The organism is Variovorax boronicumulans (assembly GCF_019352895.1).
GTDB classification, from domain to species: Bacteria; Pseudomonadota; Gammaproteobacteria; order Burkholderiales; family Burkholderiaceae_C; genus Variovorax; species Variovorax boronicumulans_A.
Window position 1 is genome coordinate 1,504,339 of sequence record NZ_JAAAFX010000004.1, and the last position, 109,637, is coordinate 1,613,975.

110 protein-coding genes and 2 tRNA genes (2 of these 112 only partly in view) are annotated in these 109,637 nt (G+C 68.6%); 60 read left to right on the forward strand and 52 right to left on the reverse strand.

The genetic code is table 11. The features are described 5' to 3' along the window. From K0H49_RS08415 to K0H49_RS08430, 4 genes are all read left to right on the forward strand, one after another. Positions 1-1,295 carry the 3' portion of a TolC family protein gene (locus tag K0H49_RS08415; protein WP_219211107.1) on the forward strand. The gene continues 145 nt to the left of window position 1, outside the view, so 1,295 of the gene's 1,440 nt are visible here — the last part of the coding sequence; its start codon lies off the left edge, out of view; the stop codon is at positions 1,293-1,295. Continuing rightward, the gene (locus K0H49_RS08420) at positions 1,295-2,281 is read left to right on the forward strand and encodes an HlyD family secretion protein (RefSeq protein WP_374122320.1); all 987 of its coding nucleotides are present in this window, start codon (positions 1,295-1,297) and stop codon (positions 2,279-2,281) included. The genes K0H49_RS08415 and K0H49_RS08420 overlap by 1 nt, the downstream gene beginning before the upstream one ends. Before the next feature lie 169 nt (positions 2,282-2,450). Continuing rightward, positions 2,451-3,635, forward strand: coding sequence for an ABC transporter permease (locus K0H49_RS08425; RefSeq protein WP_219211111.1), 1,185 nt, complete (start codon positions 2,451-2,453; stop codon positions 3,633-3,635). After that, on the forward strand, positions 3,635-4,762 hold the full coding sequence (locus K0H49_RS08430; RefSeq protein ID WP_219211113.1) for an ABC transporter permease: 1,128 nt from the start codon (positions 3,635-3,637) through the stop codon (positions 4,760-4,762). Before K0H49_RS08425 ends, K0H49_RS08430 begins: the two co-directional genes overlap by 1 nt. A gap of 16 nt (positions 4,763-4,778) precedes the next feature. Here the strand turns inward: K0H49_RS08430 and K0H49_RS08435 are convergent, their stop codons facing one another. The 3 genes from K0H49_RS08435 to K0H49_RS08445 form a co-directional block, all read right to left on the reverse strand. After that, positions 4,779-5,165, reverse strand: a complete 387-nt coding sequence (locus K0H49_RS08435) for a DUF4189 domain-containing protein (RefSeq protein WP_219211115.1) — start codon at positions 5,163-5,165, stop codon at positions 4,779-4,781. A 90-nt stretch (positions 5,166-5,255) separates the two neighbouring features. After that, positions 5,256-6,731, reverse strand: coding sequence for an NAD-dependent succinate-semialdehyde dehydrogenase (locus K0H49_RS08440; protein ID WP_219211117.1), 1,476 nt, complete (start codon positions 6,729-6,731; stop codon positions 5,256-5,258). Next, positions 6,728-7,996, reverse strand: a complete 1,269-nt coding sequence (locus tag K0H49_RS08445) for a 4-aminobutyrate--2-oxoglutarate transaminase (RefSeq protein ID WP_219211119.1) — start codon at positions 7,994-7,996, stop codon at positions 6,728-6,730. Before K0H49_RS08445 ends, K0H49_RS08440 begins: the two co-directional genes overlap by 4 nt. A gap of 118 nt (positions 7,997-8,114) precedes the next feature. Between K0H49_RS08445 and pdxR the strand changes: the two genes are divergently transcribed. After that, positions 8,115-9,608 (forward strand): MocR-like pyridoxine biosynthesis transcription factor PdxR, encoded by a 1,494-nt coding sequence (pdxR, locus tag K0H49_RS08450; RefSeq protein ID WP_219211120.1) that lies wholly within the window; start codon positions 8,115-8,117, stop codon positions 9,606-9,608. Here pdxR and K0H49_RS08455 read toward each other — a convergent pair. Genes K0H49_RS08455 through K0H49_RS08490 form a run of 8 tightly spaced genes read right to left on the reverse strand, consistent with a single transcriptional unit; the run spans position 9,592 to position 17,739 of the window. Continuing rightward, positions 9,592-9,861: a PAAR domain-containing protein gene (locus K0H49_RS08455; RefSeq protein ID WP_219211122.1), complete on the reverse strand. Its 270-nt coding sequence runs from the start codon at positions 9,859-9,861 to the stop codon at positions 9,592-9,594. The genes pdxR and K0H49_RS08455 overlap by 17 nt on opposite strands. A gap of 25 nt (positions 9,862-9,886) precedes the next feature. Further along, complete coding sequence (locus K0H49_RS08460; RefSeq protein ID WP_219211124.1) at positions 9,887-11,710, reverse strand: T6SS phospholipase effector Tle1-like catalytic domain-containing protein; 1,824 nt, start codon at positions 11,708-11,710, stop codon at positions 9,887-9,889. A 30-nt stretch (positions 11,711-11,740) separates the two neighbouring features. Then, the gene (locus tag K0H49_RS08465) at positions 11,741-12,376 is read right to left on the reverse strand and encodes a DUF3304 domain-containing protein (RefSeq protein ID WP_219211128.1); all 636 of its coding nucleotides are present in this window, start codon (positions 12,374-12,376) and stop codon (positions 11,741-11,743) included. A 30-nt stretch (positions 12,377-12,406) separates the two neighbouring features. Continuing rightward, positions 12,407-13,042, reverse strand: a complete 636-nt coding sequence (locus tag K0H49_RS08470) for a DUF3304 domain-containing protein (RefSeq protein WP_219211129.1) — start codon at positions 13,040-13,042, stop codon at positions 12,407-12,409. Positions 13,043-13,072: 30 nt separating this feature from the next. Further along, on the reverse strand, positions 13,073-13,666 hold the full coding sequence (locus K0H49_RS08475; protein WP_219211130.1) for a DUF3304 domain-containing protein: 594 nt from the start codon (positions 13,664-13,666) through the stop codon (positions 13,073-13,075). Between the two features lie 30 nt (positions 13,667-13,696). Next, complete coding sequence (locus K0H49_RS08480) at positions 13,697-14,347, reverse strand: DUF3304 domain-containing protein (RefSeq protein WP_219211132.1); 651 nt, start codon at positions 14,345-14,347, stop codon at positions 13,697-13,699. A 26-nt stretch (positions 14,348-14,373) separates the two neighbouring features. Further along, complete coding sequence (locus tag K0H49_RS08485) at positions 14,374-15,153, reverse strand: DUF4123 domain-containing protein (protein ID WP_219211134.1); 780 nt, start codon at positions 15,151-15,153, stop codon at positions 14,374-14,376. A gap of 15 nt (positions 15,154-15,168) precedes the next feature. After that, positions 15,169-17,739: a type VI secretion system Vgr family protein gene (locus tag K0H49_RS08490; protein WP_257624634.1), complete on the reverse strand. Its 2,571-nt coding sequence runs from the start codon at positions 17,737-17,739 to the stop codon at positions 15,169-15,171. Positions 17,740-17,903: 164 nt separating this feature from the next. On the opposite strand from K0H49_RS08490, the gene K0H49_RS08495 reads away from it, so the two are divergent. Next, on the forward strand, positions 17,904-19,223 hold the full coding sequence (locus tag K0H49_RS08495; RefSeq protein WP_219211135.1) for an ArgE/DapE family deacylase: 1,320 nt from the start codon (positions 17,904-17,906) through the stop codon (positions 19,221-19,223). 117 nt (positions 19,224-19,340) lie between these two features. Here K0H49_RS08495 and K0H49_RS08500 read toward each other — a convergent pair whose 3' ends face one another. Continuing rightward, positions 19,341-20,150, reverse strand: coding sequence for an AraC family transcriptional regulator (locus K0H49_RS08500; protein WP_219211136.1), 810 nt, complete (start codon positions 20,148-20,150; stop codon positions 19,341-19,343). Between the two features lie 216 nt (positions 20,151-20,366). On the opposite strand from K0H49_RS08500, the gene K0H49_RS08505 reads away from it, so the two are divergent. From K0H49_RS08505 to K0H49_RS08545, 9 genes are all read left to right on the forward strand, one after another. Beyond that, on the forward strand, positions 20,367-21,968 hold the full coding sequence (locus tag K0H49_RS08505) for an ABC transporter substrate-binding protein (protein WP_219211137.1): 1,602 nt from the start codon (positions 20,367-20,369) through the stop codon (positions 21,966-21,968). A 76-nt stretch (positions 21,969-22,044) separates the two neighbouring features. After that, complete coding sequence (locus K0H49_RS08510) at positions 22,045-23,031, forward strand: ABC transporter permease (protein ID WP_374122321.1); 987 nt, start codon at positions 22,045-22,047, stop codon at positions 23,029-23,031. 7 nt (positions 23,032-23,038) lie between these two features. Beyond that, positions 23,039-23,869, forward strand: coding sequence for an ABC transporter permease (locus K0H49_RS08515; protein WP_219211138.1), 831 nt, complete (start codon positions 23,039-23,041; stop codon positions 23,867-23,869). Beyond that, a complete protein-coding gene (locus K0H49_RS08520) occupies positions 23,866-25,509 on the forward strand; it encodes an ABC transporter ATP-binding protein (RefSeq protein WP_219211139.1) in 1,644 nt (547 codons plus the stop codon). The genes K0H49_RS08515 and K0H49_RS08520 overlap by 4 nt, the downstream gene beginning before the upstream one ends. Further along, positions 25,506-26,723, forward strand: a complete 1,218-nt coding sequence (locus tag K0H49_RS08525; protein ID WP_219211140.1) for a serine hydrolase domain-containing protein — start codon at positions 25,506-25,508, stop codon at positions 26,721-26,723. Before K0H49_RS08520 ends, K0H49_RS08525 begins: the two co-directional genes overlap by 4 nt. Further along, positions 26,720-27,646, forward strand: a complete 927-nt coding sequence (locus K0H49_RS08530; protein WP_219211141.1) for a 2-hydroxyacid dehydrogenase — start codon at positions 26,720-26,722, stop codon at positions 27,644-27,646. Before K0H49_RS08525 ends, K0H49_RS08530 begins: the two co-directional genes overlap by 4 nt. Positions 27,647-27,774: 128 nt before the next feature. Continuing rightward, positions 27,775-28,761 (forward strand): alpha/beta hydrolase, encoded by a 987-nt coding sequence (locus K0H49_RS08535; protein WP_219211143.1) that lies wholly within the window; start codon positions 27,775-27,777, stop codon positions 28,759-28,761. Positions 28,762-28,771: 10 nt separating this feature from the next. Further along, a complete protein-coding gene (locus K0H49_RS08540; protein ID WP_219211144.1) occupies positions 28,772-29,404 on the forward strand; it encodes an FMN-binding negative transcriptional regulator in 633 nt (210 codons plus the stop codon). Positions 29,405-29,441: 37 nt separating this feature from the next. Beyond that, on the forward strand, positions 29,442-30,179 hold the full coding sequence (locus K0H49_RS08545) for a class II aldolase/adducin family protein (RefSeq protein ID WP_219211146.1): 738 nt from the start codon (positions 29,442-29,444) through the stop codon (positions 30,177-30,179). 102 nt (positions 30,180-30,281) lie between these two features. On the opposite strand, the gene K0H49_RS08550 is transcribed toward K0H49_RS08545, so the two are convergent. The 4 genes from K0H49_RS08550 to K0H49_RS08565 form a co-directional block, all read right to left on the reverse strand. Further along, positions 30,282-30,357, reverse strand: a tRNA-Gly gene (locus K0H49_RS08550). 69 nt (positions 30,358-30,426) lie between these two features. Next, positions 30,427-30,684, reverse strand: coding sequence for a hypothetical protein (locus K0H49_RS08555; RefSeq protein ID WP_219211147.1), 258 nt, complete (start codon positions 30,682-30,684; stop codon positions 30,427-30,429). A 2-nt stretch (positions 30,685-30,686) separates the two neighbouring features. Then, entirely contained in the window at positions 30,687-31,451 is a 765-nt protein-coding gene (locus K0H49_RS08560; protein ID WP_219211148.1) for an SDR family NAD(P)-dependent oxidoreductase, read from the reverse strand. Continuing rightward, complete coding sequence (locus K0H49_RS08565; RefSeq protein ID WP_219211149.1) at positions 31,448-32,230, reverse strand: Crp/Fnr family transcriptional regulator; 783 nt, start codon at positions 32,228-32,230, stop codon at positions 31,448-31,450. The genes K0H49_RS08560 and K0H49_RS08565 overlap by 4 nt, the downstream gene beginning before the upstream one ends. Positions 32,231-32,315: 85 nt before the next feature. On the opposite strand from K0H49_RS08565, the gene K0H49_RS08570 reads away from it, so the two are divergent. The 7 genes from K0H49_RS08570 (at position 32,316) to K0H49_RS08600 (ending at position 40,724) form a co-directional block, all read left to right on the forward strand. Next, positions 32,316-34,280 carry an AMP-dependent synthetase/ligase gene (locus tag K0H49_RS08570; protein WP_219211150.1) on the forward strand — a complete coding sequence of 655 codons (1,965 nt, stop codon included), beginning with the start codon at positions 32,316-32,318 and terminating at the stop codon, positions 34,278-34,280. Positions 34,281-34,341: 61 nt separating this feature from the next. Then, positions 34,342-35,139 carry an ABC transporter ATP-binding protein gene (locus K0H49_RS08575; protein ID WP_219211151.1) on the forward strand — a complete coding sequence of 266 codons (798 nt, stop codon included), beginning with the start codon at positions 34,342-34,344 and terminating at the stop codon, positions 35,137-35,139. A 14-nt stretch (positions 35,140-35,153) separates the two neighbouring features. Next, positions 35,154-36,083, forward strand: a complete 930-nt coding sequence (locus tag K0H49_RS08580) for a branched-chain amino acid ABC transporter permease (protein WP_219211152.1) — start codon at positions 35,154-35,156, stop codon at positions 36,081-36,083. A 10-nt stretch (positions 36,084-36,093) separates the two neighbouring features. Continuing rightward, complete coding sequence (locus K0H49_RS08585; protein ID WP_183027970.1) at positions 36,094-37,158, forward strand: branched-chain amino acid ABC transporter permease; 1,065 nt, start codon at positions 36,094-36,096, stop codon at positions 37,156-37,158. 65 nt (positions 37,159-37,223) lie between these two features. Continuing rightward, on the forward strand, positions 37,224-38,540 hold the full coding sequence (locus tag K0H49_RS08590; protein ID WP_219211154.1) for an ABC transporter substrate-binding protein: 1,317 nt from the start codon (positions 37,224-37,226) through the stop codon (positions 38,538-38,540). A 108-nt stretch (positions 38,541-38,648) separates the two neighbouring features. After that, positions 38,649-39,461 carry an ABC transporter ATP-binding protein gene (locus K0H49_RS08595; protein ID WP_219211155.1) on the forward strand — a complete coding sequence of 271 codons (813 nt, stop codon included), beginning with the start codon at positions 38,649-38,651 and terminating at the stop codon, positions 39,459-39,461. Positions 39,462-39,482: 21 nt separating this feature from the next. After that, the gene (locus K0H49_RS08600) at positions 39,483-40,724 is read left to right on the forward strand and encodes a phenylacetate--CoA ligase family protein (RefSeq protein ID WP_219211157.1); all 1,242 of its coding nucleotides are present in this window, start codon (positions 39,483-39,485) and stop codon (positions 40,722-40,724) included. A gap of 21 nt (positions 40,725-40,745) precedes the next feature. On the opposite strand, the gene K0H49_RS08605 is transcribed toward K0H49_RS08600, so the two are convergent. Further along, complete coding sequence (locus K0H49_RS08605) at positions 40,746-41,732, reverse strand: SDR family oxidoreductase (RefSeq protein ID WP_219211159.1); 987 nt, start codon at positions 41,730-41,732, stop codon at positions 40,746-40,748. Positions 41,733-41,969: 237 nt separating this feature from the next. Between K0H49_RS08605 and K0H49_RS08610 the strand changes: the two genes are divergently transcribed. Continuing rightward, entirely contained in the window at positions 41,970-42,950 is a 981-nt protein-coding gene (locus tag K0H49_RS08610) for a tripartite tricarboxylate transporter substrate-binding protein (protein WP_183027965.1), read from the forward strand. A 79-nt stretch (positions 42,951-43,029) separates the two neighbouring features. On the opposite strand, the gene K0H49_RS08615 is transcribed toward K0H49_RS08610, so the two are convergent. Further along, a complete protein-coding gene (locus K0H49_RS08615; RefSeq protein WP_374122322.1) occupies positions 43,030-45,018 on the reverse strand; it encodes a carboxypeptidase-like regulatory domain-containing protein in 1,989 nt (662 codons plus the stop codon). A gap of 320 nt (positions 45,019-45,338) precedes the next feature. Here K0H49_RS08615 and K0H49_RS08620 point away from each other — a divergent pair, with 320 nt between their 5' ends. Continuing rightward, positions 45,339-46,322, forward strand: coding sequence for a helix-turn-helix transcriptional regulator (locus K0H49_RS08620; RefSeq protein ID WP_219211163.1), 984 nt, complete (start codon positions 45,339-45,341; stop codon positions 46,320-46,322). Positions 46,323-46,343: 21 nt separating this feature from the next. Here the strand turns inward: K0H49_RS08620 and K0H49_RS08625 are convergent, their stop codons facing one another. After that, a complete protein-coding gene (locus K0H49_RS08625) occupies positions 46,344-48,458 on the reverse strand; it encodes a PQQ-dependent dehydrogenase, methanol/ethanol family (protein WP_219211165.1) in 2,115 nt (704 codons plus the stop codon). 138 nt (positions 48,459-48,596) lie between these two features. Between K0H49_RS08625 and K0H49_RS08630 the strand changes: the two genes are divergently transcribed. The 3 genes from K0H49_RS08630 (at position 48,597) to K0H49_RS08640 (ending at position 51,925) form a co-directional block, all read left to right on the forward strand. Beyond that, on the forward strand, positions 48,597-49,844 hold the full coding sequence (locus K0H49_RS08630; RefSeq protein ID WP_219211166.1) for a helix-turn-helix domain-containing protein: 1,248 nt from the start codon (positions 48,597-48,599) through the stop codon (positions 49,842-49,844). 81 nt (positions 49,845-49,925) lie between these two features. Continuing rightward, positions 49,926-50,948 (forward strand): thiamine pyrophosphate-dependent dehydrogenase E1 component subunit alpha, encoded by a 1,023-nt coding sequence (locus K0H49_RS08635; protein WP_257624635.1) that lies wholly within the window; start codon positions 49,926-49,928, stop codon positions 50,946-50,948. Next, entirely contained in the window at positions 50,939-51,925 is a 987-nt protein-coding gene (locus K0H49_RS08640; protein ID WP_257624636.1) for an alpha-ketoacid dehydrogenase subunit beta, read from the forward strand. The genes K0H49_RS08635 and K0H49_RS08640 overlap by 10 nt, the downstream gene beginning before the upstream one ends. A gap of 30 nt (positions 51,926-51,955) precedes the next feature. On the opposite strand, the gene K0H49_RS08645 is transcribed toward K0H49_RS08640, so the two are convergent. Next, a complete protein-coding gene (locus K0H49_RS08645) occupies positions 51,956-52,636 on the reverse strand; it encodes a peroxiredoxin-like family protein (RefSeq protein ID WP_219211167.1) in 681 nt (226 codons plus the stop codon). A gap of 107 nt (positions 52,637-52,743) precedes the next feature. Here K0H49_RS08645 and K0H49_RS08650 point away from each other — a divergent pair, with 107 nt between their 5' ends. Then, the gene (locus K0H49_RS08650) at positions 52,744-53,661 is read left to right on the forward strand and encodes a LysR family transcriptional regulator (protein ID WP_257624637.1); all 918 of its coding nucleotides are present in this window, start codon (positions 52,744-52,746) and stop codon (positions 53,659-53,661) included. Positions 53,662-53,677: 16 nt separating this feature from the next. Here K0H49_RS08650 and K0H49_RS08655 read toward each other — a convergent pair whose 3' ends face one another. Then, on the reverse strand, positions 53,678-54,445 hold the full coding sequence (locus K0H49_RS08655; RefSeq protein ID WP_219211168.1) for an SDR family oxidoreductase: 768 nt from the start codon (positions 54,443-54,445) through the stop codon (positions 53,678-53,680). A 134-nt stretch (positions 54,446-54,579) separates the two neighbouring features. Here K0H49_RS08655 and K0H49_RS08660 point away from each other — a divergent pair, with 134 nt between their 5' ends. Both K0H49_RS08660 and K0H49_RS08665 read left to right on the forward strand, forming a co-directional pair. Further along, positions 54,580-55,509: a LysR family transcriptional regulator gene (locus K0H49_RS08660; protein WP_219211169.1), complete on the forward strand. Its 930-nt coding sequence runs from the start codon at positions 54,580-54,582 to the stop codon at positions 55,507-55,509. Between the two features lie 61 nt (positions 55,510-55,570). Continuing rightward, positions 55,571-56,587, forward strand: a complete 1,017-nt coding sequence (locus tag K0H49_RS08665; RefSeq protein WP_219211170.1) for a Bug family tripartite tricarboxylate transporter substrate binding protein — start codon at positions 55,571-55,573, stop codon at positions 56,585-56,587. A gap of 107 nt (positions 56,588-56,694) precedes the next feature. Here the strand turns inward: K0H49_RS08665 and K0H49_RS08670 are convergent, their stop codons facing one another. Both K0H49_RS08670 and K0H49_RS08675 read right to left on the reverse strand, forming a co-directional pair. Next, a complete protein-coding gene (locus tag K0H49_RS08670) occupies positions 56,695-57,021 on the reverse strand; it encodes a DUF1840 domain-containing protein (protein WP_219211171.1) in 327 nt (108 codons plus the stop codon). Positions 57,022-57,026: 5 nt separating this feature from the next. Continuing rightward, positions 57,027-58,292, reverse strand: coding sequence for a class I SAM-dependent methyltransferase (locus tag K0H49_RS08675; protein WP_219211172.1), 1,266 nt, complete (start codon positions 58,290-58,292; stop codon positions 57,027-57,029). 100 nt (positions 58,293-58,392) lie between these two features. On the opposite strand from K0H49_RS08675, the gene K0H49_RS08680 reads away from it, so the two are divergent. The 6 genes from K0H49_RS08680 to K0H49_RS08705 are packed head-to-tail and all read left to right on the forward strand — an operon-like array spanning position 58,393 to position 65,283. Beyond that, complete coding sequence (locus tag K0H49_RS08680) at positions 58,393-60,744, forward strand: bifunctional salicylyl-CoA 5-hydroxylase/oxidoreductase (protein WP_219211173.1); 2,352 nt, start codon at positions 58,393-58,395, stop codon at positions 60,742-60,744. After that, positions 60,745-61,230, forward strand: a complete 486-nt coding sequence (locus K0H49_RS08685; RefSeq protein ID WP_219211174.1) for a MarR family winged helix-turn-helix transcriptional regulator — start codon at positions 60,745-60,747, stop codon at positions 61,228-61,230. It begins immediately after the preceding gene. Next, a complete protein-coding gene (locus tag K0H49_RS08690) occupies positions 61,227-62,081 on the forward strand; it encodes an enoyl-CoA hydratase family protein (protein WP_219211176.1) in 855 nt (284 codons plus the stop codon). The genes K0H49_RS08685 and K0H49_RS08690 overlap by 4 nt, the downstream gene beginning before the upstream one ends. Before the next feature lie 3 nt (positions 62,082-62,084). Next, entirely contained in the window at positions 62,085-63,272 is a 1,188-nt protein-coding gene (locus tag K0H49_RS08695; RefSeq protein ID WP_219211178.1) for an acyl-CoA dehydrogenase family protein, read from the forward strand. Positions 63,273-63,277: 5 nt separating this feature from the next. Continuing rightward, entirely contained in the window at positions 63,278-64,888 is a 1,611-nt protein-coding gene (locus K0H49_RS08700; RefSeq protein WP_219211181.1) for an AMP-binding protein, read from the forward strand. Further along, positions 64,885-65,283: a RidA family protein gene (locus K0H49_RS08705; RefSeq protein ID WP_183028365.1), complete on the forward strand. Its 399-nt coding sequence runs from the start codon at positions 64,885-64,887 to the stop codon at positions 65,281-65,283. The genes K0H49_RS08700 and K0H49_RS08705 overlap by 4 nt, the downstream gene beginning before the upstream one ends. Before the next feature lie 4 nt (positions 65,284-65,287). On the opposite strand, the gene K0H49_RS08710 is transcribed toward K0H49_RS08705, so the two are convergent. Further along, entirely contained in the window at positions 65,288-66,268 is a 981-nt protein-coding gene (locus K0H49_RS08710) for a GlxA family transcriptional regulator (protein WP_219211182.1), read from the reverse strand. A gap of 108 nt (positions 66,269-66,376) precedes the next feature. Between K0H49_RS08710 and K0H49_RS08715 the strand changes: the two genes are divergently transcribed. The 3 genes from K0H49_RS08715 (at position 66,377) to K0H49_RS08725 (ending at position 68,476) form a co-directional block, all read left to right on the forward strand. Beyond that, on the forward strand, positions 66,377-67,024 hold the full coding sequence (locus K0H49_RS08715) for an HD domain-containing protein (RefSeq protein WP_219211184.1): 648 nt from the start codon (positions 66,377-66,379) through the stop codon (positions 67,022-67,024). A gap of 115 nt (positions 67,025-67,139) precedes the next feature. Further along, positions 67,140-67,841: a sensor histidine kinase gene (locus K0H49_RS08720; RefSeq protein ID WP_219211186.1), complete on the forward strand. Its 702-nt coding sequence runs from the start codon at positions 67,140-67,142 to the stop codon at positions 67,839-67,841. After that, on the forward strand, positions 67,838-68,476 hold the full coding sequence (locus K0H49_RS08725) for a response regulator (protein WP_219211188.1): 639 nt from the start codon (positions 67,838-67,840) through the stop codon (positions 68,474-68,476). The genes K0H49_RS08720 and K0H49_RS08725 overlap by 4 nt, the downstream gene beginning before the upstream one ends. A 127-nt stretch (positions 68,477-68,603) precedes the next feature. Here K0H49_RS08725 and fliR read toward each other — a convergent pair whose 3' ends face one another. The 13 genes from fliR to fliF all read right to left on the reverse strand — a co-directional run bounded on the left by fliR (position 68,604) and on the right by fliF (position 79,336). Further along, entirely contained in the window at positions 68,604-69,374 is a 771-nt protein-coding gene (gene fliR, locus K0H49_RS08730) for a flagellar biosynthetic protein FliR (protein ID WP_219211190.1), read from the reverse strand. Between the two features lie 22 nt (positions 69,375-69,396). Continuing rightward, entirely contained in the window at positions 69,397-69,666 is a 270-nt protein-coding gene (gene fliQ, locus K0H49_RS08735) for a flagellar biosynthesis protein FliQ (protein WP_219211192.1), read from the reverse strand. Positions 69,667-69,679: 13 nt separating this feature from the next. Beyond that, on the reverse strand, positions 69,680-70,432 hold the full coding sequence (gene fliP, locus K0H49_RS08740) for a flagellar type III secretion system pore protein FliP (RefSeq protein ID WP_219211194.1): 753 nt from the start codon (positions 70,430-70,432) through the stop codon (positions 69,680-69,682). Next, complete coding sequence (locus K0H49_RS08745; protein WP_219211196.1) at positions 70,422-70,709, reverse strand: FliO/MopB family protein; 288 nt, start codon at positions 70,707-70,709, stop codon at positions 70,422-70,424. The genes fliP and K0H49_RS08745 overlap by 11 nt, the downstream gene beginning before the upstream one ends. Before the next feature lie 14 nt (positions 70,710-70,723). Next, entirely contained in the window at positions 70,724-71,095 is a 372-nt protein-coding gene (gene fliN / locus K0H49_RS08750) for a flagellar motor switch protein FliN (RefSeq protein ID WP_219211199.1), read from the reverse strand. Continuing rightward, on the reverse strand, positions 71,085-72,068 hold the full coding sequence (fliM, locus tag K0H49_RS08755; RefSeq protein ID WP_219211201.1) for a flagellar motor switch protein FliM: 984 nt from the start codon (positions 72,066-72,068) through the stop codon (positions 71,085-71,087). The genes fliN and fliM overlap by 11 nt, the downstream gene beginning before the upstream one ends. Next, positions 72,065-72,631, reverse strand: coding sequence for a flagellar basal body-associated FliL family protein (locus K0H49_RS08760; protein WP_374122323.1), 567 nt, complete (start codon positions 72,629-72,631; stop codon positions 72,065-72,067). Before K0H49_RS08760 ends, fliM begins: the two co-directional genes overlap by 4 nt. A gap of 143 nt (positions 72,632-72,774) precedes the next feature. After that, entirely contained in the window at positions 72,775-74,007 is a 1,233-nt protein-coding gene (locus K0H49_RS08765) for a flagellar hook-length control protein FliK (protein WP_219211203.1), read from the reverse strand. Further along, entirely contained in the window at positions 74,007-74,468 is a 462-nt protein-coding gene (locus K0H49_RS08770; RefSeq protein WP_219211205.1) for a flagellar export protein FliJ, read from the reverse strand. The genes K0H49_RS08765 and K0H49_RS08770 overlap by 1 nt, the downstream gene beginning before the upstream one ends. A gap of 34 nt (positions 74,469-74,502) precedes the next feature. Further along, positions 74,503-75,894, reverse strand: coding sequence for a flagellar protein export ATPase FliI (fliI, locus tag K0H49_RS08775; protein ID WP_219211206.1), 1,392 nt, complete (start codon positions 75,892-75,894; stop codon positions 74,503-74,505). Further along, positions 75,884-76,570 (reverse strand): FliH/SctL family protein, encoded by a 687-nt coding sequence (locus K0H49_RS08780; RefSeq protein WP_219211207.1) that lies wholly within the window; start codon positions 76,568-76,570, stop codon positions 75,884-75,886. Before K0H49_RS08780 ends, fliI begins: the two co-directional genes overlap by 11 nt. 12 nt (positions 76,571-76,582) lie before the next feature. Beyond that, on the reverse strand, positions 76,583-77,578 hold the full coding sequence (fliG, locus tag K0H49_RS08785) for a flagellar motor switch protein FliG (protein WP_219211208.1): 996 nt from the start codon (positions 77,576-77,578) through the stop codon (positions 76,583-76,585). Positions 77,579-77,587: 9 nt separating this feature from the next. Continuing rightward, the gene (gene fliF / locus K0H49_RS08790; RefSeq protein WP_219211209.1) at positions 77,588-79,336 is read right to left on the reverse strand and encodes a flagellar basal-body MS-ring/collar protein FliF; all 1,749 of its coding nucleotides are present in this window, start codon (positions 79,334-79,336) and stop codon (positions 77,588-77,590) included. A gap of 147 nt (positions 79,337-79,483) precedes the next feature. On the opposite strand from fliF, the gene fliE reads away from it, so the two are divergent. Next, positions 79,484-79,789, forward strand: coding sequence for a flagellar hook-basal body complex protein FliE (gene fliE / locus K0H49_RS08795; protein WP_219211213.1), 306 nt, complete (start codon positions 79,484-79,486; stop codon positions 79,787-79,789). 271 nt (positions 79,790-80,060) lie between these two features. Here the strand turns inward: fliE and K0H49_RS08800 are convergent, their stop codons facing one another. From K0H49_RS08800 to K0H49_RS08815, 4 genes are all read right to left on the reverse strand, one after another. Then, positions 80,061-80,360, reverse strand: a complete 300-nt coding sequence (locus K0H49_RS08800) for a flagellar protein FliT (RefSeq protein ID WP_219211215.1) — start codon at positions 80,358-80,360, stop codon at positions 80,061-80,063. Positions 80,361-80,392: 32 nt separating this feature from the next. After that, the gene (gene fliS / locus K0H49_RS08805; protein ID WP_219211217.1) at positions 80,393-80,806 is read right to left on the reverse strand and encodes a flagellar export chaperone FliS; all 414 of its coding nucleotides are present in this window, start codon (positions 80,804-80,806) and stop codon (positions 80,393-80,395) included. A gap of 83 nt (positions 80,807-80,889) precedes the next feature. Further along, positions 80,890-82,320 (reverse strand): flagellar filament capping protein FliD, encoded by a 1,431-nt coding sequence (gene fliD / locus K0H49_RS08810; RefSeq protein WP_219211219.1) that lies wholly within the window; start codon positions 82,318-82,320, stop codon positions 80,890-80,892. Between the two features lie 119 nt (positions 82,321-82,439). Beyond that, positions 82,440-83,603 carry a flagellin gene (locus K0H49_RS08815; RefSeq protein WP_219211220.1) on the reverse strand — a complete coding sequence of 388 codons (1,164 nt, stop codon included), beginning with the start codon at positions 83,601-83,603 and terminating at the stop codon, positions 82,440-82,442. 558 nt (positions 83,604-84,161) lie between these two features. Between K0H49_RS08815 and flhD the strand changes: the two genes are divergently transcribed. The 8 genes from flhD (at position 84,162) to K0H49_RS08855 (ending at position 92,644) form a co-directional block, all read left to right on the forward strand. Next, positions 84,162-84,494: a flagellar transcriptional regulator FlhD gene (gene flhD, locus K0H49_RS08820; protein ID WP_219211222.1), complete on the forward strand. Its 333-nt coding sequence runs from the start codon at positions 84,162-84,164 to the stop codon at positions 84,492-84,494. Between the two features lie 28 nt (positions 84,495-84,522). Further along, positions 84,523-85,062: a flagellar transcriptional regulator FlhC gene (flhC, locus tag K0H49_RS08825; RefSeq protein WP_219211224.1), complete on the forward strand. Its 540-nt coding sequence runs from the start codon at positions 84,523-84,525 to the stop codon at positions 85,060-85,062. A gap of 105 nt (positions 85,063-85,167) precedes the next feature. Next, positions 85,168-86,025: a flagellar motor stator protein MotA gene (gene motA, locus K0H49_RS08830; protein ID WP_219211225.1), complete on the forward strand. Its 858-nt coding sequence runs from the start codon at positions 85,168-85,170 to the stop codon at positions 86,023-86,025. 74 nt (positions 86,026-86,099) lie between these two features. Next, positions 86,100-87,053 (forward strand): flagellar motor protein MotB, encoded by a 954-nt coding sequence (motB, locus tag K0H49_RS08835; RefSeq protein ID WP_219211226.1) that lies wholly within the window; start codon positions 86,100-86,102, stop codon positions 87,051-87,053. Between the two features lie 112 nt (positions 87,054-87,165). Then, positions 87,166-88,311 (forward strand): EscU/YscU/HrcU family type III secretion system export apparatus switch protein, encoded by a 1,146-nt coding sequence (locus tag K0H49_RS08840; protein WP_219211227.1) that lies wholly within the window; start codon positions 87,166-87,168, stop codon positions 88,309-88,311. Continuing rightward, positions 88,308-90,389: a flagellar biosynthesis protein FlhA gene (gene flhA, locus K0H49_RS08845; protein WP_219211228.1), complete on the forward strand. Its 2,082-nt coding sequence runs from the start codon at positions 88,308-88,310 to the stop codon at positions 90,387-90,389. The genes K0H49_RS08840 and flhA overlap by 4 nt, the downstream gene beginning before the upstream one ends. 95 nt (positions 90,390-90,484) lie before the next feature. Beyond that, entirely contained in the window at positions 90,485-91,864 is a 1,380-nt protein-coding gene (gene flhF / locus K0H49_RS08850) for a flagellar biosynthesis protein FlhF (protein WP_219213152.1), read from the forward strand. Between the two features lie 54 nt (positions 91,865-91,918). Next, positions 91,919-92,644: an RNA polymerase sigma factor FliA gene (locus K0H49_RS08855; RefSeq protein ID WP_219211229.1), complete on the forward strand. Its 726-nt coding sequence runs from the start codon at positions 91,919-91,921 to the stop codon at positions 92,642-92,644. 104 nt (positions 92,645-92,748) lie between these two features. Here the strand turns inward: K0H49_RS08855 and K0H49_RS08860 are convergent, their stop codons facing one another. The 3 genes from K0H49_RS08860 to flgA all read right to left on the reverse strand — a co-directional run bounded on the left by K0H49_RS08860 (position 92,749) and on the right by flgA (position 94,286). After that, positions 92,749-93,105, reverse strand: a complete 357-nt coding sequence (locus tag K0H49_RS08860) for a hypothetical protein (protein ID WP_219211230.1) — start codon at positions 93,103-93,105, stop codon at positions 92,749-92,751. A gap of 2 nt (positions 93,106-93,107) precedes the next feature. Further along, positions 93,108-93,410, reverse strand: coding sequence for a flagellar biosynthesis anti-sigma factor FlgM (gene flgM / locus K0H49_RS08865; RefSeq protein ID WP_219211231.1), 303 nt, complete (start codon positions 93,408-93,410; stop codon positions 93,108-93,110). Between the two features lie 114 nt (positions 93,411-93,524). Continuing rightward, on the reverse strand, positions 93,525-94,286 hold the full coding sequence (gene flgA, locus K0H49_RS08870; protein ID WP_219211232.1) for a flagellar basal body P-ring formation chaperone FlgA: 762 nt from the start codon (positions 94,284-94,286) through the stop codon (positions 93,525-93,527). A 208-nt stretch (positions 94,287-94,494) separates the two neighbouring features. Between flgA and flgB the strand changes: the two genes are divergently transcribed. Genes flgB through K0H49_RS08930 form a run of 12 tightly spaced genes read left to right on the forward strand, consistent with a single transcriptional unit; the run spans position 94,495 to position 105,916 of the window. After that, positions 94,495-94,932: a flagellar basal body rod protein FlgB gene (gene flgB, locus K0H49_RS08875; RefSeq protein WP_219211234.1), complete on the forward strand. Its 438-nt coding sequence runs from the start codon at positions 94,495-94,497 to the stop codon at positions 94,930-94,932. A gap of 2 nt (positions 94,933-94,934) precedes the next feature. After that, positions 94,935-95,339 carry a flagellar basal body rod protein FlgC gene (gene flgC / locus K0H49_RS08880; RefSeq protein WP_219211236.1) on the forward strand — a complete coding sequence of 135 codons (405 nt, stop codon included), beginning with the start codon at positions 94,935-94,937 and terminating at the stop codon, positions 95,337-95,339. 7 nt (positions 95,340-95,346) lie between these two features. Then, positions 95,347-96,024: a flagellar hook assembly protein FlgD gene (locus K0H49_RS08885; protein WP_219211237.1), complete on the forward strand. Its 678-nt coding sequence runs from the start codon at positions 95,347-95,349 to the stop codon at positions 96,022-96,024. 31 nt (positions 96,025-96,055) lie between these two features. Next, the gene (gene flgE / locus K0H49_RS08890; RefSeq protein WP_219211239.1) at positions 96,056-97,273 is read left to right on the forward strand and encodes a flagellar hook protein FlgE; all 1,218 of its coding nucleotides are present in this window, start codon (positions 96,056-96,058) and stop codon (positions 97,271-97,273) included. Between the two features lie 31 nt (positions 97,274-97,304). Further along, positions 97,305-98,042 (forward strand): flagellar basal-body rod protein FlgF, encoded by a 738-nt coding sequence (flgF, locus tag K0H49_RS08895; protein ID WP_219211241.1) that lies wholly within the window; start codon positions 97,305-97,307, stop codon positions 98,040-98,042. 28 nt (positions 98,043-98,070) lie between these two features. Next, complete coding sequence (gene flgG, locus K0H49_RS08900) at positions 98,071-98,853, forward strand: flagellar basal-body rod protein FlgG (protein ID WP_219211242.1); 783 nt, start codon at positions 98,071-98,073, stop codon at positions 98,851-98,853. Beyond that, positions 98,853-99,545, forward strand: a complete 693-nt coding sequence (locus K0H49_RS08905; RefSeq protein WP_219211246.1) for a flagellar basal body L-ring protein FlgH — start codon at positions 98,853-98,855, stop codon at positions 99,543-99,545. The genes flgG and K0H49_RS08905 overlap by 1 nt, the downstream gene beginning before the upstream one ends. Positions 99,546-99,547: 2 nt before the next feature. Beyond that, positions 99,548-100,666, forward strand: coding sequence for a flagellar basal body P-ring protein FlgI (locus K0H49_RS08910; RefSeq protein ID WP_219211248.1), 1,119 nt, complete (start codon positions 99,548-99,550; stop codon positions 100,664-100,666). Positions 100,667-100,675: 9 nt separating this feature from the next. Then, positions 100,676-101,530, forward strand: coding sequence for a flagellar assembly peptidoglycan hydrolase FlgJ (flgJ, locus tag K0H49_RS08915; RefSeq protein WP_374122352.1), 855 nt, complete (start codon positions 100,676-100,678; stop codon positions 101,528-101,530). 15 nt (positions 101,531-101,545) lie between these two features. Beyond that, positions 101,546-103,432 (forward strand): flagellar hook-associated protein FlgK, encoded by a 1,887-nt coding sequence (flgK, locus tag K0H49_RS08920; RefSeq protein WP_219211250.1) that lies wholly within the window; start codon positions 101,546-101,548, stop codon positions 103,430-103,432. A 35-nt stretch (positions 103,433-103,467) separates the two neighbouring features. Continuing rightward, positions 103,468-104,664 carry a flagellar hook-associated protein FlgL gene (gene flgL, locus K0H49_RS08925; protein ID WP_219211252.1) on the forward strand — a complete coding sequence of 399 codons (1,197 nt, stop codon included), beginning with the start codon at positions 103,468-103,470 and terminating at the stop codon, positions 104,662-104,664. A 22-nt stretch (positions 104,665-104,686) separates the two neighbouring features. Continuing rightward, complete coding sequence (locus K0H49_RS08930; protein WP_219211254.1) at positions 104,687-105,916, forward strand: HDOD domain-containing protein; 1,230 nt, start codon at positions 104,687-104,689, stop codon at positions 105,914-105,916. A gap of 169 nt (positions 105,917-106,085) precedes the next feature. On the opposite strand, the gene K0H49_RS08935 is transcribed toward K0H49_RS08930, so the two are convergent. From K0H49_RS08935 to secY, 8 genes are all read right to left on the reverse strand, one after another. After that, positions 106,086-106,162, reverse strand: a tRNA-Met gene (locus tag K0H49_RS08935). An 18-nt stretch (positions 106,163-106,180) separates the two neighbouring features. Then, positions 106,181-106,576 carry a 50S ribosomal protein L17 gene (rplQ, locus tag K0H49_RS08940; protein WP_219211257.1) on the reverse strand — a complete coding sequence of 132 codons (396 nt, stop codon included), beginning with the start codon at positions 106,574-106,576 and terminating at the stop codon, positions 106,181-106,183. A gap of 110 nt (positions 106,577-106,686) precedes the next feature. Next, positions 106,687-107,676: a DNA-directed RNA polymerase subunit alpha gene (locus K0H49_RS08945; RefSeq protein WP_219211259.1), complete on the reverse strand. Its 990-nt coding sequence runs from the start codon at positions 107,674-107,676 to the stop codon at positions 106,687-106,689. A 125-nt stretch (positions 107,677-107,801) separates the two neighbouring features. Further along, on the reverse strand, positions 107,802-108,425 hold the full coding sequence (rpsD, locus tag K0H49_RS08950; protein ID WP_219211260.1) for a 30S ribosomal protein S4: 624 nt from the start codon (positions 108,423-108,425) through the stop codon (positions 107,802-107,804). A gap of 131 nt (positions 108,426-108,556) precedes the next feature. Further along, positions 108,557-108,961: a 30S ribosomal protein S11 gene (gene rpsK / locus K0H49_RS08955; protein ID WP_009124825.1), complete on the reverse strand. Its 405-nt coding sequence runs from the start codon at positions 108,959-108,961 to the stop codon at positions 108,557-108,559. Positions 108,962-108,974: 13 nt separating this feature from the next. Beyond that, complete coding sequence (gene rpsM, locus K0H49_RS08960) at positions 108,975-109,340, reverse strand: 30S ribosomal protein S13 (RefSeq protein WP_093243005.1); 366 nt, start codon at positions 109,338-109,340, stop codon at positions 108,975-108,977. A 25-nt stretch (positions 109,341-109,365) separates the two neighbouring features. Then, positions 109,366-109,479, reverse strand: coding sequence for a 50S ribosomal protein L36 (gene rpmJ / locus K0H49_RS08965; RefSeq protein ID WP_140840881.1), 114 nt, complete (start codon positions 109,477-109,479; stop codon positions 109,366-109,368). A 65-nt stretch (positions 109,480-109,544) separates the two neighbouring features. Then, positions 109,545-109,637 carry the end of a preprotein translocase subunit SecY gene (secY, locus tag K0H49_RS08970; protein ID WP_140840883.1) on the reverse strand. Its footprint extends 1,218 nt past the window's final position, so the window shows 93 of its 1,311 coding nt (coding positions 1,219-1,311); its start codon lies beyond the right edge, outside the window; it ends in the stop codon at positions 109,545-109,547.

Genomic DNA, 109,637 nt, shown 5'->3' on the forward strand with positions numbered 1-109,637 from the left:
TGCTCGACCGCTCCGACAAGCTGGCCGCCGCGCGCGCCGCGGTCGACGCCAAGGAGCTGCAGCGCCAGGGCCTCCAGGGCCTGGGCGGGCCGACGGTCAGCATCTCGGGCCTGGCCTATGCCTACAACGCCAACCTGAACCTCGACCTGGACCCGCTCAACCAGAAGCTCGGGCAGGCCGGCGCGATGCTTCCGCCTTCGCTCCAGGGCTTCGTCTCGCGCCTGCCCATCCCGCAGCTGCCGAACAGCTACACGCTGAACCGGCACGACACCGGCGCCAACGCCTCGGTCTCGGCCGTCTGGCCGCTCTACCTCGGCGGCGCGACCGATGCGGTGCGCGGCTTCGTCTCGGCGCAGACGCGCGAGGCGCAGGCCGATGCCGAACAGGCCGGCCACGAGGTCGACACGCTGCTGGTGCAGCGCTACTTCAGCGCCCAGCTCGCGCAGCGCGCGGCCCTGCTGCGCGCGCAGGCCGAGCGCACCATCGCACAGCACGACGCGGCGGCGCAGAAGATGCTCGCCGCCGGCGTGATCTCGCGCGTCGAGCGGCTGCAGGCCGGCGCGGCCTATGAAGAGGCGCGGCGCAACGCACGCAAGGCCGAGGACGACGCGGCCCTGGCCGCCGTGGCGCTGGCCCGCACCGTGCGCGCCGAGGGCAGCGTGGCGCCGCAGACGCCGCTGTTCATCCTCAGCACGCCGGTCGAGCCGCTGGGCTACTTCATCGATTCGGCGCTCGTGCGCCACCCGGGCCTGGGCAAGGTCGCGGCCAAGAAGTCGCAGGCCGAGCAGCTGCACGAAGGCGAAGAGGCGCTGCGCCGCCCGCAGGTCATCGCCTTCGGCACGCGCGAGCTCAAGAGCGGCAACGCCGACTGGGTGGCCGGCGTCGGCGTGCGCTGGTCGCTGTACGACTCGGTCGACCGCAACGCGCTGTCGGCGGCGTCGCTCAAGCAGATCGAACAGGCCGAACGCACCGACGCGCAGGCGCGCAGCGACATCGCGCTGCTGGTCGAGCGCAACTGGCGCGCGCTGGAGAACGCACGCCGCCAGTACCTGGAGATGAAGGTCTCGGTCGAACTCGCGCAGGAGGTGCTCAGGCTGCGCACCTCGGGGCTGCGCGAGGGCACCAGCACCACGCTCGACCTGATCGACGCCGAGACCAACCAGGCCAAGGTGCTGACCGAGCGCGCGCAGGCCGCCAACGACTATGTGCAGGCACTCGCGCAACTGCTCGAGAGCGCCGGCCTGTCCGACAGCTTTTCCGACTACATCGCGCGTGCCGACGTGAAGGTGAATTGATGATGAGTGCCAAGACCCGAAAACTGATCGCGATCCTCGCCGCGCTGCTCGTGCTCGCGCTGCTGGTCTGGGGCTTCTGGCGCGCGTCGCAGCCCGCGCCCGAGGTGTTCCAGGGCCAGATGGAAGCGCGCGAGACCGACGTGGCCGGCAAGGTAACGGCCCGCGTGGCCGAGGTGGCGGTCAAGGAAGGCGATCGCATCCAGGCCGGCGCAGTGCTGGTGCGCATGGACAGCCCCGAGGTGCGCGCCAAGCTCGCCCAGGCCACCGCCGCCGAACAGGCCGCGCAGGCCGTGGCCGACAAGGCGCAGAACGGCGCCCGCCCGCAGGAGGTCGAGATGGCGCGCATGCAATGGCAGCGCGCCGAGACCGCGGCGCAACTCGCGCAGACCTCGTTCCGCCGCGTCGACGGCCTGGCGCGCGAAGGCCTGGTGGCCGACCAGAAGCGCGACGAGGCCGAGGCCAACTGGAAGGCCTCGCGCGACGCCGCCATCGCCGCCCGCGCGCAGTACGACATGGCGCGCAGCGGCGCCCGCCCCGAGGACAAGGCCGCGGCCAGCGCGCAGGCGCGCCAGGTGGCCGGGGTGCTGGCCGAAGCCGAGGCCGCCAAGGCCGAGACCGAGCTGCGCAGCCCGGTCGGCGGCGAGGTGGCCAAGGTGCTGGCCAAGGTCGGCGAGCTGTCGCCGCAGGGCGTGGCGGTGGTGACCGTGGTCGACCTGAGCGACCAGTGGCTGGTGCTCAACGTGCGCGAAGACCGGCTCGCGCGTTTTGCGATGGGCCAGGAGTTCGACGCCCGCCTGCCCGCGTTGCCCGAAGGCCAGCGCACGGCCCGCTTCAAGGTCTACTACAGCGCCGTGCTGCCCGACTTCGCGACCTGGCGCGCCACGCGCGGCGGCGCGGGCTTCGACGTGCGCACCTTCGAGGTTCGCGCACGGCCCTTGCAGCCCATCGAAGGCGCGCGCCCCGGCATGAGCGTGCTCGTGGAATGAGGCTCGCCCCCAGGCTGCGCGGCACTTCGTGTCCGCTTCGCCCACCCCCGACCGGGGGCAACACCAGCGGCCCGGCAAAGCCGGTTCCGCGGTGTTCCTGGCCTTGCGCCGTGACGGTTTCGTGCGTGGCAGGCCTGGGCCACGCGATGCGGAACGGAGGCAACGCGCGATGAGCCTCAGAGGCTTCTCCACCGCCAGTGCACGGCGCGAGTTCGCGCTGCTGCGCACGCGCCCCTGGGACCTGGCCATGGTCTCGTGGGTGCCGCTGCTCGCGGTGTTCCTGATCTGGTGGATCTTCTCGGCCGGCCTGCCGCAGCGCCTGCCGATCGGCGTGCTCGACCAGGACCACTCCGCGCTGTCGCGCCAGCTGGTGCGCTTTCTCGACGCCACGCCGGGCCTGCGCGTGGTGCAGCAATACAGCGACGAAGGCGAGATGGCGCGCGCGCTCACCAGCGGCGCGGTCGATGCGGCCGTGCAGCTGCCGCGCGACCTGAGCCGCGACGTCAAGCAGGGCCGGGTCGGCCAGGTCGTGCTGCTGCACAACGCGCAGCTGGGCACGCATTCGAGCCTGATCCAGCGCGACGTGCGCACGGCCGTGGGCACGGTGTCGGCCGGGGTCGAGCTCGCGGTGCGCAACAAGCGCGGCGAATCGATGACCGCGGCGCGCGTGAGCATGGAGCCGATCAAGGCCAGCACGGTGGCGCTGTTCAACACCTCGACCGACTACGAGCAATTCCTGGGCGCCGCGCTCATTCCGGCCGTGCTGCACATCCTGGCCATGACCGCGGGCGCCTGGGCCGTGGGCCGCGAGCTGCGCGACCGCAGCCTCGGCGCCTGGCTGGGCGCCGCGCCGCGCTGGCACGAGGCGCTGGCCGCGCTGGCGGGCAAGCTGGCGTTGCCGCTGGCGGGCCTGTCCACGGTGGCCATCACCGCGATGCTGTGGATCACGGCCGGGCGCGGCTGGCATCCGGTCGGCTCGCTGGGCTGGACGCTCATCGCACTGGTGGTGTTCCTCGCGCTGTCGATCGCGCTCGGCGCCTTCGTGGCGGGGCTCACGCGCTCGCTGCGCACCTCGCTGTCGGCCACGGGCTTCATCACCGCGCCGGCCTTCGCCTTCGGCGGCGTGGGCTTCCCGCTGGTCGCGATGCCCTTCTTCGCACAGCTGTGGGCCACGCTGCTGCCCTACACGCACTACATCCGCGTGCAGATGGAGCAATTGCAGATGGGCGCGCCACTGGCCTATTCGGTGGCGACGCCGCTGTGGATGGTGCTGGGCACAGCCGTGCTGCTGGCCGCCACGGCGGGCACGCTGGTGCGCGCGGCCGGCGCGCCGGACAGCTGGGGCGGACGCTGATGACCGGCGACCGCCTCCACCTCGGCGCCGCCTGGCGCGACACCGCGCTGGCCGTGCTGCGCGACAAGGGCGTGCTGCTGATCATGCTGCTCGCGCCCATCCTCTACGGCTTCTTCTACCCCTGGCCCTACGGCACGCAGGCCGTCACGCGCGTGCCGGTGGCGGTGGTCGACCAGGACCACAGCGCGCTGTCGCGCCAGATCGCGCGCTTCGCGATGGCCAACCCGCGCCTCGACGTGCGCCTGGTCACGGCCGACGTGCACGAGGCGCAGCAGGCGCTGTGGCGCGGCGAGATCGAGGGCTATGCACTGCTGCCGGCCGACCTCAAGCGCAACGTGCTGCGCGGCACCTCGGCCGTGGTCAGCATCGAGGGCAACGGCGCCTATGCGCTGCTCAACAAGGCGGTGCTCTACGGCTTCTCGGAGGCCGTGGGCACGGTGTCGGCGGGCGTCGAGATCCGCAAGCTGCAGGCCGGCGGGCAGAGTGCCGCGCAGGCGGCGCGCAGCCGCAGCCCGCTCAACACGCAGCTGGTCGCGCTGTTCAACCCGACCGAGGGCTACGGCAGCTATGTGGTGCCGGCGGTGGCGCTGCTGATCCTGCAGCAGACGCTGCTGATGGGCGCGGCCATGCTGGCGGGCACCTGGGCCGAAGCCGGGCGGCTGCGCGCGTCGATGGGCGCCTGGCTGGGACGGCTGGGCGCGCTCTCGGTGTTCGGTGTCCTGAGCGGGCTCTTCTACTTCGGCTGGGTGTTCTTCCTGCAGGACTATCCGCGCGGCGGCAATCCCTGGGGCGCCTTGGTGCTGCTGGTCTTCTACGTGCCCGCGATCTGCACGCTCGGCCTGCTGCTGGGCTGCTGGTTCCGCGACCGCGAGCGGGCCCTGCAGGTGCTGCTGTTCACCGCCCTGCCGATGGCTTTTCTCTCGGGTTTCTCATGGCCCGTGGAGGCGCTGCCGGCGCAGCTGCAGGCGCTGCGTTGGCTCTTTCCGAGCACCGCGGGCATCCAGGCCTCGCTGCGGCTCAACCAGATGGGCGCGCCGCTGCACGACGTGCTGCCCTACCTCGGGGCGCTGCTGGCGCTGACTCTGGCCGGGCTGTTGACGCTGTGGCGCGCGGCCACGCCGCGCTGATCGCGCGCGACAGCGCTCAGGGCAGCGAGCAGACGCTCACCGCGAGCTTGCAGGGCTCGGTCGGCAGATGGGCATCGCAGGCGGTCACGGCGGCCTGGCCCGCAGCCTTGGCATCGGGCCCGAGGCCCCCGGCCCATTCGCCGAAGTTGCCGGTCGCCAGCGCGCCGCAGCTGCGATCGAAATACACGCGCACCTCGCAGGCGCCCGGCACGCGCTTGGCGCCGGTCGCGCGCTCGCACTGCGCGCGCGCCAGCCGCTCGGCCGTGGCGCGCGAGGGCTGGTTGAAGGCATAGCCATGGGCGCCGGGCTTGGCCGCGATCGCGCCCCAGCTGGGCTTGGACATGGCGGCGGCGGGCGGGGCCGCCTGGGCCGCCGACAGGCCCGCGCAGAGCAGCGCAGTCATGGCGAGTCGTCGGACAAGAGAGAAAGGGGAAGCTGCAAGCATGTTCCTGAGGTTAACGAAGGCAACCCCCTCCCTCTCGCGCGCGCCGGCTCAATCTTGCAAGCAGAGGTATTTGAGTTCCAGGTAGTCCTCGATGCCGTGGCGCGAGCCTTCGCGGCCCAGGCCCGACTGCTTGACGCCGCCGAAGGGCGCGACCTCGTTGGAGATCAGGCCGGTGTTGACGCCGACCATGCCGGTCTCCAACTGCTCGCCCACACGCCAGATGCGGCGGCGGTCCTCGGTGAACAGGTAGGCCGCCAGGCCGAACTCGGTGTCGTTGGCCATCGCGACGGCTTCGTCCTCGGTCTCGAAGCGGAAGATCGGCGCCAGCGGGCCGAAGGTTTCTTCGCGCGCCACGCGCATGGCCTGCGTCACGCCGCTCAGCACCGTGGGCTCGAAGAAGGTGCCGCCCAGCGCATGCGGCTTGCCGCCGGTGCGCAGTTGCGCGCCCTGCGCGAGCGCGTCTTCGATGTGCTGCTGCACCTTGGCGACGGCGCGCGTGTCGATCAGCGGGCCCTGCGTGACGCCGGCCTCGAGGCCGTTGCCCACCGGCAGCGCGGCCACCGCCTGCACCAGCCGCTCGACCAGCGCATCGTGGATGCCGGCCTGCACGTAGATGCGGTTGGCGCACACGCAGGTCTGGCCGGCGTTGCGGAACTTGGAGGCCAGGATGCCCTGCACGGCGGTGTCGAGGTCGGCATCGTCGAACACGATCAGGGGCGCGTTGCCGCCGAGCTCGAGCGAGAGCTTCTTGATGGTCGGCGCGCACTGCTGCATCAGCGTGCGGCCCACGCCGGTCGAGCCGGTGAAGCTGAGCTTGCGCACCACCTCGCTCTCGCACAACGCGCCACCGATGGCCGGCGCGTCGCCGGTCAGGATCTGCAGCACGCCCGGTGGCAGGCCGGCCTCGAGCGCCAGCACGCCGAGCGCGAAGGCGCTGAGCGGCGTGAGCTCGGCCGGCTTCACGACGATGGTGCAGCCCGCGGCCAGCGCCGGGCCGACCTTGCGCGTGATCATCGCGGCCGGGAAGTTCCAGGGCGTGATCGCGGCACAGACGCCGATGGGCTGCTTGAGCACCACCATGCGCTGGCCGCCGCGCTGCGGCTGCAGCACCTCGCCGTCGACGCGCTTGGCCTCTTCGGCGAACCACTCGATGAAGGAGGCCGCATAGGCGATCTCGCCCCTGGCCTCGGCCAGCGGCTTGCCCTGCTCGAGCGTCATCAGGCGACCGAGATCGTCCTGGTGCGCGACCATCAGGTCGGCCCAGCGGCGCAGCACCTGGGCGCGCTCGCGGGCGCTGCGCGCGCGCCAGGCGGGCAGCGCCGCGGCGGCGCCGGCGATGGCGCGTTCGGTTTCGGCGCGACCCATGTGGGGCACGCGAGCCAGCACCGCGCCGGTGGCGGGGTCGGTCACCTCGACCGTGCGGCCGTCGTCGGCCGCGACCCAGCAGCCGTCGATCAGGCAGGCCTGCTGCAGCAGGTCGGGACGGGCGAGGCCCAGGGTGTCGGTGGGGACGCGCGCGTTCATGCCTGCAGTGCCTCGTCGATGACGTCCAGCGCGCGGTCGAACAGCGCCTCGGGGATGGTCAGCGGGTACAGGAAGCGGATCACGTTGCCGTACATGCCGCAGCTCAGCAGCAGCAGGCCTTGCGCCAAGGCCCTGGCCTGCACGCGCTTCACGGCTTCGGCGTCGTGGGCGCCGGTGGCCGGGTCGCGCAGTTCGATCGCGACCATCGATCCCTGGGCCCGCACGTCGGCGATGGCCGGATTCGATTCCTTGGCGCCCAGCAGGCGGGCCACCAGCCTGGCGCCCAGTGCGGCGGCGCGTTCGCACAGCTGCTCGTCGGCGATCACGTCGAGCACCGCATGGGCCGAGGCCACGGCCAGCGGGTTGCCCGCGTAGGTGCCGCCCAGGCCGCCCGGCGCGGGCGCGTCCATGATCGCGGCGCGGCCCGAAACGGCCGACAGCGGCATGCCGCCGGCCAGGCTCTTGGCCAGCGTGATCAGGTCGGGCTCGACGCCGTGGTGCTGCATCGAGAACAACCTGCCGGTGCGCGCGAAGCCGCTCTGCACCTCGTCGGCGATGAACACGATGCCGTGCGCATCGCACAACGCGCGCAGGCCCTGCAGCAGTTCGGTCGGCGCGACGTTGAAGCCGCCCTCGCCCTGCACCGGCTCGATCACGATCGCGGCCACCCGCTGCGGCTCGATGTCGGTCTTGAACAGCCGGGCCAGCGCCGCCAGCGAATCCGCCGCGCTCACGCCTTCGATAGCGCTCGGGAAAGGCACGTGGAACACGTCGGCCGGGAAAGGCCCGAAGCCGATCTTGTAGGGCGCGACCTTGCCGGTCATGGCCAGCGCCATCAGCGTGCGGCCATGGAAGCCGCCGCCGAAGGTGACCACGCCCGCGCGGCCGGTGTGGGCGCGCGCGATCTTCACCGCGTTCTCCACCGCCTCGGCACCGGTGGTGAAGAAGGCCGTCTTCACCGGGCCGCTGATGGGCACCAGCGCGTTCAGCCGCTCGGCCAGCGTCACCACGCTCTCGTAGGGAACGATCTGGTAGGCGGTGTGGGTGAACTGCTTGAGCTGCGCGGCGATGGCGGCCTCGATGCGCGGATGGCGGTGGCCGGTGTTGAGCACCGCGATGCCGGCGGCGAAGTCGATGTACTCGCGCCCTTCCACGTCCCACAGGCTCGCGTTCTCGGCGCGCTGGGCGAAGAAGTCGCACATCACGCCCACGCCGCGGGGCGTGGCGGCGAGGCGCCGGGCATGGAGTTCGGTGTTGCGGGTCATGTCAAAGGTCCTGAAGGAAGTCGATGGGTGGTGCATGATTGAAAGCCGGATTGGCCCCATCGAAAAGATCCACTTCCGTTATCTTGTTGGAGCCAATCGAAAAGACCAAACCCAGACCATGAAGTCCATCTGCGCCGACCTGGTGTTGCAACGCCTGGCACCCGAGGCCGGCGCGGCGCTCAACCGCCAGCTCTACGACTGCCTGCGCGAGGCCATCCTCGACGGCAGCCTGCCGCCGTCGAGCCCGCTGCCCGCGTCACGCGACCTGGCGCGCGAGATCGGCATGTCGCGCAACACCGTGCTGCATGCCTATGCGCAGCTGCAGGCCGAGGGCTATGTGCATTCGCGTGTGGGCAGCGGCACCTTCGTCGCCGACACCGCACCCGACAATTTCCTGAGTGCGGGCCGCCCCGTCACCGCCGCCGCCGCCGCGAGTGCGCCGGTGCGGCTGTCGAAGCGCGCGCAGACCTTGCTGGCCAACGCCTCGGCCGCTCCGGTGCAGTGGGGCGCCTTCATGCCCGGCGTGCCCGACGTCACGCAATTCCCGCATCGGCAATACAGCCGCATCCTCCACCGGCTGTGGCGCGCGCCCGCGCCCGAACTGCTGACCTATTCGCACGGCGGCGGCCACCCCGCCCTGCGCGCCGCGATCGCCGAACACCTGCGCGTGGCGCGCTCGGTGCGCTGCGATGCCGACCAGGTCCTCGTGACCGAGGGCGTGCACCAGGCCATCGACATGACGCTGCGCATGCTGGTCGATCCACGCGAGACGGTGTGGGTGGAGGAGCCCGGCTACTGGGGCTTCCACAAGGTGCTGCAGATGGACGCCGCGCGCGTGCGGCCGCTGCATGTGGAAAGCGACGACGAAGGCCCCGGCGCGGGCTGGCCCAAGGGCGGCAAGCCACCGCGGCTGATCTTCGTCACGCCCTCGCACCAGTACCCGCTGGGGTCTGTGATGAGCCTGGCGCGGCGGCGCGAGCTGCTGGATTTCGCGCGCACGTCCGGCAGCTGGATCGTCGAGGACGACTACGACAGCGAGTTCCGCTTCGCCGGCCGCCCCATCCCCGCGATGCAGGGCCTGGAGCCCGACAGCCCGGTGATCTACGTCGGCACCTTCAGCAAGACGCTGTTCCCGGGCCTGCGCGTGGGCTACATGGTGCTGCCGCGCGCGCTGGCGACGCCCTTTCGCACGGCCCATGCCGACCTGTACCGCGAGGGCCATGCCATCACGCAGGCCGCCCTGGCCGAACTGATCGACCAGGGCCACTATGCCGCGCACATCCGGCGCATGCGCGTGCTCTATGCGCGCCGGCGCGCCTTGCTGGCCGGGCTGATCGGCGAGCACCTGGGGCCGGACTTTCTGCACCCGCAAGCCAGCAACGCGGGTCTGCACCTGGTGCTGCGCCTGCCGGACGGCAGCGACGACGTGGCGATCGCCCGGGCGGCGCAGGCGCGCGGCGTGCTCACGCGGCCGCTGTCGTCGTACTACCAGCGCGGCGGTGCGCAACGCGGGCTGCTGTTGGGGTTTGCGTGCGTGCAGGAAGAGCACATCGCGCCGGCGTTTCGTGTGCTGCTCGAGAGCCTGGGCGCCTCGGTCAGCCGGGCAGCGTAGAGAGCAGCCGCGCGCCGCATTCGGTCAGGTCGTCCTCGAAGGCGATCGTCTGGCCGAGATGCCGGCGCGGCGACGGCGAGGCCGACGGAAGGATCCGAAAATCACCACCGCATCGCGGGCACGTGACGAGGCATCCCTCCGCGGCAACAGGCAGGCCGCGCACCAGGATGCTGGTCAGCGCAGTCTTGACCTCGCCGCCATGGTCGGTGGGGTCGCCCAGACGAATCGCCCGGCGGTTGTTGGCGTCTTTCATGCGATGGCCTTGGGTGCGGTCCGCGTCATGCCATGCGGCGCTGGCCGCTGCCGCCTTCCTGCTGCTGTGCGTTCAGCTGGTCGTTGCCACCGCAGTAAAGCCCACGCCAGCGCACATAGCGCTGCGGCTCGGCCGCGATGTGGGCGATGTTGCCGAAGTTCAATCGCGCCCAACTGATCTGCACGCCTTCGAACTTGCCGATGAAGCCCGCGTAGGAGTCGTGCACCCAGTCGTCGAAGAAGCGCTCCAGGTCGCCGCCGACCTTCAGCGAGCGCATCTGCTCGAAGATCTCCTGCGCATGCGGGCTGAAGCCGTTGCGCACATCCTTGTCGCCGGTCAGGTTCAGGTCGAGCACCGGTGCGCGGGTGCTCAACAGCCGCACCTGCTTGTCGAAGATGCGCTCGCCCTTGCGGTAGTTGACCAGGCTCGGATCGCTCAGCCTGCCGGCCCGCTCCACGCTCGGGAGCTGCTCGAAGCGTTGCTGCATGTTCACCCGCCAGCGCCATGCAAGATAACGCAGACCATGGGCGCGCAGCGCGTCACGCACCGTCAGGCCCGCGGTCACGCCGCTGAGTTCGACAAGGTAATCGGTGACGGCCTTGCGCACCAGGGGCACGCCGACACCGTTGGTGGCCATGGCGAAGCGCTCCGCGAGCCCGAGTTGATCCGCCTCGGCAGAATCGAGTGCAATCCAGGGCGCCGACTCATGCCCCACGCAGGTCCGGCGCGCTGCCGTGTACATGTTGTTGAGCGGCAGCTGCGACAGGCGCAGCCCGTCGTCTCGCACAAGCTGCAGCATCCCGCCTTGGCTCGGCGGGACACGCGGATCGACCCATTCCGAGCGCACGCCCTTGCCCTGCTCGCCGGCCGCATAGCCACCGCCCACGTCGCTGTGTGCACCGGGATAGAACAGTTCGTCGCAGTTCGTCGGGATCACGCCCCCCGGGCCGACACCGACGCTGTCGCAGGGAAAGTTGGCGCGCAGCTCGTGCAGCGCCACGTAGTGCACGCAGTTCTTCACCGCCGCGTGGATCGGCAGGTCGCGCGCCAGGGCCCAGTCGCTGTGGCCGCTGGCGCCGAAGGCGTTGGTGAGGCCGACCGAAGACACCGTGTCGAACAGCCCCAGCATGCGCACGTAGCTGGGCACGCCGAACAACTGCCCCTGGCCGAGCAACAGCTCGTGCAGCCAGGTGACGAAGACACGCGCCTGGGCCGCGCCGCGGCTGAAACCGAAGACGTCGAGGTAGATCGCCTTGATCTTCGGGCGGGCACTGGCCTGGACCTGCTGCGCGAGCCGGGCCGCTTCGGTGCGGATGAAACGGGCGCGCAGGTCGGAATGCCCGATCAGGCCGCTGCCGAGGCCCAGGTCGGCGAGGATCGCCTGGGGCGCCGTGGGGGTGCTGCCGTCGATGGGGACGGTGGTGCGGGAGCACAGGGCCGCCAATTGCTTCAAACCAAAGCGAGCCTTGTCGCCATTCACGAAGCGATGCACCGCATTGAGGACCTGAAGGAGTCCGTACACGATGCGCTCTTCGCCGCCCGCGCCTGCGGGGGAGCCGAGCATCGGCGCTTCAAGCTCCTCGATCTCGGTGAATGGCGTGCCCACACCAGAGACGTAAAACTTGAAGCCCCCGTCCATCGGGGCATTCCTATAGGCCACCGACAACCGCGCGACATTCGTGTTGAGGCTCGGGTTCTCGATTTCCTTCTGAACGTTCGAATTGTTGTCGGTTCCATCGAAGAACAAGCCGATGTTCAACGTGAACTCGCACTCGCTCGGGTTCGTGGACGGCAACGGGCGCGGGCAACCGACGGTGGCGCTTTCGAGCGCGGTCTTGAATTGGCTCATGGTGAACTCCCTTGTAGTGTTTTTACTTTTCTATCTGACGCCCGCGGCCGGCGTCATTGGCTTCTCATCCGGCAGCGGTGCGTAGGCTGGGCCGGGCTCTCGGGGATAAGGCGGACCAGGGTATGCGGAGCCCTCCGGATAACCCGGCGCCATCCACAGTTCGACCTTGTGTCCAGGCAGGAAGTGAACGAAGAGGCCCGAGCTGTCCCCTGGCGCCACTGCGAAGTGGATCGGTACCGTTGCCTCGTGCGCTTCCAGCTTGCACCTGTCGTCTGGATTCACTTTGCGATCGTTCAGATACACGATGTGGCCGATATCGCATGTCTGCCACTTCACCGTCACCAGCACCGGCTTGGCAGGGTTTCGTGGCAGCAATACACAGCAGACGCTGCCGCCACCACCACCCCAGCCAGTGCTGTTGCCTCCTCCATATCCATTGATCGAGAACTGCGGAATGCCGATCATCTTTCCGTAGTGCCCCACCGCCGACACAGGCGCACCGATCAGGTCCGCGCGCGGCGAGAAGTCGCTCTCGACACTTGCACAGGCCGTGGCCAGGACCGCCGCAGCGAACAACGCCAGCATCCGTAGCGCAACGCGTCCAGACAGTGCACGACTCAACGTCGCAGCCTCGAGGCGTTCGAGCGCCGTCTTGAATTGGCTCATGGTGAACTCCCTTGTAGTGTTTTTACTTTCCTACCTGACGCCTGCGGCCGGCGGCATTGGCTTCTCATCCGGCAATGGTGCGTAGGCTGGACCGGGCTCTCGGGGATAAGGCGGACCGGGGTATGCGGAGCCCTCCGGATAGCCCGGCGCCATCCACAGTTCGACCCTGTGACCAGGCAGAAAATGAACAAAGAGGCCCGAGCTCTTGCCTGGCGCCACCGCGAAGTGGATCGGCACCCTTGCCTCGTGCTCTTCCGCTTTGCACTGGTCGTTCGGGTTCACGATTCGACCGTTCTCGAACTTGATATGCCCGATATCACACGTTCTCCACTTCACCGTCACCATCACCGGCTTGACAGGGTTTCGTGGCAGCAAAACGCAGCAGACGCTACCGCCCCCGCCTCCCCAGCCAGTGCTGTTGCCTCCCCCATATCCATTGATCGAGAACTGAGGAATGCCGATCATCTTTCCGTAGTGCCCCACCGCCGACACAGGCACACCGATCAGGTCCGCACGCGGCGAGAAGTCGCTCTCGACACTTGCACAGGCCGTGGCCAGGACCGCCGCAGCGAACAACGCCAGCATTCGTAGCGCAACGCGTCCTAACAGTGCACGACTCAGCGTCGCAGCTTCGAGGCTTTCGAGCGCCGTCTTGAATTGGCTCATGGTGAACTCCCTTGTAGTGTTTTTACTTTTCTATCTGACGCCCGCGGCCGGTGGCATTGGCTTCTCATCCGGCAACGGTGCGTAGGCTGGACCGGGGTCTTGGGGATAAGGCGGACCGGGGTATGCGGAGCCCTCCGGATAGCCCGGCGCCATCCACAGCTCGACCCTGTGACCAGGCAGGAAGTGAACGAAGAGGCCCGAACTCTTGCCTGGCGCCACTGCGAAGTGGATCGGCACTGTTGCCTCGTGCCATCGGTCCTCGTCCACGTTGCTGCGATAGGTCTCCCACCTCACCGTCACCATCACCGGCTTGGCAGGGTTTCGTGGCAGCAACACGCAGCAGACGCTACCGCCCCCGCCGCCCCAGCCAGTGCTGTTGCCTCCCCCATACCCATTGATCGAAAACTGCGGAATGCCGATCATCTTTCCGTAGTGCCCCACCGCCGACACAGGCACACCGATCAGGTCCGCGCGCGGCGAGAAGTCACTCTCGACGCTCGTACAGGCCGCGGCCAAACCGGCCACTACGAGCAACGTCAACGTCCTCAGCGCAGCAGGCATGAACAGCGCGAAGTTCGATATCGCGGCATTGAGACGTTCGAGCGCTTTCTTGTGTGGATGCATTCGTGAACTCCCTGTAGTGCTTTTGCTTCTCTACCTGACGCCTGCGGCCGGCGGCATTGGCTTCTCATCCGGCAATGGTGCGTAGGCCGGCCCGGGGTCTTGGGGGTAAGGAGGACCTGGGTATGCGGAGCCCCATGGATAGCCCGGCGCCATCCACAGTTCGACCTTGTGACCGGGCAGAAAGTGAACGAAGAGGCCCGAGCTGTCCCCTGGCGCCACGGCGAAGTGGATCGGCACCGTTGCCTCGTGCGCTTCCGCTTTGCACTCGTCGTTCGGATTCACGATTCGACCGTTCGCAAACTTGATATGCCCGATATCACACGTTCTCCACCTCACCGTCACCATCACCGGCTTGGCAGGGTTTCGTGGCAGCAACACACAGCAACTCGACTTGCCACCGCCTCCCCAGCCGGTGCTGTTGCCTCCCCCATACCCATTGATCGAGAACTGCGGAATGCCGATCATCTTTCCGTAGTGCCCCACCGCCGACACAGGCACACCGATCAGGTCCGCGCGCGGCGAGAAATCGCTCTCGACGCTCGTACATGCTGCGGTCACCACCGACATGACAAGCAGCGCCAGCGCTCTCCGCGCGAAACGCCAGAGCAGTGAGGCAATCCGCGCCCCCGCATGGTCACGCGCGATCGCCGTGCTGAGCGGCATCACGGATGAGCGCCCCATGGGAGGGTCTCCATGCACCGCGCCCTTCACCGGAACTTCCCCGCGGCAACCCACAGGGCGTCGGTGCGTTGCGAATTCTTCAGCACTGCCGCACCGGCCTTGAACACGCTGCGCGCAAACGCGATCAGCAGCCCGCGGTCGGCGCTTCCCCGCCGCTGCCAGTACGCAAGGCATGCCCGCGCCGTGTCGTGATTCGCCTGCACATGCTGGAGTGCCGTGGCCTCTGGCTGCAGTCCCAGCAAGGACAACAGAAGGTCGGCTTCGCCTGCCTGCATCAGGGCTTCGATCTGCGCGTCGTCAAGCCGGAAGATCGGAGGCTCGGCCACCGGCGAAAGGCGGCCGTCGTGTAAACGCAGCGTCCGCATCTGGCCGGACCGATCGTGGATCTTCCATTGCGCCATGGGCGCGGTCATGGCATCCCACTGCGCTTCGGTCAATACATCCGGCAGGTACGACAGCACACGGCAGTCGGCCACGCGCAGACCATAGGGATGACCGAGCGCATCGTAGAAGCAGGCGAAAGACCGCAAGTGTTCGGCCAGTGCGTCGAGTTCGAGCGCAGACTGGCAGATCGACACATGCAGCATGTGTGGGTATGCACGGTAGACACGCTGGATGTCCTCGAACATCGCAGGCGCCAGTGAACGAAGCTTCGACCCATCGAGAAGCAGGGGTCCGACGAGCCGAAGCGCTTCTTCCCGAGGCATCAAGGAGGCGACGCCGTCGGCTTTCGGGTCTGCGAAGTAGGTCGATGTCCCAAGGGCGCCGGCCACCATCGCGCCATCGAGAAGAACAAATTCCTTCATGTCCGAATGCCTTCCTCAAAAACGCGTGAGCGCGCTGCCAGCCTTGGCCGCTTTGAGCAGGCACGGCACGCAAACGCTGCGGGGAAGCTGCGGCAAAGGCGGCAGCAGGGCTTTCGGCCCGAAGGTCTGGTGGTCTGCCGCCCAGACGTGGTGCGCGGCGGGCGTGTAGAAGCGAAAGCCTTGCGCGTCGATCTTGAAGGCACTGCCGGCGGCTTCGAGCGAGATGCCTTCCTTGGCCTTGAGGTGTATCCAGTCGGTGGTGCTGATGAGTTCGACGGCCTTCTTGGCGATCAGTTCGATCATGTCGTCCTGCGCCTGGACCTGCACCGCGCCCTGTGCTGCGAAAAGACGGATGCCGGCTTTGTTGGCGAACAGCCGGATCGCCTCCATGGCGCTGGCCAGCAAGCTCTTGCCGCTGCCGATGCTGGTGTGGCCGGCGCTCGTTGTGGCCACGTGCGCACCCGCAGCCAGGTGCAGGGTGCCAGCGACGGTCGCGCCAAGGCCCTCGGCACTGGCCAGCACGAGATGCGGTGCTGCCATTTCGGGGAAGCGGCCCTGGTTGACATCGACACGACCGGCGCCCTGGAGTGCATCGTTCTGCGCCTTGAGCTGCCGGCTCACTTCGGCCTGGTCCTGGTCTGCATCCTGCGTCTGGTGGTGCCGTGCCAGGTCCGCCAATGCTTCATGGCGGTCGCGCGCATCGACCAGGCGTTGCAAGGTCTCGTCCATGTGCTTGACATGCGCTCGCGCACGTTCGCGCCCCTCGGTGGTGATGAGCAGGCCCTGCCGCGCGCGCACAGCGCCATGCGCATCGGTGCGCAACTCGAAGCCTTCCCCGCGCAGATCCGTTCGACCGGCGTTGTCTTCGATGCGCGCGATGTGCCCCAGGCTCAGCTGGCTGTGCTGGTGATCGCTCTTGAGCTGGACCTGGATCCTCGACGCGGTGTCGTCCAGCACGAGATGGTTGGAGCGCCCCGCCGCGGCGTTGCCGCCGTCCGGCACGAGTTCGCGGCTGCGAAAACCCGACAGTGCCGACTGGCCCGGCAGCTGCCATGGCGGCAGGTTCATCTGGTTGTGCAGTTGACCCAGGCAGAACGGCAGGTCCGGGTCGCCCCCGATGAAGTCGACGATGACCTCCTGGCCGATCCGGGGGATCTGGATGCTCCCGAGCTGGTTGCCGGCCCCGGAATAGTTCACGCGCAGCCAGCAGGTGGCGTGCTGGTTCTTTCCACCGATACGGTCCCAGGGAAACTGGACCTTGATACGGCCCAGCGCGTCGGTCCAGATGTTCTGCCCTTCGGGCCCGACGACCAAGGCGACCTGCGGTCCGTGGGTGTGCGGCTTGGGCTGGGTCAGCGCCGGGCGCAAGGGCTCGCTCATCGGATGCACCGTGAAGTCGCAGCTCACCTGCCAGCGTTGCGTGCGGCCGATGGCCGCGTCGATCCGCTGGCTGGATGCCGCGACATCCTCGATCACGAGCACGCTGTCGAGCACCAGGTACTCGGTATTGGCCTTTTGCTGAGGATGCTTTCGCAGGCGAAAGGTGCTGCCAGGCTGCATGCCCCGCAGGTTGCCACTCGCCCGGGCGCGGGCGCCATGGGTGCGCAAGGCCTGCATGCGCAGCAGCGCGAAGTTCCGGCCTTCGTCCAGCGGGTCGTTGGGCTCGCCGGTGCCGGCGCTCGGCTGCACGAAGTGGGCGCCCTCCGGGCTGGCATGCCATTGGTAGACCTCGCCCTCGGCCTGGCCCGTGGGCCGCGGATCGCTATGGCTGACGCTGAGGTCGGCCCGCGGGCGGGTGTAGTCGTAGTCGCGCGTCGTGTAGCGGCCGCTGGTGAGCCGGTGGTGCGGCACGAAGCTGCTGATGTACTCGGCATCGGTCTTCCAGCCGGGAGGGTGATAGTCGACCTCCCGATAGGCAGCGCTCGGCTGCGCCCCCAAGGCGCCCTTGTTGTCGATGAGCACCAGGCGGTGCTTGTCGTCGTCGTGCTCGAAGAAGAAATTGATCCCGTTTTCCTGGGTCAGCCGTACGAAGAAGTCGAAGTCGGACTCGTTGAACTGGGTTTGGAAATCGCGCGACGGATAGGTCGCGATGAAGCGCTTCTCCACCGAGAACGGGTAGTCGCCCAACAGCTCGTCGAGGAGCTCGGCCACGGTCTTGTTCTGGTAGATCTTGCAGTCGATCGACAGCGTCGCGAGGTACAGCCAGGGTCGCAACGTCAGCTTGTACTGGATGTCGCGGCCCTCCTCGCCCCACAGCTCGGCAGCCGTGATGAGCGCATTCACCTGCCGCACACCGGCACCCAGGCCGTCGACGGCGCGACCGACCCGGCCCGGCACGAACTGGCCCGAACCATCGAGTTCGATGCGGCAACTGATCTCGTGACCGATGAAGCTGTCGAGGTCCCAGTCGATCGCCTCGCTCGCCCCCAGGTTCAAGTCTTCGGGCGTCTTGAGCCACAACTCGTACGCGAAGAGACGATCGAGGCCCTCGCAACCCGAAAGGCGAACCGGCTCCAATGCCGGCCGGCCCGAAAACTGAGGTATGGCCACGCTCTTCACTTCGAGCGTGCGTGACAGTGCCTTCATGTCGAACTCCCTTCGTTGATCGCATCCTCGCCACTGTCTCGTGGTTCAAGGGCGCGTGGCCATTATGAAAGGGGATTCGGGCGATGTCACTTTTAGGCGCGGACGCGACAGACAGCGGCCCATTCCCAACGGTGCGAGGCATGGGCCGCTGGAAGAATGGACGCATGCAAGAAGCCCACGAAATGCTCACCGACGAAGCCGCCATCGTCGCCGCCGCTCACGCCCTGCGTGCCGAATCCGTCGCCATGCTGAGCGAACTGGTCACCCACCCGTCGCTGCTCGGCCACGAGCAGAGCGCGCAGGCCTTCATGGCCGAGGCCTTCGAGGGCCTGGGCCTGCAGGTGGACCAGTTCCAGATCGACGAGGAGAAGCTGAAGGCCCATCCCGGTTACTCGCCCTCGATCGTCTCCTACGAAGGCCGCACCAACGTGGTCGGCATCCACCGCCCGAGCGGTCCGTTCAAGGGCAATTCGCTGATCTTCAACGGCCACATCGACGTGGTGCCCACCGGCGCCGAGGTGCTGTGGACCGACGCGCCCTTCTCCGGCAAGGTCGACGGCGACCGGCTGTACGGCCGCGGCGCGTCGGACATGAAGGCAGGCATCGTGGCCTACACGATGGCCTACAGAACGCTGAAGTCGCTGGGGCTCGAGCCCGCGTCGCCGGTGTATTTCCAGTCGGTGATCGAAGAGGAATGCACCGGCAACGGCGCGCTGGCCTGCCTGGTGGCCGGCTACCGCGCGGATGCGGCCGTCATCACCGAGCCGATCGCCGAGAACGGCGTCATGACCTGCCAGATGGGCGTGCTGTGGCTGGCCATCGAGGTGCTGGGCAAGCCCGTGCATGCCTCCGTCGCGCAGACCGGCGTGGGCGCGATCGACTTCACGATGTACCTGTTCGGCGAGCTGAAGAAGCTGGAAGAAAGGTGGAACGCCCCGAGCGCGCGCTACCGCAGCTTCGCGCACCACAACCACCCGGTGAACTTCAACCTCGGCAAGATCAGCGGCGGCGAATGGGCGTCTTCCGTGCCCTCGGCCTGCCGCGCCGACGTGCGCATCGGCTTCTACCCGGACATGAAGGTCGAGAAGGCCAAAAAGGAAGTCGAGGCCGTGCTGGCGGCCGCCTACGAGGCACACCCGGCGCACACCGCGCTGAGCTACAAGATCGTCTACGAGGGCTTCCAGGCCGACGGCTGCCACGTGCCCGACGACGCGCCGATCGTCACCGCCATCTCGCAGTGCCACAAGGACATCGTCGGCATCGACCTGACACCGACCGCCTTCACCGGCACCACCGACGCGAAGTTCTTCAACCTCTACGGCGAGACGCCGGCCATCTGCTACGGCCCCTCGGGCGGCGCCAACATCCACGGCATCGACGAGTGGGTGTCGATCGACAGCCTGATGCAGACCACCGCGGTGCTGGCGGTGTTCATGGCGCGCTGGTGCGGGGTCAATCGACTGACCGCCGCCCCCAGCGCCTGAAAGGGCGAAGGCGCCGTCGCGAGCGGCCCGAGCCTGCATCGAGGATCGGCGCCGCACGCACGTGCAGTGAGGACCGCAGGTGCGGGATCGGGTCGCGCAGCAGGCGAATTCGCCCTTTCAGTCGAGGTCGTTGCGTCCCAGGTAGTGCTTGGGCGTCTTGCCCATCACGCGCCGGAACATCGCGGTGAACGCACTGGGGCTCTCGTAGCCCAGGTCCATCGCCACGGTGGTGACGGCGGTGCCCAGCGACAGGCGCCGCACGGCTTCCATCAGCCGCACCTGCTGGCGCCACAGCGTGAAGGTGATGCCGGTCTCGTCGCGGAACAGCCGGGTCAGGGTGCGCCGGCCCAGTGCGCCGAAGCGCGCCCAGTCCTCCAGATCGCCTTCCCGGCCCGGGTCGGCCAGCAACGCCTTGCAGATGCGCAGCAGGCGTGCATCGCTGGGCATGGGCACGTGCAGCGGCACCTTCGGCGCGGCGCAGATCTCGTCGAGGATCAGCCGCATCACGCGGCCGTCGCGGCCCGCTTCGTCGTAGAGCAGCGGAATGTCGATGGCCTCGATGATCAGCTGGCGCATCAGCGGCGAGACCTCGATCACGCAGCATTCGTCGGGCAGGTTGGGCGACGCGTCCGGCTGGATGTAGAGCGAGCGGTTCGACACCGGCTGGCCGCGCGCATGCATCTCGTGCTCGATGCCGCCCGGCACCCAGACGGCACGGTTGGGCGGCACCAGCCACGCGCCTTCCTGCGTGTGGAGGGTGAACATGCCCTTCACCGCGTAGGCCAGCTGGGCCCTCGGATGCGAATGGCGCGGAACGATCATCGAGGGCTCTGGATCGTGCTCCACGATGATCATCGACACCGGGCGCGGGATGTCCTGGTAATCGACGGCGAGCTGGCTGCGGACGGGGTTCAAGCTGTTGATCATCACGGTGTTCCGGCACGCAAGAATTGCGCCAAACGAGGGTAACGGATGGTGGCCCGCGCAAGTCCGAGGGTCAACCCAGGCCGAGGATGGCCCGTGCGGAACAGAACTCGGCTCGAACCCTGCAACGCGGGCGGAGGGGGCTCCCTACACTGAATTCGCCATACGACGCTCACCGCACACACCGTGCGGCAGTCCCATCCCTTCCCGAGGATCACCATGAAGAAACGTGAGTTCCACAAGTTCCTGCTCGCAACCGGCGCCATGGGCCTGGCCGAGTTCCCGCTGGGCTTTTCACAGGCCTTCGCCCAGGCCACGGGCGGCGTCAGGGGCGGCACCCTCAACTCCATCGTGCAGCCCGAGCCGCCGATCCTCAACCTGGCGGTGAGCCAGCTCACGCCCACGCAGATGGTGGCGGGCAAGATCTTCCTGAGCCTGCTGACCTACGACGTCAACCTCAAGCCCTTGCCCAGCCTGGCGAAGAGCTGGACCATCTCGCCCGACGGCAAGACCTACACCTTCAAGCTCGAGCCCAACGTGAAGTGGCACGACGGCAAGCCGCTGACGTCGGACGACGTGCTCTACACGGTCAAGGAGTTCCTGCCGATCACGCACCCGCGCGCCAAGGCGCTGTTCGGTCGCTGCGAATCGATCACCGCGCCCGATGCGCACACGGTGGTCTTCAAGCTGGCCGAGCCCTTCAGTCCCTTCATCGGTGCCTTCGACATCTCGAACCTGCCGGTGATGCCCAAGCACATCTACGCGGGCACCGACGTGGTGAAGAACCCCGCCAACCTGAACCCGATCGGCTCGGGACCGTTCAAGCTCAAGGAGTGGGTGCGCGGTTCGCACATCCATCTCGTTCGCAACGAGGCGTACTTCAAGCCGGGCCTGCCCTATCTCGACGCGATCATCTACCGCGTGGTGCCCGACGGTGCCTCGCGCGCCCTGGCGCTGGAGAACGGCACGGTGCAGCTCACGCAGTGGACCGACCTGGAACTGTTCGACGCCCAGCGCCTGAGCAAGAAGCCGAACCTGGCCGTCACCACCAAGGGCTACGAGTACTTCGCGCCCATCATGTGGCTGGAGATCAACAACCGCAACGCACCGCTGGCCGACAAGCGCTTCCGCAAGGCGGTGATGCACGCGATCGACCGCAACTTCATCAAGGACAAGATCCTCTACGGCTTCGGCAAGGTCGCGACCGGCCCGGTCAACTCGAAGACCAAGTACTACGAAGCCAACGTCACGAAGTACGACTTCTCGATCGACAAGGCCAAGGCGCTGCTCGACGAGATGGGCCTCAAGCCCGACGCCAAGGGCACGCGCGTGACGGTGCGCCTGCCGGTGTCGCCTTACGGCGAGATGGTGCAGCGCACCTGCGAGTACATCCGCCAGTCGCTGGCCAAGGTGGGCATCGCGGTGGTGCTGGAGTCGACCGACCCCGGCAGCTACACGCAGCGCGTGAGCAACTGGGACTACGACCTCAACCTGTCGTGGCTTTACCAGTTCGGCGACCCGGCCCTGGGCGTGACGCGCAACTACCTGACGGCGAACATCCGCAAGATCCTGTTCACCAACACGGTCGGCTACTCGAACCCGCAGGTCGACAAGCTCGCCGACCAGGCCGCGGTGGAGGTGGACGAAGCCAAGCGCCAGGCGCTCTACAGCGAGATGCAGAAGATCATCGTGGACGAGGTGCCGATCGCCTGGCTGGTCGAGATGGAATTCCCGACGATCCACGACAAGCGCCTGCAGAACGTCGTGACCACGGCCATCGGCGTGCACGAGAGCTTCGACACCATCTACTTCAAGGGCTGAGCGCCATGGCATGCCTTTCCCGCGTTCTCCGCGCGCGTGCCGAAGGGCATGCCTGCCTGACTCCACGATCTGCTCTATGAACCTCAAATGGCTGACGATCGCGGGCGCCCTGGGCGTGCGCATCGCAAAAATGGCGGCGGTCATCCTGCTGATCGCCATCTTCAATTTCATGCTGGTGCGCGCCGCACCCGGCGACCCGGCGCTCGTGATGGCCGGCCAGTCGGGCGCCACCGACGAGGCCTTCCTCGCGCGTGTGCGGGCCGACTACGGACTCGACCAGCCACTGCCCACGCAGCTCGCCACCTACCTCGGCAAGGTGGTGCGGCTGGACCTCGGCTATTCGCATCGCCAGCAACGCACGGTGGCGAGCGCCATCGGCCAGCGCCTGCCCGCCACGCTGCTGCTCACGCTCTCGGCCTTCGCCATCTCGCTGGTCGGCGGGGTGGTGCTGGGCAGCCTGGCCGGTGTGCGCGCGGGCACGGTGTGGGACACGCTGATCAGCCTGCTGGCCATGGTGATCTATGCCACGCCGGTGTTCTGGCTCGGCCTGATGCTGGTGCTGCTGTTCTCGGTCCAGCTGGGCTGGCTGCCCGCCTTCGGCTACGAGACCATCGGCGTGACGATGTCCGGCGGTGCCGCCGTGCTCGACAAGCTCAAGCACCTGGCGCTGCCGGCCTTCACGCTGGGCATGCTCTACCTGGCCATCTATGCGCGCCTGATGCGCTCCTCGGTCATCGAGGTCAGCCACCAGGACTACGTGAAGACCGCGCGCGCCAAGGGTGCCTCGGAGAGCCGCATCCTCTGGCGCCACATGCTGCGCAATGCGCTGCTGCCGGTGGTGACCATGGCCGGCGTGCAGGCCGGCACGCTGATCGGCGGCTCGGTCGTGATCGAGACCGTGTTCGCCTGGCCCGGCCTGGGTCGCCTCACCTACGACGCGGTGCTGCAGCGCGACTACCAGATGATGCTGGGCATCTTCCTGGTGCTCTCGGTGCTGGTCATTGCCTTCAACTGGCTGACCGATCTGCTCTATCGCGTGATCGACCCAAGAATCAAGGCATGACCGCGCAATGAAACAGACCCTCCGATCCTTTCTGCGCCACCCGAGCGGCATGCTCGGCCTGGTGATCCTGCTGGCGGTGATCGTGCTGGCGCTCAGCGCGCCGCTGCTGTTCCCGGGCGACCCCTGGGACACGGTGGCCGCGCCCTTCACGCCACCGCAGACCGACGGCATGCTGCTGGGCAGCGACAGCCTGGGGCGCGACATCGCCGCGGGCATCGCGCACGGCACCCGCGTCTCGCTGATGATCGGCCTGGCCTCGACGCTGGTGGCGCTGCTCATCGGCGTGGTGGTGGGCGCGCTCTCGGGCTATGTGGGCGGGCGCGTCGGCGAATGGCTGATGCGCTTCACCGAGCTGTTCCAGACCATCCCGGCCTTCATGCTGTGCATCCTGCTGGTGGCGATCCTCGAACCCTCGATCCGCACCATCGTGATCGCCATCGCGCTGGTGAGCTGGCCGCAGGTGGCGCGCCTCACGCGCGGCGAGTTCCTGGCCCTGAAGGAGCGCGAGTTCGTGCAGGCCGCGCGCTGCCAGGGCGAATCGCCGCTGTCGCTGATCACGCGCTACATCCTGCCCAACGCCCTGTCGCCGATCATCGTCGCGGGTTCACTGTCGATCGCGAGCGCGATCCTGATCGAGAGCGCGCTGAGCTTCATGGGCCTGGGCGACCCCAACCTCATGAGCTGGGGTTTCATGATCGGCGCGGCGCGCACCATGCTGCGCCAGGCCTGGTGGATGAGCCTGTTCCCGGGCATCGCCATCCTGCTGACCGTGCTGGCCATCAACCTCGTGGGCGAAGGCCTCAACGACGTGCTCAACCCCCGGATCTCGCGCCAATGACGAAGCCCTCTTCCCCCCTGCTGTCGATCCAGGACCTGTCGATCGTGCTGCCCAGTTCGGGCGACCGCGGCCATGCGGTGGAACGCCTGTCGCTGGACATCGCCGAGAACGAGATCGTCTGCCTGGTCGGCGAGTCCGGCTCGGGCAAGTCGATGACCGCGCACGCCATCCTCGGGCTGCTGCCGCCGCGCGTGTCGATCGACCCGCGCAGCCGCGTGCTGCTGGAGGGCACCGACCTCACGAAGCTCCCTGCCGCGCAGATGCGCAAGCTGCGCGGCGAGCGCATCGCGATGGTGTTCCAGGAGCCGATGAGCGCGCTCAACCCGCTGCAGCGCATCGGCGCGCAGGTGGCCGAGGCCCTGCAGCTGCACAACACGGCCGGCCTGGGCGCCACGGCGATCGAGGAACGCTGCCTCGCGATCATCGACGCGGTGGGCCTGCCTTCGCCGAAGCAGATCGTCCGCAGCTACCCCTTCCAGCTCTCGGGCGGCCAGCGCCAGCGCGTGATGATCGCGATGGCACTGCTGAACAACCCGCGCCTGCTGCTGGCCGACGAGCCCACCACTGCGCTGGACGTGACCACGCAGCGCCAGATCCTGGACCTGATCCAGACGCTGCAGGTCGAGCGCCGCATGGGCGTGCTCTTCATCACGCACGATTTCGGCGTGGTGGCGGACATTGCCGACCGCGTGGTCGTCATGCGCCACGGCCGCGTGGTCGAGCAGGGCTCGCGCGACGCGGTGCTGCGCAACCCGCAGCACGACTACACGAAGGCACTGATCGCCGCCGTCCCCGGGCGCAGTGCACGCAGCACGCCGCGCACGCAGAAGACGGCCGAGCCGCTGCTGAAGATCGAGAACCTGAGGAAGACCTTCGTCTCGAAATCGGGGCTGTTCTCCGCGCCGCGCACGGTGGTCGCGGCCGACGGCATCGACCTGGCCATCCAGGAAGGCGAGACGGTGTCGGTGGTGGGCGAATCGGGTTCGGGCAAGTCGACGCTGGGCCGCATGGTGATGCGCCTGATCGAACCCGACAGCGGTGCGATCACCTTTGCCGGCCAGCCGATCCTGGGCCAGGATGCGGCCGCGCTGCGCGCCTATCGCAAGCAGGTGCAGATCATCTTCCAGGACCCCTTCGCCTCGCTCAACCCGCGCCAGAAGGTGGGCGATGCGATCGCCCGCGGACCGATGATCCACGGCATGCCCCGCGCCGAAGCGCTCAAGGTCGCGGCCGCGCTGCTGGACCGCGTGGGGCTCGGTGCCTCGGCGGTGAACCGCTTCCCGCACGAGTTCTCGGGCGGGCAGCGCCAGCGCATCTCGATCGCACGCGCGCTGGCCCTCAAGCCGCGCCTGCTGATCGCCGACGAGGCGGTGTCGGCGCTCGACGTGTCGATCCAGTCGCAGGTGCTCGCACTGCTGGCCGAACTCAAGGCCGAGCTGGGCCTGACCATGATGTTCATCACCCACGACCTGCGCGTGGCCGCGGAAATCTCGAACGCGGTGGTGGTGATGCAGAGGGGCCAGATCGTCGAGCGCGGCGCGCCCGGCCAGCTCTTCAGCAACCCCCAGCATGCGTACACCCGCACGCTGCTGGGTGCGATGCCGGGCCTGGACTTCTTCGAGCACAGGCTGGCCGCATGAGCGCCGCGCCGTCTTCTTGCGTCGACCTCGGCTGGCACATGGGTGCGCCCTCGCTGGCGATCGACCCCGATGCGCTGTCGCCCGCACGCATGCGCGCGCGCTTCAGCGGCATGCGCGCGACCGGCCCGACGGTGAACGTCTGGCGCGGGCCCGGCCCCGCCAGCACGCTGCCGTATGCGCTGCGCGACGACATCGACGCGCTCGCGTTCGTGCCCCTGGGCGCCGCGGCGCCGATGCGCTGGGACGCCTCGCTGGCCGCGAACCACACCGACGGCATCGTGGTGCTGCATCGCGGCCGCATCGTCTACGAGCACTTCGACGGCCCGCTGCAGCCGCACAGGCCGCACGTCTGCATGTCGGTGACCAAGTCGCTGGTCGGCACGCTCGCGGCCGCCGAGATGGTCGCCGGCCGCATCGACCCCGATGCACCGGTGCCGGTGTACGTGCCCGAGCTCGGCGCGAGCGCCTGGGCCGAGGCCACGGTGCGCCAGGTGATGGACATGACCACCGCGCTGCACTACGACGAGGACTACGGCCGCGCCGACGCGGAGGTCTGGACCTACCTGCGCGCGGCCGCGCAGCTGCCTGGCATGCCCGCGCCCGCCGGCAGTCCGGTCGGCGTCCGCGACTTCCTGCGCACCGTCCGCGCCAGCGGAGCGCACGGCGAAGGCTTCGCCTACAAGACGGTCAACACCGAGGTGCTGGGCTGGATCCTCTGCAAGGTGACCGGCCTGCCGCTGGAGCGGTTGGTCGAGGAGCGCCTGTGGACGCCGATGGGCGCCGAGCAGGACGCCTTCTTCGTGGTCGACCCGCGCGGCCACGCCGGCGCGGGCGGTGCCTTCAGCGGCGCACTGCGCGACATGGCGCGCTTCGGCGAGACCATGCGTTGCGATGGCTTCTTCAACGGCCGGCAGGTCGTGCCCGAGGCCGCCGTGGCCGACATCCGCCTGGGCGCCAGCCCCGCGCACTTCGCGCGGGCGGGCTATGCGCTGCTGCCGGGCTGGAGCTATCGCCACATGTGGTGGATGACGCACAACGCGCACGGCGCCTATTGCGCGCGCGGCATCCACGGCCAGAACCTCTACATCGACCCGAAGGCCGAGATGGTGATCGCGCGCTTCGCCTCGCACCCCAAGGCCGCCAGCGCCAACACCGACCCGACCACCCTGCCCGCGTACCAAGCGCTGGCACAGCATCTTCTCGCCTGCCCATGACCACCGTTGCCCTGCTCAGCCATTCCGTCGACCTCGACTTCCTGCGCCCGCTGCTGCTGGCGGCCGACCCGTCGCTGGACATCGCCACCTGGCCCGACCCGCGCTGCCTCGAGGCCGAAGTGGCCGTCTGCTGGAACGCGCCGCCCGGCGTGTACGCGCAGATGCCGAGACTGAAGCTGGTGCACAGCATCGCGGCCGGCGTGGACAACGTGGTCGCGGGGCAGGACCTGCGCGAACTGCCGGTGTGCCGCGTGGTCGACCCGATGCTGGCCGAGGGCATGCTGCAGTTCGTGCTCTGGGGCGTGCTGCATTTCCACCGGCAGCTCGATGCCGCCCTGGCCAGCCAGCGCGCAAAACAATGGAAGCGCCCGCTGCAGACGCCGGCCTCGGCCTGCCGCGTCGGGCTGATGGGCATGGGCGAACTCGGCGGCCACATCGCTGCGCGCCTGCCCCTGCTGGGCTACCCGGTCAGCGGCTGGGCCCGCACGCCGCGCGAGATCGCCGGCATGACGGTGTTCAGCGGCGACGACAGCTACGAAGATTTCCTCGCGCAGACCGATGTGCTGGTGTGCCTGCTGCCGCTCACGGCGCAGACCCGCGGCATCCTCTGCGAGCGCACCTTCTCGGCCCTGCCCCGGGGCGCCGCGCTGATCCATTGCGGCCGCGGCGAACACCTGGTCGAGGCCGACCTGATCGCGGCGCTGGGCAGCGGGCAACTGCGCGGCGCGATCGTCGACGTGTTCGAGAACGAACCGCTGCCGCCAGACCACCCGCTGTGGACCACGCCCGGCGTGGTGGTCACGCCCCACATGGCGACCATGGCCACCTTCGACGTGGTGGCGCGGCAGGTGGTGCGGAACATCGCGCAGCTGCGCGAGAACGGCCCCTTCTTCAACCAGGTCGACACCGCGCGCGGCTACTGATGACACACCCCCGAAGCGCCTTCGAGGGGGCGACACCAGCGGCCTGGCAAAGCCGGTTCCGCGGTGTCCCTGGCATTGACTGCAAGCGCTTCGACTTCCCCGAATCTTCACTCGCAACTGGAATCGACATGAGCAACCTCGACCCTGCCTTCGCCGCCTCGACCCAAGGCGCCAAGCCCGCGCCCCTCGACCCGCAAGTCCAGCTCTTCGTGCAGCGCATGAGCGCCGACGCTTCGAAGTTCCCGCGCCGCGACACGGTGTCGATCGCCGAAGGCCGCGACATCGCCGAGAAGGTGCGCGCACCCTGGGCCGCGGGCGGCCCGGTGATGGAACGCACGACCGAGCAGCAGGTGCCCACGCGCCACGGCGAGGTGCTGATCCGTACCCACTACCCGAAGGAACGCCGCATGCCCGGCGCCTTCTTCTACATCCACGGCGGCGGCTTCGTGCTGTTCAGCATCGACACCCACGACCGGCTGATGCGCGAGTACGCCGAGCGTGCCGGCATCGTGGTGATCGGCATCAACTACACGCGCGCACCCGAGGCCAAGTTCCCGCAGCCGATCGAGGAATGCATCGACACCGTGTGCTGGCTGATCGCGCACGCGGGGGAGATCGGTTTCGACCCGGAGCAGTTCTTCGTGGGCGGCGACTCGGCCGGCGGCAACCTCTCGCTGTGCACCGCCATGCACTTCCGCGACCAGGGCGCGAGCCCGATCCGCGGCCTGGTGCTCAACTACACCGGCTTCAGCACCGACCTCTACCAGGACTCGGTGGTGCGCTACGGCGCGGGCGACTACGGCCTCTCGCTGCACATGATGGTCTGGTTCTACCGCAACTACCTGGGCCGCAAGGAAGACTTCACCGACCCGCGCATGAACCTGCTCGACGCCGACCTGCACGACATTCCGCCGACCTTCCTGGTCATCACCGAATGCGACCCGCTGTACGACGGCAACATCGACATGGCGGCCAAGATGAAGGCGGAGGGCCTCGACGTCGAGTCCAAGATCTACCCGGGCACGGTCCACAGCTTTCTCGAAGCCGTGTCGGTGGCCGACGTGGCCGGCGAAGCCTTCGACGACACGGTGCGCTGGCTGCGCAAGCACGCCTGAGGGGGCCACGATGTACACACCGCCCGCCTACGCGGAATCCGACGAGGCCCTGCTGCGCGAGCGCATGCGCGCCTGGAGTTTCGCCACGCTCGTGACGCACGGCGCCGAAGGGCTCAACGCCACCCACCTGCCCTTCCTGGTGGACGACGACGGGCCGCACGGCCTGCTGACCACGCACCTGGCGCGCGGCAACGCGCAGTACCGCGACCTGAAGGCCGGCGCGCCGGCGCTGGTCATCTTCCAGGGGCCGCATGCCTTCATCTCGCCGAGCTGGTACACGAACCGGCTGACCTTCCCGACCTGGAACTACACGGCCATCCATGCGCAGGGCACGCCGGAAGTGGTGGACGACACCTCGGCCATCCATGCGGTGCTGCAGCGCACGGTCGCGGCCTACGACACGCCGCTGGGTGGCGAATGGGCCTTCGACGCCATGCCGCAGGAGCTGACCGCATCACGCCTCAAGGCCATTGCGGCCGTGCGCATCCCCATCGCGCGCATCGAGGGAAAGATGAAGCTCAACCAGGACAAGTCGGTGGCCGACCGGCTCGGCGTGATTGCCGCGCTGGAGAAGCAGGGCGACGCGCAGGGCCTGGCCGTGGCCGCGCTGATCCGCAGCCAGCCCGACCTCGCTTCGCACTGAGCGCGAGAAAAAAGACAACCACAGGAACACCGCAGACATGACCGCCCTCGACCATCCCGTGCGCACGGACGCCGAAACCCAGACCCGCCGCGACCTCGCCGCGCTCTACCGCCTGGTCGCGCATTTCCGCATGACCGACCTGATCGACACCCACATCAGCGCGCGCATCCCCGGCACGCCGGACCACTTCCTGATCAACCGCTATGGCGTGCTGTTCCACGAGATGGGGCCGGACGATCTGGTGAAGATCGACACCGCCGGCAAGGTGGTGGACGCGGCCGATGCGGGGCAACGCGTCAACGCCGCGGGCTTCACCATCCACTCGGCCGTGCACATGGCGCGCCACGACCTGGCGTGCGTGATCCACACGCACACGGCCGACGGCATCGCGGTGTCGTGCCAGCAGGAAGGCCTGCTGCCCATCTCGCAGCACGCGCTCAAGTTCTACGGCCACCTGGGCTACCACGCCTACGAAGGCATCGCGCTCGATCTCGAGGAGCGCGCACGCCTGGTCGCGAGCCTGGGCGAGCACCGCGTGATGATCCTGCGCAACCACGGCCTGCTGGCCGCGGGCCGCACCATCGCCGAGGCCTTCCAGAACATCTACTTCCTGGAACGCGCCTGCCAGGCCCAGGTCAAGGCCACCAGCAGCGGCCGCCCGCTGAGCCTGCCCCCGCAGGCGGTGTGCGAGCGCACCGCGGCGCAGTTCAACCGCGAGGAAGGGCTGGCGCATGCGCAGATGGCGTGGGAATCGGCGCTGCGGCTGATCGCCTGAAGCGCGAGGCCGAGGCACCGCGTGTGCCCTGGCGATGGCAGGCCACGCAACCGACGCGCCAATGAAAAAGGCCACCTGGAAAGGTGGCCTTTTTACTGGATGTGGAGCGGGATAAGAGACTCGAACTCTCGACCTCAACCTTGGCAAGGTTGCGCTCTACCAACTGAGCTAATCCCGCATCGAGTCTGCAATTCTAGCCCGAATTTCGAGCCCTTCCGGACAACTCGCACAAAAATTTTGAGAATCCTCAGTCCGGCACGAACATCGACTTGAACTTCGCCTCGTCCGCCGCGTCCTCGAAGGTCACCAGCTGGCCCGCCTTGTTGTCCACGATCCGGTGCGCCGCGAACAGGCTGTAGCGGCCCTTGAGGTAGTAGCTCTCCATCTCGATGAGCATGTACGGATAGGGCACGAAGACCTGGTGCGCGAACACCACGCGGTGCAGGTTGCGCGGATTGGGAAAGAGCTTGTATTCCGCGGTGCTCAGGGCCTGGGCGGTGGCCATGCTCAGGCGGGGTCGCGCACGTCGGCCACGGGCTTGCTGCCGAAGTCCGCGCGTGCCAGGTAGGCCAGCACCTTGGCACCGGCGGTCGCGGGCGAGTCGAGCAGGCCGTCGGCCTTGAGCTTCTCGAAGCGCGCACGGTCGGGGAACAGGCCGGCCTCGGTGCCGCGCATCGCGACCTGCATGTCGGTGTCGATCACGCCGGGCGCGAGGGAGACGATCTTCGCGCCGTTGGGGCGCAGCGCCTCCTCGAGTGCGACCGCGCGCGAGAAGTGGTCCATGCCGGCCTTGGCCGCGCAGTACGGCGCCTGGCTGGCCATGGCGTTGCGGCCCAGGCCCGAGGAGATGTTGAGCACCTTGCGGGCGCCGCGCCAGTCCTGCGTGGCGCGCAGGAAGGCCGCCGTGAGCAGCAAGGGCGCTTCGAGCCCGATGCGCAGCGACTGCGCGAGGTCGGCCGCATCGGCCTTCTCGAGCGGGCCCAACTGGCCCACGGTGCCGGCGTTGTTGATCAGCGTGACGCTGTCGAAGGCCTGCGCGTCCTGCGTGGCGAGCCAGGCGGCCACGCGCTCGGCGGCGGCGGCGGGCGCGGACAGGTCGAAGGACCATTGCTCGATCTTCGCGCCGTGCTGCGCGGCCTTGGCGGCCAGCGCGTCGTCGGTCTTGCGCGAGATGCAGACCAGCGTGTGGCCGGCCTCGATCAGCTGTTCGGCCATGGCGCGGCCCATGCCGCGGGAGGCGCCGGTGAGGAGGGTGAGGTGCTGTGCGCTCATTGCTTTTTGTCCTGGAGGAAGATGGCGGAAGAAGAAGAAGAAGAAGAACTGGAAGAAGGGGCCGTGACGCTGGCGCGCAGCGCCGGCAGGTCGAGCACGCGCAGGCCGCCGTACTCGACCTGGATCATGCCTTGTGCCTCGAGTGTGCGCAGCGCCTCGTTCACGCGCTGGCGCGACAGGCCGATCAGGTAGGCCAGTTCCTGCTGCGTGATGCGCAGCAGCTGGCCCACGCCGGGGAACAGCACCGGGTTGAACAGCGCCGCGAGGTTGCGCGCCACGCGCACGTCGGGGTTGTTCAATCGATCCGCCTCGCGCGCCGCAATGAACTGGGCCAGCCGCTCGTTGAGCTGGTTCATCACGAAGCGGTTGAAGCCGATGGAGTGGTCGAGCAGCCAGTGGAAATCGTCGACCGGCAGGCCGGCGATGACGCTGCGGCGCAGCGCCTGGATGTTGTAGCGGTAGGGCTCGCGCTTCATCACCGTGCCCTCGCCGAACCAGCCGCCGGGCGGCAGGCCGCTGTAGGTCATCGAGGTGCCGTCGGCGTTGTCGTTGCTCATCTTGAACAGGCCCTCGATCACGCCGAACCAGTAGGTCGGCGGACGGCCCACACGGCAGATCAGGTCGCCGGGTTCGGCCTCGCTGACCACCAGCGCGGCCTCGGTGCGCTGCCGCTCGCCCGGGCCCAGCGCCTCGAGCCAGGGGATGTTGCGCAGCTCGTCGGCACGCGGCGCGCGCAAGCGATCCCGGATCGAACCGGAGGCAGGGGCCACGGAGGTCATCGGGTAAGTCCGGGGGAGTGGAGACCCTGAGATTGTCGTTGGAACGACAACTCGACGTCAAAGTCGGTCCTACAGTCGCCCCATCGTGAACAAAAGCACACCGGCCGACACCACCTTTCCCCGCCTGCTGCGCGCCCATGCCGCCGCGCAGCCCGACGCGCCGGCCGTGCGCGAGAAGGACCTGGGCATCTGGCAGACCTGGACCTGGGGCGAGACCGCGCAAGCGGTGCGCGAGATGGCCTGCGGCCTGGCGAGTCTGGGCTTCGAGGCCTTCGACAATCTGGCCATCGTGGGCGCCAACCGCCCGCACCTGTACATGGCGGTGGTCGCGGCGCAGAGCCTGCGCGGCGTGCCGGTGCCGCTGTACCAGGACGCGGTCGCCAGCGAGATGGTCTTCATGCTCGACGACGCGGAGATCCAGTTCGTCATCGCCGAGGACCAGGAGCAGGTCGACAAGCTGCTCGAGTGCCGCGAGCTGCAGAAGGACAGCGGCCACGCGATCCGCCACATCATCTATGACGACCCGCGCGGCCTGCGCCACTACACGCAGCCGGGGCTCCTCAGCTTCGAAGGGCTGCGCGAACTGGGCCGTGCCTACGACGCCGCCCACCCCGGCTTCTTCGACGTTCGCGTGGCCAGCGGCGAGCCCGGCGACGTCGGCGTGATCCTCTACACCTCGGGCACCACCGGCCGGCCCAAGGGCGTGTGCCAGACGCACGCCAGCTTCATCGCCGCGGGCCACGGCGGCGTGGTCACCGACAGGCTCGGCCCGGGCGACAACGTGATGAGTTACCTGCCGATGGCCTGGGTCGGCGACCACCTGTTCTCGGTCGCGCAGTGGCTGGTGGGCGGCTTCACGCTCAACTGCCCCGAATCGGCCGCGACCGTGATGAACGACATGCGCGAGATCGGCCCGAGCTACTACTTCGGCCCGCCGCGCACCTTCGAGGGCCTGCTGACCGCCGTGTCGATCCGCATGGAAGACGCGGCCGCGCCCAAGCGCTGGCTCTATGCGAAGTTCATGGCGCTGGCGCAGCGCGTGGGCGCCGACATCCTGAACGGCGCGCCGGTCGGCGCGGGCGACCGCCTGCTCTACGGCATCGGCAACGTGCTGGTCTACGGCCCGCTGCGCAACGTGCTGGGCATGAGCCGCATCCGCGTGGCCTACACCGCGGGCGCGGCCATCGGCCCCGACCTGTTCCGCTTCTACCGCTCGATCGGCGTCAACCTCAAGCAGTTCTACGGCCAGACCGAGACCTGCGCCTACGTCTGCCTGCAGCAGGACGGCAAGGTCAAGCTGCAGACCGTGGGCCCGGCGGCGCCCGGCATGGAACTGCGCATCGCCGACAACGGCGAGGTGCTGGTGCGCGGCGTGTCGGTGCTCAAGGAGTACTACAAGCGCCCCGACGCCACGGCCGAGGTGCTCGATGCCGACGGCTACTTCCACACCGGCGACGCCGGCGTGCTCGACAGCGAAGGCCACCTGCGCATCATCGATCGCGCCAAGGACGTGGGCCGCATGGCGGGCGGCGCGATGTTCGCGCCCAACTACATCGAGAACAAGCTCAAGTTCTTCCCGCAGATCAAGGAAGCCGTGTGCTTCGGCGATGCGCGCGAGGCGGTCTGCGCCTTCATCAACATCGACTTCGAAGCGGTCGGCAACTGGGCCGAGCGCCGCGGACTGGCCTACGGCGGCTACGTCGACCTGGCGGGCAAGCCCGAGGTGCTGACGCTGATCGCCGAGTGCATCGCCAAGGTCAATGCCGACCTGGCGGCCGAAGCCGGCATGGCCGACACGCAGATCGCGCGCTTCCTGGTGCTGCACAAGGAACTCGACCCCGACGACGACGAGATGACCCGCACACGCAAGGTGCGCCGCGGTTTCGTGGCGCAGAAATACGCGGTGCTGCTCGAGGCGCTGTATGGCGGCAGGAGCGAACAGTTCATCGAGACGCAGGTGAAGTTCGAGGACGGCCGCACCGGCTCGGTCAGCGCCACGCTGCAGATCGTCGATGCCAAGCGTTATCCCGAAGTGAGGGCCGCAGCATGAGCGCAGCGCCGGGCCGCCCCAAGCAAGCTCGCACCGCAGTGCGGAGCACGAAGGTTCGTCCATGAATTCCAGGAAGACCGGCGAGGTCATCCTCGACGTCCAGAACATCAGTCTCAGCTTCGGCGGCGTGAAGGCGCTGACGGACATCAGCTTCAACGTGCGCGAGCACGAGGTGCGGGCCATCATCGGCCCCAACGGCGCGGGCAAGAGCTCGATGCTCAACTGCATCAACGGCGTCTATGCGCCGCAGCAGGGCTCGATCACCTTCCGCGGCCAGACCTTCAAGCACATGAACTCGCGCCAGGTGGCCGAGATGGGCGTGGCGCGCACCTTCCAGAACCTGGCGCTGTTCAAGGGCATGAGCGCGCTCGACAACATCATGACGGGGCGCAACCTCAAGATGAAGAGCGGCCTGCTGGCGCAGGCCTTCCGCAATCCCTTCGGCTGGGGCTCGGCCGAACGCGAGGAGCTGGAGCAGCGCGAGTTCGTCGAACGCATCATCGACTTCCTCGAGATCCAGCCCTTCCGCAAGACCCCCGTGGGCCAGCTGCCCTACGGCCTGCAGAAGCGCGTCGACCTCGGCCGCGCGCTGGCGATGGAGCCGCAGGTGCTGCTGCTCGACGAGCCGATGGCCGGCATGAACGTGGAGGAGAAGCAGGACATGAGCCGCTTCATCCTCGATGTGAACGACGAGTTCGGCACGACCATCGTGCTGATCGAACACGACATGGGCGTGGTGATGGACATCTCCGACCGCGTGGTGGTGCTCGACTACGGCAAGAAGATCGGCGACGGCACCCCCGACGAAGTACGCAGCAACGAAGACGTGATCCGGGCTTATCTCGGCGCGGAACACTAGGAACGGCGGGCCCCATGGGTTTCTTTCTCGAAACGGTTTTCGGCGGCTTGATGGCCGGCATGCTCTACGCCCTGGTCGCGCTGGGCTTCGTGCTGATCTTCAAGGCCTCGGGTGTCTTCAACTTCGCGCAGGGCGCGATGGTGTTGTTCGCGGCGCTGGCGATGGCACGCTTCGCCGAATGGATTCCCAAGTGGTTGGGCTTCCAGAGCGTGGTGCTGGGCGCCGTGCTGGGCTTCATCGCCGCGGCGCTGTGCATGGTGATCGTGGCCTGGCTGATCGAACGGCTGGCGCTGCGCCGGCTGGTCAACCAGGAAGGCATCACGCTGCTGATGGCCACGCTGGGCATCTCGCATGTGCTCGACGGCGCGGGCCAGCTGATCTTCGGCAGCGCCACCTACAAGATCGACATCGGCATGCCCAAGGAGCCGCTGCTGGTGCTCGAGAACATGTTCGAAGGCGGCCTGCTGCTGAGCAAGGAAGACCTCTACGCGGCCGCGATCGCCGCCACGCTGGTGGTGCTGCTCACGCTGTTCTTCCAGAAGACCGGCACCGGCCGCGCCCTGCGCGCGGTCGCCGACGACCACCAGGCCGCGCAGTCGATCGGCATTCCGCTGGCGCGCATCTGGGTCATCGTCTGGTCGATCGGCGGCATCGTCGCGCTGGTGGCCGGCGTGATCTGGGGCAGCAAGCTGGGCGTGCAGTTCTCGATCTCGCTGGTGGCGCTCAAGGCCTTCCCGGTGGTGATCCTCGGCGGCCTCACTTCGGTGCCCGGCGCCATCCTCGGCGGACTGATCATCGGCATGGGCGAGAAGCTCTCCGAGATCTACCTCGGGCCCTTCCTCGGCGGCGGCATCGAGAACTGGTTCGCCTACGTCCTCGCGCTGGCGGTGCTGCTCATCAGGCCTCAAGGCCTGTTCGGCGACAAGATCATCGACCGCGTCTAAAGGCACTGAGATGTTCTACAGAGAAAACGGTCAATTCAAGAGCAGCTACCGCGCGGACCTGGCGCTGTTCCCGGTCGCGCAGGACCGCTGGTTCATGCTCGCCTTCGCGGCCATCGCCTTCGTCGCGGTGCCGATGCTGGCCAGCGACTACAGCTTCCGCGCGGTGCTGATCCCCTTCCTGATCCTGGCGCTGGCCGCGATCGGCCTCAACATCCTGGTCGGCTACTGCGGCCAGATCTCGCTGGGCACCGGCGCCTTCATGGCGGTGGGTGCCTATGCGGCCTACAACCTGCAGGTGCGCATCGAGGGCATGCCGCTGCTGGTGTCGCTGATCGGCGGCGGGCTGGCGGCCACGGTGGTGGGGGTGCTGTTCGGCATCCCCAGCCTGCGCATCCGCGGCCTGTATCTCGCGGTGGCCACGCTGGCGGCGCAGTTCTTCATGGACTGGTTCACCAACCGCGTGAAGTGGGTCACCAACGATTCGTCCTCTGGCTCGGTCAGCGTCAACTCGCTGCAGATGTTCGGCTACGAGTTCAACACGCCGACGCAGAAGTACCTGCTGTGCCTGAGCCTGGTGGTGGTGTTCGCGCTCTTGGCCAAGAACCTGGTGCGCGGCGCGATCGGCCGCGAATGGATGGCGATGCGCGACATGGACGTCGCGGCCTCGGTGATCGGCATCCGCCCGGTCTACGCCAAGCTCACGGCCTTCGCGGTGAGCAGCTTCATCGTCGGCGTGGCCGGCGCGCTCTGGGGCTTCGTGCACCTGGGCGCCTGGGAGCCGGCCGCCTTCGGCATCGACAAGTCGCTGCAGCTGCTGTTCATGATCATCATCGGCGGGCTGGGCTCGATCGCCGGCAGCTTCTTCGGCGCGGCCTTCATCGTGCTGCTGCCGCTGCTGCTGAACTACGTGCCGCACTGGCTGGGGCTGTCGATCTCGACGGCCACGGCCTCGCACCTGGAACACATGATCTTCGGCGCGCTGATCGTGTTCTTCCTGATCGTCGAGCCGCACGGCCTGGCGCGCCTGTGGTCCACCGCGCGGCAGAAGCTGCGGCTGTGGCCCTTCCCTCATTGATCCCCACTGATTCCCGTATCCCGGTTCCACCACGCACTCACGTGCTCATTACAAGGAGACAAGCCATGCAATTCAGGAATCTCGCACGCACCGCGGCACTCGCCGCCGCGGGGCTTTCGATGGTCGTCGCGGGTTCGCTCGCGCAGGCCCAGCCGGCCGAGCAGTTCGTGCCGCTGCTGGTCTACCGCACCGGCCAGTTCGCACCGCTGGGCATCCCATGGGCCGACGGCAAGCAGGACTACCTGAAGCTGGTGAACGCGCGCGACGGCGGCGTCAACGGCGTCAAGCTGACCTATGAGGAATGCGAAACCGCCTACGACGCGGCCAAGGGCGTGGAGTGCTACGAGCGCCTCAAGGGCAAGGGTTCGGGTGCCTCGGGCTTCGACACCCAATCGACCGGCATCACCTTCGCCGTGACCGACAAGGCCTTCGTCGACAAGGTGGTCGTCGAGACCCCGGGCTATGGCCTGTCGCAGTCGGCCGACGGCACCGTGTTCGAGTGGAACTTCCCGCTGCTGGGCACCTACTGGACCGCGGCCGACGTGATGATCCAGGACATCGCGAAGAAGGAGAAGGGCAACCTCAAGGGCAAGAAGATCGCGCTGGTCTATCACGACTCGCCCTACGGCAAGGAGCCGATCCCGCTGCTGCAGAAGCGCGCCGCGGCCGAAGGCTTCGAGCTCTCGCTGTTCCCGGTCACGCCGCCCGGCGTGGAGCAGAAATCCACCTGGCTGCAGATCCGCCAGCAGAAGCCCGACTACGTGCTGTTCTGGTCGGCCGGCGTGATGACGCCCGCCGGCATCCGCGAGGCACAGGCCAGCGGCTACCCGCGCGAGAAGATCTACGCGGTCTGGTGGGCCGGTTCGGACCACGACGTGAAGGACATCGGCGCCGGTGCCAAGGGCTACAACGCGATCACGCTGCACAACAGCGCGGCCAAGGACAAGGTCCATGACGACCTGAAGAAGCTGGTGTACGACAAGGGCCAGGGCACGGGCCCGGCCGACGGCATCGGCTCGATCGCCCACACCCGCGGGATGATGATCTCGATGCTGCAGGTCGAGGCGATCCGCGCGGCGCAGGAGAAGTACGGCAAGGGCAAGTCGCTCACGCCCGAGCAGGTGCGCTGGGGCTTCGAGAACCTGAACCTCACGGCCGACAAGCTCAAGGCACTGGGCTTCGGTGAAGTCATGCGGCCGGTCAAGACCTCGTGCAGCAACCACATGGGCGACGACTGGGCGCGCATCGTGCAGTGGGACGGCGGCAAGTGGGAGATCAAGTCGGACTGGTACCAGTCGGACAAGACGCACATCGACCCGCTGGTCAAGGAATACGCGGCCAAGTACGCCAAGGACAAGAACGTCAAGCCACGCGCCTGCTGATCGCCACGAGGGCCCGCGCGCAGCGCGGCGCCCTCCCCGTCGGCTCCTTGCGAGCCGGCATCTGAAAGGCGCGCGCAGGCCCGCCTTCCACATGCTTCGGACACCACCATGAGCGAACCCAACATCCTTCTCAACGTCAACGGCATCGAGGTCATCTACAACCACGTGATCCTGGTGCTCAAGGGCGTGTCGCTGACCGTGCCCGAAGGCGGCATCGTGGCGCTGCTCGGCGGCAACGGCGCGGGCAAGACCACCACGCTGCGCGCGGTGTCGAACCTGCTCGCGGGCGAACGCGGCGCGGTGACCAAGGGCACGATCGAGCTGCGCGGCGAGCGCATCGAGGCGCTGTCGCCCGCGGCGCTGGTGCAGCGCGGCCTGATCCAGGTGATGGAGGGCCGCCACTGCTTCGCCCACCTGAGCATCGAGGACAACCTCCTGACCGGCGCCTACACGCGCACCGACGGCAAGGCCGCGATCGCCGAGACGCTGGAGAAGGTCTACGCCTACTTCCCGCGCCTGAAGACCCGGCGCGCCTCGCAGGCGGCCTACACCTCGGGCGGCGAACAGCAGATGTGCGCCATCGGCCGCGCGCTGATGGCCAACCCCACCATGGTGCTGCTCGACGAGCCCTCGATGGGGCTGGCGCCGCAGATCGTCGAGGAAGTGTTCGCGATCGTGAAGGACCTGAACGAGAAGGAGCGCGTGACCTTCCTGCTGGCCGAGCAGAACACCAACATGGCGCTGCGCTTCGCCGACTACGGCTACATCCTCGAGAACGGCCGCATCGTGATGGACGGCGAGGCCCAGAGCCTGCGCGAGAACGAGGACGTCAAGGAGTTCTACCTCGGCGTCGGCGGCGCCGACCGCAAGAGCTTCAAGGACGTCAAGAGCTACAAGCGCCGCAAACGCTGGTTGGCATGAGCGCGCGACGGAACCGAATCCATGACTGATTTCTACGACGCACTCGAAGCCCGCGACCCCGCCCAGCGCGAGGCCGCCCTGCTGGCCGCCCTGCCCCGCCAGATCGCGCACGCGCAGGCCGCGGCGCCTGCTTTCGCCACGCTGCTCAAAGGCGTCGACGCCACCCAGGTCACGAGCCGCGAGGCGCTGGCGAAACTGCCCGTGATCCGCAAGTCCGAGCTGCTGGAGCGGCAGAAGCAGCTGCGCGCGAGCGACCCCTTCGGCGGCTTCAGCGCGATCGCGCGCGGCCCGGCCATGCTGCGCGTGTTTGCCAGCCCCGGCACCATCTACGAGCCCGAGGGTGCGACCCGCGACTACTGGCGCACCGCGCGCGCGCTGCATGCCGCGGGCTTTCGCAGCGGCGAGCTGCTGCACAACAGCTTCAGCTACCACATGACGCCGGCCGGGGCGATCCTGGAGAACGGCGCGCATGCGCTGGGCTGCACGGTGTTCCCGGGCGGCACCGGCCAGAGCGAGCAGCAGGTCGAGGCCATGGCCGAGCTGCGGCCCGACGGCTACATCGGCACGCCCAGCTTCCTGCGCATCCTGCTGGAGAAGGCGGCCGCCATGAACGTGGCGCTGCCCAGCCTGACCAAGGCGCTGCTGTCGGGCGAGGCCTTCCCGCCCAGCCTGCGCGACTGGCTGGCCGAGCGCGGCATCGACGGCAAGCAGTGCTACGCCACGGCCGACCTGGGCCTGATCGCCTACGAGACCGGCGCCCGCGAAGGCTTGGTGCTCGACGAAGGCGTGATCCTCGAGATCGTGCGTCCCGGCACCGGCGACCCGGTGCCCGAGGGCGAGGTCGGCGAGGTGGTGGTGACCACCTTCAACCGCGACTACCCGCTGGTGCGCTTCGGCACCGGCGACCTCTCGGCCGTGCTGCCGGGCCACTGCCCCACGGGCCGCACCAACACCCGCATCAAGGGCTGGATGGGCCGGGCCGACCAGACCACCAAGGTGCGCGGCATGTTCGTGCACCCGGGCCAGGTCGCGACCGTGCTCAGGCGCTTCCCGGACGTGCTGCGGGCCCGCCTGGTGGTCGAGGGCGAGATGGCCGACGACCGCATGACGCTCAAGGTGGAAGCGGCTTCGGCCGACATGGCCGCACAGATCGCCGAGGCGATGCGCGACGTGACCAAGCTGCGCTGCACGGTCGAGGTGGTCGCGCCGGGCTCGCTGCCCAACGACGGCAAGGTGATCGAGGACGCCCGCAGCTACAAGTAGGGCCTGTTCACCGGCCCGTGCTCAGATCGCCGCCACGCTGCCCGTCACCGGCAGCACGATGCCCGTGATGTAGCCCGCGCACACCGGCGAGGCCAGGAACACATAGGCCGGCGACAGCTCCTCGGGCTGGGCCACGCGCTTGAAGTCGGTCTCCTTGCCGAACTTGCGCACGTCGGCGGGCTTCTTGTCGGCCGGGTTGAGCGGCGTCCACACCGGCCCGGGCGCGACCGCGTTGACGCGGATGCCGCGGTCGATCACGTTCAACGCCAGCGCCTTGGTGAACGCATGGATCGCGCCCTTGGTGGCCGAGTAGTCGATCAGGTTGCGGCTGCCCTGCAGCCCGGTGCGCGAGCCGGTGTTGACGATCGATGCGCCGTTCTTCATGTGCGGCAGCGCGGCGCGCGCCATGCGCAGGTAGCCGCCGATGTTGGTCTGCAGCGTGAGGTCGATGCGCGCGTCGTCGATGTCCTCCAGCTGCTCGGCATGCATCTGGAAGGCCGCGTTGTTGACCAGCACGTCGAGCCGGCCGAAGGCCTTCACGGTGCGCGCCACCGCGCGTTCGCAGAACGCCGTGCGCCGCACGTCGCCGCGGATCAGCAGGCAGCGCCGCCCCTCGGCCTCGACCGCGGCCTGCGTTTCCTTCGCATCGGCGTCTTCGTCCAGGTAGACGATCGCCACATCGGCGCCTTCGCGTGCGAACAGCACGGCCACGGCGCGGCCGATGCCCGAGTCGCCGCCGGTCACGATGGAGGCGAAGCCGGCCAGCTTGCCGCTGCCGCTGTAGCCGGGTGCGGTGTAGCGCGGGCGCAGCGCCATGTCCTTCTCGCGGCCGGGCTTGGCCAGGTGCTGGCCCGGCAGCGTGTCGGGCTGCGCCCGGTCGCCGGCCTGCACCGCGCGGGTCTTCTTGCGCGACGCGGGGGCGGCGCGGTCGCGCGCATCCTGGCTGCGCTGGATGGCGCGCTGGCGCGCGACGAGGGAACGGGTGGGGGTGGCGGCGGACTTGGCCATGCGGCGGACTCCTGGGTTGGCACGATGCGGCCCATGCTGGCCAGCGCAGGGCCTCGGCGGTGTCGGCCAACGCCCTGCGCCGGGCGCCGAAAGCGCCACGTCCGGTCCCCCTGTGCGCACGCGATCCGGGCGCTGCCACCCCAAAAAATAGGGGTTATTTCTAAGGGCATTCCGGGATGAACCCAACACGTATCAGCCCGTAAGATCGCGCCCTTTGAACCCTCCGGAGTGCTTTTCATGAAGAAACTGTTCGCAATGGCCGCCATTGCCGCCACCGTCTCAGCAGGGGCCTTCGCCCAGAACTTTCCGGACGGCAAGGTCATCACGATCGTGGTGCCCTTCGCAGCCGGCGGCCCGACCGACCGCGTGGCGCGCGACCTGGCCGAAGCCATGCGCAAGCCGCTGGACGGCGTGAGCATCGTGATCGACAACGCCGCCGGCGCGGGCAGCACCATCGGCAACGCCAAGGTCGCACGTGCCAAGGCCGACGGCTACACGCTGCTGCTCACGCACGTGGGCATGGCCACCACGCCGGTGCTCTACCGCAAGCTGCCCTACAACTACGAGACCGACTTCGAGTACCTGGGCCTGATCAACGACGTGCCCATGACCGTGATCGGCAAGCCGCAGCTCGAAGCCAACAACTTCAAGGAACTGCGCGAGTGGATCGGCAAGAACCCGGGCAAGGTGAACCTGGGCAACGCGGGCATCGGCTCGGCCTCGCACCTGTGTGGCCTGCTGTTCCAGAGCGAGCTGAAGGCGGAAATGACCACCGTGCCGTACAAGGGCACGGCGCCTGCCATCGCCGACCTGCTGGGCGGCCAGATCGACCTGCTGTGCGACCAGACGACCAACACCACGAGCCAGATCGAGGCGAAGAAGGTCAAGCCGTACGCGGTGACCACGCTCAAGCGGCTGACGACGCCGGCCTTGAAGGACATCCCGACGCTGGACGAGTCGGGCATGAAGAACTTCCAGGTCACGATCTGGCACGGGCTGTACGCGCCCAAGGGCACGCCGCCGGCGGTGCTCAAGAAGCTCAACGACGCGGTCAAGGTGGCGCTCAAGGACCCGGACTTCATCAAGAAGGAAGAGGGCCTGGGTGCGGTGGTGGTGACGGACAAGCGCGTGGAGCCGGCCGAGCACAAGAAGTTCGTGCAGGCGGAAGTCGCGCGCTTCGGCCCGGTGATCAAGGCCGCGGGCGTGTACGCAGACTGATCTCGCGCTTCGCTTGAACAGACAAAGCCGCCGGCCCTTCGGGACCGGCGGCTTTTTCAATGGTGGTGACAGCGGGAGATCAGGGCTGCGCGACGGTCCAGACTTCGAAGTTCTTGCGCACGTCGCCCTGGCGGGCGGTGCGCGACAGGAAGGAGAAGGTGCTCACCGTGGTGCCCGTGTTGTATTGCGTGTAGATGCCGTTGACCGGCGCGCAGTGCGTATCGGTCGACGCTACCGGCTGGCAATAGACGACGGTCTTGCGCGCCGTGTTGCGCACGGTCGCGGAGTCGCTGAAGCGGGCGCCGTCATCGCCGGCGGCACGACCGACGGCAGTCAGCGATGTCGGGGCGAGCGCGCCCTCGGGCACCACCCAGGCGTCGGCGTTGCCCGGCGCGATGAAGTCGATGTTGTTCGCCTCGTGAGCCACCGGGTCCGCATAGCCGAAGACGATCCCGCGCGCGCTGGCCTGGCTGGCCGCCAGCAGGTCGGCCCGCATGGCAGGGACCAGCTCGACGGTTGGCGTCTGCACGGCCTCGGCGAGCGTGGGTGCACGGGAGACGGTACGCACGTACTGGACCTGGTTGGGCGTGGCCGTGTTGGCATGGAAGAACTCCAGCTTCCACACCGACTGCTCGGGAATCGCACGGATCTGCGCCTCCGTGTAGGCCGGGCTGGCGAAGTACGAGCCGGTCTCCACCGCACTCGGGCTGCCGCCCTGGGCCGGGTCCACGAAGCGTGACGCAAGGCGCAGTGTCGACGTGTTCAGGGCCGTTGCACCCGTGCCGTCCCGCGTGATGACCAGTGTGCTCGAGCCGGCCTTCGGGATCAGCACCACTTCGCGCTCAGGCAGCGAGGGCGTCGTGACCACGACCTTCTTGAACAGCGGGGCGCCCTCGCCATCTCGCAGGTTGTCGACCGTGACGGTGTAGCCCACCGAGTGGTAGTTGAGGTTCTGGTGCTTCAGGTAATCGCGCTTCTCGCTCTGCGGCCGCACGAAGGCGCGGTAGGGATAGACGGTGGGCGTGAGCTTCAATGCCCCGTCCACGATCCTGGCGTTGAAGAAATCGTTGTCGGTGTTGCCCAACACGTCGGTCCAGCGGTGGGTGAACAGGATCTCGCCGTTGGGATGGAAGAACTCGAAGTTGCCGCGGTCGTATTTGATGTTGGTCGGGCCGGCGCGGAACAGGCTCTCGAACGAGCGGCGCGCGCCGCTGGCGACCCGACCCACGGGAGCACCGGCCGAGACGAAGTTGGCCGGGTCGTCGCCCACGAACAGCGTGCGGCAGGCCGGCGCGACAACGTTCGAGGCGCCCCCGTAGGCATTGCCGTCGGGCTGGATCGTGCTGTTGACGCGCTGGTTCAACGGCAGCGCGTAGCAGGCGTTGATCCGGTCGAGCAGCGCCTGCACCATCGCCGGCGTGGGCGGCGTGACCAGCGCCGTGTCGCTGATCGCTGGCAGGGGCGTGATGCTCGCATCGTCGCTGCGGAACACGATGGACAGCGGCGCACTTGCATCATCGGCCGGCAACGCCTTGACGGTGACCTCGATGCTCGCGGCGCTGCCGTCGGGCCGCACCGACACGTTGATCGTGTCGAGCACGCGGTCCTGGCCCGTGCCGTCGGCCTTGAACACGCCGCTCATCGGGTCGAAGGTGGTGTTGAGCGCGGTCAGCAGCGGCTGCAGCGCGGCGATGAGCTTCGCCACCTGTTCGCTGATCGCGGCGGCGGTGACCGTGCCGGCCGCACCGGCCAGCTTCGACGGATCGCCCTGCGGCGCCAGCTGCGCCGCGACGATGGTCGTCAGCGGCGTGACGTTGGTGGTACCGGTCGCGGCGCTGGCGGTGATGCTGTAGAGCGTCTGGTCGCCACGCACGGCCTGGATCACCAGCGGCGCCTGGGTGCCGGCGGCCAGCGTGCAGGTGTAGCCGCCCTCGGGCGTGGTGCGCACCTCGCAGACCGGCTTGCCGTCACGGTCGAACACCGTGAGCGCGGCATCGGCGAAGGGCGCGCCGGTTGCGACGGTGCCCGTGAGGGTCGTGGCCGCGGCGGGCGGATCGCCGCCGCTCACGGGCGGCGCACTGGACGCATCGCTGCCGCCCCCACCGCCGCACGCCGTCAACAAGGCAAGGACAAGAACAGACAGGGCACAAGGAATCGTCCGGGCGGAAAGGGTCATGGAGCAGCTCTTGGAAAGAAGGTTGAGAGGCCGGCAGCACCGGGGCCCGCAAACAATAACTTTCACTTTTCCCAAAACAAATGATGCAAATGCACCATTCTTCGAACGCCGGAACAGAGTGCGAAATTCAAAGAAAAGAGGCGGAAAGTGCGCGCCGCAAGATCCCCCGAACAAGGGATGCGCCCGTCCGCCGTGACGGGAACACTGGGGCGATGAACCGGCCCGTCCCGCATGACTTCAGCACGCTGCTCCTGCAGCTGTACCGGCTCTCGCACGAACTGCCGATCCATGTCTTCCAGGACGCGGCGCTCGACCTCATCAAGCCGGTGCTGCCCTTCGACGCATCGATGTGGGGCACGGCGACCACCGCCGCCGAGGGCATCGACGTGCACACGCTGCACCTGCACCAGAAGACCCCTGAAATGATGGCCGAGTACGAGCACCACAAGCACCTTGACTCCGCGGCAGCGAGCCTCTTCGACAAGGGGCATGACACCAGGGGTTTCAACTCGGCGCGCTGGTTCAATGCACCGAAGGACGCGCCGCTGCTGGATTTCCTGCAGCGCCATGAGCAGAACAACATCTTCATCACCGTGGACAGTGACCCGCGGTCCAACTTCATGCAATGGGTCTCGCTGTTCCGCGTCGACCCGGAGGCGCATTGCAGGCCCGAGGAAGAAGGCCTGCTGGCCAGCCTGTCGCCGCACCTCATGCAGGCGCTGGCGCTCAACCGCGTGATGCACCTGGACCGGACGCGCTCACCGAATGCCGATGCGCCCGGCCACGGTTCGGCGATCGCCGACCTGAAGGGCGCGATCTACCACTGCGACGTGCGCTTCGTCGCGCTGATGCAGGAGGAGTTCACGGGCTGGCCGCGCCAGGCGCTGCCGCCTGCGTTGCTCGAACACTTCATGACGGTGCAGGCGGCCTACCTGGGCCGGCATGTGGCGCTGACGTACCGGCTCGAACAGCGCCTGCTGTTCCTCGGCATCCGCCCGCGCTGTCGCGCCGACGGCCTCACGCCGCGCGAGCGCACGGTCGCCGAGCTGCTGGCGCGCGGCGACACGCACAAGGACATCGCCGCCCTCCTGAGCCGCTCGCCGGCCACGGTGCGCAACCACATCCAGTCGATCTACGACAAGCTGGAGGTGGGCAACGTGGCCGGCCTGATCCACGAGCTGCAGCTCGCGGGCTGAGCGGCCCGGCCCCGCTTCACTTCACTTCGGCCGGATCGCGTCGGCCGTGCCCTGGATGAAGGCCTTGAGGCTGTCGATGTCGTCGTTGCTGAGCTTGCCCGTGAAGTCGGGCATGCCGCGTGCCATGGCCGGCCCCTTGAGCACGAACTTGTCGAGGTTCTCGATGTAGGCCGGGTCCATATAGCCGAGGTTGGGGATGTTGCCGCCGCGGTCCACGCCCGGCACGCCGTGGCAGAACACGCAGTTGGCGACATAGAGCATCGTGCCCGCCTGCACCTTGGCCGGGTCGTACTTCACGCCCTGCACCAGCTTGTCCATGCGGTACTGCACGAACTCCGGCATCTTGGCCGTGCCGCCGACCGCGAAGGTGTAGACCGTGCCCGGGCCCTGCCGTTCGGTGGCGCGCTGGGCCAGGCCATAGACGCCGCCCCAGCCCACGGCCACCGACACGTACTGCTTGCCATCGACCATGTAGGTCGCGGGTGCGGCCACCACGCCGGTGCCGGTGGGCGATTCCCAGAGCTTGGTGCCGTCCTTGGCGTCGTAGGCCACCAGCCGGCCGTCGGCCGTGCCCTGGAACACCAGGTTGCCGGCGGTGGTGAGCGTGCCGCCGTTCCAGGGCGATGCGTAGTCCACGCCCCAGGCCTCCTTCTGCGCCACCGGGTCCCAGGCCACCAGCCGGCCGAAGGGCTTGCTCTTGGGCGCCTCGGCGTTGGCGAACTTGGCGGTGTTCCAGCCCAGCGCGGCATGCGGGCGGCCGGGCTTGTCCTCGTCGAACTTCCAGTCCTTGTCGTCCATCAGGTTGAGCGGCACGTGCTGCGCGGGCAGGTAGGCCAGGCCGGTCTGCGGATTGAAGGACATCGGATGCCAGTTGTGCGCGCCGAAGGGGCCGGGGATCGCGTCGTAGGGCTTGCTGCCGTCGCGCGCGGCGGCCAGTTCGATCGGGCGCCCGTTCTTGTCGTAGCCCGTGGCCCAGTTGACCTCGGTGAAGTTCTTGGCCGACACGAACTTGCCGTTGGTGCGATCGATCACGAAGAAGAAGCCGTTCTTCGGCGCATGCAGCAGCACCTTGCGCGGCTTGCCGTCGACCTTGAGGTCGGCCAGGATCATCGACTGGGTCGAGGTGTAGTCCCAGTTGTCGCCCGGCGTCTCCTGGTAGTGCCACTTGTACTTGCCGGTGTCGGGGTCGAGCGCCACCACCGAGCCCAGATAGAGGTTGTCGCCGCCCTTCGGGCTGCGCGCCTTGTGCGACCAGGGCGAGCCGTTGCCGGTGCCCACGTACATCAGGTTGAGCTCGGGGTCGAAGGCGAAGCTGTCCCAGGCGGTGCCGCCACCGCCCGCTTCCCAGTACTTGGCCGAAGGGTCCCAGGTCTTGGCGGCCTTGGCCATCGAGGCATCCTCGAAGGGCTTGGACGGATCGCCCGGCACCACGAACCAGCGCCATTTCTGGTCGCCGGTCTTCGCGTCGTAGGCCGTGACGTAGCCGCGCACGCCGTACTCGGCGCCGCCGTTGCCGATGATCACCTTGCCCTTGAACACGCGCGGTGCGCCGGTGATGGTGTAGCTGCCCTTCTGGCCCTCGATGGTGTTCTTCTCCCAGGCCTTCTGGCCCGTGGCCGCGTCGAGCGCGATCAGCCGGCCGTCGTAGGCCGCCACGTAGACCTTGCCCTGGTAGAGCGCCACGCCGCGGTTCACCACGTCGCAGCAGCCGCGGAAGCCCTTGGACTTGTCGACCTGCGGGTCGAAGCTCCAGAGCCGGCGGCCGGTGCGCACGTCGATGGCATGCACCACGCTCCAGGAGGCGGTGACGTACATCACGCCGTCGACCACCAGCGGCGTGGCTTCCACGCCGCGCGTCGACTCGAGGTCGTAGGACCACACCAGGCCCAGGCCCTTGACGTTCGCGCTGCTGATCTGGTCGAGCCGGCTGAAGCGGGTCTCGGCGTAGTCGAGTCCGTGGCTGGGCCAGTCGGGTGTCTTGGCGGCGTTCTGCCGGATGAAGTTGCCGTCGACCTTGGCCGCGGTGGCCTGCAGGTGGGCGGTCGAGCCCTTGGCGGCGGGCTGCGCGTGCGCGGGAAAGACATGGCCCGCGCACAACCATGCGCCGAGCGCGATGGCGCCGGTGATTCTTCTCATCGTGTCGTCTCCTGTTGTTCTTGCGCGAAGGATGTTCCTTCGGCGCACTTTGTTCACCCTCGGGATTTCCCGGTCCCGCGACTGTTCCATTGCGGAACACAGTCGACAGCTTGCATTTGCGCCCTGCAGGCAGCACCCATGGCTCACCGAACGCTCCCGTCAGACGCCATTCCTCGCGAACTCTTCCCCCGCACGGTCGCCCAGCGGACCGCGCTGGCGCGCCATCAGTTCTTCGAGCAAGGCATCCGGCCCTCGGGCCTGGTGGGCGAGGAGGTCATCCAGTCGTGGCTGCGCTGCAGCCGCCTGCACCGCGATCCCAAGCGGATCGTGCCCTTCGACCCGGTCACGCCCAGCCGCCGGCAATCGGTGGTGCAACGCAACCGGGCGCTGATCGACGCGGCCGGCCCCGACCTGCTCGCGATGGAAGGCACGCTCGCGGGGACCGACTGCCGGGTGCTCCTGACCGACCGCGACGGCGTGGTGCTGCATGCCACGCACCATCCCGCCGCCGCGCGCCAGCCCGTGCTGCACGCCACCTCGCGCGTGGGCGTGAACATCGCCGAGGGCGTCGTGGGCACCACCGCGCCAGGCATCGTGGCCCGGACCGGCAAGGCCTGCACGGTCGACGGCGCCGAGCACTTCTTCGACGTGCTGCACAGCATGCAGTGCGCGGCGGCCCCGATCCGCGACGTGCACGGGCGGCTGGCCGGCGTGCTCGACCTCACGGCGGAGCAACGGCACTTCGGCTTCGATGCGGCGGCGATGGTCGGCCTGTATGCGACGACCATCGAGAACCGCCTGATGCAGGCACAGTCGCGCGAGCAGCTGGTGCTGCGCTTCCAGGCCCACCCGACGCTGCTGGGCACGCCGCTGGAAGCGCTGGCGGGGGTGTCGTCCGATGGCCATGTGCGCTGGCTCAACGATGCCGCCGCGCGCCTGCTGGGCAGCCTGCCCGCGGCGGCGGCGGAGCGCGCCGTCGAACAGGTGCTGGGCCACGACCTGGCCAGCCTGCTGCGCGTGGGCCGCAGCACGGCGGCGCTGGCGCTGCGCCTGCCGAGCGGGCTCGGCGTGTGGCTGCAGGCTGCGCTGCCGTCGTCGCACGGCACCGACTTCCGGCATGCGGTGGTGGTCGGGCGTGCGCCGGCCACGGTGGCCGACGCGCCGCCCGCGGTCGTGGCGCCCGCGCCGCCTGCCGCCACCCCGCCATCGGCCACGGCCACGGCCGAGACGCTGCGCGCGCAGCACCGCAAGCTGATCGAGGACACGCTCCAGGCGCAGGGCGGCAACATCTCGCAGGCCGCGCGCCAGCTGGGCGTGTCGCGGGGCACGCTGTACCGGCAACTGCGACGCAGCCCGGGTACCGAGAAGCCGCCGTCTGGAGGTTAGCCCTCAGCGCCGCCGGCGCAGCCTTCGTTACGATCACCGGGACGCGTCAAAAAAGAACCGGCGCGCTGGAGACAAGACGACATGGATTTGAACTTCCCCCCGGCGGAACGCGCGCAGGCGCTCTACCGCACGATGCTGCGCATCCGCGCCTTCGAGAACGCCGCCGAGATCGCGAGCCAGGGCGGCGTGAGCGCCTATGGCCAGCAGGCGACCGGCACGGTGCGCGTGCGCGGGCCGCTGCACCTGTCGACCGGCCAGGAGGCCGTGCCGGCCGGCGTGTGCGCGCACCTGAAGGCCGCCGACTACCTGACCTCGACCCACCGCGGCCACGGCCACACGCTGGCCAAGGGCGCCGACCTGGGCCGCATGATGGCCGAGCTGTTCGGCAAGGCCACCGGCTTCAACGGCGGCAAGGGCGGCTCGATGCACATCGCCGATTTCTCGGTCGGCATGCTGGGCGCCAACGGCGTGGTGGCGGCCGGCCTGCCGATCGCGGTCGGCGCGGCGCATGCGCAGAAGATCCAGAAGCAGGACGCGATCACCGTCTGCTTCTTCGGCGACGGCGCGATCAACCGCGGGCCCTTCCTCGAAGCGCTCAACTGGGCGCAGGTCTACAGCCTGCCGGTGCTCTTCGTCTGCGAGGACAACCGCTGGAGCGCGACGACGGCCAGCGGCCCGATGACTGCGGGCGACGGCGCCTCGGTGCGCGCCGAGGCGCTGGGCATCGCGGCCACGCAGGTCGACGGCAACGACGTGTTCGCGGTGCATGCGGCCGCGGCCCGGCTGGTCGACCAGGTGCGCAGCGGCAGCGGGCCGCGCCTGCTGCACGCGCTGACCTACCGCGTGAAGGGCCATGTGTCGGTCGATCCGGCCGCCTACCGCGACCCGGCCGAACTGGCCGCGGCGCTCGAGACCGACCCGATCGCCCAGGCCCGCGCCCGTTGCCTGCAGGCGGGCACGGCCGCCGCGCTGCTCGACGCCATCGAGGCCGAGGCCCATGCCGAAGTCGAGGCCGCGCTCGCGGCCGCGGCCGCCGCGCCCTGGCCCGAGGCCGGCGCCGCCTTCACCGACATCCAGACCACGGGAGCCGGTCAATGGCACTGAACGACACGACGATGACGACGACGACGGACATGAGCTACGCCGAGGCCGCGGTGCTGGCGGTGCAGCGCGAGATGGAGGCCGACCCGAAGGTGGTGGTGCTGGGCGAGGACGTGGGCCGCGGCGGCATCTTCGGCCAGTACAAGGGGCTGCAGCAGCGCTTCGGCGACCAGCGCGTGATCGACACGCCGATCAGCGAGGCCGCGATCATGGGCGCCGGTGTGGGCATGGCGCTGGCGGGCCTGCGCCCGGTGGTCGAGATGCGCGTGGTCGACTTCGCGCTGTGCGGCATGGACGAGCTGGTCAACCAGGCCGCGAAGAACCGCTTCATGTTCGGCGGCCAGGGCCGCGTGCCGCTGGTGGCGCGCATGCCCGGCGGCATCTGGGACGCCTCGGCCGCGCAGCATTCGCAGTCGCTCGAAGCCTGGTTCGCGCACATGCCGGGCCTGGTGGTGGTGAGCCCGTCGACGCCGCAGGACAACTACAGCCTGCTGCGCGCGGCCCTGCAATGCGGCGACCCTGTCGTCTACATCGAGCACAAGGCGCTGTGGGGCGCGCGCGGGCCGGTCGACGAGACGCTGGCCGTGCCGCTGGGCAAGGCGGCCTGCCTGCGCCAGGGCGATGCGCTCACGCTGGTGAGCTGGGGCAAGCAGTTGCAGGCCTGTGCCGCGGCCTGCGATGCGCTGGCCGCCGAAGGCCTCGCCGTCGAGCTGATCGACCTGCGCACGCTCTGGCCCTGGGACCGCGAGACGGTGCTGTCCTCGTGCGCGCGCACCGGCCGCCTGCTGGTGGTGCACGAGGCGGTGCAGGCCGCGGGCTTCGGCGCCGAGATCGCGGCCACCGCGGCCGAGGCCACGGGCTGCCGCATCGCGCGGCTGGGCGCACCGCGCATCCCGGTGGGCTATGCGCAGGTGCTGGAGACGCAGTCGCGCGTCACGGCCGAGGCGATCACGGCCGCCGCGAAAAAGCTGCTCGGCTGAGGGCCGCGCCGGTTCCCGCGCGCGGACCCGTCAGGCCGCGACGCCGCGCTGCAGGCGATCCAGCACCGGCAGCAGCTCCGAGGGATCGGGCCGGCGCGTGTAGTCGGGGTTGACCTCGGCATAGGCGATGACGCCGTCGGGCGCGATCACGTAGCGCGCCGGCATCGGCAACGTCCAGCTCGGCTCGTCGTTGATCACGGCCAGGTCCTTCTTCAGCGTGTCGCGGTAGAGCGCGATCAGGTCGTCAGGCAGCCTGAAGCGCAGGCCGAAGGCGGCCGCCACCGCGTTGCCGGGGTCCGAGAGGATCGGGAATTCCAGCTGGTTGTCGCGCGCCGACTTGCGGCTGTTGGCCGGCGTCTGCGGCGACACCGCGGCCAGCCCGGCACCGCGCTCGCGCAGGGCCGGCAGCGCCTCCTGCAAGGCCTGCAGGTCCATGTTGCAGTACGGGCACCACACGCCGCGGTAGAAGGTCAGCACCAGCGGGCCGCGTGCCAGCAGGTCGGTGGATGCATGCGCCACACCGTCGGCGTCCTGCAGCGTGAAGGCGGGCGCGGTGTCGCCGGCCTGGAGCGCACGCTCGGCCGCGCCGGAAGCCACGAGTTCGGCCGTGGCGCGGTGCATCACCTCGTGGATCCACGCGGGCGCGTTGCGCGGCGGGCCGCCGGCTTCGAAGTTGGCGCGGAAGGCGGCGAGTTTTTCGGGCAATGACATGGTGGATCTCCAGTGAGGCCGGCACCGGAAGCGGCACCGTGACCTCACTGTCTTTCATTCGACACACGAGCGGTAGCAGGCCTCAATGACTAAGATCCATCCATGAATTGCATGAATCGGACGCCATGACCGACCGGCTGGGTGCCTTGAAGCTGTTTGTGCGCGTGGCCCGCGCCGGCAGCTTTTCGCGCGCGGGGCGCGAACTCGGCCTGTCGCAGCCCTCCGTCTCGCGCGTGATCGCCGCGCTCGAGCAGGAGGTGGGCGCGGGCCTGCTGACGCGCACCACGCGCGCGCTCACGCTGACGGAGGCCGGGGCCGATTACCTTGCGCGCGTCGAGCCGATCCTCGCGGCGCTGGAAGAGGCCGATTACGCCGCGCGCGGCACGGGCGAGTTGCGCGGCGTGCTGCGGGTGGCGCTGTCGTCGAGCTTCGCGGTGCGCGAGGCGATACCGCGGCTGCCGGCCTTCATGGCCCTGCACCCGGCGTTGCGCATCGAGCTGCTCATGAGCGACCAGTACCAGGACCTGGTGAGCGCGGGCGCCGACGTGGCGCTGCGCTTCGGCGCCCTGCCCGACTCCAGCGCCACCGCGCGCCGGCTCTGTGCCTTCGAACGCGTGCTGGTGGCCTCGCCGGCCTACCTGGCGCGCGCCGGTGCGCCGCGCGTGCCGGACGACCTGGCCGGGCATGCGGTGATCGCGGGGCCGAGCGGCGTGCACTGGCACTTCGAGCGCGACGGACGCGCCCTGTCCGTCAGGGTGGAAGGCCAGCTCGGCATCTCGATCAACGAAGGCGCGGTGGCGGCCGCGGTCGCGGGCCTGGGCATCACCTCCACCGCCATCCTGGGCTGCCGCGCCGAACTCGAAAGCGGCGCGCTGACGCGGGTGCTCGAAGGCTGGCGCATGGCCCCCGTCGACCTGCATGCCGTGTTTCCCGCCGGGCGCGCGGCCAAGCCCGCGGCCCGCGCGCTGGCCGCGCATCTGGCCACCGGCCTGGCGGGGTTGGCGGACGCACCAGCCGCCGGCTGAACTCCGCGCCGGGCACTCAGGCCGCGAAGCCGCCGTCGATGTTCAGGCCGGCACCGGTCACGAAGGCCGCCTCGGGGCTGGCCAGGTAGGCCACCATGCCGGCGATCTCGTCGGCATGGCCGTGGCGGGCCAGGGCCATGAAGCCGTGCATGGTCGCGGCCATCGGGCCGTCGGCCGGGTTCATCTCGGTGTCGACCGGGCCGGGCTGCACGTTGTTGACCGTGATGCCGCGCGGGCCCAGGTCGCGCGCCAGGCCCTGCACCAGGCCGGTCAGCGCCGACTTGCTCATCGCATAGACGCTGCCGCCCGCGAATGGCATGCGCTCGGCGTTGGTGCTGCCGATGTTGACGATGCGCCCGCCCGTGCCCATGTGCGCCAGCGCGGCCTGGATCGCGACGAACACGGCGCGCACGTTGACCGCGAGCGTGCGGTCGAAGTCGGCCAGGCTGAACTGCTCGATCGGGCCCAGGTGCAGCACGCCGGCGCTGTTCACCAGGATGTCGATGCGCCCGCCGAAGTGCTTCGCGGCCCGGTCGATGCCGGCCTTGAGCGCATCGGCGTCGGCGCTGTCGATCTTCAGGGCCAGTGCGCGGCCGCCTTCGGCTTCGAGCGTACGCACGAGCTCGTCGGCCGCGGCCTGCGCGTTGCTGTAGCTGAAGGCCACGGCCGCGCCGTCGCGCGCCAGCCGGCGCACGATGGCGGCGCCGATGCCGCGCGAGCCGCCGGTGACGAAGGCGACCTTGCCGGCCAGCACGGGGGAGAGGGATGCAGTGTTCGAGGTCATGGTTTGTCCGATCGCTTGAGGCGGGAGTGGAGGAGGAAGGCCTTCAGTGTCGGCATTCCATTCCTTCTCCGGTAGCCATCAATGACCGCAAGAAGCTTCAACCCGAAGTTGAAGATGCGCATGACAATGCGGCCATGGAACCGCTCAACCATCTCGCGTCCTTCGTCCAGAGCGCCGAAGGCGGCAGCTTCTCCGCCGCGGCGCGGCGCCTGGGACTGACACCGGCGGCGGTGAGCAAGAACGTGGCGCGGCTCGAGGCGCGGCTGGGCGTGCGGTTGTTCCAGCGCAGCACGCGCCGCCTCACGCTGACCGAAGGCGGCGAACGCTTCCTCGCGCAGATCGGTCCTGCACTGGCCACGCTGCAGGACGCGGTGGCCGGCCTCGACACCGACGACGGCCAGCCGGCCGGCACGCTCAAGGTGAGCATGGGACAGGCCTTCGGGCGCGAACATGTGCTGCCGCTGATGGGCGACTTCCTCGCGCGCTACCCGGCCATCCTGCCCGACTGGCACTTCGACAACCAGCAGGTCGACCTCGTCGGCGAAGGCTTCGATGCGGCCATCGGCGGCGGCATCGAATTGTCTGCGGGGCTGGTGGCGCGCGAGCTGGCGCGCATCCACGTGGTGGCGGTGGCCTCGCCCGCGTACATGAAGGGCCGCAAGCGGCCGCGCCACCCTTCGGAACTGGCCGCGCTCGACACGCTGCTGCGCCGCTCCTCGCCCACGGGCCGGCTGCGCGGCTGGACGCTGCGGCATGCCGCGCGCGGCGAGGAGGTCACGGTCGAGCTGCCACATCCGCGCGCGATCTTCAACGACCCCGAAGCCATCGCGCAGGCCACGCGCATGGGGCTGGGCGCGGCCATGCTGCCGATGCCCTTCGTCGAACGCGGCCTGCGCGACGGCGAGCTGCTGCGGCTGCTGCCCGAGTGGTACCAGGATGCCGGCGCGGTGTGGCTCTACTACCCGAGCAAGAAGCTGCTGCCGCCGAAGACGCGCGTGTTCATCGACTTCGTGCTGGCGCGCTTTCGGCAAGAGCAATTCGCCCAGCGCATGCAGGTCGGCTGAGCGACCGGCTCAGGGGGTTTCCACTCGCGACGCCCGCGGTGCGCGCCTGTACAACACGCGCATGACCTCTTCCCTCTTCTCCTCGCACCGCCGCACTGCGCTGGTTGCAGCCGCCACCGCCCTCACCGTGATCGCCGCCCCCGCATGGGCGCAGGGCGCCTGGCCGAACAAGCCGGTGCGCATCGTCGTGCCCTTCGCGGCCGGCGGCACCACCGACATCCTGGCGCGGGCCATGGCGCCCGAGCTGTCCAAGGCCTTCGGCCAACCCTTCATCGTGGACAACCGCGGCGGCGCGGGCGGCAACGTGGGCACCGACATGGTGGCCAAGGCACCGGCCGACGGCTACACGCTGCTGATGGGCACGGTGGGCACGCACGGCATCAACCGCGCGCTCTACCCCAAGCTGCCCTTCGACCCGATCAAGGACTTCGCGCCGGTCACGATGGTCGCCGCGGTACCCAACGTGATGGAGATGAACGCCGACAAGGCCAAGGCGCTCGACATCCACAACGTGCAGGACTTCATCCGGTACGCCAAGGCCAATCCGGGCAAGCTCAACATGGCGTCCAGCGGCAGCGGCACCTCGATCCATCTGGCCGGCGAGCTGTTCAAGAGCATGACCGGCAGCTTCATGACCCATATCCCCTACCGGGGTTCAGGGCCCGCGCTGCTCGACATGGTGGGCGGCAGCGCCGACGTGATGTTCGACAACCTGCCTTCGTCGATGCAGCAGATCAAGGCCGGCAAGCTGGTGGCCCTGGCCGTGACCAGCGCACAGCGTTCGCCCGCGCTGCCCGACGTGCCCACGGTCGAGGAAGCCGGCGGCCCCGCGCTCAAGGGCTTCGAGGCCAGCTCGTGGTTCGGCCTGCTCGCGCCCGCGGGCACGCCGCCCGAGATCGTGAGCCGGATCCAGCAGGAGGTCGCGAAGTCGCTGGGCACGCCGGCCATGAAGGAAAAGCTGCTCGCGCAGGGCGCGATCCCCAGCGGCAATTCGCCGGCCGAGTTCGCGAAGCACATCGAGCGCGAGCACACCAAGTGGGCCAAGGTGGTCAAGGACTCCGGCGCGAAGGTGGACTGACCTCCGTAGGCTGCGCGCACGGCGTGTCGCGTGCGCCCGCCCCTTTCCGGGGGGGTCGCACCAGCGGCCCGGCGAAGCCGGTTCCGCCGTGCTTCACGACGAAGAGGTCAGACTCCCCAGACGACGTCCTTGCCTTCCGCGGACGAGCGCTTGAGCATGTCGATCAGGGGCGCGGCGCGCTGGTGCAGCGCCACGTGCTCGCGCTCGGCGGGCTCCTCGTGCTTCTCGGACGCGAAGGCGTCGTCGTTGTTGCGGTGCTGCGCGTGCTCGCGCGCGATGGCGGCCTCGAGCGCGGAGATGGCGCCGGGAATCTGGTCGCTGGTGATGATGCCTTGTGCACCGGGTGCCTTGCCGATGACCTCGAGCAATTGACGCGCATTGGGTTCGAGCATCACGACGTCGGCGGTGGCCTGAGATTTGAAACGGTAGAGCATGTTCTTTACTTGTAGATGAAGTCCCGGACGAAAGGGTACACCGATTGCGCACCGCGCATCGAACCGCCCTTGACCTCACCGTCCGGTCGCGTCGCCAGCATCTGGTGCAGCGCGATCCAGCCCCGCTCGAAACTCATCGCCGAGCCTGCCAGATACAGGCGGTACGCACGCAGGATGCGCTCGGCCCGCTCGTCGTCGGTGCTGGTGCGGCGCAGCACCGCCCGGGCCTCGTCGAGCTGGGCCTCCAGTGCATCCGACCAGGCCCACAGCGTGCGCGCGTAGTGCGGCCGCAGGTTCTCGGTGTCGACCATCTCCAGGCCCGAGGCGGCCGTGTCGCGCAGCACCTGCGTGACATGCAGCAGCTCGCCGCCCGGGAAGATGTACTTCTCGATGAAGTCGCCCATGCCCGCGCCCAGCTGCTGGTAGTCGAGCTGGCCCGAGGTGATGCCGTGGTTCATCACCAGGCCGCCCGGCTTCAGCAGGTCGTGGATGTGCTGGAAGTAGGTCGGCATGTTGGCGCGCCCCACGTGCTCGAACATGCCCACCGAGGAGATCTTGTCGAAAGGCTGCGCGGTGTCGAGCAGGCGGTAGTCGCGCAGCTCGACGCGCACGCGGCCCTGCAAGCCCTTTTCCTCGATCAGCCGCTGCACGTGCGCATGCTGGTTCTTCGACAGCGTGATGCCCGTGGCGTCCACGCCGTAGTGCTCGGCGGCCCACAGCAGCAGCCCGCCCCAGCCCGAACCGACGTCGAGATAACGCTCGCCGGGCTTGAGCATGAGCTTGCGGCAGATGTGGTCGAGCTTGGCCTCCTGGGCCTGCGCCAGCGTCAGGTCCTCGCTGCGGTAGTAGGCGCAGGAGTAGACCCGGCGCGGGTCCAGCCACAGCGCGTAGAAGTCGTCCGAGACGTCGTAGTGGAACTCGATCTGCGCCGCGTCCTTGCCCAGCGTGTGCGAGCCGCGCGACTTGGCGCGCCGCATGAGGCGCGACCACCAGCCGGTGTCGGTCTCGGCCGGGTTGCCCGGCAGCAGGCCGGCGGCCGCGTCGGTCAGGTCGCGCATCGCGCCGTCGATCTGGACGCGGCCCTCGACATAGGCCTCGCCGATGGCACCAATCTGGCGCGCCGCCAGCTTGGCCAGCGAGGTCCAGTCCTCGAAGGCCAGCGTGACCCGGGAACCAGGCTGGGAGACGGTTCGACCGTCGGGCAGCTGCAGCGCGATGGGCACCGGCAGGCTGGCAAGTTGAGACTCGATCTTCGGTATCAGGCTTGGCATGGCGATGATTTTTCCCAGCCGCTCGACACGCGTCAACCGCCCCCCTCCTAAGACCCTTCCCCCATTGACACCCAAATGTTTATGCCTAAACTATTTATCCATGAACATCCTCGCGCCATCCCTGCAACGCATCCTGTGCATCGGCGGTGGGCCCGCGGGCCTGTACTTCGCCCTGCTGATGAAGGCTCGCCATCCGCACCTCGAGATCACCGTGGTCGAACGCAACCGGCCCTTCGACACCTTCGGCTGGGGCGTGGTGCTCAGCGACCAGACGCTGGCCAACCTGGCGGCCGCCGAAGCGGAAACGGCCGCGCTCATCGGCCAGTCCTTCCATCACTGGGACGACATCCAGGTCTTCTTCAAGGACCGCCAGGTGCGCTCGGGCGGCCACGGCTTCTGCGGCATCGGGCGCAAGCGGCTGCTCAACATCCTGCAGGAACGTTGCCTCGCGCTGGGCGTGGACCTGGTGTTCGAGACCGATGCCACCGATGACCAGGCGCTGGCCGCGCAGTACCGCGCCGACCTGGTGATCGCCAGCGACGGCCTCAACAGCCGCATCCGCACGCGCTACGCCGAGGTGTTCCAGCCCGACATCGACCAGCGCAAGTGCCGCTTCGTCTGGCTGGGCACGCACCAGACCTTCGATGCCTTCACCTTCGCCTTCGAGGAAACCGAGCACGGCTGGTTCCAGGCCCATGCCTACCAGTTCGACGACGAGACCTCGACCTTCATCGTCGAGACGCCCGAAGAGGTCTGGAAGGCGCACGGCCTCGACCAGATGGAGCAGCCCGAGGCCGTGGCCTTCTGCGAGAAGCTGTTCGCCAAGTACCTGGGCGGCCATGCGCTGATCAGCAACGCCTCGCACCTGCGCGGCTCGGCCAACTGGATCCGCTTCCCGCGCGTGATCTGCAAGCACTGGACGCACCGCGTCGAAGTCGACGGCAGGACCGTGCCCGTGGTGCTGATGGGCGACGCCGCCCACACCGCGCACTTCTCGATCGGCTCGGGCACCAAGCTGGCGCTGGAAGACGCGATCGACCTGGCCGACGAGTTCGGCCATGGCGGCGACATCGACGAGGTGCTGGTGGGCTACGAGGCACGCCGCAGCGTCGAGGTGCTGAAGATCCAGAACGCCGCGCGCAACTCCACGGAGTGGTTCGAGAACGTCTCGCGCTACACCGGCATGCAGGTCGAGCAGTTCGCCTATTCGATGCTCACGCGCAGCCAGCGCATCAGCCACGAGAACCTGCGGCTGCGCGATGCGGCCTGGCTCGGCGGCTACGAGAAGTGGCTGGCCGGCGGCCAGAAGATCGCCCCCATGCTCACGCCGCTCAAGGTGCGCGGGCTCGAACTCAAGAACCGCATCGTGGTCTCGCCGATGGCCACCTACAGTGCGGTCGACGGCCTGCCGCAGGACTTCCACCTGGTGCACCTGGGCGCGCGCGCCATGGGCGGCGCCGCGCTGGTCTTCGTCGAGATGACCAGCCCCACGCCCGAAGGCCGCATCACGCCGGCCTGCCCCGGCCTCTATACCGACGAACAAGGCGCCGCGTTCAAGCGCATCGTCGACTTCGTCCACACGCAGACCAGCGCCAGGATCGGCATGCAACTGGGCCACAGCGGCCCCAAGGGCTCGACGCAGGTGGGCTGGGAAGGCACCGACGAACCGCTGCCCGCGGGCAACTGGCCGCTGATCGCCGCCAGCGCGCAATCCTACGGCGCGCAGAACCAGACGCCGGCCGCGATGACGCGCGCCGACATGGACACGCTGCGCGAGCAGTTCGTCGCGTCCACGCGCCGCGCCGCCGAGGCCGGCTTCGACTGGCTCGAGCTGCACTGCGCACACGGCTATGTGCTGGCTTCCTTCCTGAGTCCGCTCACCAACCAGCGCACCGACGACTACGGCGGCGACATCGCGCACCGTGCGCGCTACCCGCTGGAGGTGTTCGAAGCCATGCGCGCGGCCTGGCCGGCCGAGCGCCCGATGAGCGTGCGCATCTCGGCCCACGACTGGGCGCCCGGCGGCAACACCGACGACGACGCGGTCGCGATCGCGCGGCTGTTCAAGGCCGCGGGCTGCGACTTCATCGACGTGTCCTCGGGCCAGACCACGCGCGACGCCCAGCCGATCTACGGCCGCATGTACCAGACGCCCTTTGCCGACCGCATCCGCAACGAGGTCGGCATCGCGACCATCGCGGTGGGCGCGATCACCGACGCCGACCAGGCCAACAGCATCATCGCGGCCGGCCGCGCCGACCTGTGCGCCGTCGCGCGCCCGCACCTGGCCGACCCGGCCTGGACGCTGCACGAGGCCGCCAAGCTGCAGAGCCGCCATGTCGACTGGCCCAAGCAATACACCGCGGGCCGCGACCAGCTGTACCGCGAGATCGCCAAGCAGCAGGCCCTGGCCGCCGGCCCGGCCGCGCTGCAGGCAGAAGAGGAGCGCTGAATGGACCTCGAAGCCCGCGCCCACAGCGAACACCCCGACGAGTTGCGGCTCTGGCTGCGGCTCTTGACCTGCACCCAGCTGATCGAGAAGGAAGTGCGCAACAGCCTGCGCGAGCAGTTCGCCACCACGCTGCCGCGCTTCGACCTGATGTCGCAGCTCGAACGTTCGCCCGAAGGGCTGAAGATGAACGAGCTCTCACGCCGCATGATGGTCACGGGCGGCAACGTGACCGGCATCACCGACCAGCTGGTGGCCGAGGAACTGGTCGAGCGCGTCAACGTCGAGGGCGACCGGCGCGCCTGGCGCGTGCGCCTCACGACACGCGGCCGCGCACTCTTCAACGAGATGGCACACCAGCACGAAGCCTGGATCGTCGAGGCCTTCGCCGGCCTCGCGCCCAAGGAGATCACCCAGCTGCACAAGCTGCTCGGCAAGGTCAAGCAGCACACCCACCCCCAGACGAACACAGAGACGGAGACCGAATGAAGCACTACATCGGCGCGGGCAATCCCATGCATGCGCAATTCGAAGCCAAGGCCGGCTACCAGGCCACGCACTTCCAGTGGACCTATGAAGACGGCGTGGGCACCGTCACGCTCAACCGGCCCGAGCGCAAGAACCCGCTGACCTTCCAGTCGTATGCCGAACTGCGCGACCTGTTCCGCGCGCTGCACTACGCCACCGACGTGAAAGCCATCGTCGTGACCGGCGCCGGCGGCAACTTCTGCTCGGGCGGCGACGTGCACGAGATCATCGGCCCGCTCACCAAGATGAGCATGCCCGAGATGCTCGAGTTCACGCGCATGACCGGCGACCTGGTGAAGGCGATCCGCCAGTGCCCGCAGCCCATCATCGGCGCCATCGACGGCATCTGCGCCGGCGCCGGCGCGATGATCGCGCTGGCCTGCGACATCCGCTACGGCACGCCCGCCACGCGCACCGCCTTCCTGTTCACGCGCGTCGGCCTGGCCGGTGCGGACATGGGCGCCTGCGCGCTGCTGCCGCGCATGATCGGCCAGGGCCGCGCCTCGGAGCTGCTGTTCAGCGGCCGCGCGATGACCGCCGACGAAGGCCTGGCCTGGGGCTTCTTCAACGCGCTGCATGCGAGCGACGCGGTGCTGGCCGCGGCCACCAAGATGGCGCGCGATCTCGCGGCCGGCCCGACCTTCGCGCACGGCATGACCAAGACCATGCTGTCGCAGGAGTGGTCGATGACCATCGAGCAGGCGATCGAAGCCGAAGCGCAGGCCCAGGCCATCTGCATGCAGACGGCCGACTTCACGCGCGCCTACGAAGCCTTCGCCGCCAAGCAGAAGCCGGTCTTCGGCGGAGACTGAACCATGTCCGTCTCCAAGGTCGATCCCTCGACGGCGCACCTGGCGCTGCCCTTCTTCGATGACGCGCACCGCGAACTCGCGCACGGCCTGCTGCCCTGGACCGCCGCGCAGGACGTGGACGAGCGCGACGACCGCGCGGCCTGCCGCGACTGGGTCCGGCGCCTGGGCGATGGCGGCTGGCTGCGCTACTGCGTGCCCGCGGCCTTCGGCGGTGCACTCGAGCGCCTGGACTCGCGCGCGCTGGTGCTGCTGCGCGAGACGCTGGCCTTCCATTCGCCGCTGGCCGACTTCGCCTTCGCGATGCAGGGCCTGGGCAGCGGCGCGATCACGCTCGCGGGCAACGCCGCGCAGCAGTCGGACTACCTGAGCGCGGTCGCGCGCGGCGACAAGATCGCGGCCTTCGCCTTGAGCGAACCCGAGGCCGGCTCCGACGTGGGCGCGATGGCGATGCAGGCCGTCGACACCGGCAGCGGCTGGCGACTCGACGGCGCCAAGACCTGGATCAGCAACGGCGGCATCGCCGACTTCTACGTGGTGTTCGCCAAGACCGACCCCGCCGGCGGCACGCGCGGCATCACGGCCTTCATCGTCGATGCCGATGCCAAGGGCCTCGACACCAGCGAGCACATCCAGGTGATGGCACCACATCCGCTCGCCACGCTGCGCTTTGGTGCCTGCGAGGTGCCGCACGGTGCGCAGCTGGGCGATCTGCATGGCGGCTTCAAGCTCGCGATGCGCACGCTCGACATCTTCCGTGCTTCGGTGGCCGCGGCCGCACTGGGCATGGCGCGCCGCGCCTTGAGCGAAGCCATCGCGCATGCCAAGTCGCGCCGCATGTTCGGCCAGACCCTGGCCGATTTCCAGCTCACGCAGGCCAAGCTCGGCGACATGGCCGCGCTGGTTGACAGCGCCGCATTGCTCACCTACCGCGCGGCCTGGATGCGCGACGAAGGCGAGCGCATCGGCAAGCCCTTCGCCGACTACACCGCGGCCGCGGCGATGGCCAAGATGTGCGCCACCGAGAACGCGCAGCGCGTGATCGACATGGCACTGCAGATGCACGGCGGCAGCGGCGTGCAGGTGGGCACGAAAGTTGAGAGTCTCTACCGTGACATCCGCGCGCTGCGCATCTACGAAGGCGCGACGGAGGTCCAGCAACTGATCATCGGCAAATCCGTCCTGCGGGAGTAGACACCTTGAGCGCACAAATCGACCGTTTCGTCCACGATGGACTTCCGCCTGCGGATCAATTGCCGGTCTTCCGGTACGACCTGCCGGAACTGCAACTGCCCGACCAGTTGAACCTGGTCGAGGAACTGCTGGACAAGGCGGGGGCCAAGGGCTTCGCCGACCGGCCGATGCTGCGTTCTCCCACCCGCACCTTGAGCTACGCGCAGGCGGCCGTCGAAGTCAACCGCATCGCGCAGGTGCTGACCGAGGACCTGGGCCTGGTGCCCGGCAACCGCGTGCTGCTGCGCGGCGGCAACTCGATCCCGATGGCGCTGGCCTGGCTCGCGGTGGTCAAGGCGGGCCTGATCGCGGTCGCGACCATGCCGCTGCTGCGCGCGCGCGAACTCGGCGACATCCTCGACAAGGCCAAACCCACGGTCGCGCTGTGCGAGGCCCGGCTGCTCGACGACATGCAGGTCGCGCAGAAGGCGAATCCGGTGTTGAAGACCATCGTGGCCTTCAAGTCGGACGCGCCCGATGCGCTCGAGGCGCTGGCCGCGAAGAAGCGCGGCGTGTTCACCGCCTGCCCCACCGCCGCCGACGACATCGCGCTGCTGGCCTTCACCTCGGGCACCACCGGCAAGCCCAAGGCGCCGGCCACCACGCACCGCGACGTGCTCGCGATGTGCGAGACCTGGCCGCGCCATGTGCTCAAGGCCCGGCCCGAGGACATCGTGATGGGCTCGCCGCCGCTGGCCTTCACCTTCGGCCTGGGCGGCCTGCTGGTCTATCCGATGTGGGCCGGCTCCTCGGTCTACTACCCCGACATCCCGTACACGCCCGAGGGCATGGTCAAGCTGATCAACGAGACCGGCGCCACCATCGTCTACACCGCGCCCACCTTCTACCGGCAGATGGCGCCCTTCGCCAAGCAGCTGGGCACGCCCACGCTGCGCATCACGGTGAGCGCGGGCGAGGCCTTGCCCGACGCCACGCGCCAACTGTGGAAGGATGCGACCGGCATCGAGATGCTCGACGGCATCGGCGGCACCGAGGTGTTCCACATCTACATCTCGGCCGCCGGCGCCGACGTGCGGCGCGGTGCCGTGGGCAAGGCCGTGCCCGGCTTCACCGCCAAGGTGGTCGACGACGAAGGCCATGAAGTGCCGCGCGGCACCGTCGGCAAGCTGGCCATCCAGGGGCCGGTGGGCTGCCGCTACTTCGACGACCCGCGCCAGGCCAAGTACGTCAAGAACGGCTGGAACTACCCGGGCGATGCCTTCCGCCAGGACGAAGACGGCTACTTCTTCTACCAGGCGCGCGACGACGACATGATCATCACCGCCGGCTACAACGTCGGTGGTCCCGAGGTCGAGGACGCGCTGCTGCAGCACCCGGCCGTGGCCGAGTGCGGCGTGGTCGGCAAGCCCGACGAGGACCGCGGCATGATCGTCAAGGCCTTCTGCGTGCTCAAGCCCGGCATCACCGGCGACGCCGCGCTGTGCAAGGCACTGCAGGACCACGTCAAGGCCGCCATCGCGCCCTACAAGTACCCGCGCGAGATCGAATTCGTCGACGTGCTGCCCCGCACCGAGACCGGCAAGCTCCAACGCTTCAAACTGAGACAGAACACATGATGAACAAGCTACTGCAACCACCGGGCTGGCTGCCACCCAAGGGCTACGCCAACGGCATCGCCGCGCGCGGCACCCAGATCTTCGTCGGCGGCCAGATCGGCTGGAACGCGCAACAGGTCTTCGAGACCGACGACTTCATCGCGCAGACCGGCCAGGCGCTGCGCAACATCGTCGAGGTGCTGCGCGAGGCCGGCGCCGGGCCCGAGCACATGGTGCGCATGACCTGGTACATCACCGACCGCGACGAATACAACCGCCGCCTGGCCGAGCTGGGCCCGGTCTACCGCGACGCGATGGGCCGCAACTTTCCCGCGATGACCTGCGTGCAGGTGGCGGCGCTGGTGGAGACGCGCGCCAAGGTGGAGATCGAAGTGACGGCGGTGCTGCCGGACTGAGGCTTCAGCCCCGCGCATGCCCATGCCGCCTGCGGTACTCCGCAGGCGTGATGCCCAGGCGGCGCTGGAACGCACGGCGCAGCGTGTCGACATCGCTGAAGCCGCAGACCGCCGCGACCTGCTTGGGCGCGGCCTCGCCGGCCTCGAGCAGCGCACGCGCAGCCGCCACGCGCACGCCCTCGACCCAGGCCGCGGGCGTGACGCCGACCTCCTGCGCGAACAGCCGTGCGAAGTGGCGTGCGCTCAATCCCATGCGGGCCGCGAGCTGCGCGATGCCCAGCTCGGCCGCCGGATTCGCCGCGGCCCAGCGCTGCACCTCCTGCAAGGCGGAGCGGCCCGCCGGCACGGCGTCGCCCTTGCGGCTGAACTGCATCTGGCCGCCGGGCCGCTTGAAGAACATCACCAGCTGCGCCGCGACCTGCATCGCGACCGCGCGGCCCAGGTCTTCCTCGACCAGCACCAGCGCCAGGTCGAGGCCGGCCGTGACACCGGCGGCCGTGCGCAGCCGGCCGTCGCGCACATGGATCGCATCGGCATCGACCGTGACCGCGGGGAAGTCGCGCGCCAGCTGCTCGGCCACGGCCCAGTGCGTGGTCACGCGCCTGCCGTTCAGCAGCCCGGCCTGCGCGAGCACGAAGGCACCGCTGCAGACCGAGCCATAGCGCCGCACCGCCGGGATGCGCGCACGCAGCCAGGCCGCGACGTCCGCATCGGCCACCGCGCCGGCCGCATGCGGCGAGCCGGCCACCAGCAGCGTGTGGATCGGTTCGCCGGCCTCGTCGTCGCGGCCGATCACCGCATCGGGCATCAGCCGCACACCCGAGGAACTGCGGATCGCGCCGGGCCGGCTCGCCACCACGCGCAGCCGGTAGGCCTCGGCGCCGGCCTGCAGGTTGGCCTCGGCGAAGACGTCGAGCGGCCCCGAGACGTCGAGCAGCTGCACACCGGGCAGGGCCAGGATCGCGATGGTCTTGGGGGTGCGCACGGGGGTGTCCTCTTTGTACGGGCAATGTCTTGATTCGTCGCATCAAGACGATGCCGGACATCATCGCCGAATCCTAGAGTGGAAGCCATCTTCACAGGAGCAATCCACATGACATCGACGACCACCCTCGACGGGGTGCGCATCCCCGACAGCCAGCTGGCCCGCGAGATCACCGAGCAGGTGCGCGACACCGTGCCGCCGCTGCTGTTCCATCACTCGAGCCGGGTCTACTACTTCGGCGCGCTGGCCGGCAAGCGGCGCGGCCTGACTTTCGACCCCGAGCTGCTCTACGCCGGCGCGATGTTCCACGACATGGGCCTGGTGCCGAAGCACAGCAGCGCGAACGAGCGCTTCGAGGTCGACGGCGCCAACGTGGCGCGCGATTTCCTGCGCGGCCACGGCATCGCGCCGCACGACATCGACCTGGTCTGGAACGCGATCGCGCTGCACACCACGCCCGGCATCCCGCAGCACATGCACCCGGTGGTGGCGCTGGTCACGGCCGGCGTCGAGATGGACGTGCTGGGCCTGGACTACCCGGCCTTCAGCGAGGCCGAGCGCACGCAGGTCGTGCAGGCGCATCCGCGCACCGAACACTTCAAAGAGGACATCCTCCAGGCCTTCTACGACGGCATCCGCCACAAGCCCGACACGACCTTCGGCAACGTCAAGGCCGATGTGATCGCCGACAAGGAGCCGCACTTCCACCGCGGCAATTTCTGCAGCCTGATCCGCTGCTCGGCCTGGCACGGCTGAGCGCCTTGCGGCACCGGCGCGTGGGCGCGGGCCCGATGCGAAATTGCGAAGAAAGTTCAAACTTCCACCCTTTCGCGACCGCCCTGATGACATTTGTCAAATATCATTGCGCCCCATGCCGAGGGCCCCCGCCACCACCCGCCACCTCATCACCACTGAACCCGTGCAGCACGCCGGCCGTGCGGAAACAGCGCCCTTGCTCGAAGCCCAGCGCCTGGCCCTGGCACGCGAGGTCCACGACGACATCGGCGGCGCGCTGACCGCCCTGCACTTCGACCTCGACCAGTTCGTCCGCCACCCCGATGCCGCCGAGGCGCCGGAGCGCCTGCGCGCGGTGCAGGAGGCCTTGCGCCAGGCGATCGAGGCGACCCAGCGCGTGGTGCACGCGCTCTACCCGCCCGACCTCGACGACGGACTGGACGCCGCGCTGCGCGGCCTGGTGGACCGCTTCCGCCGGCGCACCGGCCTCGCGGGCACCTTCACCGGATCGATCGGCGACACGCGGCCGTCGGCTGCGCTGCAGTTGACGGCCTACCGCACGGTGCAGGAAGCGCTGAGCAACGTCGCGCGCCATGCGCAAGGCCACCGGGTCGACGTCACGCTGGACGCCGCCGACGGCATGCTGCGCGTGGCCGTACAGGACGACGGCCGCGGCATCACGGCCGAGGCCACGCCCGACGACCGGCCGTCCTTCGGCCTGCGCGGCCTGGCCGAGCGTGCACGGTCGGTCGGCGGCCGGCTGCAGGTCGACAGCGCGCCGGGCGCCGGCACCACCGTGACGCTGGTGGCACCGCTCGCGCAAGGAGCGCCGGCATGATCAACGTGGTGATCTGCGACGACCATGCGCTGGTGCGCCGCGGCATCCGCCAGACGCTGGGCGAGGCCGTCGACATCCGCGTGACGGCCGAAGCCGCGAGCTATGCCGAGGTGCGCGAGCTGCTGCGCAACAACACGCCGTGCGACGTGCTGCTGCTCGACCTGGGCCTGCCCGGGCGCAGCGGGCTCGAGGTGCTGAGCGCCATCCTCGCCGACGGCGAAACGCCGATCCGCGTGCTGGTGGTGTCGATGTTCACCGAGGAGCAGTACGCGATCCGCTGCCTCAAGGCCGGTGCCCAGGGTTTCGTGAGCAAGGCCGGCGATCCGGCCGAGCTGATCGCCGCGACCCGCACCGTGGCCTACGGCCGCAAGCACGTCACGCCCGAGCTCGCGCAGATGCTGGCCGACAGCGTCTCGCGGCCCACCGAGGCGGCCGCCCCGCACACGGTGCTGTCCGACCGCGAACTGCAGACGCTGGTGATGATCGCCTCGGGCAAGCGCCTGTCGAGCATCGCCGAGGAACTGATGCTGAGCCCGAAGACCGTGAGCGTCTACCGCTCGCGCGTGCTGGAGAAGCTCAACCTCGCGAACAACGCGGCCATCACGGTCTACGCGATCCGCAACAACCTCGTTTGAACGCGCAAATGAACCTGCTGCGCACCCCGATCCCGCACCTGCGGTCCTCACCGCACGGGAGTGCGGCTCCGGTCCTCGATGCAGGCTCGGGGCGCTCGCGACGGTTCCTTCACGCGTTCAGGCGGGCTTAGCGGCCGCCGGCAAACAACGAGATCATCCGCTCCATCAGCTGGAGCAAGGGCTGCTCCATCATCGGCAGCACCAGCGCGATGCCGGCCAGGCCGGTGGTCAGCGTGACCGGGAAACCGATGGCGTAGATGTTCATCTGCGGCGCCACGCGCGAGATCACGCCCAGCACCAGGTTCACGAACAGCAGCAGGCCGATCATCGGCAGCGCGATCCACAGCGCGCTCGCGAACAGGTCGGTGCCGAGTTCGTGCATGCGCAGCCGCGTGAGCGCATCGAAGACGCTGCCGCCCACCGGGAAGGTGTCGAAGCTCTTGACGATCGCCATCAGCACCGTGAGATGCCCGTTGATCGCGATGAACAGCAGCACCGCGATGTTGCCCAGGAAGCGCGACACCGCGCTGGTCTGCGCATTGCTCATCGGGTCGAAGAAGGCCGCGAAGTTCAGCCCCATCTGCAGGCCCACCAGTTCGCCCGCGAGCTCGACCGAGGCGAACACCAGCCGCACCGCGAAGCCGATGGTCATGCCGATGCCCACCTGCTGGACCAGCGCGCCCAGGCCCGCGGTCGCATTGAGCGCCACCACCGGCTGCGTGGCCAGCGTGGCCTGCGCGCACAGCGCCACCATGAAGGCCAGGCCCACGCGCGCGCGCACCGGGAAGGCGCGCGAGTTGAAGATCGGCGCGGTGGTGAACACGCCCAGCACGCGCAGGAAGGGCCACAGCACCGGCGTGACCCAGGCCATGAGCTGCGCTTCGGTAAAGGTCAGCACGCGAAGCTGTCGCAGCGCAGGGCTACAGCACCATCTGCGGGATGGACTCGATGGTGCGGCGGATGTAGTCGACCAGCGTGCCCAGCATCCACGGCCCGGCGATGGCGAACACCACCACCGCCGCGATGAGCTTGGGCACGAAGGCCAGCGTGGCCTCGTTGATCTGCGTGATCGCCTGGAAGATGCTCACCACCAGGCCCACCGCGAGCACGGCCAGCAGCACCGGCATCGAGACCATCAACAGAATGACGAGCGCGTCGCGCCCCATCGTGAGAACCATCTCTGCATTCATGGCGGCAGTCTCCTCAAATCGCGAAGCTGGCGGCCAGCGAGCCGATCAGCAGGTTCCAGCCGTCGGCCAGCACGAACAGCATGAGCTTGAACGGCAGCGCCACCAGCACCGGTGACAGCATCATCATGCCCAGCGACATCAGCACGCTCGACACCACGATGTCGATCACCAGGAAGGGGATGAAGATCATGAAGCCGATCTGGAAGGCCGACTTCAGTTCGCTGGTGGCGAAGGCCGGGATCAGCACGCGCATCGGCGCGGTCTCGGCCGTCACGTCGGCGGGCAGCCGGGCCAGCCGCGCGAACAGCGCGAAGTCCGACTGGCGCGTCTGCTTCAACATGAACTGGCGCATCGGCACCTCGGCCTTGGCCACCGCGGCCTCGAAGCCCAGCGTGTTCTCGGTGTAGGGCTTGTAGGCCTCGTTGTAGACGCGGTCGAGCGTCGGCCCCATGACGAACAGCGTGAGGAACAGCGACAGGCCGATCACCACCTGGTTGGGCGGTGCCGACTGCGTGCCCAGCGCCTGGCGCAGCAGCGACAGCACGATCACGATGCGCGTGAAGCCCGTCATCATCAGCAGGATGGCCGGCAGGAAGGACAGCGCGGTGAAGAACAACAGCGTCTGCACCGGCACCGAGAAACTGGTGCCACCCGCGCCCTGGCCGATCAGCAGCGGCAGCTGGCCGCCCGCGGCCTCCTGCGCCTGCGCCGGCAGCGCGACGACGGCCAGCGCCAGCAGCGCGGCGCCCGGGAACCTACTGGACATTCGCCACCGCGCCTTTCGCGACCGGCAGCGCATGCAGGCAGGTGATGGACTGGCCCGTCACGCCCAGCACGAGCCAGGTGCGCGCATCCTCGGGCCCGACCTCGACCGTGACCACGCGCTGCTGCGGCCCGACCGCGACCGCCGAGACCAGCTTCGAGGCCGTGCCCGATGGGCCGCCCTGCTGCAGGCCGCGGCGCTGCTGGTAGCGCTTGAGCAGGAACGGCATCGAGAGGATGGCCGCGACGAAAAGAACGACGGTGACGAGACTCTGTGTCATGGACGCCTGTGCGATCAAGCGCGGTGCACGCGGCGCAGCCGCTCCGACGGCGTGACGACGTCGGTCAGGCGGATGCCGAACTTGTTGTTGACCACCACCACCTCGCCCTGCGCGACCAGGTAGCCGTTGACCAGCACGTCCATGGGTTCGCCGGCCAGCGTGTCGAGCTCGACGATCGAGCCTTGGCCCAGTTGCAGCACGTGCTTGATCGACACCTTCTTGCGGCCCAGCTCCACGGTGAGCTGCACCGGGATGTCGAGCACGCGCTGGATGTCCTGCAGCGGCGCCTGCGCGTCGGCCGCGACGGTGCTGCCGGCACCGTCCAGCGCCTCGGCCCAGCCGGCCTCGCCGGAAGAAGAAGGGATGCTTTGCTGTTCAACGGTCATGGGAACCTCCAAGCCAGTGCGGGTCGTCCCCGCGCAGGCATTCATCGATGCGCAGCGCATAGCGCGTGTTGTGGGTGCCGTAGTGGCAGGCGAAGACGGGCGTGCCGTCGACCGCGGCGACGACGCGCGTCGGCCGGTCGAACTGGATGAAGTCGCCGGCCTTCATCGCCAGCAGTTGCGAGACGGTGAGCTCGGGCTGCGCGAACTCGGCCACCAGCGTGACCTCGGCCGATTGGATCTCGCGCGTGAGCGCCGTGACCCAGCGCCGGTCCTCGGCCATCGCCTGGGCCTGCTGCGCGCCGTAGAGCACGTCGCGGATCGGGTCCAGCGCGCCGTAGGGCAGGCAGATGCGCACCGCACCCTCGAAGTCGCCGACCGCGATCTTCAGCGTGGTCACCACCACCTTGTCGGCCGGTGCCGCCACGTTGACGAACTGCAGGTGCGTCTCGCTGCGCACATGCGCGAGCTCGAGCGGATAGATCTCTTTCCAGGCCTTGTTGTATTCGGTGCAGACGATGCCCAGCAGGCGCTGGATCACACGCTGTTCGGTGGGCGAGAAATCGCGGCCTTCCATCGGCGCCTGCAGCGTGCAGGCGCCGCCGTAGAGCGCATCCACCAGCACCGAGATCAGCGTGGCGTCGCACACCACCAGGCCGTGGCCGCGCAGCGGCTGCAGCGACACCACGTTGAAGTTGGTCGGCAGCGCCAGCGAAGCCAGGAAGTCGGTGTAGCTCTGCACCTCGACCGGCGCGATCGCAATCTCGGTGCTGCGGCGCACCAGCTGGAACACGCCCACGCGCAGGTGCCGCAGGAAGCGCTCGTTCACGATGTCCAGCGTGGGCATCGGGCGGCGCACCAGGCGGTCGGCCGCGGCCAGGTCGTAGGCACGCGCGGCCGCCTCGGCCATGCGCGCCACCGGGTCGGCCGGCGTGGCGCCGGTCGCTGCGTCGTCGATGGCGGGGTCGGTGCTCATTGCACGATGAAGCTGGAGAACAGCACGGCCTGCACCGGGCCCTGTGCGCTTTTCTTGCGGCGCACCGGCGCGTCCTCGTCGCCCTTGGCCGGCTTGGGCGGCTCGATGTCGTATCCCAGCAGGCGCGAGACCTCGACCTGGATGTCGGTGGCGAGCTTTTCCTTGCCGTCGCGCTTGAGCAGCTCTTCGGACGTGCGCTGCGAGACCATCATCAGCACGCCGTTGCGGATCTTCGGCATCAGCTGCTTGATCTGCTCGGCCGCCTTGTCGTTCTGGAGCTCGAGCGTGATGCCGACCTGCGCCACGCGGTCGCCACCGCCGTCGGCCAGGTTGAACACCATGTTGTCCAGCGCCAGGTAGCTCGATGCGGCGGCCTTGGGCGTCTCGGCCACGGCCTCTTCCTCATGGGCCGGTGCGTGCGCCTTCTTGTTGTTGAGGAAGAACCAGGTGCCGCCGGCCCCGCTGACGAGCAGCAGCACGCCGGCGAGCCCCAGCAGCAGGGGCTTCATCTTGCCCTTGGGCTTGTCGGTGGCCGGCGCGGATTCGGCAGCTTTGGCGGACACGGGCGTTCCTTGCGTCGTTCGTTGGGATTCGGAAGGCACAGCGTCCGGCGCGCCGGATGCGCTGTGCATGCGGTCGATTATTCGATCGGCACGGCGAAGCGAAGCCCGGGAAAAGCGGCGCAAAAGCCGCGCTTATGGCGGCCTCAAACGTAGAGGTCGAGGGGGCGGCTGCCGTCGGCGCGCAATGCCATGACCCGGGGCCGCACCTCGACCGCATCGACCGCGCCGGCCGAGGCCCGGCCCGCGCCAGGCGGCCGCGCGGGCGGCCCGCCCTGCCCCTGCGGGTCGCGGGCCTGGCTGCCGACCGAGGCCTGCGACAGCAGCAGGCCTTCGTTGCCGAACATCTGCTTGAGCTCGGGCAGGGCCTGCGTGAGCATCTGGCGCGCCTCGGGCTGGTCGCTGCGGAACACCACCTGCGCCTCGTTGCCCTGCAGCTTCACGCTCACCGACACCGGCCGGCCGTCGAGCGCCATGCTGAGTTCGGCGCCCTGCGTCTTTTGCGCCATCCACCAGCTCACCTGCTCGGTCATGCGTTCGGCCAGGCCCGGATGGCCCAGCGACGCACCGGCGGAAGCGGCATCGACCGGCGCCATGAAGGGCGACGGGGCCGACGCATCACTGCCTGCGACGGACGACGGCCCGGTGCCGGCGACCGGGCCGGCCGCAGCGGCAGCCCGCTCCCATCGGCGCGGCAGGCCCTGGGCCTCGGCCGAGAGCAGTCCCAGGCCCGTGCCGGGCAGCGCCTGCAGTTCGGCGCCCGGGTGCTGCGCCAGCGCCGTGAGCGTCTGGCGCGCAGGGGGCTCGGCCGCCGCTGCCGCGTCGCGCTGGACGATGCGTTGCTGTTGCAGCAGCAGCGCGTTGGCCGGGGTTGCCGTGGGCCCGTCGGCTGCGGTGGCTGGCGCGGGAGGCACGCCGGGCGTTGCGGCATCGTGGGCCGCCAGGGGCTGCGCCGACGGCGCCGTGCGCGCGCTCACGCTGCTTTCGGCCGTGCCCACGGACCCGACGCCGCGTGCAGCGGTTGGTCCCGGCGCGGCCACCGGCACGACCACCGGCACGAGGGCCGGCAGGCGCGGCACGCCGCCGCTCTGGGCCAGCCACGCGGCGTCGCCGGTCGGCGCGTCCACCGCGACGCCGAGCGCTGGGGCCGTCGCGGCCTCGGTCGCCGCCTGCTCCTTGTCCTTTGCGGGCGTGGTGGCGTCGGCAGCGGTGCCGGTCCCAGCCTCGGCCTCCTGCCCCGCCGTGGACGGCGCCTCGCGCTCGCAGGCGGCCAGCGCGGCACCGAAGCCCGCGCCATCGGCGGCCTCGGCCGACGATCGCCCGCGTGCAGAGGCCGGAGCCGCCGTCGGCGCGGGGGCGCGAAGTCCTTCGACCGCCATCAGAGCAGCCCGCCCAGCGGGTTGCCGTGGCGCCGGCTGTACTGCAGCGCGGCACGCTCGTCGGATTGCTTCTGCTCGCGACGCTCCAGCGTGATCTGCTCGCTGCGCTGGCGCGTCGCATGCAGCTGGCGCAGGCTTTCCAGCCTCGCTTCGGCCGCGCGCAGCGTGACCGAGACGCGTTCGACCTGGCGCCCATGGTCGGCCACGATGCCGGTCTGCAGGCCGATGGCATGCGTGAGGCGTGCCATGAACTGGTAGTGGTGCCGCATGATCTCGGGCATGCAGTTCGCCTGCTGGCGCGCCCAGCGCTCGGTGCATTCGGTGGCATAGCTCTCGAGCTGGTCGAGCTGCTGCTTGGCGGCGGTCCAGCCCTGCAGCGCCTGCGCCACGCCCTGGGCCGCGGCATCGCGCCGATCGCGCGCCTGCGTCATCGCCAGCTCCAATCCATTCATCCCGGACATACGGACTCCTTGGTGTGCGCGTGGGGTGGGGGTCTCATGTCAACGCCCAGGCCATGCTGTCGACGCTGTGCGCGAAGGCGGCGCCCTCGTGCATGTTCTGCTGCAGGAAGGCGCTCATGGCCGGCTGCAGCCGGATCGCCTCGTCGAGCGCCGGGTCGCTGCCGGGCACGTACACACCCAGGCGCACCAGGTCGCGGCTCTTGCGGTAGCGCGAATAGATGGCGCGGAACTGCCGGGCTGCATCGAGGTGCGCGGGCGCGACCACGTTGTGCATCACGCGCGAGGCCGACTGCTCGATATCGATGGCGGGGAAATGCGCCTCCTCGGCCAGCCCGCGCGACAGCACGATGTGGCCGTCGAGGATCGCGCGCGCCGCATCGGCGATCGGGTCCTGCTGGTCGTCGCCCTCGGACAGCACGGTGTAGAAGGCGGTGATCGAGCCCACGCCGTGCAGGCCGTTGCCGCTGCGCTCGACCAGCTGCGGCAGCTTGGCGAAGCACGAAGGCGGGTAGCCCTTGGTGGCCGGCGGCTCGCCGATGGCCAGCGCGATCTCGCGCTGCGCCATCGCATAGCGAGTGAGCGAATCCATCAGCAGCAGCACATGCTGCCCCTTGTCGCGGAAGTGTTCGGCGATCGCGGTCGCATAGGCGGCGCCCTGCATCCGCAGCAGCGGCGGCGCATCGGCCGGCGCGGCCACCACGACCGAGCGGGCACGGCCCTCCTCGCCCAGGATGTCCTCGATGAATTCCTTGACCTCGCGGCCGCGCTCGCCGATCAGGCCGACCACGATCACGTCGGCCTCGGTGTAGCGGGCCATCATGCCCAGCAGCACGCTCTTGCCCACGCCCGAGCCCGCGAACAGGCCGATGCGCTGGCCGCGGCCCACGGTGAGCAGCGCGTTGATGGCGCGCACGCCGGTGTCCAGCGGTTCGCGCACCGGGTCGCGGTCCATCGCGTTGATCGGCTGGCGGTCCAGCGGCTCGGCCGTCACGTCGTTCATCGGACCCTGGTGGTCGAGCGGGTGGCCTTGCGGGTCGACCACCCGGCCCAGCAGGCCCTGGCCCAGCGGCAGCCGCAGGGCGCCCATGCGCATCGAGACCTCGCGTTCGGGCTCGCCCAGGCGCGGCACCGGCACATAGGGCGCCGCCGGCGTCACGCTGGCGCCGCTCGACAGGCCGTGCACGTCGCCCGCGGGCATCAGGAAGGCGCGGTCGCTGGCGAAGCCCACCACTTCGGCCAGCACCGGCGGCTGCGCGCCCATGCGCACCAGGCACTGCGAGCCGACCGGCGAACGGATGCCCGTGGCCTCGAGCACCAGGCCGGCCAGCCGCGTGAGCGTGCCCTGCACCTCGAGCCCGGGCGCCTGCTCGACGCGCGCACGCGCATCGGTCATGAAGCGTTGCCAGGCGGCGCGTTCAGGCGGCATGCGAATCGTCCCCGGCCATCTCGGGCAAGGCCGGCGTCTCGTGCCACGGCATCGCCAGCCCCAGGCTCGCGACCGCACGCGACCAGCGCGTGGCCACGCCGCCATCGACCACCGCACCCGCCGACTCGACGCGGCAGTCGCCGGCCGTCACCGAGGCGTCGGAGACCACCGTCATGGCCTGGCCCGCGAACTCGGCGCGCAGGTGCGCATCGAGCGCCTCGAAGTCGGGCGGCGCCAGGCGCACGCAGGCGCTCCTGCCGTCGGCGCGCAGCAACGCGATCGCCTCGCGTACCACGGGCTCGAGCGCCAGCGGCTGCGTCGCGAGTTCGTGGCGCAGCACCTGGCGCGCGAGCGCACAGGCGATCTCCAGCGTGCCGCGCGCGATGTCCTGCTGCGCATCGGCCAAGCCGGCCTCGGCTGCGGCCAGCAGCGCGGCCAGCCGTTGCGCGGTGTCCAGGCCCTGCGTGGCGACGTAGGCCTCCATCTCGCCACGCGCCTGGGCCAGGGCTTCGGCCCGCCCGGCCGCATGGCCTTCGGCAAAGCCTTGCGCCTTCGCCTCGCTGAGGGCGGCCGGGTCGGCGATGCCGCCCTGCGGCTCGCCCGTGGGGCCGACGGTGGCGAACTGCCAGCGCGAGAAGCCGGCGATGTCCTCGCTGGGGATGAAGGTGCCGCGCATCGCCTGCCTTCTCTAGACGAAACCGCCGTCGGCGCCGCCGCCCAGCACGATCTGGCCTTCGTCGGCCAGGCGTCGCACGGCCTTGAGGATTTCCTTCTGCTGCGCCTCGACCTCCGACAGCCGCAGCGGGCCGCGCGACTCGAGGTCTTCGCGCAGGGCCTCGGCCGCGCGCGAGGACATGTTGGCCAGGAACTTGTCGCGCAGCGCCGGGGCCGCGCCCTTGAGCGCGACGATCAGCGTCTCCGAAGCCACTTCCTTGAGCACCAGCTGCAGCGACTTGTTGTCCAGCTTCATGACGTCGTCGAAGACGAACATCAGGTCGGCGATCTGCTGCGCCAGGTCGGGGTCGTGCGCGCGGATCGCGTCGATGGCCCGGGTGTCGATGCCCGCACCCAGCATGTTGATCATGCCGGCCGCGGTCTTGGCGCCGCCCAGCGAGGCCTTGCGGATCTTGGCGCCACCCTGCAGCACGCGGAACATCACCTCGTTGAGGTCTTCCAGCGCCGCGGGCTGGATGCCCTCGAGCGTGGCCACGCGCAGCAGCACCTCGGCGCGCTGCGACTCGGGCAGCTGCACCAGGATGGCCGAGGCATGCTCGGGCTCCAGGTGCACCAGGATGGCCGCGACGATCTGCGGGTGCTCGACCTTGAGCACCTCGGCCACCGAGGGCGCGTCCATCCACTTGAGGTTCTCGATGCCGCTCAGGTCGGGCGCCTGCAGGATGCGGTCGACCAGGATCGTGGCCTTCTCGTGGCCCAGCGCGTGCTGCATGATCGAGCGCACGTAGTCGCCGGTGTCGGCTGCGAACAGGCTCTGGCCGGCGGTCGCGGAGATGAAGCGGTCGGCCACCTCGCCCAGCCGTTCGCGCGAGACGGCGCGGGTCTTGGCGATGGTCTCGCCGATCTTCTGCACCTCGCGCGGCGAGAGATGGCGCAGCACCTGGCCGGCTTCCTCTTCGCCGAGCGACATCAGCAGGATCGCCGCGTCGTTGAGTCCTTGTTCGTCCATGGCCACGGGTCAGGCTCCTGCAGCGGCATCGCCGTTGACCCAGCTCTTGACGATGTTCGCCACCGCCACCGGGTTCTGCCGCGCCATCTGGCGCGCGCCTTCGAGCCGGGCCTGCTCGGGCACCTCCTGCGAGGGCGAGGGCAGCGCCTGCGCGGCTTCGGGCGAGGCGAGCGCGGGCCGCAGCGGCGTCTCCGACACCATCGCGCTGAGCTGCGCGCCGGGCAGCGGCACCAGCGCGGGCGGCGTCGGCGCCGCAACCGCGATCGCCTTGAGGCCGGGGCGCACCAGGCCGAAGAGCACGATCAGGCCGATCACCGCCAGCCCCACGGGCCAGGCGAAGCTGCGCACCAGGTCGAGCACCTCGGGGCGCTTCCACAGCGGCAGCTCGACCGGCGTGCCGGCCTCGACCAGGAAGGGCGTGTTCATCAGGTTCACCGAATCGCCGCGCTCCTTGTTGAAGCCGATGGTCTCGCGGATCAGTGCGGTCATCTGCTCGATCTGCTGGGGCGTGAGCGCGGTGGCGCTGGCCTTGCCCTGCGCGTCGGCGATGCTCTGGTAGTTCACCACCACCGCGGCGCTCAGGCGGCGGATCTGGCCGGTCGCGCCGCGCACGGTCTTCACCGTCTTGTCGACCTCGTAGTTGATGATCGACTCGCGCTTGCCCGGCGTCTTGGCGGCGGCATCGGGCGTGGCGGCCGCGGTGCCGGTCGGTGCCAGCGGCGCGGCCGCGCCGTTGATCGGGGCCGACGAGGCACCGGGCGGCTGGTTGGAGGTCGCGCCCGGCACGCCCGTGGCGGCCGCCGCACCGGCCGCCGCGGCGCCATGGCTCTCGACGGTCTGCTGGCTGCGCACCGCGCTGGCATCGGCCGAGAGGTTGGGCCGGTGTTCTTCCGAGGTGGCCTCGGTCTGCGAGAAATCGACGTCGGCCGTGACCTGCGCCTTCACGTTCTGGCGTCCGACCACCGGCTCGAGGATGTCGAGGATGCGGCGCGTGTACTGCTGCTCGAGCTGCTGTACGTAGGCCAGCTGCTGGCCGTCGACCGCGCCCGCCGCGCCGCCGGGGCCGTCGCCGGTGTTCGACAGCAGCTTGCCGCTGTCGTCGAGCACGCTGACCGCGCCGGGGCTGAGTTCGGGCACGCTGGAGGCGACCAGATGCACGATGCCCGCGATCTGGCTGCGCTCGAGCACGCGGCCCGGGTACAGGCTCAGCAACACCGAAGCCGAGGGTTTCTGCTGCTCGCGGAAGAAGCCGTTCTGGTTGGGCAGCGCCAGGTGCACGCGCGCGCTCTGCACCGAGCCCAGCGCCTGGATCGAGCGCGTCAGCTCGCCTTCGAGGCCGCGCTGGAAGCTCAGCTTCTCCTGGAACTGCGTCATGCCGAAACGGTTGTTCTCCATCAGCTCGAAACCCGCGACCGAGCCCTTGGGCAGGCCCTGCGAGGCCAAGCGCAGGCGCACGTCGTGCACCTTGTCGGACGGCACCATCACCGCGCCGCCGCCTTCGGAATATTTGTAGGGCACGTTCATGGTCGCGAGTTGCGCGACCACCGCGCCACCGTCCTTGTCGCTCAGGTTGGCATAGAGCACGCGCCAGTCGGGCTGGCGGCCCAGCACGATCGCCGCGATGGCGATGGCCACCAGCACCACCGCCCCCACGGCCAGGCGCATGCGCTGGCGGCGGTCGAGCGAGGCGAGCCGGCCAGCCCAGGGTGCGGGTGGTGCGGAGAGAGCGGCGACAGGAAGTTCGGCGACAGCGGACATGGGCTCGATCGGTAGGCGGCAGAAAGCCAGATGACTTCCCGCTGCCGATTATTCGGGCCACCCCCCAAAACATAAGGCCGATAAAGCGCTGCTTTCCCACCCATTTCCCGGCGATCGATCGTGCCGCCCCGCCCTAGCATTCAGCCCATGGACCTTCGCCTCGCTCCCGTCACCGCCCCGATCACCGCAGCCCCGGCCGCCCTGGCACGCGCCGCGCAGTCACCCACGGAAACCGGCTTTGCCGGTGCGCTGTCGGGCGCGCTCAACGCGGTCAGCGCCTCGCAGAACGAGGCCACGCGGCTGCAGCGCGAAGTGCAGATGGAGAATCCGGCCGTGAGCCTCGAAGAGACCATGGTCGCGATCCAGAAGTCGCAGATCGGCTTCCAGGCCACGCTGCATGTGCGCAACCGGATGGTGCAGGCTTATTCCGACATCATGAACATGCAAGTCTGACCCCCCGAAGCGCCTTCGGCGCCTCCCCCCAGGGGGCGACACCGACGGCCCGGCGAAGCCGGTTCCGTGGTGTCCCTGGAATGGGAGAGGCCCGAGAACCGCCGCTCGGTTGGCAATCCAGGACTCCCCCCCGGGCGCTCTCACACAGCGACACCAGCGGCCCGGCGAAGCCGGTTCTGCGGTGTCTCACGAACAGAGCGCGCTGGAAGGGCTGGGGAAACGACAAGGGCGCCTCGTGGCGCCCTTTTTCGTTGGCTGCTTTGGCCGCGGGTCAGTGGATGACCTGCAGCTTGCCGTCGAGCAGCTGGTCGAACTGCGACAGCCAAGGTTCGGCCAGGGTGCGGATCTCGGCGTCGTGGCGCAGGATGCGTTGCATCACGCGCATCTTCTCGGCGCGGTCTTCGCGCGAGAGTTCCTCGGTGCGGGCCTTGAAGCGCAGCTGCTCGATCAGCACGGCGCATACGCCTTCGCAGCGCACGACCGCATCCCAGTCCTCGCGGCGCGCGGCCTCGAGCATCTGGCGGCTCGCCTCCTCGATGGCCGTGTAGTAGTTGAGCAAGCGGTCCTGCATGACAAAAGACTCCGTGCGAAGCTGCACCCGGATCATGCCGGCTGGGCGCTGCGCTGACGACCCATTTCCTTCCAGCCTTCGGCGACCGGCGTGACAAGGCGCACGACTTCGGCCAGCGCTTCACCGTCGTTGTAGAGGTTGGCCAGGGTCAGGCGCTCGATGCAGTAGTCGTACAGCGCACGCAGCTGGCCGGCCAGTTCGCCGCCGCGCGCCATGTCGAGACCGCCCTTGAGGCCTTCCTCGAGCAGGCGCACCGCGCGCTGGATCTGCTCGCCCTTGAGCGCCACCTCGCCGCGCGTCAACGCGCCGCGTGCCGCATTGACGGCTTGCAGCAGGCCGTCGAACACCAGCACGATGAGCTGGTGCGCATCGGCGCCGTCGACGCTGGATTGAGCGCCGACTGTCTTGTAGGCCGAAGCTGCGCGGAGATGGGGAGCGGTGTACATGGCGGCGTGTCCTTTGCGGTTCTTGTCTTTGTTATCGGCATCGGACGCGAAAAATCAACGGCCTTTTGTCCTGTTCAGGGCTTTCAGCTCGTGGACTTGTTCCATTGCGCGATCTGCTGCGCCACATAGGTGTTCAGTGCGGTCAACTTGCTCATCTGCGTGTCGAGCGCGGTGTACTGCTTGCGCAGCCGGGTCTCGGTGAGGCTCAGCCGGTCGCTCACGCGCTCCTGGTCCTTGGTGTTGGCCTTCTTCTGCACGTCGAGCGCATCGGTCTTGACGGTCAGCGTGCCGTCGGCGCCGATGGCGGCCTGGGTGAAGGCCGCGAGGCGCGTGGCGAAGCCCGTGGCGCTGGGGTCGGCACCGGCTTCGGCCGAGAAGAACTGCTTGACCGCATCGGGGTTCTTGAGCGCTTTGTCGAGCTTGGCCGTGTCGACCGCAAGGTTGCCCGCGCCGTCCCGGGCGATGGACACGCCCACGTCCGACAGGTACTGCAGCGCCCCGCCCCCCGACGGCGACCCGACCAGGCTGCGCAGCGCAGCCTGCAGGCCGGTGGTGGTGGCGTCGCCCTGCAGCAGCGCGGCGGTCTTGGTCGTCGCGTCGTACTTGGTGGCGCTGTTGAGCATCTGGTTCATCGCGTTGTAGGCGGTGACGAAGGTGTTGATCGCGGTGCGCATGCCGCTGGTGTCGGTCGTCGCCGTGATCTCCACCGGCCCGGTCGTGACCTGCGACAGCGTGAGCGTCAGGCCCGGCAGGGTCTCGGCCAGCGTGTTGCTTGGCGACTCGATCTCGACGCCGTTGATCGCCGCCTTGGCGTTCTGGCCGTACTGGATGGGGTTGGCCGCCATCCCGGCAGCAGCCGCAGGATTGTCGAAGCTCAGCGCATCCAGGCCGACGCTGTCGTCGCTGGCCGTCACGCGAAAGCCCGCGGCCTCGCCGGTGACGCTCGAACGCATCATGAGCCGGTCCCCCGAGACGTCCTTGAGCACGGTGGCGGTCACGCCGGCACCGGCCTTGTTGATCTTCGAGGCGATGTCGGCCATCGTGTCCGTGGCGGCGATGTCGACCGACACGGCGGCGGTTGCACCCTGCGCGAAGGCCGGCGTGGCGCCGGCGCTCCAGGTGCCCAGCGAGAAGGTCAGCGTGCCGCTGCCCACGGTCGCACCGTTGGTCACGGGGGCCGAGGAGATGGATTGGGTGCGCGCCAGCTGCGAGACGGTCACGCTGAACGAGCTCACCGATGCGTTGGTGCCATTGGCCACCGTGGCGGACACGGCCGCGGCATTGCTGGAACTCACCGTCTTGGCGTTCCAGGTCGAGGCCTTCGACAACGCCGTCACCGCATCGGACAGGGTCGAGAGCTGCGACTTCACCGTGCCGAAGGCGGAGATCTTGCTGTCGATCGTGCTGGCCTTGGTCTGCAGCGAGGTCAGCGGCTTCTTCTCGAGCGCCATCAGCTGCGTGATGATGTTCTCGACCTCGAGCCCGCTGCCCAGGCCTGTCGATGTGATTGCCATTGGTGTTCTCCGTGTACGCGCCAAGCGAAAAGGCGGCGAACGGAATTGTCCGTTCGCCGCCCTGGAGTGAAACGCTCAGGAAGCCCGCGAAGAGCCCCCTGTTCACGCCTTATCGGCGATCAGCGCAGCAGCGCCATCACGCTTTGCGGCAGCTGGTTGGCCTGGGCCACCATCGCGGTGCCGGCCTGCTGCAGGATCTGCGAGCGCGACAGGTTGGCGGTTTCGGCCGCGAAGTCGGCGTCCTGGATGCGGCTGCGCGAGGCGGTCAGGTTTTCCGCCGTGGTCGCGAGGTTCGACACCACCGATTCGAAACGGTTCTGGATGGCGCCGAGGTCGGCGCGCGAGGAGTTCACCGACTTCAGTGCGGCGTCCATGGCCAGCAACGCGTCGTCGGCGCCGGCCTGGGTCGAGATGTCCACGCCGCCGATACCGGTCTGCGCCGTGCCGGCCACCACCGTGGCGGCCCCGTTGCTCGTGCCGGCGGTCACACCGCCGATGTTGACGAGGTTGGAGATCGTCAGCGTCGCGTCGGTCGAGGTGATCTTGCCGTCGGCAGCCATCGACACGTTGGCCAGCGCGCCGGGGTTGGCGGCCTTGGCGGCGTCGAAGTAGGTCTTCAGCGCGGTGGTGGCGGCACCTGCCGATGCCTGACCCGGGGCCGCAATGTTCACGCCGTTGATCGACATCGAGAACGAGCTACCGAATGCGGTGGCGGCGGCACCGTTGGTGGTGGTTTGCGTGTAGGTGGTTGTGGCGCCCGAGGTCCAACTGCCGAGGGTGGCCGTGGTCGAGTTGGCGATACCGGCGATGGAGATGGTTTCGCCCTGGTTGGCACCGACCTGGAAGGTCTGGGCCGTGAAGCTGCCGTCCAGCAGCTTGGTGCCGTTGAACGAGGTCTGCGTCGCCACGCGGTCGATTTCGCTCTTGAGCTGGTTCACTTCCTTCTGCAGTGCTTGGCGGTCGTCGCTCGAATTGGTCGCATTGCGCGATTGCACCGCCAGCTCACGAATCCGCTGCAGGTTGTTGCCGATGGTGCCCAGTGCGCCTTCCGCGGTCTGCGCCAGCGAGATGCCGTCGTTGGCGTTGCGGCCGGCCTGGGTCAGGCCCTTGATCTGCGCGGTCATGCGTTCCGAGATGGCGAGGCCGGCGGCGTCGTCCTTGGCGCTGTTGATGCGCAGGCCCGACGACAGGCGCTGCATCGAGGTGGCCAGCGAGTTCTGGCTGCTCATCAGGTTGCGCTGGGCGTTGAGGGAGCTGATGTTGGTGTTGATGATCGAAGCCATGATGGAAACTCCTGAAGAAGAACGTTGAGTTGCGGCATCGCTGCCAATGCCAGTCGATGACACTGGCCGCCGGTCGAACCGCGTTGTGTGGCCCGATGGGTGGTTTTCGGGTGCTTGAGGCCCGCGCTTGAGGCTTTTATTTTTTGCTTTGCACCCTCAAGAAATCCGAACGACGGCATCGGAGGGTGTGGAAGGCCATCGCTGGCCGCGCGGCGGCGCTCGTTGGCGGTTCGCAACAAGCGGCGCCGAGGCTGTAACAAAGTCACGGAAATGCGCATCGCTCGGCCGCCATCGGCGCGCCGCGGTGCCGCGACGGCATCCCGTCGCTCGGAAAATAATGAATACCTAGGATTGCGTTCGCTTTTTTACCGGCCAAAGAAAAGTAATTCTTTAGCGTTTAAAAAATCCAAATGCATACTTATGACGTAGGAATTTCCCTTGCAGGCCTGTCAGCGAAAAAACATCTGTTTACAGAATTTTACCTATTAAAGATTTTGTTACTCCCACCAGAATCGAGCCCATCGAACGACTGGGCCTCGGGCCTGAAAAGGGATGCAGATGACAAGCGAACAGATGCTGGCGGAGATCAAGGAGGCCAACCTCACCTACCTGATGCTGGCGCAGAACCTGATCCGGCAGGACAAGGCCCAGGCCTTGTTCCGGCTCGGGATCTCGGAGGAATCCGCCGACCTGATCGAGATGCTGTCGCCGGCACAGATCATGAAGCTGGCTTCCGACACCATGCTGCTGTGCCGCTTCCGCGCCGGCGACGACATGGTGTGGAACCTGCTCACGAACCAGACCGTGGCCACGCGCACGGTCAACGAATCGACCACGCGGCTGCACGCCAGCATCCTGATGTCGAGCCGCTTCGCCGAAACGGCGTTCTGAAAAAATACCGAAGCAAAACCCAGCGAACATGGCCACGCACAAGAGCATTCGCAACGAGTCGCGCCAGATCGAGCGCGCCGTCAGCCTGATCGAGATGGGCGCCCGCCTGCAGGTGCTGGAGAGCGAGACCGAGCTTTCCTACGAACGCCTGCTGCGCCTCTACAAGGAAGTCGCGGGCAAGTCGCCATCGAAGGGCCAGTTGCCCTTCTCGACCGACTGGTTCCTGACCTGGCAGCCGAACATCCATGCCTCGCTGTTCCAGAACATCTACACGCACCTGATGAAGACCAGCCCGCTCGAGCCCATCGACGCGCTGATCAAGGCCTTCCAGCTGTACACCGAACAGATCCAGACCTGCGGACTCGAGCCGCAGCTGTCGATCACGCGCGCCTGGCGCTTGGTCCGCTTCATGGAAAACAAGATGCTGGCGATGACGCCCTGCTCCAAGTGCGGCGGCCACTTCGTGACCGAGCCCTACGAGAACACGCGCCACTTCGTGTGCGGCCTGTGCGAGCCGCCGGCACGCGCCGGCAAGGGCGCCGCCGCTGCCAGCCTCCCGCTGCAGTGAGGCGGACGCTAAGAAAGGAATAGGGGCCCTTCGAGGGCCCTTATTCATGGACCGTCGACCCGCTTCCCAAGGCCCAATGGGGGCCACTGAATCCCAGACCGCGCCATGTTCGTCATCATCGGTTACCTCGTTGCCCTCGGCTGCATCTTCGGTGGATACATCATCCACGGGGGCAACATCGACGTGGTGCTGCACGCCCTGCCGATTGAGCTGATGGTGATCGGCGGCGGCGCCCTCGGCGCCTTCGTCGTGAACAACCAGCCCAAGGTGCTCAAGGGCACGCTGAAGATGCTGCCGCAGGCCTTCAAAGGCTCGAAGTACACCAAGGCGCGCTACCTCGAACTGATGGCGCTGCTCTACGACATCCTGCAGAAGGCGCGCAAGGACGGCCTGATGTCGATCGAGAAAGACGTCGAGTCGCCGGCCGAATCGCCGCTGTTCCAGAAGTACCCGAAGCTGGGCAGCGACCACCACATCGTCGAGTTCATGACCGACTACCTGCGCATGATGGTGTCGGGCAACCTCAACGCGCACGAGATCGAGTCGCTGATGGAGAGCGAGATCGAGACGCACCATGCCGAATCGCATGCGCCGGTCGCCGCCATCGCGCGCCTGGCCGGCGGCCTGCCCGCTTTCGGCATCGTGGCCGCGGTGCTGGGCGTGGTCAACACCATGGGCTCGGTGGGCCAGCCGCCGGCGGTGCTGGGCGCGATGATCGGCTCGGCGCTGGTCGGCACCTTCCTGGGCATCCTGCTGGCCTACGGCATCGTCGAGCCGCTGGGCGGCCTGCTCGAGCAGAAGGCCGAGGACAGCACCAAGGAACTGCAGTGCATCAAGAGCACGCTGCTCGCGAGCATGCAGGGCTACAACCCGACGACCGCGATCGAGTTCGGGCGCAAGGTGCTGTTCACGACCGAACGCCCGAGCTTCACCGAACTCGAGGCCTACGTGAAGAAGAAATGAACCACCCCCGATGCGCCTTCTGCGCCCCGGTTGCGGCCGGTGCGGGTCACTCCATCGCATGAGGTTTCACTGACATGGCGACGTCGCAAGGCAGCAAGAAGCTGCAGCCCATCATCATCAAGCGGGTCAAGAAGATCTCGCACGGCCACCATGGCGGCGCCTGGAAGATCGCGTATGCGGACTTCGTGACCGCGATGATGGCCTTCTTCCTGCTGATGTGGCTGCTGGGCTCGACGGCCAAGGGCGACCTGCAGGGCATCGCCTCGTACTTCCATTCGCCGTTCAAGGTCGAGATGGCCGGCGGGCCCGGTTCGGGCAGCAGTTCGAGCATCGTGACCGGCGGCGGCAAGGACCTGACGCGTACCAACGGCCAGGTCAAGCAGTCGGATGCGCCGGGCAAGCAGACCTCGGTGCTGGCCGAAGACAAGAAGAGCGAGCAGGCGCGCCAGGATGCGCGCCGCATGTCGGCGCTGCGCGCGAAGATCGAGGCGCTAATCGAGGCCAACCCCAAGCTGCGCGACTACCGCTCGCAGATCCGGCTGCAGGTCACGGTCGACGGCCTGGAGATCCAGATCGTCGACGAGCAGAACCGGCCGATGTTCGACAGCGGCAGCGCGCTGGTGAAGCCCTACATGCGCGACATCCTCCACGAGATCGGCACCGCACTCAACGGCATCGAGAACCGCGTGAGCCTGGCCGGCCACACCGATGCCGCGCCCTACGGCAACGGCGACCGCGGCTACGGCAACTGGGAACTCTCGGCCGACCGCGCCAACGCCTCGCGCCGCGAGCTCGTGGGCTCGGGCATGCCCGACGACAAGCTGGTGCGCGTGGTCGGCCTCGCGGCCAGCGACCTGCTCGACAAGGACAACAAGCTCGCGCCCGTGAACCGCCGCATCAGCGTGACGGTGCTCACGCGCGATGCCGAGTCGCGGCTGTTCGGCGGCGGACGCATCGAAGGCAACGATGCGGTGAAGGCGATCCAGGAACAGATCGCACGCGACGCGAAGACGCCTGCCGCGCAGTAGCGACCGCAGGCGCTGGGAACAGGCGTTGGAAACAGCCGCTTTCCCCCTCCTTATCGCCCTTTAGATTTCGCCTCCGCTGCGGACAATTCATGGCAACGCACAACGCATCGCCATGGAATCCAGCAGCCAGGACCGCCAACTCCCCGCCACCCAGCGCAAGCTGGACCAGGCACGCAAGGACGGCCAGGCGGCGCGCTCGCGCGACCTCTCGCACCTCGCGGTGGTGGGCACCGGCGCCGTGGCCCTGCTGCTGCTGGCGCCGACCGGCTTCGAGCAACTGCGCTCGGCGCTGATCAAGGCCCTGGTGTTCGACCACGCCACGCTCACCGAGCCGGGCGAGATGCTCAAGCGCCTGAGCCAGTTCGCCGGCGTGGGGCTGCTGCTGTGCACCACCTTCGCGGCGATCGTGATCGCGGCCGCGGTGGTGAGCGCGGTGGCCGCCGGCGGCTGGGTCGCCAGCACCAAGTCGATCATGCCCAACCTGAGCCGGCTCAACCCGCTCTCGGGGCTGGCCAACCTGTTCTCCAAGCAGCAGCTGTTCAACGTCGCCAAGCTGGTGTTCCTGTCGGCGCTGATGGCCTTCGTGGGCTGGCTGTTCATCAGCAACTCGCTCGACACCATCGCGCGGCTGGTGCTGCAGCCTTCGCCTTCGGCCTTGCGTGCGCTGGGCGACTGGCTGGTCTCGGGCCTGAGCCTGGTGCTGCTGGTGGTGCTCGCGACCGCGGTGGTCGACGTGCCGCTGCAGGCCTTCTTCCATCGCGCCAAGCTCAAGATGTCGCACCAGGAGATCAAGCAGGAGCACAAGGAATCCGACGGCGACCCGCACACCAAGGGCCGCCAGCGCAGCACCGCGCGCGAGATCTCGCAGCGCGCCAGCATCACGGCCGTGCCGCGCGCCGACTTCATCCTGATGAACCCGACCCACTTCGCGGTGGCGCTGCGCTACGACGACGCGACGATGAGCGCGCCGCAGGTGATCTCCAAGGGCGCCGACGTGCTGGCCATGAAGATCCGCGAGATCGCCAACGAACACAAGATCCCGGTCGTGCAGTCGCCCATGCTGGCGCGCGCGCTGTACGCGCATGCCGAGATCGACCAGGCCATTCCGGCCAGCCTGTTCACCGCGGTGGCACAGGTGCTGGCCTATGTCTACCGCCTCAAGGCCGCGATGCGCGGTGAAGGCCCGATGCCCCAGGCCGTGCCGACGCCCGAGGTGCCGCCCGAACTCGATCCGCTGAGCAAGAAGACCACCGCATGACCCCGACCTTCGCCTCCGCCCGCCACTGGCTGGGCACGAACGGCGGCGTGTTCCAGCGCGCCGCCGCACCGCTGCTGGTGATCGCGATCCTGGCGCTGATGGTGCTGCCGATCCCGCCCTGGCTGCTCGACGGCTTCTTCACGCTCAACATCGCAGTCGCACTGATGGTGATGATGGTCGCGGCCTACATGGTGCGGCCGCTGGACTTCGCGGCCTTTCCCAGCGTGCTGCTGCTGACCACGCTGATGCGGCTGTCGCTCAACGTGGCCTCGACGCGCGTGGTGCTGCTCGAGGGCCACACCGGCCCGGGCGCGGCCGGCGCGGTGATCGAGGCCTTCGGCCACTTCCTGATCGGCGGCAACTTCGCGGTCGGCCTGATCGTCTTCGCGATCCTGGTGGTGATCAACTTCGTGGTCGTGACCAAGGGCTCGGAGCGCATCGCCGAAGTGTCGGCGCGCTTCACGCTCGACGCGATGCCGGGCAAGCAGATGGCGGTCGATGCCGACCTCAACTCGGGCAACATCGACGAGAAGGAAGCCCGCCGCCGGCGCGCCGAAGTCGCGGAAGAAGCCAACTTCTTCGGCTCGATGGACGGCGCCTCGAAGTTCGTGCGCGGCGACGCCATCGCCGGCATCCTGATCCTGGTCATCAGCATCGTGGGCGGCTTCGCCATCGGCGTGCTGCAGCACGGCCTGTCGCCCGGCAAGGCCGCCGACACCTACGTGCTGCTGGCCGTGGGCGATGCCCTGGTGGCGCAGATCCCCGGCCTGCTGATCTCGGTGGCCGCGGCCATGGTGATCTCGCGCGTGGGCCGCGAGGAAGACGTGGGCCGCCAGATCGTGCAGCAGCTGCTGACCTCGCCGCGCGTGCTGGGCCTGACGGCCGGCATCCTGGGCCTGCTGGGCATCGTGCCGGGCATGCCGCACGTGGTGTTCCTGGGCATGGCCGCGCTGCTGGGCTACGGCGCCTGGAGCATCCACCGCCGGCCCGCACCGGTCGAGGCTGCGGCGGTCCACGCGGCCCCGGCGCCCGACGCCGAAGCCACCTGGGACGACCTGCAGCCGGTCGACCTGCTGGGCCTGGAGCTGGGCTACCGCCTGATCGCGCTGGTCGACAAGAACCGCCAGGGCGACCTGCTCACGCGCATCAAGGGCGTGCGACGCAAGTTCGCGCAGGAGGTGGGCTTCCTGCCGCCGGCCGTGCACGTGCGCGACAACCTCGAGCTCAAGCCCAGCGGCTACCGCGTGACCCTGCGCGGCGTGGTGGTGGCCGAGGGCGAGGCCTTTCCGGGCATGTACCTGGCGATCAATCCGGGCGGCCTGACCACGCCGCTGATCGGCACGCCGACCACCGACCCGGCCTTCGGCCTGCCCGCGCACTGGATCGAGGAGCGCCAGAAGGAAGCCGCACAAATGGGCGGTTTCACGGTCGTTGATTCGGAGACCGTGATGGCGACCCACCTGTCACATTTGATGCAGGTGCAGGCCGCGCGATTGCTCAGCCGCACCGAGACCCAACAACTGGTGGAACACGTGAGCAAGCTGGCGCCCAAACTGATCGAGGAAGTCGTGCCCAAGCTGGTGCCGATCGCCACCTTCCAGAAGGTGCTGCAGCTGCTGCTGGACGAATCCGTGAACATCCGCGACATCCGCACCATCGTCGAGACGCTGGCCGAGCACGCAGGCAGCACCACCGACCCGCAGGAACTCGCGCGCCGCGTGCGCACCGCGCTGGCGCCGGCCATCGTGCAGCAGATCTACGGCCCGGTGAAGGAGCTCGACGTGATCGCGATCGAACCCGGCTTCGAGCGGCTGCTGATGCAGGCGCTGGGCAATGCGCAGGCGCCCTCGCTCGATCCGGGCGTGGCCGAGGTCTTCACGCGCACCGCGGCCGAAGTGGCGCTCAAGCAGGAAGAGAAAGGCGTGCCCGCCTGCCTGCTGGTGCCCGATGCGATCCGCAGCACCATCGCGCGCCTGGTCAAGCGCGCGGCACCGCGGCTGCAGGTGCTCGCGCACAGCGAGATCCCTGAGACCCACACGATCCGCATCGGCCCGATCCTGCGTGGCGCTGGCGCATGAGCGCCATGGACACCGCACCCGAGCGCACCGACACCCCACATTTGCAGACCGCTGGCGCCGCAACGCGCCGCACGGAGGACCCATCCATGAGCCGCATGAACATCCAGCGTTTCCACGCCCCGACCGCCCGCGAGGCCCTGGCCCTGGCGCGCGCCGCCTTCGGCGACGCGACGCTGATCCTGTCGAACCGCCAGGTGCCGACCGGCGTCGAGGTGATGGCCGCGACGGAAGAGGCGCTGGCGCCGCTGGAGACGGCGGCCGAGGCGCCGGCGGCCGAAGCCGCGGCCACGCCCGAGGCCGCGCCCGCGCCGGTCGCGGAAGATGGCGTGCAGGCCGACGTCGAACAGCTGGCGATGAGCACGCTGTCCTTCCAGGACTATGTGCGCGAGCGCATGCTGCGGCGCCAGCACGGCCAGCCGGCGCCGGCCGCCGTGCCGCGCGAAGACAAGGCGCCGCCGCCGCCGCGTGCCGCCATCGCCGCTCCCGTGGCCGTGCCGGCACCGATCGAGCTGCCCGCCGCGCCGGTCGCCGCACCCGCGGCCCCCGACACCTCGCGCGCCGTGCTCGACGAACTCGACGGTCTCAAGCGGCTGATGGAAGAGCGCTTCAACACGCTGGCCTGGCTGGGCCAGGCGCGGCAGGACCCGATCCACTCGAACCTGATGCTCAAGCTGGTGCGCGCGGGTTACTCGCCCACCCTGGCGCGTACGGTGCTCGAGCCCATCCCTTGCGGCATCGACGTCGGCGACACGGTGCGCGCGGTGATGGAGGCGCTGCAGCGCATGCTGCCCATCGTGGCCGATGCGCCGACGATTCCCGAGGAAGGCGGCGTGTTCGCGCTGATCGGCGCCACCGGCGTCGGCAAGACCACCACCATCGCCAAACTGGCGGCGCAGTGCGCGCGCCAGCACGGCACCAGCAGCGTGGGCCTGATCACGCTCGACACCCACCGCGCCGGCGCGCACGAGCAGCTGCGCGCCTACGGCCGCGGCCTGGGCGTGGTGGCGCACCTCGCCCATGACCGTGCCGCGCTGCAGGAGATGCTGGGCCTGCTGTCGGGCAAGCGCCTGGTGCTGATCGACACCGCCGGCATCGCGCCGCGCGACCTGCGCCGGCGCGAGCTGCTCGACCTGCTGGACCTGCCCGCGATCCAGCGCGTGCTGGTGCTCAACGCCGGCGCGCACGGCGACACGCTCGACGACATCGCGACCGCCTTCAAGCCGGGCGGCACGCAGCAGGCCGTGCTGACCAAGATCGACGAGGCCTCCAAGCTCGGCCCGGCGCTCGACGTGCTGATCCGCCACCAGCTCCAGCTGCGCGGCGTGGGCGACGGCCAGCGCATTCCCGAGGACTGGCAGGCGCCCGACGCCGAGGCGCTGGTGCGCAGCTCGATGCGCGCGGCGCAGCGCTCGCCCTTCGACCCGCGCACCGCCGACATGGACTTCTTCTTCTCGCCTGCCGCATGCGCCGTCTGAGGCCCGCGGCCCGGAGTTGAACCGACCATGCATGCAGCCACTTTTTCTGCACAGATGTACACACCACGCGGCCATCTCGATCGGGATGCGCTGATCAAGCAATACGTGCCGCTGGTGCAGCGGCTGGCGCATCACATGATCGCCAAGCTGCCACCCAACGTGGAGGTCGACGACCTGATCCAGGTCGGCATGATCGGCCTGGCCGATGCGCTGTCGCGCTACGAGGCCAGCCAGGGCGTGCAGTTCGAGACCTTCGCCACGCAGCGCATCCGCGGCGCGATGCTCGACGAGCTGCGCGAGGGCGACTGGCTCTCACGCGGCTCGCGCAAGAGCCAGAAGGACATCGAGAAGGCGGTGCACCGGCTCGAACACCGGCTGGGCCGCGCGCCGGTCGAGTCCGAGATCGCGGCCGAACTCAAGATGCCGCTGGCCGACTACCAGTCGCTGCTGGGGCGGGTGCGCGGCACGCAGCTGGTGTACCTGGAGGACATGGGCGGCGGCACCGACGGCGACGACGAAGGCTTTCTCGAACGCCACGCCAACGTGGCCGACGCCGAGGCCGATCCGCTGAGCCTGCTCAAGGACCAGCGCCTGCGCGCCGCGCTGGTGACGGCCATCGAAGCCCTGCCCGAGCGCGAGCGCTTCATCATGGGCATGTACTACGAGCAGGACATGAACCTCAAGGAGATCGCGGCGGTGCTGGGCGTGACCGAATCGCGCGTGTGCCAGCTGCACAGCCAGTCCATCGCACGGCTGCGCGCCAAGATGCGATCACATTAGAAAATGCCAGAGACACCACGGAACCGGCTTCGCCGGGCCGTCGGTGTCGCCCCCTGATGGGGGAAGGCGATGCGACACGCAGTGCGCAAGCCCTCGGGGGAGGCCTAATGCGCCGGGGCCATGCCCCTTGCACCGGGGATGGCGTAGGTGGGGCTGGGCGCCGGACGCACCAGCGACGCCAGCACGCGGTCGACCGATGCGCTGCGGCGTGCCAGGCCCTCGCGTTGCAGCGCCAGGCGGCGCGCCACGGTCTCGATGCGGCTGCGGAAGCCGGTGTCGAAGGCCTCGGCCGAGAGCGCGGCCTGCAGCGCACCGGCGAAGGCCACCGCCGCGCGCCGCATGTCGGCACAGAGTTCGCTCATGCGGGAGGGGTCGCTGTCGAGCAGGGCCGCATCGACCTGGTCGAGCTGCTGCTCGACGTCGCTCAGCAGCAGTTCCACGGATTCACGGGTGTCGGGCATGCTCAGCTCCGGGTGCGGCTCAGGACTTCCTGGGCATTGGCCAGGAGCTTGTCGGCGATGGCACCGGGATTCACGGTGAAGCTGCCGTCGGCGATGGCGGCCTTGACCGCGGCCACCTTGGCTTCGTCGATCCCGCTGCCAGCGGAGGTCACTTCCAGCGAACGCGCGGCCGCCGACACGGTGACGGGCACCCCGGCCCCCGTGGCACCGCTGCTGCTGCCCACGCCTGCGGCCGGGCGCTCGGGCCGGGCGGCGCCGAGGGCGGCTGCCGCCAGCGCGGCATCGTTCAGTGGATTGATCTTCATCGCTGACTCCAATGACCCCATTCGGCGGGGTCGTTCCATGGGTTTCGGCGGGGCGGATGGAAACTTGAATTCTTTTTGCAGCAGCCTTTTGTAAAGATCGCCGGCGGTCGGCGCCTACATGGCCAGCCGCACGGTGCGCGTGTCCTGCACCACGCCCTGCGTGATGCGGCCATTCTCCATGCGAACGCGCACCGGCTGCCCGACCACGCCCGCGGCCAGCGCCTGGGCATCGGAGCTGATCTCGAAGCCCGGGCCCTGCGCCACCACCCGCACCTGGGAGCCGGCCTGGAAGGCCTGCGCGGCCTTGACCATCGACTGGCGGATCGGCTGGCCCGCGACCAGCGCACGGCTGGCGACGGTGCCGACCCACTGGGCCGGATCGGCGACCACGGGAGAGATCTCGGCGGCCCAGTCGACCTCCTCCTCGACCGCATCCGCCTCGGTCAGCACGGCGCCGGCCAGCACGTTGTCACGCAGCACCCAGGCCGGGCCGAAGGCCTTGACGGTCAGCGGCAGGAACACGTTCCAGCGGCCACCGCCCTCGACGCAGCGCAGGCCCAGCCGGCCGCGGCCCCAGAGCCGCACGCCCACCGGCACGTAGGGCTCGACGCGCGAACACGGCGCGAGCCGCAGCCGCGAATCCAGCGAGCCAATGCTCACTTCCATGCGCAGCGGCGCGGGGTTGCCGGCCTGCGCCTTGGCCACGGCCTCGTCCAGCCAGTGCTGGGTGCTGGCCACGAACTCGGGACCGACGACGGCACCGTCCGAGGGCGCCTGCTGGGCCGCAGCGGGCAGTGCGATGCACAGCGCAGCCGCCCACAGGCGGCCCGGCACACGCGTGCGAAGCAGGGAGAAGGAGGACGAGAACAAGGGCATGGAGGCTCCCGGCACAGCCGTCGGCGCGGAAGGCGACGGACAGGCGACGGTGGATCGAAGGTGCAGGCAACTGTAGGCAGGCGCGCGCCGGACTAAGCCGGGAACAGGCCGCGAATCCCCCCTTTTCTCGGCGCTTCCCGCTCGGCCCGTGCTTTCACAATTTCTGCACGGCCCGGACCGGGCCCTTTGCGATGGCGAGGACGAACACATGCTGGACAAACTGACGAACACGCTGGACTTCCATTCGAAGGCCCTGGTGCTGCGCGCCGAACGCCAGCGCGCCATCGCCGGCAACATCGCCAACGCCGACACGCCCGGCTACGCGGCACGCGACTTCGCCTTCTCCGATGCACTCAAGGACGCCACCGGCAGCACGGCCGGTGTCGGCGGCCCGACCCTGGCCAGCGGCCGCAGCGATGCGCGCCACATCCCGCTGGGCAGCAGCAGCAACAGCAGCGCCTCGCTCGGCGGCAGCAACCTGCCGCGCGACTACACGGTGCAGACCCAGCCCACGATGGACGGCAACAGCGTGGACCTCGACCGCGAACGCGCCGCCTTCGCCGACAACGCGGTGCGCTACGAAGCCACGCTGCGCTTCATCAACGGCCACGGCAAGACCATGCTGGCGGCCATCCAGGGTCAATGACCATGTCGATGTTCTCCATCTTCGGGATTTCGGGCAGCGCGGTGAGCGCGCAGTCGCAGCGCCTCAACGTGGTGGCCAGCAACCTGGCCAACGCCGATGCGGTGGCCGGCCCCGACGGCCAGCCCTACAAGGCGCGCCAGGTGGTGTTCCAGACGGTCGCCATGGGCGCGGACAACGCACCCGGCGTGCGCGTCGACGCGATCACCGAGAACCAGGCCCCCGGCCGCAAGGTGCACGACCCGGTCAACCCGATGGCCGATGCCCAGGGCTACGTCACCCATTCCAACGTGAACGCGGTGGAGGAGATGGTCAACATGATCTCCGCCTCGCGCTCGTACCAGAACAACGTCGAAGTCATGAACACGGCCAAGACGCTGCTGCTCAAGACGCTGCAGATCGGCCAGTGAACACCCCATGACCGCCACCACCGCCACCTCCGGCATCGCCGGCACCGCCACCTACAAGCCCACGAGCAGCGCCGACGCCTCGTCGCTGACCACCAACGGCTCGACCGAGGCGCAGGACCGCTTCCTCAAGCTGCTGGTCGCGCAGCTGAGCAACCAGGACCCGATGAATCCGATGGACAACGCGCAGATGACCTCGCAGATCGCGCAGATCAACACGGTCACCGGCATCCAGCAGCTCAACGACACGATGAAGAGCATGTCGACGCAGATGGGCGCGATGCAGGTGCTGCAGGCCGGCAACCTGGTCGGCCACGGCGTGCTCATCGAAGGCAACAAGCTGGCCTTCGACAGCGAAGGCAAGACCGGCATCGGCGCCATCGAGCTCGCGGGCAAGGCCAGCAAGGTCGAAGTGCAGGTGCTCACGCCGGGCGGCAAGGTGATCGACACGCTGTCGCTGGGCGCGCTCGAGGCCGGCCAGCACGGCTTCAGCGTCGACGCCAGCAAGTACCCCGAAGACACCGAACTCAACTTCAAGGTCGTGGCCACCAACGGCTCGGCCACCGTCGAGGCCACCGCGCTGATGCACGACAAGGTGGTCGCGGTCGGCAGCGGCGCCGACGGCCTCACCCTCACCCTGCTTGCGGCTGGCGTCAAGCCGTACGCCAGCGTGCGTTCGGTTCTCTGAACGCGCCCCTTCATTTCCAGGAGCATTCCTCATGAGCTTTCAGCAAGCGCTTTCCGGTCTGAACGCGGCCAGCCGCAGCCTCGACGTGATCGGGCACAACATCGCCAACGCCGGCACCACCGGCATGAAGTCCTCGCGCGCCGAGTTCGCCGAGATCTACGCGAGCTCGGCCGGCAGCCTGGGCGGCACCAACGTCGGCCTCGGCGTGTCGGTGGGCGCGGTGACGCAGCAGTTCTCGCAGGGCACCTTGAGCATCACGGGCAACGACCTCGACGTGGCCATCAACGGCGGCGGCTTCTTCCAGGTGCGCAACAGCGACGGCACCACCGCCTACACCCGCGCCGGCAACTTCAAGCTGGACAAGGAAGGCAACATCATCACCAACAGTGGTGCCGCACTGATGGGCTACCCGACCAACGCCAACGGCGTGCGCCAGAGCTTCGACGTGCAGCCGCTGCGCCTGCCCACCGGCACGCCGATCCCGGCCAAGCAGACCAGTTCGATGATGGCCGAGATCACGCTCGACGCCGCGGCCGTGGTCGCCTCGACCGCCACGCCGCCCACGCCGCTCACCACCTACGGCACCTCGCTCACGGCCTTCGATTCGCAGGGCCTGGAAGTGCCGGTGGGCCTGTACTTCCAGAAGACGGCCAACAACGAGTGGAACGTCTACACCAGCATCAACGGCAGCGCGCCGTCCGCGTCCACGCCCTTCCAGCTCAAGTTCAAGACCGACGGCAGCCTGGACCTCGCGAACTCGACCATCCCGAACCTCACGCTGGTCTCGCCCAACGACCCGTCGCAGACCTTCACCGCCTCGCTCGACCTGAGCAAGATGACCCAGGTGAACGCGCGCTTCTCGGTGGCCGACCTGCAGCAGAACGGCTACACCGCGGGCCAGCTGGTGGGCATGAAGATCGAGGACAACGGCGTCGTCACCGCCACCTACTCCAACGGCCAGACGCAGGCCGCCGGCCAGCTCGCGCTGGTGAACTTCCGCAACGACCAGGGCCTGGCGCCCACGGGCTCGGGCTACTGGAGCGAGACTTTCGCCTCGGGCCAGCCGGTGCGCGGCGCGCCGGGCGAAGGCACCTTCGGCCACCTGCGCTCCGGCGCGCTGGAAGAGTCGAACGTCGACCTCACCGCCGAGCTGGTCAACATGATGACCACGCAGCGCGCCTACCAGGCCAACGCGCAGACCATCAAGACGCAGGACCAGGTGATGTCCACGCTGGTGAACCTGCGCTGAGCACGGCCGGGACGACAACGGACGCCGCGCGATGGACCACCTGATCTACACCGCCATGAGCGGCGCCAGCGCCGCCGCCCAGCGGCAGAGCGTGCTCGCCAACAACCTGGCGAACGCTTCGACGCAGGGCTTTCGCGCGGAGCTGTCGACCTTCCGTGCGGTGCCGCTGCGCGGCGACGGCGCGACCACGCGCGTGTTCGCGATGGAAGCCACCTCGGGCCACGACGAGAAGCCCGGCGCCATCCAGCGCACCGGCCGCACGCTCGACATGGCCGCGCAGGGCAACGCCTGGTTCGCGGTGCAGGGCCTCGACGGCACCGAGGCCTACACCCGCGCCGGCGCCTTCCAGGTGTCGCCCGAGGGCACGCTGATGACCACCAGCGGCCTGATGGTGCTGTCCGACGGCGGCGCACCGATCGACGTGCCGCCGGGCGCCGACATCTCGGTGGGCAGCGACGGCACGGTGAGCGCGCAGACGCCGGGCACGCCCTCCTCCACCATCGGCCGCATCAAGCTCGCCAGCGCCACCGCCGAAGACCGGCTCGTGCGCAGCGAGGACGGCCTGTTCCGCACCGCCTCGCTCAACCCGCTGGCCAACGATGCCGGCGCGCGCCTGGAGACCGGCGCGCTCGAGGGCTCGAACGTGAACCCGATCGAGACCATGGTCGGAATGATCGCCGCCGCCCGACAGTTCGAGCAGCAGATGCGCCTGCTCCAGACCGCCGAGACCTCGGACAAGTCGGCCGCCCAATTGCTCAACGTGGGCTGACCGCCCGCGCACCAGGATCTCATTCGCCATGATCAATTCGCTCTGGATCTCCAAGACCGGCATGGAAGCCCAGCAGACCCAGCTGGACGTCATCTCGCACAACCTGGCCAACGTCTCGACCACCGGCTTCAAGCGCGCCAACGCGGTGTTCGAGGACCTGATGTACCAGAACCTGCGCCAGGTCGGCGCCAACAGCACCGAGCAGTCGCAGCTGCCCACCGGCCTGCAGCTGGGCCTGGGCGTGCGCACGGTGGCCACCAGCCGCTCGTTCACGCAGGGCAGCATGCAGCAGACCAACAACCAGCTCGACGTGGCGGTCAAGGGCAACGGTTTCTTCCAGGTCACGCAGCCCGACGGCACCATCGGCTACACGCGCGACGGTTCGTTCCAGGTCGATGCGCAGGGCCGGCTGGTCACCTCGTCCGGCCTGCCCGTGGCCAACGGCATCACGGTGCCGCCGAACGCCATCAGCGTGAGCATCGCGACCGACGGCACGGTGTCGGCCACGCTCTCGGGCAACGCCGCGCCGCAGAACATTGGCACGCTGGCGCTGGCCAACTTCGTGAATCCGGCCGGGCTGGAGCCGCGCGGCGAGAACCTCTATGCCGAGACCGCGGCCTCGGGCCAGCCCAACGGCGGCACGGCCGGCACCAACGGCCTGGGCACGGTGATGCAGGGCTTCCTGGAGACCTCGAACGTGAACGTGGTGCAGGAGCTCGTGTCGATGATCCAGACGCAGCGCGCCTACGAGATGAACTCGAAGGCGATCCAGACCAGCGACCAGATGCTGCAGAAATTAGGGCAGCTCTGATGTCGGCCCTTCTTCGCCTCGCATCGGCCGCGCTGGCCTGCGCCTTCGTCGCCGGCTGCTCGACGCTGGCCCAGACGCCGCAGGTCGACATGCCGCCGACCGTTGCGCCCGCGCTGGCGCCGCAGGCACCGGCCGCGGCCGTGAGCCGCGCGCCCACCGGCAGCCTGTTCCAGTCGGTGCGCTACCGCCCGCTGTTCGAGGACCGCCGCGCGCGCATGCAGGGCGACACGGTGACGATCCTGATCGTCGAGAACGTGAGCGCGAGCCAGAAGTCGACCTCGACCATCGACAAGAAGAGCGGCATCGACGCAGGCATCAGCGCCTTCCCGCTGCTGTCGGCCAACTCCTTCAAGCGCGCCAGCGTGAACGCCGACTCGGCCAACAACTTCGCAGGCAAGGGCGGCACCGAGAGCGCCAACACCTTCCAGGGCTCGATCACCGCCACGGTGGTCGACGTGCAGCCCAACGGCCACCTGGTGGTGACGGGCGAGAAGCAGATCGGCGTGAACCAGAACGTCGACGTGCTGCGCTTCTCGGGCACGGTCGACCCGCGCTCGATCCAGGCCGGCAGCGTGGTGAACTCGCTGCAGGTGGCCAACGTGCGCATCGAGTCGCGCGGGCGCGGCGCGCAGCAGGAGTCGCAGGTCATGCCCTGGCTCGGCCGCTTCTTCATGAACGTGCTGCCCTTCTGACCATGCACAGCCTTCTTCTTCGCCGACTGCTGGCTTCGGTCGCACTGATCGCGCTGCTGCTGCCCGCCGCCCACGCGGTGCGCATCAAGGAACTGGCCGCCGTGCAGGGCGTGCGCAGCAACCAATTGACCGGCTACGGCCTGGTGGTGGGCCTCGACGGCACCGGCGACCAGACCACGCAGATGCCCTACACCACGCAGAGCGTCGCCAACTACCTGCAGCAGCTGGGCATCACGCTGCCCGACAACCGCGCGGCCCAGCTGCAATTGAAGAACGTGGCGGCCGTGATCGTCACCGCGCAACTGCCGGCCTTCGCGCAGCCCGGCCAGACCCTGGACATCAACGTGTCGTCGATGGGCAATGCCAAGTCGCTCAAGGGCGGCATGCTGGTGGCGACGCCGCTGCGCGGCGCCGACGGCGAGATCTACGCGCTGGCGCAGGGCAACCTGGTGGTCGGCGGCGCGGGCGCGTCGGCCGGCGGCAGCAAGGTGCAGATCAACCACCTGAGCGCGGGCCGCGTGCCCAACGGTGCGCAGGTGGAACGCAGCGTGCCTTCGCCGCTGCACGAGGGCGACAGCGTGACGCTAGGCCTCAACGCGGCCGACTTCCAGACCGCTCGCCGCGTGGCACAGGCCATCGACCGCAAGATGGGCCTGGGCACCGCGCGCGCCCTGGATGGCCGCTCGGTCGAAGTGCGTGCGCCGACCGAGGCCAACGCCCGCGTGAACTTCATCGCCGAACTCGAGGAGATCACGCTCGAGCAGGCCGCGCCGGCAGCCAAGGTGGTGATCAACGCCCGCACCGGTTCGATCGTGCTGAACCAGGCCGTGACGCTGGGCCCCTGCGCGATCGCGCACGGCAACCTGTCGGTCACGATCAGCTCGACGCCGGTGATCAGCCAGCCCGCGCCGCTGTCGGGTGGCCGCACGGTGGTGGCCGAGCAGGCCAGCATCCAGATCAAGCAGGAGCCGGGCATCCTGATCCAGGTGCCGAATTCGCCGCAGCTGTCGGACGTGGTGCGCGCCTTGAATGCGCTGGGCGCGACGCCGCAGGACCTGCTCGCGATCCTGCAGGCCATCAAGGCCTCGGGTGCCATGAACGCCGAACTCGAAGTCATATAAGCCGTGGCGATCTCGAACTCGATCCCGGCGATGAACAGCAACAGCCTCGCGGCCGACGCGCGTTCGCTGGATTCGCTCAAGCTCGCCGCGGGCGCAAACGATCCCAAGGCGATCAAGGAGGCGGCCAAGCAGTTCGAGTCGCTGTTCATGCGCGAGCTGCTCAAGAGCATGCGCGAGGCGACGATGAAGTCGGGCCTGATGGACAGCGACGGCGAGAAGCTGGGCACCGACCTGCTCGACCAGCAGTTCGCGGTGCAGCTGTCGGGCATGCCCGGCGGGCTGACCGACGCGATCGCGCGCCAGCTCACGCAGCAGATGACGGGCAATGCGCGCGGCAGCGTGCCGACCGTGTCGCTGCCATCGGCCGCGACGCGCATCAATCCGACGGCCTCGCAGAGCGGATTCGTCTCGCAGCACACCGCGGCGGCCGAGCGCGTGGCCCAGGCCACCGGCATTCCGTCGAGCTTCATGATCGGCCAGGCCGGCCACGAGACCGGCTGGGGCCGCAGCGAGATCCGCAACGCCGACGGCGGCAATTCGTTCAACCTGTTCGGCATCAAGGCCGGCCCGGGCTGGACCGGCAAGGTGGCCACCATCACCACCACCGAATACATCGACGGCGAGCCGCGCAAGGTGTCGGCCAGGTTCCGCGCCTACGACTCCTACGAGGCGTCGTTTCGCGACTACGCACGGCTGATCGGCGAAAGCCCGCGCTACGCGCAGGCGCGCGCCAGCACCGGCTCGGCCGCGGCCTATGCCACCGAGCTGCAGCGCGCCGGCTACGCCACCGACCCGGCCTATGCGGCCAAGTTGAGCCGGGCCATCAATTCGACCCTGCAGATCCAGCGCTCCCAACAGGCATAAGGCAAGTCCCTTCCCATGAGTTCCCTGCTCAACATCGGCACGCGGGCCCTGCTCGCCAACCAGGTGGCGCTGTCCACCACCGGCCACAACATCTCCAACGCCAGCACGGTCGGCTATTCGCGCCAGAGCGCGGTGCTGCAGCAGGTGCCGGGACAGTACACCGGCAGCGGCTACATCGGCAGCGGCGTGACAGTGAGCACCATTGAGCGGGCACACAACGAGTTCCTCACGCGCCAGGCCTCGCTGGCGCAGTCGGTGGCGGCCATGGACGCGACCCGCGCCGACCGCCTGGGCTCGCTGGAAGACATCTTCAAGGGCGGCGCCAGCGGCCTGGGCGCCTCGGTGAGCGACATGCTCAATGCCTTCACCAACGTGGCCAGTGCGCCCAAGGACATCAGCGCACGCAACGTGGTGCTGACGCGCGCCGACGAGATGGCCTCGCGCTTTCGCAACGCCCAGTCGCAACTCGACGACCTGCAGCGGGGCGTGAACGCGCAGCTCGGCGACGCCGTGACCGAGATCAACAGCATGGCCCAGCGCGTCGCCTCGCTGAACACCCAGATCGCCCGCGCCAACGGCAGCGGCCAGAGCCCGAACGATCTGCTGGACCAGCGCGACCAGCTGGTGCGCTCTCTGGGCCTGCAGGTGCAGGTCACGACGGTGGATGCGGGCGACGGCACGCTCAGCGTGTTCGTCGGCAGCCAGGCCCTGGTGCTGGGCACCAGCGCCGCGACGATGTCGCTGTCGATCGGTGAAGACGGCACCCGCCAGCTGGCCGTGACGCGCGGGGCGCTCAGCACGCCGCTGAACGAAGCCACGCTGGGCGGCGGTGCGGTGGCCGGCCTGCTGCGTTTTCAGAACACCGACCTCGCCGCCGCGCGCGACGGGCTCGGGCGCATGGCGCTGGCGATCACGACCGAGCTGAACGCGCAGAACCAGCTCGGGCTGGACCTCGATGGCCATCCGGGGGCGGCGATGTTCCGCCCGATCGCGATTCCCGATGCACAGGGCAACGCCGCCAACACCGGCACCGCGGCGCTCGGCGCCACGGTGAGCGATGCCAGCGCGCTGGTGGCGTCCTCGTACCAGGTGAACTTCGGCAGCGGCGGCGCGATCGAGGTGACCCGCCTGTCCGACGGCAAGGTGAGCAGCTTCGCCGGCCCGCTGCCGCTGCAGATCGACGGCCTGACCTTCGAGCTCAACGGCGGCACGCCCGCGGCCGGTGACAGCTTCGTCCTCAAGCCCTACGCCAATGCGGCGGGCGGCGTGGCGATGGCCATGACGTCGCCGCGCGAGATCGCCGCGGCCAGCCCGGTCGAGGCCCGGCCCGGCACGGCCAACACCGGCAGCGTGAGCGTGGCCTCGCTGGCGGCCACGTCGAACGATCCGAACCGGGGTGCCACGGTCACGCTGACCTTCGCGGCCGACGGCAGCTACAGCGTGTCGGGCACCGGCACGGGCAATCCGACAGGCCAGGCCTACGTGGCCGGTCAGCCGATCCAGTTCAATGGCTGGTCGCTGGCGCTCAGCGGCACGCCCAAGGCCGGCGACGTGATCACCGTGCAGGCGGCGACGCCCGGCTACAGCGGCTTCGGCACCGGCAACGCCGGCGCGCTGGCCGGACTGCGCGACAAGTCGATGTTCGACGGCGCGTCGATGGTCGACGGCTACGCGGGCCTGATGGCGCAGATCGGCGTGCGCTCGCAGAGCGCGCAATACGCGGCCAACGTGTCGGGCAGCATCGCCACCAACCTGGAGACCGAGCGGGCCAACGGCTCGGGCGTCAATCTCGACGAGGAGGCGGCCAAGCTGATGCAGTACCAGCAGGCCTACCAGGCCTCCGCCAAGATGATCCAGATCGCGCAGAACATCTTCGACTCGCTGCTGCACGGCATGGCCTGAGGCCGCGGCGCCGAATCCGGAACACAGAGAACGCCATGAACACACGCCTCGCGACCACCAACACCTACGACAACGCGCTGAGCCAGCTCACGGCACGGCAATCGCAGCTCTCCCGCCTGCAGGAGCAGATGGCCGCGAGCAAGCGGGTGATCCGCCCGAGCGACGACCCGACCGCCGCCGCCCAGGCCGAACGTGCCCAGACCCGCATGGCCCGTGTGACGGCCGACCAGCGCTCGCTGGAGGTGCAGCGCAACGCGGTGGCCACGGCCGAGTCGACGCTCGGCGATGCGGTCTCGGCGATGCAGAGTTTTCGCACGCTGGTCGTGCAGGCCGGCAACCCGGGCCTGTCGGCCAGCGACCGCGTGAGCATCGCGCAGCAGCTCGGCACCTTGCGCGATCAGTTGCTGGGCTATGCCAACGTCAAGGACAGCAATGGCCAGCCGCTGTTCGGCGGCCTGGGCAGCACCGAAGCGCCTTTCGTGGACGGCGGCGGCGCGGGCGTGAGCTACCAGGGCATCGCGGGCCAGGCCGCGGCGGGCGAGGTGGCGGTGCCGGCCTCCTTCGACGGCCATGCGACCTGGATGGACGTGCCCACGGGCAATGGCGTGTTCACCGTCGCGCTGGGCGCAGGCACCTCGAAGGTCTCGAGCGACGCCGGCAAGGTCACCGATCCCACGGCGCTCACCGGCCACGGCTACCGCATCAGCTTCAGCGTGAACGCAGGCGTGACGCAGTACGACGTGATCGACACCACCACCAACACGGCCGTGCAATCCGCGCAGCCCTACAAGAGCGGCCAGGCGATCAGCTTCGACGGCCTGTCGCTGGTGGCCAGCGGCACACCGGGCGCGGGCGAATCGCTGGAGATCGCGCCGAGCACCCGCACCAGCCTGTTCGGCGTGCTCGACCAGGCCATCGCCGGCGTGCGCGACGGCACCAGCGGCAGCGCCGTGGCGCAGACCGTGGCCCAGGCGCTGTCGCAGATCGACGCGGCCAGCTCGCGGTTGTCGGCCTCGCGCGGCCGTGCCGGCGACCTGCTCAACCGCGTCGACAACATCAGCGATCGGCAGGCTTCGCGCAGTCTTCAGCTCGAGGCCGATCGCTCACGTGCCGAAGACCTCGACGTGGTCAAGGCGCTGTCGGACTTCAAGACGCAGGAGACCGTCTATTCGGCGGCCCTCGGCTCCTACGCACAGATCCAGAAGCTTTCCCTGTTCAACTTCCTCAGCTGATGGCTGCACGGTCATTTTCTTCATGGCGCAATCGGTACTCGGCAGTCTCACCCTGGGCTATCGCCCTCTCTGGAACAAGGCCCGCGCGCTGGCCGGCGTGCAACTCTTCGTGCACGCCGACGACCAGGGCATCGACGGGCAGCATCTGCTGCGAACCCTGGCGGAGCAATGGTCGGCCGAGTCGCCCCTGCTGCTGCTCTCGCCCAGTGCCCCCGACCTGCTCGCCGGCCTGCTGACCCACGCCACCGCCGGTGGCCCGGCGATCGTGGTGCCGGCCGCATGGCGCGACCAGGCCGGTGTGCGCGACGCGCTGCGGATGGCCCATCAGCGCGGCGTGCATCTGCTCGCGAGCGGCGCGCCGACGGCGCTGGCCGATGCCGGCGCCGACCGGTGGGCCAAGCAACGCGCGTTGCGCCTGGCGCCCGCGGATGCGGCCAATGCACTGCAGGCCGCGCTCAAGTCACGTCAGGCCGTGGCCGGTGGCCGCATGCTCGGCCGTGCGACCGACAGCCCGATCGGTGCCAATGCGCTGGTCGAAGGCGTGGCCAGCCGCGCACTGGCCGAGCACGCACTGGACCAGCAAGGTGCCTGGGCCGTGGCCGGCTGGCCGACCGAGGACGTGCTGCACCGCTACGCCGGCCAGCCCCTGCCGCCGACCCGCCGCACCATCGTGCAGGCGATGAATGCGCTGGACAGCGAGCAGTCGCTCGACCGCATCGAGCAGATGTTCGGCCAGGAACCCAGCCTGGCCTACCGGCTGTTTCTGTACCTCAACTCGGCCGGGCTGGGGCTGCGCAACGGGGTCTCCTCGCTGCGCCACGGCTTCATGATGCTGGGCTTCCGGGCCCTCAACACGTGGCTGGCCGAGCAGTTGCCGCACGCCAGCGAGGACGCCAACCTGCGCCCCGTGAATGCGACCATGGTGATGCGCGGCCACCTGATGGAGCATCTGATGGATGCCGGCATCGAGGACGATCTGCGCCGGGAGGTCTATCTGTGCGGCCTGTTCGCCCAGCTCGACCTGGTGCTCGACGAGCCGCTGCGCGCCAGCTTCGCACGCATTCCGCTGGCCGATCGCATCGTGACGGCCGCGATCTCGGGCACCGGGCCCTATGCGCCCTCGCTGCAGGTCGCCTTCGCGCTCGAATCGGAAGATCCGCAGCCGCTGCGTGCACTGCGGCAGGCCTACGAGATGGGCACGGAAGAGATCAATCGGGCGCTGCTGCGCACGCTGTCGGCCCTGACACGCTGAGCGTTCCGAGCGTTCGCTGACACGCCGCCGAATCGGCGAAGCCAGGTGCAGACCTGGCTTTTTTTCGCCCCTCGAGGACGCGTTCGACGTCTTGCCAACATCGAACGCACAAAGCAAAACACCCACTGAAAAGTGGGTGTTTTGGGTATCAGCTGGTAGGCTGATATGTTGGTTGCGCGAGCAAGATTTGAACTTGCGACCTTTGGGTTATGAGCCCAACGAGCTACCAGGCTGCTCCATCGCGCGGCAAGCTAGAAGTATACCTTATTCTGCGGCGCTTTGCGCATCAGATTCTTTAATTTCGGGACGATCGACCAGTTCGACCAATGCCATCGGCGCGTTGTCGCCCACGCGGAAACCCATCTTCAGGATGCGCGTGTAGCCGCCCGGACGCGCCGCGAAACGCGGGCCCAGATCGGCGAAGAGCTTGACGACGCTGTCGCGGTCGCGCAGGCGGTCGAATGCCAGGCGCTTGTTCGCGAGCGTGGGGTTCTTGGCCAGCGTGATCATCGGTTCGATGACGCGGCGCAGTTCCTTGGCCTTGGGGACCGTGGTCTTGATGACTTCGTGCTCGATGAGCGAGTTCATCATGTTCTGCAGCATCGCAAGGCGGTGCGAGCTGGTGCGGTTGAGTTTGCGGAGTCCGTGTCCGTGACGCATGGTGCTTTTCCTTTACTTTATAAAAACAGGCAGCCGTATCAGGTACTGCCCATTGCACTGGCCTGCTTCTCGCGAAGCGGGGGCCGATTACTTTTTGGCCGAATCGCGGATTATCGCTTATCGAGGCCGGCCGGGGGCCAGCTCTCGAGCTTCATGCCCAAGGTCAGGCCGCGCGAAGCGAGCACTTCCTTGATTTCGTTGAGCGACTTGCGACCCAGGTTGGGGGTCTTGAGCAGCTCGTTCTCGGTGCGCTGGATCAGGTCGCCGATGTAGTAGATGTTCTCGGCCTTGAGACAGTTGGCCGAACGCACGGTGAGCTCGAGCTCGTCGACCGGGCGCAGCAGGATCGGATCGAACTGCTGTGCACTGCGCGGCGCGGGTGCGTCGAATGCAGCGAGTTCGCCGCCTTCGAGCTGCGCGAACACAGCCAGCTGTTCCACCAGGATCTTGGCCGAAGCACGAACCGCATCTTCAGCGGTGATGGCACCGTTGGTTTCGATTTCGATCAGCAGCTTGTCGAGGTCGGTGCGCTGTTCGACACGGGCGCTTTCGACGATGTAGCTCACGCGCTTGACGGGCGAGAACGACGCATCGAGAACGATGCGGCCGATCGACTTCGTCGGTTCGTCCGCATAACGGCGCATCGTGCCGGGCACATAGCCGCGACCCTTTTCAACCTTGATCTGCATGTCGAGCTTGCCGCCTTGCGACAGATGCGCGATCACGTGATCGGGGTTGATGATCTCGACGTCGTGCGGCGTCTGGATGTCCGATGCCAGCACCGGGCCGTCACCGTCCTTGCGCAGGCTCAGCGTGACTTCGTCGCGGTTGTGGAGCTTGAACACCACACCCTTGAGGTTCAGCAGGATGTTGACGACATCTTCCTGGACGCCATCGATCGACGAGTACTCGTGGAGCACGCCGGCGATCGTGACTTCGGTGGCCGAATAACCGACCATCGACGACAGCAGCACGCGACGCAGCGCGTTGCCGAGCGTGTGGCCGTAGCCGCGCTCGAAAGGCTCGAGCGTGACCTTTGCCTTGTTGGCGGCCATTTGCTCGACCTGGATGGTCTTGGGTTTCAGCAGGGTGGTTTGCATGCAGACTTCCTCTCAATACCCCCGGTTCGTTACACCGGTAAGGCTGGTGAAGCGCCCGGCGGAATCGATCCCGGCGGGAACAAAAAAACAAAAACGAGCCGCGCGGTGCGGCTCGTTGGGTCCGCTTAACGCGAATACAGTTCGACGATCAGCGATTCGTTGATGTCGGCAGCGAACTCGTCGCGATCCGGAACCTTCTTGAACACGCCCTCTGCCTTGTCGGCGTTCACGTCGACCCAGGCCGGCATGCCGACCTGTGCAGCCAGTTGCAGCGCTTCTGCGATGCGGGTCTGCTTCTTCGACTTGTCGCGCACGGCGATCACGTCACCGGTCTTGACCAGGTACGACGCGATGTTGACCGACTGGCCGTTCACGGTGATCGCGCGATGCGACACCAGCTGACGTGCTTCAGCGCGGGTCGAGCCGAAGCCCATGCGGTAGACGACGTTGTCCAGGCGCGATTCGAGGATGAACAGCAGGTTCGCGCCGGTGTTGCCACGGCGGCGATCGGCTTCCTCGAAGTAGCGGCGGAATTGCTTTTCCAGCACGCCGTACATGCGCTTGACCTTCTGCTTTTCACGCAGTTGCAGGCCGAAGTCGGAGGTGCGCTGACCCGAAGTGCGACCGTGCTGGCCGGGCTTGGAGTCGAACTTCGACTTGTCCTGGATCGAACGGCGAGCGCTCTTCAGGAACAGGTCGGTGCCTTCACGGCGGGAGAGTTTGGCCTTGGGGCCGAGGTAGCGTGCCACGTGATCTTCCTTTGTGTCATCTGCTGCAGAGTCTGTCTGCAGGAGCCATCAGCGGCGTGCCGATGGCGGTGGGCTTGTTGAAAACAAAACGCGCAGCCGCTGTGAAGCAGACTGCGCTAGGGCATCGACGCTTAGATGCGACGACGCTTTTGGGGACGGCAACCGTTGTGCGGAACCGGGGTCACGTCGGCAATGGAATTGATCCGGATGCCGAGCGCAGCCAGGGCGCGCACCGACGATTCGCGACCGGGGCCGGGGCCCTTGATCTCGACGTCGAGGTTCTTGATGCCTTGTTCGACAGCAGCACGACCGGCCACTTCCGACGCCACCTGGGCTGCGAAAGGCGTCGACTTGCGCGAACCCTTGAAGCCCTGGCCACCCGACGAGGCCCACGACAGGGCGTTGCCCTGGCGGTCCGTGATCGTGATGATCGTGTTGTTGAACGAGGCGTGCACGTGAGCGATACCGTCTGCAACGTTCTTGCGAACCTTCTTGCGGACGCGCTGTGCGGCGTTATTGGCAGGAGCTTTAGCCATGCTGTTTCAATCCTTATTTCTTCAGGGACTGCGCGGCCTTGCGCGGACCCTTGCGGGTACGGGCATTGGTGCGCGTGCGCTGGCCGCGCATCGGCAGGCCACGGCGATGACGGAAGCCGCGGTAGCAACCGATGTCCATCAAGCGCTTGATGTTCATCGTCGTTTCGCGGCGCAGATCGCCTTCAATGGTGAAGAGAGCGATCTGGTCGCGGATCTTTTCGAGATCCCCGTCGGTCAGATCCTTGATCTTCTTCGAATATTCGATGCCGCTCGCTTCGCAGATTTGACGGGCGCGGGTGCGTCCGATACCGAAAATGGCGGTCAGGCCGATTTCAGCGTGCTTGTGCGGCGGGATGTTGATGCCTGCAATACGTGCCATGTGCGTCCTCTAATACTTCTTTGACTTAACCCTGGCGCTGCTTGTGGCGCGGGTCAGAACAGATCACACGAACCACACCCTTGCGGCGGATGACCTTGCAATTACGGCAGATGGGTTTGACCGAAGCCGAAACTCTCATTTCATTCTCCTAAAACTGTTTAACGTGGCGTCAGCCGCCCGGACTCAATACTTGAAACGCCAGTCCTACGATGTCTTGAAGTTGGCCTTCTTGAGCAGTGATTCGTACTGCTGCGACATCATGTAGTTCTGTACCTGGGCCATGAAGTCCATCGTCAC

Excerpts from the sequence above, each read along its gene's own strand:
- K0H49_RS08420 (WP_374122320.1), top strand. The coding sequence starts at position 1,295 with ATGATGAGTGCCAAGACCCGAAAACTGATCGCGATCCTCGCCGCGCTG.
- K0H49_RS08425 (WP_219211111.1), top strand. The coding sequence starts at position 2,451 with ATGAGCCTCAGAGGCTTCTCCACCGCCAGTGCACGGCGCGAGTTCGCG.
- K0H49_RS08430 (WP_219211113.1), top strand. The coding sequence starts at position 3,635 with ATGACCGGCGACCGCCTCCACCTCGGCGCCGCCTGGCGCGACACCGCG.
- K0H49_RS08435 (WP_219211115.1), bottom strand. The coding sequence starts at position 5,165 with ATGACTGCGCTGCTCTGCGCGGGCCTGTCGGCGGCCCAGGCGGCCCCG.
- K0H49_RS08440 (WP_219211117.1), bottom strand. The coding sequence starts at position 6,731 with ATGAACGCGCGCGTCCCCACCGACACCCTGGGCCTCGCCCGTCCCGAC.
- K0H49_RS08445 (WP_219211119.1), bottom strand. The coding sequence starts at position 7,996 with ATGACCCGCAACACCGAACTCCATGCCCGGCGCCTCGCCGCCACGCCC.
- pdxR (WP_219211120.1), top strand. The coding sequence starts at position 8,115 with ATGAAGTCCATCTGCGCCGACCTGGTGTTGCAACGCCTGGCACCCGAG.
- K0H49_RS08455 (WP_219211122.1), bottom strand. The coding sequence starts at position 9,861 with ATGAAAGACGCCAACAACCGCCGGGCGATTCGTCTGGGCGACCCCACC.
- K0H49_RS08460 (WP_219211124.1), bottom strand. The coding sequence starts at position 11,710 with ATGAGCCAATTCAAGACCGCGCTCGAAAGCGCCACCGTCGGTTGCCCG.
- K0H49_RS08465 (WP_219211128.1), bottom strand. The coding sequence starts at position 12,376 with ATGAGCCAATTCAAGACGGCGCTCGAACGCCTCGAGGCTGCGACGTTG.
- K0H49_RS08470 (WP_219211129.1), bottom strand. The coding sequence starts at position 13,042 with ATGAGCCAATTCAAGACGGCGCTCGAAAGCCTCGAAGCTGCGACGCTG.
- K0H49_RS08475 (WP_219211130.1), bottom strand. The coding sequence starts at position 13,666 with ATGCATCCACACAAGAAAGCGCTCGAACGTCTCAATGCCGCGATATCG.
- K0H49_RS08480 (WP_219211132.1), bottom strand. The coding sequence starts at position 14,347 with ATGGGGCGCTCATCCGTGATGCCGCTCAGCACGGCGATCGCGCGTGAC.
- K0H49_RS08485 (WP_219211134.1), bottom strand. The coding sequence starts at position 15,153 with ATGAAGGAATTTGTTCTTCTCGATGGCGCGATGGTGGCCGGCGCCCTT.
- K0H49_RS08490 (WP_257624634.1), bottom strand. The coding sequence starts at position 17,739 with ATGAAGGCACTGTCACGCACGCTCGAAGTGAAGAGCGTGGCCATACCT.
- K0H49_RS08495 (WP_219211135.1), top strand. The coding sequence starts at position 17,904 with ATGCAAGAAGCCCACGAAATGCTCACCGACGAAGCCGCCATCGTCGCC.
- K0H49_RS08500 (WP_219211136.1), bottom strand. The coding sequence starts at position 20,150 with ATGATCAACAGCTTGAACCCCGTCCGCAGCCAGCTCGCCGTCGATTAC.
- K0H49_RS08505 (WP_219211137.1), top strand. The coding sequence starts at position 20,367 with ATGAAGAAACGTGAGTTCCACAAGTTCCTGCTCGCAACCGGCGCCATG.
- K0H49_RS08510 (WP_374122321.1), top strand. The coding sequence starts at position 22,045 with ATGAACCTCAAATGGCTGACGATCGCGGGCGCCCTGGGCGTGCGCATC.
- K0H49_RS08515 (WP_219211138.1), top strand. The coding sequence starts at position 23,039 with ATGAAACAGACCCTCCGATCCTTTCTGCGCCACCCGAGCGGCATGCTC.
- K0H49_RS08520 (WP_219211139.1), top strand. The coding sequence starts at position 23,866 with ATGACGAAGCCCTCTTCCCCCCTGCTGTCGATCCAGGACCTGTCGATC.
- K0H49_RS08525 (WP_219211140.1), top strand. The coding sequence starts at position 25,506 with ATGAGCGCCGCGCCGTCTTCTTGCGTCGACCTCGGCTGGCACATGGGT.
- K0H49_RS08530 (WP_219211141.1), top strand. The coding sequence starts at position 26,720 with ATGACCACCGTTGCCCTGCTCAGCCATTCCGTCGACCTCGACTTCCTG.
- K0H49_RS08535 (WP_219211143.1), top strand. The coding sequence starts at position 27,775 with ATGAGCAACCTCGACCCTGCCTTCGCCGCCTCGACCCAAGGCGCCAAG.
- K0H49_RS08540 (WP_219211144.1), top strand. The coding sequence starts at position 28,772 with ATGTACACACCGCCCGCCTACGCGGAATCCGACGAGGCCCTGCTGCGC.
- K0H49_RS08545 (WP_219211146.1), top strand. The coding sequence starts at position 29,442 with ATGACCGCCCTCGACCATCCCGTGCGCACGGACGCCGAAACCCAGACC.
- K0H49_RS08555 (WP_219211147.1), bottom strand. The coding sequence starts at position 30,684 with ATGGCCACCGCCCAGGCCCTGAGCACCGCGGAATACAAGCTCTTTCCC.
- K0H49_RS08560 (WP_219211148.1), bottom strand. The coding sequence starts at position 31,451 with ATGAGCGCACAGCACCTCACCCTCCTCACCGGCGCCTCCCGCGGCATG.
- K0H49_RS08565 (WP_219211149.1), bottom strand. The coding sequence starts at position 32,230 with ATGACCTCCGTGGCCCCTGCCTCCGGTTCGATCCGGGATCGCTTGCGC.
- K0H49_RS08575 (WP_219211151.1), top strand. The coding sequence starts at position 34,342 with ATGAATTCCAGGAAGACCGGCGAGGTCATCCTCGACGTCCAGAACATC.
- K0H49_RS08580 (WP_219211152.1), top strand. The coding sequence starts at position 35,154 with ATGGGTTTCTTTCTCGAAACGGTTTTCGGCGGCTTGATGGCCGGCATG.
- K0H49_RS08585 (WP_183027970.1), top strand. The coding sequence starts at position 36,094 with ATGTTCTACAGAGAAAACGGTCAATTCAAGAGCAGCTACCGCGCGGAC.
- K0H49_RS08590 (WP_219211154.1), top strand. The coding sequence starts at position 37,224 with ATGCAATTCAGGAATCTCGCACGCACCGCGGCACTCGCCGCCGCGGGG.
- K0H49_RS08595 (WP_219211155.1), top strand. The coding sequence starts at position 38,649 with ATGAGCGAACCCAACATCCTTCTCAACGTCAACGGCATCGAGGTCATC.
- K0H49_RS08600 (WP_219211157.1), top strand. The coding sequence starts at position 39,483 with ATGACTGATTTCTACGACGCACTCGAAGCCCGCGACCCCGCCCAGCGC.
- K0H49_RS08605 (WP_219211159.1), bottom strand. The coding sequence starts at position 41,732 with ATGGCCAAGTCCGCCGCCACCCCCACCCGTTCCCTCGTCGCGCGCCAG.
- K0H49_RS08610 (WP_183027965.1), top strand. The coding sequence starts at position 41,970 with ATGAAGAAACTGTTCGCAATGGCCGCCATTGCCGCCACCGTCTCAGCA.
- K0H49_RS08620 (WP_219211163.1), top strand. The coding sequence starts at position 45,339 with ATGAACCGGCCCGTCCCGCATGACTTCAGCACGCTGCTCCTGCAGCTG.
- K0H49_RS08625 (WP_219211165.1), bottom strand. The coding sequence starts at position 48,458 with ATGAGAAGAATCACCGGCGCCATCGCGCTCGGCGCATGGTTGTGCGCG.
- K0H49_RS08630 (WP_219211166.1), top strand. The coding sequence starts at position 48,597 with ATGGCTCACCGAACGCTCCCGTCAGACGCCATTCCTCGCGAACTCTTC.
- K0H49_RS08635 (WP_257624635.1), top strand. The coding sequence starts at position 49,926 with ATGGATTTGAACTTCCCCCCGGCGGAACGCGCGCAGGCGCTCTACCGC.
- K0H49_RS08640 (WP_257624636.1), top strand. The coding sequence starts at position 50,939 with ATGGCACTGAACGACACGACGATGACGACGACGACGGACATGAGCTAC.
- K0H49_RS08645 (WP_219211167.1), bottom strand. The coding sequence starts at position 52,636 with ATGTCATTGCCCGAAAAACTCGCCGCCTTCCGCGCCAACTTCGAAGCC.
- K0H49_RS08655 (WP_219211168.1), bottom strand. The coding sequence starts at position 54,445 with ATGACCTCGAACACTGCATCCCTCTCCCCCGTGCTGGCCGGCAAGGTC.
- K0H49_RS08660 (WP_219211169.1), top strand. The coding sequence starts at position 54,580 with ATGGAACCGCTCAACCATCTCGCGTCCTTCGTCCAGAGCGCCGAAGGC.
- K0H49_RS08665 (WP_219211170.1), top strand. The coding sequence starts at position 55,571 with ATGACCTCTTCCCTCTTCTCCTCGCACCGCCGCACTGCGCTGGTTGCA.
- K0H49_RS08670 (WP_219211171.1), bottom strand. The coding sequence starts at position 57,021 with ATGCTCTACCGTTTCAAATCTCAGGCCACCGCCGACGTCGTGATGCTC.
- K0H49_RS08675 (WP_219211172.1), bottom strand. The coding sequence starts at position 58,292 with ATGCCAAGCCTGATACCGAAGATCGAGTCTCAACTTGCCAGCCTGCCG.
- K0H49_RS08680 (WP_219211173.1), top strand. The coding sequence starts at position 58,393 with ATGAACATCCTCGCGCCATCCCTGCAACGCATCCTGTGCATCGGCGGT.
- K0H49_RS08685 (WP_219211174.1), top strand. The coding sequence starts at position 60,745 with ATGGACCTCGAAGCCCGCGCCCACAGCGAACACCCCGACGAGTTGCGG.
- K0H49_RS08690 (WP_219211176.1), top strand. The coding sequence starts at position 61,227 with ATGAAGCACTACATCGGCGCGGGCAATCCCATGCATGCGCAATTCGAA.
- K0H49_RS08695 (WP_219211178.1), top strand. The coding sequence starts at position 62,085 with ATGTCCGTCTCCAAGGTCGATCCCTCGACGGCGCACCTGGCGCTGCCC.
- K0H49_RS08705 (WP_183028365.1), top strand. The coding sequence starts at position 64,885 with ATGATGAACAAGCTACTGCAACCACCGGGCTGGCTGCCACCCAAGGGC.
- K0H49_RS08715 (WP_219211184.1), top strand. The coding sequence starts at position 66,377 with ATGACATCGACGACCACCCTCGACGGGGTGCGCATCCCCGACAGCCAG.
- K0H49_RS08720 (WP_219211186.1), top strand. The coding sequence starts at position 67,140 with ATGCCGAGGGCCCCCGCCACCACCCGCCACCTCATCACCACTGAACCC.
- K0H49_RS08725 (WP_219211188.1), top strand. The coding sequence starts at position 67,838 with ATGATCAACGTGGTGATCTGCGACGACCATGCGCTGGTGCGCCGCGGC.
- fliQ (WP_219211192.1), bottom strand. The coding sequence starts at position 69,666 with ATGAATGCAGAGATGGTTCTCACGATGGGGCGCGACGCGCTCGTCATT.
- fliP (WP_219211194.1), bottom strand. The coding sequence starts at position 70,432 with ATGTCCAGTAGGTTCCCGGGCGCCGCGCTGCTGGCGCTGGCCGTCGTC.
- K0H49_RS08745 (WP_219211196.1), bottom strand. The coding sequence starts at position 70,709 with ATGACACAGAGTCTCGTCACCGTCGTTCTTTTCGTCGCGGCCATCCTC.
- fliN (WP_219211199.1), bottom strand. The coding sequence starts at position 71,095 with ATGACCGTTGAACAGCAAAGCATCCCTTCTTCTTCCGGCGAGGCCGGC.
- fliM (WP_219211201.1), bottom strand. The coding sequence starts at position 72,068 with ATGAGCACCGACCCCGCCATCGACGACGCAGCGACCGGCGCCACGCCG.
- K0H49_RS08765 (WP_219211203.1), bottom strand. The coding sequence starts at position 74,007 with ATGGCGGTCGAAGGACTTCGCGCCCCCGCGCCGACGGCGGCTCCGGCC.
- K0H49_RS08770 (WP_219211205.1), bottom strand. The coding sequence starts at position 74,468 with ATGTCCGGGATGAATGGATTGGAGCTGGCGATGACGCAGGCGCGCGAT.
- fliI (WP_219211206.1), bottom strand. The coding sequence starts at position 75,894 with ATGCCGCCTGAACGCGCCGCCTGGCAACGCTTCATGACCGATGCGCGT.
- K0H49_RS08780 (WP_219211207.1), bottom strand. The coding sequence starts at position 76,570 with ATGCGCGGCACCTTCATCCCCAGCGAGGACATCGCCGGCTTCTCGCGC.
- fliG (WP_219211208.1), bottom strand. The coding sequence starts at position 77,578 with ATGGACGAACAAGGACTCAACGACGCGGCGATCCTGCTGATGTCGCTC.
- fliF (WP_219211209.1), bottom strand. The coding sequence starts at position 79,336 with ATGTCCGCTGTCGCCGAACTTCCTGTCGCCGCTCTCTCCGCACCACCC.
- fliE (WP_219211213.1), top strand. The coding sequence starts at position 79,484 with ATGGACCTTCGCCTCGCTCCCGTCACCGCCCCGATCACCGCAGCCCCG.
- K0H49_RS08800 (WP_219211215.1), bottom strand. The coding sequence starts at position 80,360 with ATGCAGGACCGCTTGCTCAACTACTACACGGCCATCGAGGAGGCGAGC.
- fliS (WP_219211217.1), bottom strand. The coding sequence starts at position 80,806 with ATGTACACCGCTCCCCATCTCCGCGCAGCTTCGGCCTACAAGACAGTC.
- fliD (WP_219211219.1), bottom strand. The coding sequence starts at position 82,320 with ATGGCAATCACATCGACAGGCCTGGGCAGCGGGCTCGAGGTCGAGAAC.
- K0H49_RS08815 (WP_219211220.1), bottom strand. The coding sequence starts at position 83,603 with ATGGCTTCGATCATCAACACCAACATCAGCTCCCTCAACGCCCAGCGC.
- flhD (WP_219211222.1), top strand. The coding sequence starts at position 84,162 with ATGACAAGCGAACAGATGCTGGCGGAGATCAAGGAGGCCAACCTCACC.
- flhC (WP_219211224.1), top strand. The coding sequence starts at position 84,523 with ATGGCCACGCACAAGAGCATTCGCAACGAGTCGCGCCAGATCGAGCGC.
- motA (WP_219211225.1), top strand. The coding sequence starts at position 85,168 with ATGTTCGTCATCATCGGTTACCTCGTTGCCCTCGGCTGCATCTTCGGT.
- motB (WP_219211226.1), top strand. The coding sequence starts at position 86,100 with ATGGCGACGTCGCAAGGCAGCAAGAAGCTGCAGCCCATCATCATCAAG.
- K0H49_RS08840 (WP_219211227.1), top strand. The coding sequence starts at position 87,166 with ATGGAATCCAGCAGCCAGGACCGCCAACTCCCCGCCACCCAGCGCAAG.
- flhA (WP_219211228.1), top strand. The coding sequence starts at position 88,308 with ATGACCCCGACCTTCGCCTCCGCCCGCCACTGGCTGGGCACGAACGGC.
- flhF (WP_219213152.1), top strand. The coding sequence starts at position 90,485 with ATGAACATCCAGCGTTTCCACGCCCCGACCGCCCGCGAGGCCCTGGCC.
- K0H49_RS08855 (WP_219211229.1), top strand. The coding sequence starts at position 91,919 with ATGTACACACCACGCGGCCATCTCGATCGGGATGCGCTGATCAAGCAA.
- K0H49_RS08860 (WP_219211230.1), bottom strand. The coding sequence starts at position 93,105 with ATGCCCGACACCCGTGAATCCGTGGAACTGCTGCTGAGCGACGTCGAG.
- flgM (WP_219211231.1), bottom strand. The coding sequence starts at position 93,410 with ATGAAGATCAATCCACTGAACGATGCCGCGCTGGCGGCAGCCGCCCTC.
- flgA (WP_219211232.1), bottom strand. The coding sequence starts at position 94,286 with ATGCCCTTGTTCTCGTCCTCCTTCTCCCTGCTTCGCACGCGTGTGCCG.
- flgB (WP_219211234.1), top strand. The coding sequence starts at position 94,495 with ATGCTGGACAAACTGACGAACACGCTGGACTTCCATTCGAAGGCCCTG.
- flgC (WP_219211236.1), top strand. The coding sequence starts at position 94,935 with ATGTCGATGTTCTCCATCTTCGGGATTTCGGGCAGCGCGGTGAGCGCG.
- K0H49_RS08885 (WP_219211237.1), top strand. The coding sequence starts at position 95,347 with ATGACCGCCACCACCGCCACCTCCGGCATCGCCGGCACCGCCACCTAC.
- flgE (WP_219211239.1), top strand. The coding sequence starts at position 96,056 with ATGAGCTTTCAGCAAGCGCTTTCCGGTCTGAACGCGGCCAGCCGCAGC.
- flgF (WP_219211241.1), top strand. The coding sequence starts at position 97,305 with ATGGACCACCTGATCTACACCGCCATGAGCGGCGCCAGCGCCGCCGCC.
- flgG (WP_219211242.1), top strand. The coding sequence starts at position 98,071 with ATGATCAATTCGCTCTGGATCTCCAAGACCGGCATGGAAGCCCAGCAG.
- K0H49_RS08905 (WP_219211246.1), top strand. The coding sequence starts at position 98,853 with ATGTCGGCCCTTCTTCGCCTCGCATCGGCCGCGCTGGCCTGCGCCTTC.
- K0H49_RS08910 (WP_219211248.1), top strand. The coding sequence starts at position 99,548 with ATGCACAGCCTTCTTCTTCGCCGACTGCTGGCTTCGGTCGCACTGATC.
- flgK (WP_219211250.1), top strand. The coding sequence starts at position 101,546 with ATGAGTTCCCTGCTCAACATCGGCACGCGGGCCCTGCTCGCCAACCAG.
- flgL (WP_219211252.1), top strand. The coding sequence starts at position 103,468 with ATGAACACACGCCTCGCGACCACCAACACCTACGACAACGCGCTGAGC.
- K0H49_RS08930 (WP_219211254.1), top strand. The coding sequence starts at position 104,687 with ATGGCGCAATCGGTACTCGGCAGTCTCACCCTGGGCTATCGCCCTCTC.
- rplQ (WP_219211257.1), bottom strand. The coding sequence starts at position 106,576 with ATGCGTCACGGACACGGACTCCGCAAACTCAACCGCACCAGCTCGCAC.
- K0H49_RS08945 (WP_219211259.1), bottom strand. The coding sequence starts at position 107,676 with ATGCAAACCACCCTGCTGAAACCCAAGACCATCCAGGTCGAGCAAATG.
- rpsK (WP_009124825.1), bottom strand. The coding sequence starts at position 108,961 with ATGGCTAAAGCTCCTGCCAATAACGCCGCACAGCGCGTCCGCAAGAAG.
- rpsM (WP_093243005.1), bottom strand. The coding sequence starts at position 109,340 with ATGGCACGTATTGCAGGCATCAACATCCCGCCGCACAAGCACGCTGAA.
- rpmJ (WP_140840881.1), bottom strand. The coding sequence starts at position 109,479 with ATGAGAGTTTCGGCTTCGGTCAAACCCATCTGCCGTAATTGCAAGGTC.